The sequence below is a fragment of the Rhizobium sp. WYCCWR 11128 genome, from assembly GCF_013416305.1.
Taxonomy (GTDB): Bacteria; Pseudomonadota; Alphaproteobacteria; order Rhizobiales; family Rhizobiaceae; genus Rhizobium; species Rhizobium indicum.
Genome location: NZ_JACCEZ010000005.1, coordinates 344,097 through 454,599, shown reverse-complemented (window position 1 = coordinate 454,599; position 110,503 = coordinate 344,097). Strand labels below are relative to the sequence as shown.

The window sequence follows — 110,503 nt, the reverse complement described above, 5'->3', positions numbered from 1 at the left end:
AAGGGCCGAAAAGCCGCCATGGAAACATGGCGCCTTTTTCATTGGTGGTTGCAGACCGGGCGAGACGACTCAGCCGGTTGCAGACGGAGGGCTCAGCGGCCGCCCTCGATCTTGCGGTGGCGCTGGTTGATGCCGCCCTTGCCGTAGGGGTAGTCGAAAGGCTGGGGCGCACTCACCTCGTTGAGCCGGGCCATGTCGTCGTCGGAGAGTTTGAGCTTCATGGCGCCCAAGTTGTCGGCGAGCTGTTCCGGCGTGCGGGCGCCGAGGATCACGGACGTGATTGCCGGCTGCGCCGCCGTCCAGGCGAGGGCCACCTGCGCCATGCTGACGCCATGCGCCTTGGCGATCTCCTCGACGACAGCGATGATCGCCCAGGTTCTCTCCAGCGCATTGCGCGGCGCATAGGACTCGCCGCCGCGATTGGGGTTTTCGCCGAGGCGGGTTGCGCCCTTCGGCATCTCGTCGCGCTTGTACTTGCCGGTCAGCCAGCCGCCGCCGAGCGGCGACCACGGCAACAGACCCATGCCGGCATCCTGGCAGGCCGCGACAATCTCGAGCTCGATGTCGCGCACCAGCAGGTTATATTGCGGCTGCAGCGTCACCGGACGGGTATAACCCCGCGCCTTGGCGATCTCCGAGGCCTTGGCGATGTGCCAGCCGACATAGTTGGAGAAGCCGTAATAGCCGATCTTGCCGGAGGAAACCGCATCGTCGAGGAAACGCAGCGTCTCCTCGATCGGCGTCAGCGCGTCCCAGGCATGCATCTGGTAAAGGTCGATCTGCTCGAGGCCGAGGCGGCGGAGCGAATCGTCGAGCGCCTGGCCAAGATGCCGGCGCGACAGGCCGATATCGTTGGGTCCGTTGCCCATCGGGAAGCGCCCCTTGGTGGCGACGATCGCCTGGCGGGCCTCGGTCGGGCGCGCCTTCAGCCAGCGTCCGATGATCTCTTCCGACTTGCCGGCGCTGTAGACATCGGCGGTATCGATGAAATTGCCGCCCCAGGCGAAATAATCGTCGAGCAGCTTGTGCGATGCGGCCTCATCGGCCTCCGCGCCGAAGGTCATGGTGCCGAGGCAATAGGCGGTGACGACGGTCCCGCTGGGACCGAGCTTGCGATAATCCATTTCTTCCTCCTCATGCGGATACCCGCAGCCGACGTGCAAACGTCGGGGTAGAAGCCGGGGCTCCTGCAATCAATGACAATGACAATATTGTGCTTGAGGCGGCCGCTTGCCGCCGGATGACGTATAGCGCCCTGGGCTGGGAGCACAGAGGCGAGGGCAGCATAGCCAATCCCGCCCGCGCGACAAGTGAGAAAAAAATATTCCCGCCTGCCGCCGCAGCCGGCGACGATCACGGATTTTACGAAAACGAGCCGGCGATCCGATCGGCTGCGGCGACACCGGTCTCGTAGGCGCCGTGCGCCGTCGAATAACGCGACTTCGAACAGGCTTCGCCGGCAAAGAAGATCCGCTCGTCATGTGGCGCAGCGAGACGGCCGCGTTGATCGGAGGCGCCGGGTTCGGCGTAGGAGTAGGAGCCGCCGATATGCGGCGCTGCGGCCCAGGCCGACATTGCGGCGACCGATAGCTCCTTGCGGATGTCCGCGCCGAAATGTGCCGCCAGTTCATCTCCAGCGAAGGAGAAGGCAGCCTCTCTGCCTTGCCCCTCCAGATCATGCGCGAGGTCGCCGGCGAAATAGGCCTCGACGACGGGAGCGCCGAACGGCCTGAGCTGATAGGTGCCGGTCGCGCCGCGACGGGTAGAGCCGAGCATATGCGTGTCCGCCGGCAGCGCCTCCTGATTTGCGAGCCTCAGGAACAGCTTGTCGGCGAGCCCTAGAGGTAAACGGGCTGCCGCCTCGATCTTGTCGGGCAAAGGCGGGTCGAAGGCGATCCTTCCGGCGGCAAGCACATTCGTCGAAACGCTCACCAGCACCGCGCGGGCACTGAGCACACCCTGGTTCGTCTCAATGCCGATACGGCCGGCGTGACGATGGTCGACGCGCGTGACCTCGGTGCCGAGCCTTGCCCGAACCGGCTTGCCGTAAAGCGAGACCAGGGTTCCATAGCCCTCGCGCACCCGCCAGTCAGGGCCAGGGCCGGGATCGTATCTGTTGTAGTCGACGACCGACGACCGCTCCAGTTCGGCGCCGGTGATATAGGTGCCGACCGCCCGGATCTGGCCGTTCCAGGGATTGCCGGGCTCGAGCATATCGGCCATGGCTGCGTCATTCCCCTCGTGGTTCTCGAGGCGCTCGAAGTAGGCGCCGATCGCCTGCCTTGCGGCACGCGCCTCCGCGTCATCCCGCTGAAGCCGCCGTCCGCCATCGTTCCAGGGTGCCGGCGTGTGGTCGACCGTCAGTCCGACCTCGCCGGCGATCGCAGTCCAGGCATTGGTCCGCGCGCCATGCAGCCAGCCGCAGCCGAGATCGAGCCCGATATCGGCAGCTTCGGGCAGTCCAATCGTCCAAGCGCGACCGCCGAGACGATCGCCGGCTTCAAGCAGGAGGATGGAAAGATCCGGGCGGATTGCCTGCAGGCGACGGGCGGCGGCAATGCCGGCGGCGCCGGCGCCGATGATAACGACATCCTCGTCAGCACCTTTGCTGTTGTCACCAGGCATGCATTCTCCTTCGGTCGCGCGACGGTTAAGTGGAAAGGGTCGCTCTCATGCCAACCCGCCTTGCTATTGCAGCTGCTCCAGCAGCCGCCGGAGTGCTGTGCGCAAATCATCCATCTGCTGCTGGCTGGTCAAGGCCGCCCAGCTTTCATCGACGCGCCGGCCCGCCGCCATCGCTATCGGCCTGACCCCTTGGCCTTTTTCCGTCAGAAACACCAGCCGGCCGCGCCGGTCATTCGGATCGGGCCGGCGCTCGACATAACCCAGGCGCTCGAGTTCTTCCACGGCCTGCGTCATCGTCTGCTTGCGAACACGGGCGAGCTTGGTCAGCTCGCTGACCTGGATGCCCTCTGGCCGCGCGAAAGTGAAGACATTGGCATGCGGCGGGCGGATATCGCCATAGCCGGCCTCATCGAGTGCCGCTTCGACGGCCTGTGTCCAATGCTGATGGACCAGACGCAACAACAGGCCAAGGGAAGACGGCGACATGAAACCCCGCGCAACAATATAGACAGTTACCTGTCTATATGATAAATGGACAGTCGCCTGCCTATATAGCACGAAAGCTTGGAGCTCCATATGCCGATCATCGATATCCTCACCTCGTTCATCTCCTACGAGGAGCTGGGGGAGGGCGACCCGATCGTCTTCCTTCACGGCAATCCCACCTCATCGCATCTCTGGCGGAACATCATGCCCGGCATCGGGCCCGGCCGCTGCCTGGCGCCCGATCTCATCGGCATGGGACGCTCCGGCAAACCCGATATCGGCTATCGCTATGGCGATCATATCGCCTATCTCGACGGCTGGTTCGATGCCCTTGACCTCGACGACGTCGTGCTCGTCGGCCACGACTGGGGCGGCGCGCTGGCATTCGACTGGGCCTCGCGCCACGCCGAGCGGGTGCGCGGAATCGTCTTCATGGAAACCATCCTGCGGCCGATGAGCTGGGAGGATCTACCGGGCGGCGGAAAGACGCGTTATGAACTGTTGCGGGGTGCCGGAACCGGCGAGGCCAAGGTCCTCGACGAAAATTTCTTCATCGAACAGGCCTTGCGCGCGACCACGCTGAAAGGGCTCAGCGATTTCGACTGGGATGTCTACCGCGCGCCCTATCCGGACCGTAACAGCCGGCGCCCGCTTTTGGAGTGGCCGCGCGCCATGCCGATCAACGGCGAGCCGGCCGATGTGGTCGCCAGGATCGAGGCCTATGACCGCTGGCTTTCCGCCAGTCCTGAGGTTCCTAAGCTGCTGCTGACCTTCGACGGGCCTTCCGAAACGCTGTTGATCGGCAGCGAGATGATTTCGTGGTGTCGCGACAACATCGCAGGCCTGGAGATCAGGGCTTGCGGGCCGGCTCGCCACATTGTCCCCGAGGACCAGCCCGAGGCGATTGCCGCCGAAATCAAAAGCTGGATCGACCGAAAGGGGCTCAGAACAGCGCACCGGAAGGTCTCGTCCCCGGCATGAAGAACTGCATCGGCGGCGATTTGACAGACTGTTGCAATGTTGGGCGGGATCATAGGTGGGATCAATCTGCCAATGTGAAGGTCCCATGCCACGTTTCGATCGACGACGCTTTCTTCTCGCCTGGCTTCGCGCGCCGCTGCGCATCGCCTCGATCACGCCGTCAGGTCCCGGCCTTGCGCGCCTGATGACCAAGGAAATTTCTGCGCTGACCGGGCCGGTCCTCGAGCTCGGCCCGGGCACCGGTGTTTTCACCGCAGCCCTTTTGGAACGCGGCATTGCAGAGCGCGATCTGACGCTGGTCGAATACGAGCGGGATTTCGCCACGCTGCTTCAAAGCCGCTTTCCCGATGCCAGGGTGCTGCGGCTGGACGTCCGGCAGATCTGGAAGACGGCGCTTTCTGGAAGTTTCTTCGGCGGCGTCGTCAGCGGGCTTCCGCTTCTTGCCATGCGGCCCGACGATGTGCGGGCGCTGCTCGAGGGCTGCTTTTCCAATCTCAGGCCATACGGTGCCTTCTATCAGTTCACCTACGGGCCGAAATGCCCGGTGCCTGTCGAAATCCTCGACTCCCTCGGCCTTGTCGCCACGAGGATCGGCTGGACGTTGCGCAATCTCCCGCCGGCCGCCGTCTACCGGATCAGCCGCAGATACCAGCCAATGATATTGATCGAGCAACGCCGCGCATGATGACGGCTATGATCCTTCGCTACGAGGCGGCAATCCGGCGTTCGATGCGCAACAGGCATCGCAGACTTGCTCGAGGGTGATATGGTTTCCACCTATGGACCCCGATAGTGGCCTCCGATAGGCCCCACGACAGGAATGTGAGATGCGCATATTACTGATCGAGGATGAACCTCAAATGGCCGTGGCGCTCCGGGGGGCGCTCACCAGGCACGACATGGTGATGGATCACGTTTCGACCCTAGGCGACGCCGAGCTGGTGATCGGCGACGGCGCCTACGACGCCGTCCTTCTGGATCGGCAACTACCCGACGGCGATGGCCTCGAACTCATTCCGAAGATCCGCAAGAAGGGGCTGACGCTGCCGATCATCGTCATCACCGCCAAGGGAGAGGTTCCAGACAGGATCACCGGGCTTGAGACCGGCGCCGACGATTACCTTGCCAAGCCCTTCGTCTTCGACGAACTTCTGGCGCGGCTGCGCGCCGTGATGCGCCGCTCCGAAACCTTGCGCCCGGCGCTGATCTCGATCGGCCGTCTTTCGTTCGATCCGACCTATTGCGACATCATCGTTTCCGGCTTGCGTCTGGAAATGCCGCGCCGGGAGGCGCTGGTGCTCGAATGCCTCATGCGCCGTGCCGGTCGCATGGTGCCGCGACCGGCCTTGATGGAAGCAGTCTTCGGCTTCGACGACGAGATCCAGTCGAACGCGCTCGATTCCCACATATCGCGGTTGCGGCGTAAGCTGGCAGCATCGCAAGCAGGCGTGGTCATCAACGTTATCCGGGGCGTGGGTTATCTCCTGCGTGAAGCATCATGAGCAAACGTTGCTCCTATTCGCTGCGCAAGCGCCTGTTCTGGCGGCTTCTTGCCGTGCAATCGGTCGTGCTCATCCTGGTGATGATCGTGCTGATTTCGGTTGGCAAGATATCCGAATTCAGGTCGACGGAGGGCACGATTGAGATCCTGCGCCAGGCGGTTTTCCGCCAGCCCACCGGAGAGTTGAGCCTGAGGGAGACCGAGGATCTGCGACAGCTGCGCAAGGACGCGCCCGATCTCTGGTACACCATTCGCGACATGCAGGGACATGTTTTGACCGAGGGCCGGATTCCGGAAGAATATGCCGCAATCGGCAACACGCTTGATCATGTCGGCCAGGCCAAGTTCGGCTCGAATCTCGGCGACCACGACCGTCCGGCTGCCCGGATGAAGTGGATTGCGACGGATTGGGGACAGGTGCAGTTTCTGACGGGCACCGACGGCCCCAACTCCTCCACCTTCATCCTGCTCAAGCTTTCGCTGGTCCTTGTAAAAATTGTTATCCCTATCGTCGCAGTGATGGCGTTGGGTGCGTTGATCGCGACGCCGCTCGTTGTGCGAAGATCGCTGGTCGGGATCGACCAGGCCGCGCTCCAGGCCGATACGATCGATATCGACCAGCGTGGCGGCCGGCTGTCGGAAAACGATATTCCCGAAGAGATCGCGCCCCTGGTGCACGCCGTCAACCGCGCACTCGGCCGTCTCGACGAGGGTTATGAGCGGCAGGAACGGTTTCTGACCGATGCCGCCCATGAGCTGCGCACGCCGATCGCCATTCTGAATACGAGAATTGGATCCCTGCCGCACAGTTCGATCAAGACCGCCCTCTTGGAAGACGCCGCAAGGCTCGCCGTTCTCACCGAGCAGATGCTCGATCTTCAGCGACTGAAACAGGGCAAGGTCCAGTTCTGCAAGGTCGATCTCGGCCAGTTGGCGAGGAAGGTCATCATCGAGATGGCGCCGCTGGCCTTTGCCGCCGGTTATACGGTGCAGTTCGATGTCGACGGCGCCGGCGAGATCGAGGGCGATCCTCTGGCGTTGCAGCGCGCCCTGATGAACATCCTGCAGAACGCGATCAACCACGGCGGCAGGAAAGGTACCATCTCGCTGACATCAGGCTGCAACTGGATCGAAGTCAGGGACGAGGGACCGGGCATCCCCACCGATATGCGGGATCGCATATTCGAGCCGTTCTTCAAGCGCCATCACGACGGGCGCGGTGCCGGCCTCGGCCTCAATCTCGTTCGCGACATCCTGCGTTTGCACGGCGGCGAGGTGACGATAGACAACCGCAGTCCCGGCGCAGTCTGCCGGCTGAGCTTCCCGCCGGAGAGGGCAGCAGGTGGGGATACTCCACAGCGCCCGGCGCGAGTGATGGATTCAATCGCGTCTCCGTGACATATAGATTCGATGAGCGTGCACAGAGATTCGCAACTCGACATGTTTGCCAAGGCATCGCCCGCGATGGCCAAAGCGCGCGGTCCATTGCACCGGCGGCCATCGCAGCCGGTCGTTCACTCCGATGAAGACATGGCGCGGGCGCTCGAAGAGAGCGGCAACTATCGCATCTTGAGAAAACTGGCCGCCCGGCCGATTGCGTCAGTCAGGCAGCCCGGGTTTTCGCGGCTCGGCGTCATTCTCGATACGGAGACCACAGGCCTCAACCACCGTAGCGACGAGATCATCGAAATCGGCGCCGTCGCCTTTACCTTCGACGATGACGGCGCGATCGGCGATATAGTCGGCATTTACGGCGGCCTGCAACAGCCGTCCCGGCCGATCCCGCCGGAGATCACCCGGCTGACTGGTATCACCGATGCGATGGTCGAAGGACAGCTCATCGATATCCAATCGCTGAGAACTCTGATCGAGCCGGCGGATCTGATCATTGCCCACAATGCCGGTTTCGACCGGCCGTTCTGCGAGGCCTTCTCGAAGATTTTCACCGGCAAGGCCTGGGCATGCTCGGTTTCGGAGATCGACTGGAGCGCCCGCGGTTTCGAGGGTACGAAGCTCGGCTACCTCGTCGGCCAGGCCGGGTATTTTCACGAAGGCCATCGCGCCGTCGACGACTGCCACGCACTGCTGGAAATCCTCGACCGAGAGCAGCGCGACGGTGAAAGCCCGTTCACCGAGCTTTACCGCGCCAGCCAGCGCTCGCGCATCCGTATCTTTGCCGAACACAGCCCGTTCGAGATGAAGGATCATCTGAAGGCGAGGGGTTATCGCTGGTCGGACGGCAGCGACGGTCGCTTGAAGTCCTGGTGGATCGAAGTCGGCGAAGAGGATCTCGACGACGAGCTCTCCTATCTGCGCTCGGATATTTACCGATGGGCCGAGGCGGAGCCGCCGATCGTGCGGCTGACGGCCTTCGATCGCTTCAAACTCTGACCGCGAAGCGGTTCGGATCCTGATTGACTACGAGATATGGCGACCCATGCAAGCGCCGCATAGGTGCAGTGATGCATTGGCGCTGCAATAATCAGCAGTCTCATACTATATACAACTCATCGAAGCGAACGAAGCGCCAAGGACTGGCAGCTAAGCTTCGAAAGCCCACGAAAGGGGATCATCATGAACGTAGCACGCTCTTTTAATAACTGGCGCAAGTACCGTCAGACGGTCGCTGAACTGGGTCGTATGTCCGCACGCGAACTGGACGACCTCGGCATCGGCCGCAGCGAAATCCGCAACGTCGCCCGCGCAGCCATCGCCCGCTAACGGCAGCTTAGACCAAGCATCTTCAAAAGACTATGCCAGCGCCTGCTTCCTCCCGAGCGGGCGCTTTGCTTTTGTGCTTCCGGCAGATGGACCATGTGATCGAGCCTCCCGCTTTTCGCATAACGCATAGCTGCCCTGCAAAGAAGTGCCTATCAACTGAGCAAAAAATAAGTATGATTATTTCTATCGAAGCGATGCACCTCCTCCCGCATCCCTTTGATATACAGGCGCCCCATCCTCCTCCCAGGGTCGTCTGTGGAATGACAGCACTCCTCCTCCCAGCTGTCGTTCGGTTTTTTACGAAAGCCTGCCGCACCTCCTCCCGCGGCAGGCTTTTTCGTTTTGGCCGATAGCACCGCTGGATCGCGCCAAGAACGGCCGCTTGCGATCCATTGCTTGGATGATGGCGTCATCATTTCCAGAAATTCTCCTGTCTATTCCCAGATTTTCTTTCGTGCTCTTGCGGGCCTTGCGTCTGCTCAAGCGAGCACCGACAAACCTGTTGACACCAAACTTGTCGTACAACTATGTAACCGGATGGATACCGCCGCAGCGGAAGAGGCCGACAAGATCGGCTTCCGCAACAGCGACGACCCGTAGCGACAATGAAGCGGAAGGAAAATTGACATGCAGATCGACGTGAGGCACGCCTCCCATCCCGAGGCCGTGCGTGATTTCGACACGGAGACGCTGCGGCGTCACTTTCTGGTGGAAACCGTCTTCGCGAGCGGCGAGATCCGGCTCACATATTCGCATTACGACCGGATGGTCATCGGCGGCGCGACGCCGCTCGGCCCCGGGCTGACGCTGACGGCGCCGACGGCGATCGGACAGGAAACCTTCCTTGCCGAGCGTGAACTCGGCGCCCTGAACATCGGCGGTGCCGGCCGCATCATCGTCGACGGCACGAATTACGATCTTGCCAAATATGATTGCCTCTATGTCGGCAAGGGTGCCAAGGACATCAGATTCGAGAGCGCAGATGCGGCCAATCCGGCAAAGTTCTATCTGGTCTCGACGCCAGCGCATCAAACGCACCCGACCGTATTGCTCACCCGCGAAAAGGCCCGTCACCTGACGCCGGGCGAAGCCGCGACGGCCAACAAGCGGTCGATCTACCAGTTCATCCATCCGGACGTTTGCCAGTCGTGCCAACTCACGCTGGGCTTCACCATGATCGAGCCGGGCAGCGTCTGGAACACCATGCCTGCCCATACGCATGACCGCCGCATGGAAGCCTATCTCTATTTCGATCTGGAAGCGGAGCAGCGTGTCTTCCACTTCATGGGCGAGCCGCAGCAGACCCGGCATATGCTTGTCGCCAACGAACAGGCAGTCATCTCGCCGCCTTGGTCGATCCATTCGGGCGCCGGCACCAAGAACTACAGCTTCATCTGGGCGATGGCCGGCGACAATAAGAGCTTCACCGACATGGACCATATCGCCATTGCAGATCTGAGGTGAGCATCGTGGCAAATCCCTTCGACCTTTCCGGCCGGGTTGCCGTCGTCACCGGCGCCAATACAGGGCTCGGCCAGGCCATCGCGGCAGCGTTGGCGCAGGCCGGTGCGTCGATCGTCGCCGTCGGACGCTCCTCGATGGACGAAACTGAAGCGCTGGTGAAGGAAGCGGGAAGCCGCTTCCATGTCGTCAAGGCCGATCTTGCCAGCATCGAACCGGTCAAGGGGATCGTCACAGAGACCATCCAGACCTTCGGCGGCCTCGACATCCTCGTCAACAATGCCGGCATCATCCGCCGCGCTGATGCGCTCGACTTCACCGAGGAAGACTGGGACGCGGTGATCGACGTCAATCTGAAGACCGCCTTCTTCCTGTCGCAGGCGGCCGGCCGCCATATGGTCGAGAAGGGCAGGGGCAAGATCATCAACATCGCCTCGCTGCTATCCTTCCAGGGCGGCATCCGCATCCCGTCCTATACCGCCTCGAAAAGCGGGCTTGCCGGACTGACCAAGCTGCTGGCCTGCGAATGGGCCGGCAAGGGCGTCAACGTCAACGCCATCGCCCCCGGCTACTTCGTGACCAACAACACCACGGCGCTGCGCGAAGATGCCGACCGCAATGCCGCCATCCTTGCCCGCATCCCGGCCGGGCGCTGGGGAACACCGTCCGAACTCGGCGGTGCGGCCGTATTCCTGGCATCGTCGGCGTCCGACTACGTGCATGGAACGGTGCTGCCCGTCGATGGCGGTTGGCTGGCGCGCTGATCGGTCTCACCAACCGATCAGGCCCAGAACATGTCGCGCAAAAGTGTGCAGCGGTTTTGCGACAACGGCATGCCTAAAACAAAGGCTTAAAGCGCAAGGAGCGAATCTGAAAGATCGCGATGCGCTTTAAATCGATTCCGGTTTTCGGGGTTATGCGCTAGGGCTGCTGCCCACCGCATTGGCGTGGATACGGAATGCGAACAGGAAGCGGGGTCGGCGTAGCCGCCTCGACACCAGGATTTCGAAACAGGATGGCAGATAAGGACAACGCGGTCTTCAATACCGTTCAGCAGGCGCCGAACCTGCGCAGCAACCTTGCCGATATGTTGACGGCGCAAATCGAGTCCGGCGACCTGAAGCCCGGCCAACGCCTGCCGACCGAACAGGCGATCATGATGGCAACCGGCGTCAGCCGGACGATCGTCCGCGAAGCGCTCGCCGCGCTGCGCGCGAAGGGGCTGATCACTACGCGGCAAGGCCTTGGGGCTTTCGTCTCGAACGATCCGACGCCCAGATCCTTCTCCATCATTCCCAACGACCTGCAGTCGATCGACGAGGTTTTGCGCGTGCTGGAGCTGCGCATGGGGGTCGAATACGAAGCCGCCGGTCTTGCCGCGCTGCGGCGCACGCAGGAAGATATCGAGCGCATGCAGGATCGTCTCGACGCCCTCGACAAGGCGCTCGAGGAGGGTGGATACGGCGCGCAAGAGGATTATGCCTTCCACAGATCCATTCTAGTCGCGACGCAAAACTCCTATTACGGCCGCCTCTTCGACACGTTCGGCAATATCATGGTGCCGCGGCAATGGGCGCGCTTGGACAAGATGACAACAGCCGAGCGCAAGCGCCATGCGGCGCGTATGCGCAGGGAACACCATGCCATATTCGCGGCGATCCGCGACCGCGACGAATCCGCCGCCCGTCGCGCCATCCGAAGCCACCTGTCGAAAAGCGCCGCACGCTTCGAGGAGCTGCGCGACGCTACCGCATAATGCCGCAGTGCATGGCACCCGCCCACTTCACACCTCAGGCTTCGGCTTCATCAGCCGCCGCCAGGCGGCGTGATCCGTTTGCAGATCGGCTGAGGCGTGGATCGCGGGCAGAAGGGGCTTGCGTTTGCGCCGGCCGAAGCGCCGTTTGAAGCCGAGGATATTTTCGACGAAGCTTCGGGTGTAGAGCCCCGGGCCACTTGAATAGATGCGCCATCCGCCGTCGACGGCGATCTCTCCCGCCTTGACGCGTTCCCATTCGGCCGCTGCCTGATAACGATCATGGAAAGCCGCATCGCTGCTGCTGAAATAGGTGTTGCGCTGGCGCAGCGATGCATGCGGCAGCGCTGATGTGACAGAAATCGGATTGACGACGGCGATCGCCTTCCAGAGTTCGTCCACTTCTGCCTCCAGCGCCAGCGTTTCGCAGTAGCGCAGATGCGCATGCACATACATCAAGCCGATCTCGCGGCCGAAGAAGGAGGAGGATTCGGCGCGGCGAAACAGCGTCTCGGGCCCGCCGGCGTAGGTCGCCGGCTTTTCCATCAGCCGCACGCCGTCGGGAAAGAGCAGATGCTCCTCGATCAGCTTCATATGATCGCGTCTCTGAACCGGCGTGAAGAGGCCGCCGAGCATCGCCTGCGTCATCGAGATCAGCGAGAAATGCAGCCCGGTGCGCCGGTCGCTCGGGTGCAGCAGCAATTCGACGCCGTCATGGCTGGGATCGAAGATGCCATAGCCGGCAACGACGCCATCGCGCACGAGATGGCGGTTGAAATCCCGGCGCATCGCGGTTGCGATCTTCCTCAAGCCCTTGGCCTTGCCGCCATGGCCGAGGCGGCGCAGGATCGCCGAATACCGGACGATCTGCTCATAGAGCAGGGCGACGGTCCAACTGCTGACCATCCAGTCGCGCAGATGCGGATCGGCCGGCTGCAGCGAGTCGTTCCAGTCTCCCTCGCCATAACGGATCAGATGTGTTCCGGGGATGAAAGCTTCACGAACGGTATCAAGCAGCTTCTCGACATGGATCGCGATGGTGTCGAGCTCCGGCGCCCGGGCCATCGTCTTTTCGTCGCGCCAGGAGACTTTCTCGTCGAGGATGGCGAGATCGCCGGTCGCTTCGATGTAATCGCAGAGCGCCTTTAGCGGCCAGACGACGATGTCGCCGTGACTATCGCCCGCCCGGATGTTGGCATAGGGCTCCAGCATGAACCATTGCGGCCAGTCGCCTTTTTCCAGGTATTGTTCGCTGAAGACGGTTTTCAGCACTTCCTTGGCTTCCCGGTCATGCTCGTACGCGAGCAGGAATTCGATCGGCCCCTGGCAGGCGTCGCGTGTGCCCCAGGCCGCACCGGTATATTGCTCGAGGCCGTGCGGTACGCTCAGATGCACGATCGCATCATGCGCAAGCCAGGGCAGCAGGGCCGTCTGCGCGGCAAGATCAGGCGACGTGCTACCGATCGTCAGGCCGCGCACGGTGTTCCGCCAGAATGTTGATGCCGGTGCAAGCATGGCTTCATCGGTGATGCCGGCCTCGTAACGTTGCGCCAGTCGTTCGGCCTCCGCCGCATCGGTCATCGAGCCGACGGCGGCGAAAGAGAGCGCCTGTGTCGGCCGGGATCGGAGCGCGACGAAGGCGCCGTTGCGTGCTACCCCGTCGCTATAGAGCAGTTCGTCGCCACCGATCTCCTCGATGGCATCGGGCGTTGAGCTAACCAGCCAATAGCCGGCATCGGGATAACGCTCGCCCCAGAGCCAGGTGGGGTCCGGCCGGAAAAGAATGCGTTTGCCTGACGTGTCGAATTCGATCTGCCCGCCCGCGTCATATTCGCGCTCGCCAAGCACGACGTGGCCGAACACCAGGAAGCGGCACGGCTTGCCCTCGACGGACACGGTCCACTGCATAGCCGCATCTTCGCCGGAGGCGACCGCCGACACGATGATCGTGCGTTCCGTGCAACGATAGATCCAGCGGCAATCGCTGAGCCCCATTTCGAAAGCCGACGGCACCGCCAGAAGCTGCCAGCCGGCGCCGACATCCGCCATGATGCGCAGCCCGCTGGCGCGGGTCAGATTGTAGGGGTCTCGGGAGACGGAAAAGAGCTTGTGGAAAGACGTATTGCCGATCGTCAACTGGGCGGCGAAAATGCCTTGCATCCAGCAGGTCGCGGCAAGCGTCGCATCATCGAGCAGCATATTCTGGCCGCTGCGGACGATGGCACCGTGACGGCGCGCCACCATCAACTCCTTGTCGCGCAGGACTACATGACGGTTCAGAACGCCGTCCGGCACGAAAAACGAAAGAAGCTTTCCGTCGACGCGCTCTTCCAGGCTCCGCTCCGGATAGAGCTTGCCGATCGCCTTTTTATCCAGCGCCTCGGCCTTCAGCAGGGCCGCATCCTGCAGCAGGCTGCGGACCGGCGTGGCCTCCTCGATATCGGAGACCGCACTGTCTGTGGCCGCGAGCTCGTCAAGCCGTGAAAGGTCGGCATCGCTCGACGCCTCGGGATGATCAGCGGCGAACACGGCAAAGAAGGTCGCGGTCGCGCCGGTCGCCGGCACGGAGAGCGATTTCGACTGAATGGCGGGACATGCCGTCTCCTGCTGCCGCCGTTTGCTCGGCAGGTTGGTGCCGAAGGGGCCGACCAGCAGGTCGCCGAGACGGTCACTCGCCTGCACCAGCTGGATCGCATCGGTGGCATAGGCAGCCGCGCCATCGAGGCAGCCCTGCGCGAGCCAGGGGTTGCGGGCACCCGACTGCTTGAGATTTTGCCGGTTCATCACGACAGGGCCGAATGTCTCGTGGCCAGCGATATGATGATCGACATATTGCGATGCATAGGCTTCGCTGTTCATCAGGAAGCCGCGATCGCCGAGACCGACATCCTGGATCAGCACCAGATCGACCGGCAGCGTTCCATCCCTCAGATGCCGGATGGAGACACGCCAGAACCAGGCCGTTTCGGAGGGATGGAGCTCGAGGCGGACATTGTAGCCGATATTGCCTCTCTTGCCGCTCCAGGAAAGGCTCGTCGCATCGTGCCCGAAGCTGCCATCGGCGCGAGGCCCGACAATCTCGACGACGTCAGGCGCAGCCCCGCCGATGCGCAGATAAAGGCGTCCGATGCCGCCTGACAGCGGCGAGCCCTGGATCTGGTTGATCTGCACCGATCCCTTGTCGTCGGCATATTCGATGGCAAACAGCGTGCCGTTCGGCAGGGCCGATATCGACAGGCCGGAACCGTTGCTGATCGTGAAGAGGCCAAGCTCGTCGCGTCGTGGCATTTGAAAACTGCGGTCAAGGTCCGTGGCCATTGAGATCTCGTCGATTGGCTTCAGAGGGGAATTGGAGGATGACGCAAAATGGTTGAGAGAAATCTTACCACTATCGCCGGTTCTCGATTAGGTCCTTGAAAGACAGGCCAACCGATATCACTTGATGTTTAATTCGAAAGTTGCACCGAGAGGTCATTGCCAAGGCGTCTGATGGTCGCCGGTGACGATGATGCCGTCAGGTTGCTCAACGGCATAAGGCGGGAACGGAGTTTCCTATCATTGAAGTTCAAGGCAAACTGGGAGGGAATAGCGCTGATTCCGTCTGTGCGTGTTTCTTGACGCAACTCGCAGCTCCCACTCAACGAGGTGACTATTGACGCAGTTCTTCGAAACCACTCAAGGGATCATGGCAATGGGAGCGTTCATCGGCGCTGGCGGTTTAGCCGCTGGCTCCCTGCTTCCCATCGTCATTCGACTTGCGAAGTCTGGGATCAACCGGCGACCGAAAGCCGAGGTTAGAAACCTAGCGATGCTGACGGTGCTGGCCTTAGACGATTTTGTCGGAGCCAGCTACGCGGCCGTTCACGACATGCCGGAATTCAATCCTATGGATGAAGGCCAATTCGCGTTTCACGTTCCCGATCCAACCCTTGCACTTCCGCATGACGCAAACTGGGGGCTTTTTAATACCGAGCTTTCGGAAGAAATTTTGTGGTTGTCGAACCGAGTGAAGACCCTTTCTTATGCGTTGGATAGTCTCGACCTTTCCAGGCCCGGATACGATGGCTTCTTCGAACGACGCCAAGAAGGTTATGCTGGTCTGGCGGCTGAAGCGATGGACATTATTGAGCGTATGCTTGAAGAGTTTGACCTCACCCTGCCTGCCAAGCCAGATTATTATCGCCAGCGGGAAGGTCTCGTTTCAGCTGTCCAAAAGGCTGGAGAAAACAACTCACGGCGCCAAAAGGCTCGCACTCTCGCGCACCCGAGCGGGTCAAATGTGTTGCAGCTGTTCCCAAAGGCGAACGACGACGCCGAGTAAAATCAAGCGAAATCGCCGAACCCGATCAAAGGCATCGCCTCCTCACGCATGGCCTCTTCATCATTGGATGGCTCGTTTCTCTGTGGCCTAGTCCGGCTCCGGATCGACGCCTTCTAAAGAGTTCAAGAGGTCGCGGTGAGAGCCTTCAAGATGCCATCCTCCACGGACCACTTCGGCTGGATGATCCGCTGTTGCATAGCTGCATTGCACAAAAAATGTTTTCCAACCGGTCAAAAAAGGAGCATGGTGATCACAGCTGATGCAACACGACGGCTTTCCTCCCAGTTCCGTCGTTTCAGCTGTTCCCCTCTGGAGGTTTATACCTTCACAATTAATGGGCCGCGGTTCTCCGTCGGCCCTCTTTTTTGTCCGCGAAAATCACGCGTTGCCGCCGGGTTTGATTGACGGGCATCCAAGTCCCAGGCGCTGGCCTCGGTCCTAAACCGCAATTCAGTCATTGATAGAGTTTGTGTGAGACCCGGGCGATATGCGAGCTACGTCGAGACACGATTGCAATGGAGGAAAGTTATAGGGCGCTCAACCCGTTTCCGGGGAGCGCCCTTTTTGTTGCTCAAAGCGCGAAAACCAACAAGTCGGCAGGCGATTTGAAGTGGTGCTGCAATACAGGCGAGACGCCGTCGCGTAAAGTCCGATCTCCTGGGCCTGGTAAGTGGCCCCGGTTATTTTACGGAACATTGGGAAAATTCTCCAAAATGATCGGTGCGAGTGGCGGAGCAGGCCTCTTTTAGCCATGTCGCTCAGGTTAAGCACGTCGACCATGTCGACAATCGTTAGCAGCCTGTCGCATCATGTCCGAGTGATATCTGGACTTTTACGGCATCGGGTCGAAATAACTAAATATGTTGATTGAGAGCAGTGGGATCCTATCAAACCCTGTAGATCATAAATCTTGCATCCGGGTCGTTGACCTCGAAACAGCCGGGAATGGCGTGAATGATGTTTGCGAGATCGGATGGCAGGACGTCGTGCTTGGCCATGATGGGGGATGGCGGATTGATGATGAGCGCGGATCATTGCTTGTAAATCCCGGGCGACCGATCTCTCCTGAGACGATGGCAATACATCACATCTTGGACGCGGAGGTCGCGACGGCACCTTTTTGGAAAGAAATCGCCTCCAGCGTCTTACGGCCGGAAGGTGGAGTGATCGCACTGGCTGCACATAGGGCAAGTTTCGAGCAGCGCTACTGCACCCCCAGATTTACGGGCGGAGCGGCCTGGATATGTACGTGGAAATGCGCGCTTCGGCTGTGGCCTCAACTGCCGAGGTTCTCCAACCAGATGCTCCGATATCTGCGTTTGCCCGAGGGACTGGTGCACGCGATTGGCCTTCCCGCCCACCGCGCAATGCCCGATGCGTACGTGACCGCACACCATTTGCGGGACATGTTGAATGACTCCACCTTCGAGCAACTGGTGAAATGGAGCAGCGAGCCGGGCCTCTTGCCACGAGTACCTTCAGGCCACGAGCGTGGCAAAAGCTGGGATCGGCTGGACATTGCGGCATTGCAGGCGTTCGCTCGCGATCGGGATGCCGACGTCCGCTTCAGCGCGGAGACGGAACTTCGCCGCCGTGGCAACGCGCTCGTAAGAGTGGCTGACGAAGCCGAACAGGGAACACTGCTTTAGGAGTTCTTCAGCTCCTGCAGGGGAAGGGACACAGCGGTGAGGATCTGATGGCAGAACGAATGTCTGAACGCGCCAAGGGTGACATCGACGCCATTTTGGAACGGCTCTATCGGGTTTCCCCGGAGCTGGATAGAATTGCCGCCGATTGCGAGAGAGCTTTGCGGCTCAATGCCGAAGCACGAGGCGATTACATTTCGCCACGAACCATGCAGGCGTTTGCCGAAATGCGCAATGCCGTCAGCGCGCTGTACGGCTCGGCTCAGAATGCGATGAAGGAAGCCGATAGGTTCTTCAAGCCGAAATCGTAGGTTAGATTTCGCTACGGATGCGCGATAGGGCCATGGGGCTCGGCTCGGCCGACGATTTCAAGCCATTCGCGAGGTTAACCGTTCATCCACGGGAGCTTCAACAACGAGGAGCAACAACGGTTCCCAAAGGCCGATAGCTCTTTGAGCGTCAACCATTAGCCTCACGCAGGAACAAACTGCACCCCGGCGGCTTTCACATGGGCTCGAACGGAGGAGTTTGAAAATGGACCACAGCAAGCACGTAAGACTGGGCACCGACGAACTAACGCCCGCAGTCCTTGAAGGCGCTACTGTCTACGGCGCAGATGACGACAAGGTTGGCAGCGTGGACCACGTGCACGGTTCAGGCACCAGCGCAAATGTCGTCATCGACGTCGGTGGGTTTCTCGGCATTGGCGCGAAACCTGTTTCCGTGCCGATCAGCGATCTGGACTTCATGCGGGATGAAGATGGCGACGTTCACGCGGTTACATCCTGGACAAAAGATCAGCTGAAACAAATGCCTGAGCATCGAGACTAATTCACGGCGAGGAAGTTAAAAGCCCCGATCTCAACATCAGGCTTTTCAGGCTCGCGGTTGTGACAGACCGAAGCCAATGCCGTTGGACAGCCGGGTGGTGCCACTAGTGGTCAAGTCGGCGGTTTACCGTCAGACGTGAACCGCGCGGAAAACCGTTGGCCATTGGACATCGTGCCATCACAGGAGACGGTCGATTCGCCTTTATAAGGGTTGCAATAGGTACATCTACCGGTCGCGGCGACGACCTCTGGATCGTTTGGCTTCCCCATGACGCCCATGATAACCTTGTCAAGCTTCACGACGTCGGTGTCCGGCGTCGGATTGGGAGCATCGATACCGCTGAAGGTCACGATCCGTCCGTCATTGAGAATGAAGTAGAAGCCAACACGGCCGTCGGGATAGGACAAGCAGCTTGCCCGAACAACTATCAGCGAGCTTCTGCTTTCCCAAGATGAGCTTGTCGCATGAGCCCGTTAGCCCATGGCGGTCGCATCGCCAATAGTCGTTTGCGCATGAGCGAGATTTACCGGCATGGCAGGAACGGCCGCGATTGCCGCAAGAAGCAGTCCAAAACCTCTCAAACACTTTCCTCCCAACCTTAGCAGCGGCCTCTCAGGCTCCGTCCTTAAACTTCAGATCAGATGTACGAACGGATCACCTTGCAGAAGGTCATAAAACGCCCAGGTACAGCTGGCAAATGGCCATCGCGGCTTGCGGCTGTGATCTTTTGGGCTGAATGCGCTATGAGCGGGCCACGTCAGCCGGGTATGGAAAACACATGACCACAATCACAATCGACGATGCACTCAACCACGCTGGGGCAGGACGATATCAGGGACAGCTGATGGCCATCTTCGGCTTGGTCTGGGCAGCTGACGCCATGCAGGTCATCGCAGTGGGCTTCACAGCAGCTTCGATCGCCACGAGCTTCGAACTAACGGTGCCGCAGGCGCTTCAGACGGGCACGGTGTTTTTCCTTGGCATGTTTCTGGGCGCAATGGGGTTTGGTAGGCTTGCCGATAGGATCGGCCGTCGCGGCGTTTTGATCGCGACTGTCTCCTGTGATGCCGTCTTTGGCACGCTGTCAATTTTCGCGCCAGACTTCACGTTCCTCCTGTTCATGCGCTTCCTGACCGGTGCAGCAGTCGGCGGGACGTTGCCGGTGGACTATGCGATGATGGCCGAATTCCTACCGGCGAAGAACCGAGGCAGGTGGCTGGTGCTGCTGGAGGGTTTCTGGGCCGTCGGAACTCTGGTTGTCGCACTTGCAGCCTGGCTGCTCAGTCTCTGGAACGTGGCCGAAGCCTGGCGATTGATCTTTGCCGTAACAGCGGTCCCGGCGATCATCGGTTGCGGTCTGCGGTTTTTCGTGCCGGAATCGCCGCTCTATCTTCTGCGCAAGGGAAGGGGTGGAGAAGCAAAGGCGATCATCGACCGGATGGCCCTGGTGAATGGCCGCAGTGCTCTGGGACAAGAGGTTGACATCGCGCCTGCGACAACGACGCGTAGTATCGGAATATTCTCCCACGCTCTGCGGCGTCGAACCCTTTTGATCCTCGCGGTTTGGTTTCTGGTGTCCATTTCTTACTATGGCGTCTTCACCTGGATACCTCCGAAACTTGCCGGGGACGGCTTTGGCTTCGTTCGAGGCTACGGTTTTCTTGTGCTGATCGCGCTTGCCCAGCTTCCTGGGTATGCGCTCGCTGCCTACGGCGTCGAAAAATGGGGGCGGCGTCCAACGCTTGTGGCATTTTGCATCCTTTCTGCGATGGGATCCATTTTGTTTGTCGTCGGCTCATCCGCACTCTTGGTAGCGTCGTCACTGCTAATCATGAGTTTCGCGCTACTTGGTACGTGGGGTGCACTCTACGCCTATACGCCAGAGCTTTATCCCACTGCATCTAGGGCAACCGGAATGGGTGCCGCCGGTGCTATGGCTCGGCTTGGAGGGCTACTTGCGCCATCGTTGATCGGTCTTTTTGTGACTAAAGATTTCGGCCTGGTCATCGGGATTTTCGCTGCTTTGCTGCTGTTGGCAGGTGCTGCAGCCTATTTCATCGATGCCGAGACGCGCAGTGCTACGCTAGCCTAGAAGCCGCTTGACCGATGCGTTGGCCTCCATCTCGGGATCGCGGAGGGTAGGTTCGACCTTGTCGCAGAATAAATTTTTGCGGCGAAGACTGACAGCTGGTGGCACCATTGCAGTCTCGGCTCCAGGTTTTTCAACAACTTAGTTGATTCTCTTAGAGCGGTTTCGTCAACCCTGGTTTTCACGTTGACGTTGGCCGCCTGGCAAAGGGCACTGAGAGCAGGGCGCAGCCGGTCAGGACGGCAATTGCCATCCAGGCCTCGTTGATTGCCTGGACGCTTGCCGCGGTCTGGACCAGCGGATCGAGCAGCGCCGTGGTATCCGCATCGAAGCTGCCGCTATGCCCCGATATGGTCTGGAGAGGTGCGCCGACGAATGTCGCGGCCTCGAGGTCGCCGGCTTGAAGGCGGGTCCAGAGGACTTGTCCCAGTGGCTCCGAGCGCGTGTAGATGATGGTGTCGATCAGCGCGATGCCGATCGCCCCGCCGAGATTGCGCATCAGGTTGAAGAGTCCACTCGCGTCGGGAATGCGGTCTGGCGGCAGAGTGCCGAGCGCCAGCCGCGTCGGCGGCAGCAGGCAGAACATGATGGCGACGCCGCGCACCACCTGCGGCCAGAACATCGCGTCATAATCCGAACGAGGATCCTGAAAAGCGCTCATCCCGACACCGATCGCAAAGAGCGCGAAACCGGCCGCCGACAGCAATCGCGCGTCCATCCGCTTCTCCAGCGCGACCGCGATCGGCGCCGTGATCAATTGCGCGACGCCGGTGACCAGCATCGTCATGCCGATTTGGAGGGCGTCGTGTCCCCTGATGAAAGCGAGAAAGACCGGCATGAGATAGACCGAGCCGAAGAGGCCGATGCCAAGCACGAAGCTCAGAACCGAACCGACGAGAAAGTTTCGATCGCCGAAATTTCCGAGATCGACGATCGGCCGGTTTCTGCGCAGCGTTCGCCAGATGAAGGCACCTCCCGATGCAAGGCAGACCGCCAGCAGACTTAAGACATAGGCCGAGATCCAGCCGCTCGTCGGCGCATCTTTCAGGCTGAGTTCCAGGCTCGTCAGCGCGGTTGCCATCAGCAAAAGCGACAGACCGTCGAGATGCCTGAGTTCGGACGGATCGGTCGCGTGCTTCGGCAAGGACCGTGCCGCCAGGATTGCCGAGGCAATGCCTGGAAGGATGTTGATCAGGAACAGCCAGTGCCAGGAATAGGTCTCAGTCAGCCATCCGCCGACGATCGGTCCGACGGTCGGGGCCAAAACCGCGAGAACGCCGGCGATCGTCGTCGCAAGCGCCTGGCGCTCGTTCCGAAAGAGAATGAACACGGCCGAAAACACCGAGGGGATCAGGGTTCCGCCGGAAAAACCCTGAAGCACCCGCCAGGCGACCAGCTCACCGAAGCTGCCGCTCATTGCACAGCCGGCGGAGGCTGCGACGAACAGGCAGATGGCGGTAACGAACAGCCATCGCATCGTCAGAAGCCGCGTCAAGAAGCCGGTGAGCGGGATCGCCACCACTTCGGCAATGAGATAGGCCGTCTGTATCCAGCTCATCTGATCCGGATCGATATCCAGCGCCGACTGGATGGTCGGCAGCGATGTCGCCACCACCTGGACGTCGAGGATCGCCATGAACATGCCGACGCACATCGCCATGAAGCCGAGCCAGACGATGGCGGGTGTTTCATCAGGGCGGGCAGATTCAAGTCGTTCCGACATGCGATGATCCCGCGCGCTGCATTCTCCGCCCAGGGTGCGAAGACTACTGCAGAATTCCTTAAATCGGAATCGATTGAGAGTAAAATATGCAGCAATTCAAAGTGATGCAGCGCCGCGTCTGAAAGACGGCGGCGCTGTAGGCATTTCCATCCCCAATTGCAATCGAGCCTGACCGGGTGGGTCAGGCTCGATCCTCTGTTCAACGGATTTGGTCCAGGCGTCCTATTTGTCCGGGGCTTAGCTGCGGAAGAGCGACAGGATATTCTGCGACGACGAATTCGCGATCGATAGCGACTGGATCGCCAGCTGCTGTTGTGTCTGCAAGGCAGACAGCCTGCTCGACTCCTCCTCCATGTCGGCGTCGACCAGTCGTCCGACGCCCGACTCGATGGAATCCGACAGCGCGCCGACGAAGTCTTCCTGCAGTTCGATGCGCGTCGAGATCGAACCCAGCTGCGCACCGGCAGAGGTCATTGCCGACAGCGCGGATTCGATGGTCGACAGCGCCGACTGGATCTGACCGGTGGTGAAGTCGGTAATGTCGAGCGAATAGACGGAATCGCCATTTGCGTCCACCGTTCCGAGGATGCCGGACGCGGTATCGATCGTCCCGCTGCTCATGCCGAACAACACATTGCCCGTGGAGCTGGTATCCAGGGCATAATCCGTCACTTTAACGGAAACGGCGCCGGAGCCATCGCGAACAAAGGACGACACGACGCTTTTCGTGCCGCTTTCGCCCGCGACCCAGTTCTCACCAGAGAATGACGCTGACTGGGCAATGCTCAGCAGCTGATTCTGAAGCTGCGTGATTTCTTCCTGGACCTTGGATTTGTCGACACCGTCTTCAGTCGCTGCCACAAGCTTGGATTTGATCTCGTCGACGACGTCGATCGCATTTTCCATTGCCGTATAGGCAGTATCGACCTTTGCTGCGCCGAGGCCAAGGGCGTCGGACACGGCGGAAAGTGCCTTGTTGTCGGACCGCATCGTGGTTGCGATCGACCAATAGGCGGCGTTGTCGGATGCGGTGTCGACCCGGTAGCCGGTAGAGACACTATTCTGTGTCGTTTCGAGATTGGAGTTGATGCTGCGCAGCGTCTGAAGGGCAGCCATCGCGGAATTGTTCGTATTGATGCTCGTCATAGAAATTCGACCCGTTCATGAAGTTGGATGTGTTGCATCCCGGGTCAATCCGGGCCGTGGCGAGCAGCCTCATGCTTATCGACCCGTGTTCGGGAAGGTCAATTCGCCATCGTTGGGTCAATTATGGTACTTAAAAGTACCTTAATCGTTAACACGAAAGGACGCGGCGATATTTTCTGCAGAAATGTGAGGCGAAGGCTCGGCTGCTCGATTTGCCGGTCATTTTTTCGGTCAAGGTCATGCCCGGTTAATGTCTGCTGAGAGCCGATCCCGAGTGCGCTACAGAAATTTCCAATCGGCAATTGACGTGTCGGCGGGAAACTGACTATCAATATTAAATCAATTTGATTGACTTCAAAAACAAAGAACAAGGGAACGTTGGGATGAGATCGAGCAAGCGCGTATTCCGTGACATTTCCATGCGTGCCGGCTGGGCAGTGCTTGTCGCTTTCGCGGCGGGCAGTGCATCCGCAGAGTCGGTGCTGACGATACATATCGAGGAGCAGTCCAGCTGGGTGCAGAACTTCAATCCGTTCGACCTTGCCGGCCGCCGGCAGAGCACCATGGATTTCATCTACGAACCCTTGGTCATCTTCAATGCGGAGGATGGCGGCAAGCCGGTGTTTCGTCTGGCGACCGACTATAAATTTTCCGAGGATATGAAATCCGTCACCTATACGCTGCGATCAGGCCTGAAATGGTCGGACGGTCAGCCGCTGACGTCGGCCGATGTGAAATACACGATCGATCTCATGCTCAAGAACGCCGCACTCGACACCGTCGGCGTCGGCGAGACCGTTGCCTCCGTCGAGGCGCCGTCGGCAACCCAAGTCAAGATCGATCTCAAGGCGGTGAATTCCGATTTTCCGGAAACGCTCGCCGACCTCGCCGTCGTTCCCGAGCATATCTGGAAGGATGTTTCCGATCCGGTCGCCTTCAAGAACGAGAAGCCTGTGGGGTCCGGCCCGATGACGGAGCTGCGCCGTTTCACGCCGCAGGTCTACGAGCAATGCCGCAACCCGAACTACTGGGATGCCGCCTCGCTGCATGTCGATTGCCTCAGGCTGCCGCAGATCTCGGGCAACGACCAGATGCTTGCGATCCTGCCGGAAGGCAACATGGACTGGATCGGCTCCTTCATTCCCCAGATCGACAAGACCTTCGTGGCGCTCGATCCCGACCATAACGGCTATTGGCAGCCGCCGGCCGAGACCGTCGCTTTCCAGATGAATTTCAAGAGCGGCAATGAAGGCAATCTCGAGGCCTATAAGGACCTGAACTTCCGCCATGCCTTCAGCCTCGCCATGGATCGCACGTCGATGGTCGATATTGCGGGCTTCGGCTATCCCGTCGTCAACGAACATGCGACCGGCCTGCCGCCACGCTTCGAGACCTGGCGCAACAAGGGCGCCGAAGGCGACAAGGACGCCTTCATGGGTTTCGATACCGAGAAAGCCAACAAGATCCTCGACGATGCCGGCTACAAGAAGGGTGCAGACGGCTTCCGCACGACGCCGAGCGGCAAGCCGATCGCCTTCCCGATTATCGTTCCGAACGGCTGGACCGACTGGATCGATGCGGTACAGATCGCCGTCGAAGGATTGCGCGCCGCCGGCATCAACGCGTCGGTCGCGGCCCCGGAATATGAACAGTGGCGCAAGCAGCTCATCGACGGCAGCTTCGAGGTCGTCATGAACTCCCGCGCCGATGGCGCAACGCCGTTCCGCGGCTATTACCAGAACCTGTCGACCGCTTATGGCGGGCGCATCACCGGCGCGCCCTCGCGCTATTCGAACCCGAAGCTGGACGCCCTTTTCGATCAGTATCTGAAGGCAACATCGGAGGACGATCACAAGAAGATCTTCAACGACATCCAGCTGCTGATCGCCGACGACTTCCCCGTCGTGCCGGTGTTCAACGGGCCGACCTGGTATCAGTTCTCCAGCAAGCGCTTCACCGGCTGGGTCACCGACAAGGATCCCGTCATGAACCCCGAGGATCATGACAACAACCGCATGCGCCTGATGCATCTGCTGCGCCTCAAGCCGGTCAGTTGAGCCTCGCGAGGGAGCGGAAATGCGCATTTCGAGCCGGCGCCTCGGCGTCTATGCGGTCGCCCTGGTGTTCGCCATCGTCGTGAACTTCATTCTTCCCCGGCTCATGCCGGGGAGTCCGGTCGACGCTATGGTCGCCCAGCTAGGTCCGCGGGCGACACCTGCCGCCGTCGAGGCGATCAAGGCGCGCTTCGGCGCGGTCGACCAGCCGATGCTCTGGCAATTCGTCGATTACCTCAAGGGGCTTGCGACCTTGGATCTCGGCGTCTCGGTCAAATATTATCCCCAGACCGTCGTCCAGGTTCTTGGCCGGTCGACGCTCTGGACGGTCTTTCTCGTGACGACCGCGATCATCTTTTCGCTCTGCGTCGGTGTCGTGCTTGGCGCGGTCTCGGCCTGGCGTCGCGGCGGGCGCTTCGACACGATCGTCTCGCCGCTCTCCGTGATCATGATTTCGGTGCCGCCTGTCATCGTGGCGCTGACGACGCTTTTCGTCTTCGCGGTCTCGCTGCGCTGGTTTCCCGTGGGCTATGCCTACGATCCGAACCTCGATCCCGCCTTCAATTTCACCTTCATCGGCAGCGTCTTCGCCCATGCGATCCTGCCGGTGCTGACGCTCTCGCCGTTCCTGATCGGCGAATTCCAGACGACGATGCGCTCGTCGATGATCTCGGTGCTCGGCGAAGACTATGTGACCATGGGGCGCGCCAAGGGGCTCAGCCATCTCACTGTCATGTTCGGCTACGGCGCCCGCAATGCCATGCTTCCGGTGCTGACCAACCTGGCGCTGATGCTCGGCGCCGTCTTTGGCGGCTCGATCGTCACCGAGATCGTCTTCAACTATCCCGGCCTGGGACTGACGCTCTATACCGCGAGCATCGCCCGCGATTACCCGGTCATCCAGGGACAGCTGCTGCTGATGACACTCGCGACGCTCGGCGCCAATTTCCTCGTCGACATCATTTACGGGCTCGTCGATCCCAGATTGCGGGAGGCCGTATAATGGGCTTCGGGCTACGGTCTATCCTCCGCCAGAAGAAAGCCCTGGCCGGCCTCGTCATCATTGTTGCCCTGTGGCTGATGGCGTTGTTTGCGCCGATCATTGCGCCCGGCGAGCCCGGAGCGCGTGTCGGACGCTCGCACCAACCGCCGTCGATCGAACATGTCATGGGCACCACGAAGATGGGGCGGGATGTCTATCGCCAGTTCGTCTGGGGCGCCCGCAGCTCTCTCTCCGTCGGCTTTGCCACGGGCATTGCCATCACCATTGTCGGCACGGCCATCGGCCTCGTCGCCGGTTATGCTGGCGGCAAGACCGATGCGGTGCTCGATCTTGCGACGAATGCCGTCCTGGTCATCCCGAACATGCCGTTGCTGATCCTGCTCGCCTCCTTCGCCGGCACGGTCGGGCCGATGGCGATCATGTCGATCATCGCGCTGACCTCCTGGCCTTGGGGCGCCCGCATGACGCGGTCACAGACGATGGCGCTTCGCAATCGTGATTTCGTCACGGCTTCCAAGATGATCGGCGAGCCCGCCTGGCGCATCATCTTCGTGGAGATCCTGCCGAACCTGACGACGCTGATCGGCATCAATCTCGTCGGCAGCATCATCTACGCCATCGTTGCCCAGACGACGCTCGAATATCTCGGCTTCGGGGATCCCTTGAAGGTCTCCTGGGGCACCATGCTTTACAACGCCCAGAATTCCTCGGCGATCATGGTCGGCGCCTGGTGGGATATTGGGGTGCCCGCGGCAGGCATCGCGCTCACCGGCCTTGGCCTTGCGCTTTTGAATTTCACCTTCGACGAGATCGCCAATCCGCAGCTTCGCTCCGGCCCGGCGCTGACACGCTGGTTCCGCCTCACCCGCGCCCGCAACAGAGAATTGGAGCTTGGCCGATGAGCGACAATCTTCTGGAAATCGACAAGCTCAATGTCGACTACCTCGTCGACAAGGGAGAGTTCCGCGCCGTCAAGGATGTCTCCTTCAATATCGGCCGTGGCGAGATCTTCGGGCTGGCCGGTGAATCCGGCTGCGGCAAGAGCACGATCGCCTATGCCATCACGCGTCTTTCCAAGGCGCCTGCCTGGATCAGCGGCGGCAGCATCCGGCTCGCCGGACAGGATCTCCTGAGGCTGCCCGAACGCGAGCTGCAGAAAATCCGCTGGAAGCGCATCGGCATGGTCTTCCAGAGCGCGATGAATTCGCTCAATCCGCTGATGCGCGTCGAGGCGCAGTTCCATGACGTTCTCTACCGCCACACCGGTTGCTCGCGCGAGCAATCCCGGCTTCGCGGCGAGGAGATGTTCCGCCTCGTCGGCATTCCCACGCATCGCATCGGCGACTACCCGCACCAGTTCTCCGGCGGCATGCGTCAGCGCATCGTCATCGCCATCTGCCTGGCGCTGAGACCCGAGCTTATTATCATGGACGAGCCGACGACGGCCCTCGACGTGGTCGTGCAGCGGGAGATCCTCGAGCAGGTCGTCGATCTGCAGCGGACCTATGGTTTCTCGGTGCTCTTCATCACCCATGACCTGCATCTGATGGCGCAGCTCTGCCAGCGCATCGGTGTCATGCTGAAGGGCGAACTCGTCGAAGTGGGCGACGTGCGCCAGGTCGCCCAGGCGCCGCTGCACGATTATACCCGCAAGCTTTGGAATGCCATTCCGCAGCTTCCAGGCAATCCGCATCTATCGGGAGTCTTGGCATGAAGGCGGAGGCAAATCCTGTGGTCGCGGAAGCCGTGATCCGGCTCGAAGATATCAAGCGTAACTTCGGCCCGCTACACGCGCTGAAAGGTGTGTCCTTCTCGCTCTTTCCCGGTCGGGCATTGGCGCTGGTCGGCGAATCCGGCTGCGGCAAGACGACCTGCGCCCGCATCATCGCGCGCTTGGACAAACCGACGGGCGGCAGGCTGTTTTTCCGCGGGCAGGATCTGACCGTCCGCGGCGAGGCAAAAGATGAGCATCAGTATCGCAGGGAGGTGCAGATGGTCTTCCAGGATCCGTTCTCATCGCTCAACCCGGCCTTTACGGTCAGCCATCATCTGGCGCGGCCGCTGCAATTGCACCGGCAGAGCGGCTCCAGGGCGGATCTTGCCGAAGAGATTGCCCGCCTGCTGACAAGCGTCGGGCTGGAACCTGATTTGACCAGGCAGAAATTCCCGCATGAACTCTCGGGCGGCCAGCGGCAGCGGGTGAATATCGCGCGCGCGCTTGCCGTTGCGCCGAGCGTGCTGGTGGCCGATGAGCCGACCTCGATGCTCGATGTCTCCATCCGCAAGGACATTCTCGATCTGCTCGCGACGGTGAAACGGGAAAATGACCTGGCCATGCTCTATATCACCCACGACATTGCGACGGCCGCACATGTGGCCGAGGAGATCGTCGTCATGTTCGCCGGCCAGATGGTCGAATGGGGCGACACCGATACGGTTCTGTCCGATCCGCGCCATCCCTATACAAAATTGCTGCTTTCGGCCGTTCCGGATGGCAGCCGGCCGTTCGTGACCGGCGGAAGCGCGCGTTTCCTCGAACAGGCGGAAAAGGTACGCTCGCTCAGCCGTCCGGAATCGGCTGTCATCGAGCAGGTCGGCTCCAACCATTTCATACGCGCACTCGGCGTTTCCAGCTGAAGGATGGCAAAGTGGACTATCTCGTTAACCTCTCCACCCTGCCGCCAGACACGCAGTCGCCCGAACGAATGGCACGCGAGGGTGTGACGATCCGCCGGGCTCTGCCGCCGGAATTCCGGCTGATCACTGGCTGGATCACAGAACAATTCGGTGAGGGATGGGCGAGCGAGGCGTCCGTCGCGATGACCCGCCAACCGCCGACCTGCTTCATCGCCACGCGCGAGCAGAAGCTCGTCGGTTTTTCCTGCCATGAAGCGACGGCGCGCGGCTTCTTCGGACCGACCGGCGTCGACGAAGGCCTTCGCGGGCTCGGCATCGGCCGGGCATTGCTTTTTGCCAGCCTGAACGACCTGAAAGCGATGGGCTATGCCTATGCGATCATCGGCGACGTCGGCCCCTCGGCCTTTTACGAAAAGGCGGTCGGAGCCGTGCCGATCCCCAATTCCGCTCCCGGCATTTACGCCGGAATGCTCAAGACCTGATTTGTAAAAGCCCGATCTTCAAAAGGAAGAAGTGACCATGCCCACATCGCGACCGAAAACCCTGCGGCTTGAAACCCTTTGGAATCCGCCTGCGGACGGCAAGGAATTTTCCTACGTCCTGCGCCTCAAGAACCTCGGCACCGAGCCGCTTTCGAATTTTTCGCTGTGCGTGAGCGGCCCAGGTCGTGTCGATCCGGCCGGGCGCGTCGAAGGCGCCACTGTCTCGCAGCGGCTCTCGAATTTCACCGAATTCCAGCCGCCGGCCAATTTCGTTCTCGGCGCCGGCGAGACGTGGACGATCTCGGTCTACGCGCTGAGCTGGCAGTTCCGTCACTGGACGGACGGCGCGACGAGCGGCTATCTCGCGCTTTCCGACGGCAGCACGATCCTGCTCACCATAGAGCCGACGCGATCTTCGGTCAGCAATGCGCCGTTGAAGCGTGGCGCCGAGATCTATCCGGTTCCCGTCAATGCGCCCGTTCAGGTGTCGATCATCCCCTGGCCGAACCATGTGGCGGTCACTTCCCGTCGGCCCTTGCCGGCCGGTTTTGCGCCGCAGGCGCAGAGCGCTGAAGGGGAGGCGGCAGCCCGCAGTTTCGCAGCATTGGTCGAGCATCTCTTCGCCGTCGAAGGCATCGTGCGGAGCGAGGCGGAAGGCGCGGTTCCGGTTGCCCTGAAGGATGCCGCCGGCTTCGGGCCAGAGGCCTATCGGCTGAGCTTCGAGGGTGAGACGATCACGATCGAGGCAAGCAGCCAGACCGGCTTCCTCTACGGCCTCGTCACACTCGGCCAGATCTGGCGCGGTGCAAGGCTGCATCCCGAGGTCTTCCAGTTTCCGGCCTCCGGCGAGATCGTCGATGAGCCGTCGATGGGTTGGCGCGGCCTGCATCTCGACGTCGCCCGCCAGTTCTATGGCGCGGCTGAAGTCAAGAAGCTGCTGGCGGTGCTTGCCTGGAATAAGCTCAACCGCTTCCACTGGCACCTTTCCGACGACGAAGCCTGGCGCGTCGAGATCGACGCCTATCCTGATTTGACCGCGGTCGGCGCCTGGCGTGGCCACGGCCTTGCCGTTCCGCCGCTGCTCGGTTCGAGCCCGGCCCGCACCGGCGGTTACTACACCAAGGCTGCCATCCGCGAGATCGTCGCCCATGCCAAGAGCTTCGGCGTGGAGATCGTGCCGGAGATTGATGTCCCCGGCCATTGCTACGCCATGCTGCAGGCAATACCGGAACTGCGCGATCCAGCCGAGGTCGGCAGCTATTATTCGGTTCAGGGCTTTCCCGACAATTGCATCAATCCGGCCCGCGAGAAGACCTATGAGATCATCGAGACGATCCTCTCCGAACTCATCGAGCTCTTTCCGTTCAAGATCATCCATCTCGGCGCCGACGAGGTTCCGCTTGGTGCATGGTCCGGTTCGCCGGAAGCGCTCGAACGCCTGCGTAGCGTGGCGGGCGACGAGGTTGCCGATGCACATGCCAAGCGGCTGAACGTCGTGACCAATACCCATGGCGCCGACGACATCCACGGCTCGGGTGCCGCCATCCTGCAGGCGGAATTCCTGAACCGCGTCCAGCGCTTCCTTGCGAGCAAGGGCTGCATCACCGGCGGCTGGGAAGAGGCGGCCCACGGCGATGTCATCGACAAATCCAAGAGCTATCTCTGCAGCTGGCGCAATGTCGAGGTCTCGGCCGAACTTGCCGAGCGCGGCTACGAAATCGTCGTCTGCCCCGGACAGGTCTATTACCTCGACATGGCGCTCAGGCCCGACTGGGACGAGCCCGGCGCCAGCTGGGCGGGGACTTCGGATGCCGAGAAGCTCTACAATTTCGACCCCATCGGCGGCTGGACGGCGAGCCAGAAACAGAAACTCCTCGGCATCCAGGCCTGCATCTGGTCCGAGCCGATGACGGATCGGGCCGTTTTCGACCGCCTCGTCTTCCCGCGCCTTTCCGCGCTTGCCGAAACGGGTTGGACGAAGCCGTCATCCAAGTCGTGGGAGCGTTTCAGGGCGCTCGCAGGACTGATGCCGCTGCTCTACGGGCTGCAGCAGTCTTAGCGCCCGGATCGGGCTGGATTTTGATTTAAGGATCACCCTTGCCATCACCGGAGGCGGCGATGGCAAGGATACCGACATCGCTTTCAACGGGTGTTGTCAGGTGCCGCTTCATCTGCCGCTGGCAGCTGACATTCGGGTGCGGCGATACGAATAGGACGTGTTCCAATCTCCGCGCCGGTCGCGCGGTCGATGGTGACGGGATCGATCTCCGTTCCGGTCTCGGCGTCGAAGAAGCGGGTGACTGCACCGCCGCCGCGGTGCTTGCGGCCCCAGGCGCCGATCGCAAACAGCACCGGCAGAAAGTCGCGGCCGGCTTCCGTCAGCACATATTCGTCGCGCGGCGGACGCTCGGAATAGCGACGCTTTTCCAGCAATCCTTCCTCGGTCAGCGATGACAGCCGCCCCGTCAGCATTGTCGGGACGATGCCGAGGCTTTTGCGAAATTCATCGAAGCGGGTCAGCCCCGCATGGGCGTCGCGCATGATCAGCATGCTCCACGCATCGCCGACGAGCGCCAGGCTGCGGGCGATCAGGCAGGGTTGTTCGGAAAGATTCTTCATGTCGGTATCTTTTTAGTAGTGACTTGCTATCGATTTGATAGTAACAGAATGCGCATGGATGTTCCACGACAAAAACGAAGGCAGACGTCAATGAGCAAAAGAGAACGCGGCATTGCCCTGGTCACCGGGGCTTCCTCCGGCATCGGGCTGGTGACGGCGAAGGCGCTGCGGCGCGACGGCTACCGGGTGTTCGGCACCAGCCGAAAGCCGATGGCCGACACCGCCGATGGGATCACCATGCTGGTCTGCGACGTCATCGACGATCAGTCCGTGCAGAGCGTCGTCGACGAGGTTCTAAAACGCACGGGACGGATCGATCTTCTGGTCAACAATGCCGGAATCGGCCTGCTCGGCGGCGCCGAGGAATCGACGACGGCGCAGGCCAAAGCCGTATTCGACGTCAACGTCTTCGGCACGATGCGCATGACCAATGCGGTGCTGCCGGTGATGCGGCGGCAGCGCAGCGGTCGGATCATCAACCTGAGCTCGATCCTTGGGCTGATCCCGGCACCCTTCAACGCGCTCTACGCAGCGACCAAGCACGCGGTCGAAGGTTATTCGGAATCCCTCGATCATGAAGTGCGCACACAGGGCATCCGCGTCGTGCTCGTCGAACCGGGTGTCACCCGCACCTCCTTCGAGGAGAACATCACGCGCCCCGACCGGCCGCTTGCCGTCTATGACGCAGTGCGCGCCGACGCGGAGAAGCTGATGCGCGAGATCGTCTCAAAAGGCGATGCGCCCGAGGTGGTCGCCGCAACCGTCATCCGGGCCGCCAATGCGGCCTCGCCGAAAAGACGCTACACGGCCGGGAAAGCAGCAGGCCAGGTGCGCTTCATCCGCCGCTTCCTGCCCGAGTCCTTCGTCGACAAGAGCCTCCGGAAATTCAACAAACTTCCCGCTTGAGCCTGCCTTGCCGCATTGCCGGCTCATCCCAGAAACGAAAGTTCGCCCTCATGAAAGCATTCCTGATCGATCGCTACAAGAAAGGTGGCGCCCTCAGGCTCGGCCAGAGCCCTGAACCGCAGCTGCGCGAGAACGACGTCATGGTCGAGATCCATGCCGCCAGCGTGAACCCGCTGGATACCAAGATCCGGGACGGAGAGTTCAAACTCATCCTGCCCTACCGGCTTCCGCTGGTGCTCGGCAACGATGTCGCCGGCGTCGTGGTCCGGGTGGGCGCCAATGTCCGGCAATTCAAACCCGGTGACGAGGTCTATGCGCGTCCTGATCAGGATCGCATCGGCACGTTCGCCGAGTATATCGCCATCGACGCTGCCGATGTTGCGCTGAAGCCCGCCAATCTCAGCATGGAAGAGGCCGCATCCATTCCGCTTGTGGCGCTGACCGCATGGCAGGCGCTGGTCGAGCGCGCCAAGCTGCAGAAGGGCCAGAGGGCGCTGATCCATGCGGGTTCCGGCGGCGTCGGCACCATCGCGATCCAGCTTGCCAAGCATCTCGGCGCCCATGTGGCGACGACCGCGAGCACGGCAAATATCGATCTGGTGAAAAGCCTCGGCGCTGACGTGGTGGTCGACTACAAGAAGGACGACTTCGAAAAGGTGCTGAAGGGCTATGACGTCGTGCTGAACAGCCTCGGCAAGGATACGCTGGAGAAATCGCTCGCCGTCTTGAAGCCGGGCGGCAAGCTGATCTCGATATCGGGTCCGCCCGATCCCGATTTCGCCAGGGAAAACGGCTTCGGCTGGCTGCTGCAGCAGGTCATGCGCTTCCTGAGCTTCGGCATCCGGCGGAAATCGAAACGCCGGGGGATCGGCTATTCCTTCCTCTTCATGACGGCAAACGGCGCGCAACTCGGCAAGATCACCGCGCTGATCGAGGCGGGCGCCATCCGCCCTATCATCGACCGGGCCTTCCCGTTCGAGAAGACCAACGAGGCGCTGGACTATGTGGAAACAGGCCGCGTCAAGGGGAAAGTCGTCATCGCGGTGAAGTGAGGTCTGGAAGGCCGAAGAGCCCTCGGCCTAGCCAAGCGCCTTTTGCAGGACGCCGAAGCGCGGATTGGCTTCGGAAAAGAGAAGTGCGGTCGAGCGAAGGGGCTTCACTGTCGTTGCCGGTAGGCAGAGGGCGTGACGCCTGTGCCCAACTTAAATGCCCGTGTCATGTGGCTCTGGCTGCTGAAGCCGCAGGCCGAAGCGATCTGCGCTATTGGGTCCATGCCTGATAACATCGATTTGGCGCGCTCGACACGCCGGTGGGCCACCCAGCCATGCGGAGACACACCGTAGCTTGCCCGGAACATCCGCTGAAAATGAAACGCGCTGAGCTGCCCGATCGCCGCCAGATCCTGCAAGCGGATTGTCTCACCGAGATGGGCCTCGATATACTCCAGACTCCGGCGCCGCACATGAGGAGCAAGCCCGCCGCTGATCGCGCAGGGACGCATTCCTCCATAACGCGGATCAACGAAGAAATCGTTGATCGCCTGCGTCATCGCTTCCTCAGCCAGCAGATGGCCGCCCGCCAACATCGCTTTCGTCATCTGCCGAAGCGTGTGCGCCAAGGCGGGTGCATCGGCGAAGGTTACTTCGGGAAGAGCCATGAGCCGAGCATCGCGGTCAAACGTCTCAGCAAACATCCGGCGCATCTGGTCGTCGGGAAGATACAGATGGACGAATTCGGAGAAGTCGGTGATTTCCCATTCGGATGAGTGCTCCTGTGGCATGATGCACAGGACCCCCGGACGGCCGCGCGCGCCGGGGCTGCCATCCAGACGACGCGTTCCGGCGCCGCCCGTGAGATAAAGACTGAACGTATGACCGTTCGGCCGCTCATAGCTCATCCTGTCCTGTGCATTGCTCCAGATTGCAGCTGATCGCCCGAAACCCAAATCGATGGACTGTGACATCCGTGCAGTGGGAGATGCGGACAGAAACCTGAAAACCGAAAGGCGGCTATCTTTCACCAATTCTTCCCCACACCTGGCCACGCCTTGCGAACACTAGCGGCGGACGACCCGCATGGCGAGCAGGGAAGTCCGGGCAAATCGATTTCATAGCAAGAATCTGCAAGAGACCTGCTCCCGGTTCGCCTATTGGTCGGGAAAACGAGGATCACTCCATGGCAAATGCTGCTCTCTTCATTGCGACCGTCCTCATATGGGGGACGACTTGGATCGCCATTGCGATGCAGGTCGGTCCCGTGCCGGTCTTGGTCTCGGTCTTTTACAGATTTGCGGTCGCAGCCGTGATCCTCGTCGCCATCCTGGCGGTCATGCGGCAGCTCAAGCTCCCTGCCTTACGCGATCAACCTTTCATCCTTGCGCAAGCGCTCTGCCTGTTCAGCCTCAATTTCATCTGCTTCTACAACGCCGCCGCCTCTATCCCGTCCGGGTTAATCTCCGTGATCTTCTCGCTCGCAACGATCTACAATGCCGTCAATGCGCGCCTCTTCTTCGGCGACCGCATTACAGGCCGCACGCTTCTCGCAGCCGCGCTCGGGGCAACTGGGCTCCTCCTCCTTTTCGGACAGGACGTTGTCGTCGATTTCGATATGGGCACGTTGAAAGGGATCGGGCTCGCAGCGCTTGGCACGCTGTTCTTCTCGCTGGGCAATATGGCATCGCGTCGAAACAGCGCGGTCGGAATCTCACCGCTGACCGCCAATGCCTGGGGGATGACCTATGGCACGATCATCCTCCTGTTCCTGATTGCCGTGACGCAAACGCCGATCGTAGCACCGCCCAACATCACCTATCTTGCCGCGCTGCTCTATCTCGCGGCAATCGGATCGGTGATCGGCTTCACCACCTACCTCATGCTGGTGTCCCGCATCGGCTCCTCACGCGCTGCCTATGCTACCGTCCTGTTCCCGATCGTCGCCCTGTCGCTGTCGACGGTCTTCGAGGGCTATCACTGGAGCGGTCTAGGCCTAATCGGCCTGGCGCTGACGCTTCTCGGGAACGTGGTCATCTTTGCGCGACCTCTAACCCGTCGCCCGCCGCAAGCAGATGCGAGGTTGCCGGCAGGCGGATGAGGGCTGCGGTGTCTGCTAGCCGAGCGGCTTTTGCAGGACGTCGAAGCGCGGATTGGTTTCGGAGAAGATCGGCAGGGCGGCGGCGCCGAGGATTGCCGTATCCTTGCCGGTCATGCCGATTATCACCCGGGGTACCGCCCGTTTTTGATTGGGATCGATCGGGGTGTGCAGCGGCTCCAGCCGCTCTGCAAGCCGAAGCATCAGCGATGTTGATATGCTGCCGCCAAGCACGATGGTCTGCGGATCGAAGGCAAGTTCCAGAAAATCGACGGTCTGCCGCAGCGGCTGGGCGGCCTGATCCAGCCAGGCGTCGAGACCTTCACCGCCCTTGGCGATTAGCGCGTCGAGCTCGTCAGGCGACAGCTCCTCGGCATTGGCAATGCCCATGTATTCGTAAGCGACGGCCGGCGAGATATAGCGATCCAGACAGCCGCGCTTGCCACAGCTGCAGAGCTTGCCATGCGGTTCGACGATAATATGCCCGATCTCGCCGGCATTGTTGCGGCTGCCCTTGTAGAGGTGGCCGTCGAGGAACATTCCGGCACCGATGCCCCCGCCGCCGGCGAGAAACAGATAGACGAAGCTGCCCAAACCGCGGGCGACACCATGAAGACGCTCGCCGATCGCTGCTGCCGTCGCATCGTTCTCGACCAGCACCGGCACTTTTATCCGCTGTTCCAGCTCGTGCCCAACGGGAAAATCCTGCCAGCCGGGCAGGTTCAGCGGGCTGAGAGAGGTGGTGCCGCCATCGGCATAGCGGCCGGGCAGGGCCATCCCGACGCCGAGCAGCCTGTTCCGGTCGAATGCGAAGGCTTGCTGAAGATCCTCGACGATGGACTGGAGAGCCGGCATGGCCCGTTGCGGATCCGGATGTTCGACGTGGCGCTCGATGCGCGCGCAAACGGCGCCCGAGAGATCCGTCAGGACCCCGCTGGCGCGCTGGCGGCCAAGTTCGAGGCCTATCGAATAGGCGCCGCGCGGATTGATGGTGTAGGGGATGATCGGCTGGCCGCGCGCCAGCTTCTGCGCCTCGGACGGGACGAGAAGGTGCGATCTCTCCAGTTCCTCGACGATATTGGACACGGTCTGGGCGGTCAGCGCCGTCATCCGGGCGATCGCCGCTCGCGACAAGGGACCATTCGTGCGGACAGCCTCGATCACCACACGCCGGTTGTGAGACTTGGCCTGCTCGAGATTCGTGCCGGAGATCGCCTTCATGTCGCCTTCAAAGGAAATGGTGCGTCACCCTTGTCACAAGACGTACACCGATGAAAGCTCCATTCTTCTTCACGCCCTATTTGCCGATGGCGTCGGCTAATAGACTTTGCCTCTATGCAGGAGGCCGATGATCGCTATCCCCGCCAATCCCGTGATGGCGCTGAGGATAGCAGTTCCCGAATAGCCCGTCACATAGGTGCCGGCGGCAAAGACCAGTGCGCCGATCCCGGCGCTGGCAAAGATATTGACGGAGATCAGGGCGCTGCCGAGCCCCGGCCGGTCGGCGATCAGATCCTGCAGATAGGTGATCGGAATGGTGATGATCGCCGACGCTCCAATGCCGGCAAGCAAGGTGAGCGCATAGAGGTGCCACGGCTCGGAGGCAAAGCCGAGAAGGCTGAGGAACACGGCATAGATGATGGTACCGGCGGCAAGCGCCGTCATCTGGCCGGCCTTGCGCGCGATCCGCGACCAGACGATGATGAAGACGACTTCCAGCAATGCGACGATGCCGACCAGAATGCCGACGTCGCTCAGCCTGCCATGCGCAGCACCAGTGGCGATCAATGGCAGCAGGGCGTCATTGAGATGCAGCGTGCTGGTGATGAGCGCCACCCCGCAAATATGCGCCGAGATGCGCGGCGAAACCACCTGGCGAAGCGCCCCGAGATAGCTGAGATGATGAACTGCTGCCATCTCCGTTCCCGCCCGCTTCGGCAGGGCGAAGACGATGATGCCCTGACAGAGCTGACATGAAATGCTGGCAAAGAGGTAGGCCGGCAGCATGCTCGATGCGCCAGACAGCAGCAGGCCGGTGATGCCGGGGATCAGCACCCAGGACAGCGAGATCATGGCGCGCACGCCGGAGTTGGCCGTCACCATGTCGCTTCGGTTCATGCCGTGCATCGCCGCGCGCGCATTGGCAAACAGCAGCGAGTTCAGCGCCCCGTAGATCGGCAGGGGCAGCAACCCGCTGATAACGAAGATGGCTGCAGTCGGAAAGGCGTAGACCATGCCGTAGCCGACGATGCCGAAGAGGCAGGCGCCGATCATCGTCGACCGGTACTCGCCAAGCCGGTCGGCGAGATTGCCGAGCAGGATGCTGATGACGACGTTCACTGCCGCCGAGACGAAACTCAGGAAGGAATAGAGGCCGTCGCTCAAGCCCAATTCGCGGATACCCACGACCGAACGATAGGGTGCAGTCATCGCCCCCGCCATTCCGAAGGTGAAAATAGCGATCATGCTGGCGCGGATCGCCGGATTGCGGAAGACGTCGGGGAAAAGGCGGCTCATGCGGGCATCTGAATGTCAGTAATGTTCCGATTGGGAGAAGGTCCGCGCGAGTTCGGCCTGGCCTGCCGTGAGGCCGCAGTCGACAGGCAGGCAGACACCGGTGATAGAGGCGGCCTGGGGGCCGGCGAGGAAGGCCACGGCATTGGCAACATCCTTCGGATCGACGACGCGCTGCAGCGGATACCAGCGGCGCGCTTCCTCGAAAACATTTGGATTGGCGGCGGCGCGTGCTTCCCAGGCCTGCGTCTTCACCGTGCCGGGTGCGACGGCGTTGGACCGGATGCCGAACTTGCCGTATTCCACGGCGACCAGCCGGGTGAAATGCAAAAGGCCGGCCTTGGCGGCGCTATAGGCCGGGTGTCCGAAGACATGCATGCCGTTGACCGAGGCGATATTGACGACTGACCCCTTCGAAACCGTCAGCATGGGCTCGAATGCGCGGAAACATAAGAATGCCGCTTCGAGATTGAGCGCATTGTCCGCCCGCCAGATCTCGGGCGTCGTGTCGTGCAGGCTGGTCGCGCGGGCGGCACCCGCATTGTTGACCAGGGTTTTAACCACGCCGACGTCGGCGGCGCGTCTTGCCAATTCGGCTATGCTCGTCTCGCCGGTTACATCGCATTCGATGGCGACGAAGCGATTATCCGGCCCGAGCTTCAATGCCACGGCAGCCGCAGCCGCAGCATCGATATCGGCGAGCAACACGACGTCGTGGTCATCGGCAAGCCGTGCGGCGATCGCCGCGCCGATATCGCCTGCAGCGCCGGTAACGATGGCTATCGACTGCGTCATTTTCTGTCGCTCCCGTTCATGAACCTCAATCTCCAAGCAATTGCCGGTCGTCGCCATCGCGGTGAATGACCAGCTGCTGCTTGATGCGCCGAAGCGTGGTCGTCGCCTTCGGCTGAACGGCATAGGCAACCAGGCTCGACAGGATATCGATCGTCGCGATGTAGGCTATGCGCGTCGAGGTCGGGCGATAGATATTGTGGCCCTCGGGAAGGTCGATCGGCACGACGATTTCGGCGGCCTTGGCAACCGGGCTTTCCGTCTGGGTGAGCGCGATCGTCTTCACCTTGGTCTGGCGGGCAAGCTCGAAGGCGCGCACCAGCTCCATATTGCGCCCGGAGAAGGACGAGCCGATCAACACGTCGCCGGGCCTTGCCGCGGCAGCCATCATCAGCTGCATGCTGTGGTCGGAACTTGCCGTGATGCGAAGCCCGAGACGGAAGAGCCGGTTCTGGAGCTCGTCGGCGATCATCGACGAATTGCCGCCCGACCCGAACGCATAGATCATATCGGCCTTGGCGATATGCGAAACGGCGGCTTCGATCGCGGCAAGATCGAGCGACCGATGCAGGAGAAAGAGCGCGTTCTGGGCCTTGGTGATGATATCCTGGGCGACATCGGCCGGATCGGTGCTTTTCGATTCCGGTTTCAGATAGCGAACGCCGATATGGGCGGTGCGGGCAAGCTGCACCTTGAAGTCGGAAAAGCTCTCGCAACCCAGCCGCCGGCAAAAGCGGGTAACGGTCGGCGGCGATACCTCGGCCCGTTCCGCGAGCTCGATGATCGAGGCATTCACGGCAAACTCGAAGTCGTTGACGATGATCTCCGCGATCCGGCTCTCGGAGGGAGAGAGCCGACCCTTGTCTTCCTGCAGCGTCGAAAAGATATCCAAGCCCGTCCCCCGATCGTTCTCTATCTAATCCTTCTTCTTATAGGCCACGCAGTCGATCTCAACCTTGCAATCAACCATCATCGACGATTGCACACAGGCGCGTGCCGGCGGATGTTCGCCGAAATACTCCTGATAGATTTTGTTGAAGGTCCAGAAATCGCGCGGGTCATCGAGCCAGACGCCGACACGCACGACGTCCTCGACGCCATATCCGGCTTCATCGAGGATCGAAAGGACATTGGCGATCGTCTTGTGGGTCTGGGCAATGATGTTGCCGTCGATGATTTCGCCATCTTCCATCGCAACCTGCCCGGAAACATACAGCCATCCGTCGGCTTCGACCGCACGTGCGAAAGGCAGCGCCTTGCCTCCGGCGCCCGTTTGAACAGTGCCATAGCGCTTGATGGGCATGCTGAAGTCCTTGCAAATTATTTTCTTGATAAGTTGACAAGTGACCATAGAAAGCAGAATTTGACCAGTGAAAAACACGTTTTATGAAAAGAATTTCAATCTGGGGCAGATATGCGCGATCCTTTCAAGAATCCTTTCCCGTCCGACAGCGCCCGGCACGCTATCTGGGAAATGCTCGTTCCGCGCGATATCGATGCCTTTCTGGCAGCAGACTGGTCGATGGTCGAACATGACTTCGTGGAAGAGGGCTTCATCGGTATCGATGGCCAAAAGGAAGTCAGCCCTGACAAGTGGCGCCTCGCATTTCCAACGCTGTCTGCCTATCGCCAGGAATGGCTGAGGCAGGCGGAGGATTTCGCCAAACAGAGTTTCGCAGAAGATACCCGCACCGCGATCTTCACCACGACAACGCTGGAAGATATCGAAATCGAAGGCCACACGGCGCTTGTCCGCAAGAAATTCGACGGCGGCATTTCCAAGGCTGACGGTACCCGAGACGTCATGCAATGGCAGACGCTCTATTATTGCAGGCTTCACCAAGGACGCTGGAAAATCTCAGGTTTCACCGGCTACCTGCCGAACCCGATGGGTTGACGCGGGGCCGACAACGCGAAGGCGACTTTCTTGCGCATTTTCACGGCAGCATTGGCGACCGAGACCAACACCTTTTCCCCGATCTGCGTGGATCGTCGCGCATTCGAAGCCTCTCTCTATGCCCCGCCCGGCCAGCATCCCGAAACACCAACGCTTTGCACCGCGCCGATCACCGTCGGAAGGCGCGTCACCCGAGAGAAGGGTTGGGAACTGATTGAAGGAACGGCCACCTGGGCCGACCCCGCAGGCCTCGTCAACCGGGCGACCTACGAGGAATTGCGTGACGAAATCCTCGGCCAACTCAGCGCGGCGATGCCTGTCGACGCCGTTGTCATGGGCCTGCACGGCGCCATGGTGGCTGCCGGATACGAGGATACCGAAGGCGATCTTCTGTCGCGCATCCGCGAGATCGTCGGGCCTGATGTCCTCATCTGCGCCGAACTCGATCCGCACAGCCATCTCACGGCAAAACGCGTCGCTGCGCTTAATTTCTCCGTCTATTTCAAAGAGTTTCCGCATACGGATTTCGTCGACCGTGCCGAGGATCTCTGGCGCATTGCGGTCGAAACGCTCGAAGGCAGGATCAAGCCTGTTATGTCGGTGTTCGACTGCAAGATGATCGACGTCTTCCCGACATCGCGCGAGCCCATGCGTTCCTTCGTCGACAAGATCATGCAGATCGAGAAAGACGATCCGGACGTCTTGTCGATCTCGGTGATCCACGGCTTCATGGTAGGCGACGTTCCCGAAATGGGAACGAAGCTGCTTGTCGTGACGGACAATAGGCCGGAAAAGGGCGCGGCTTTGGCGCGCGAACTCGGCCTCGAGCTGTTTTCGAAGCGTGGCACCTTCATGGTCCCGCAGATCGACGAGAAGGAAGCCGTCGCGCGTGCGATGGCCGCCACCGCATGGCCTGTTGTCATTGCCGATGTCTGGGACAATCCGGGCGGCGGCACGGCAGGGGATGCGACGGTTATCCTCGAAGAGCTGATCGCCCGCGGCGTCACGAATGCCGCGATCGGTACCATCTGGGATCCGGTGGCCGTCCAGATTTGTTTTGCGGCGGGCGAGGGGGCAGAAATTCCGCTGCGCTTCGGCGCCAAGTCGGCGCCCGGCACCGGCAATCCCATCGATGGCACCGTCAAGATCGTCAAGCTGGTGAAGAATGCCGAGATGCAGTTCGGCGAGAGCCTCGCACCTTTCGGCGATGCCGCACATATCGTGCTTGACGGCCTCGACATCATCCTCAATTCCACACGCGCTCAAAGCTTCGATCCGAGCCTTTTTTCGGCGATGGGCATCGACCCCGCCAGGCAGAAGATCCTGGTGATCAAATCCACCAACCACTTCTTCGCGTCCTTCTCGAAGATCGCGGCCGAGATCCTTTACTGCTCTGCCGGAACGCCCTATCCCAATAATCCGGCGACGACGCCATACCGGCGGGCACCGAAGACCATATGGCCGATCATCGCCAATCCACATGGACCAGAACGCGGAGCCGCCTAGATGCATGACAACCGGTTTGCCGTCATCGCCAAGGCAGGCGACAGGATCGCCGATCTCTCGACGCCGCGTCCTGTGATCGACGAAGACCGGCTGGCGGCAAACATAGACCGCGTTCAATCCTATATGGATCAGCACGGACTGAACTTCCGCCCGCATATCAAGACGCACAAGATCTCGGCTCTCGCCGTCGCGCAGGTTGCCGCGGGCGCCAAGGGCATCAATTGCCAGAAGGTGACGGAAGCCGAAGTTTTTGCCGAAGCCGGCTTCGAGGACATCCTCATCACCTTCAACATCCTCGGACCGCAGAAGCTCGAGCGGCTGGCCAAGTTGAACGAGAGAATTTCGGCCCTCAAGGTCGTCGCCGACAGCGAAGTGACGGTCGACGGGCTGGCAGCACATTTCTCCGGCCACAAGCCGCTCACGGTTCTGGTCGAATGCGATACCGGCGGCAGCCGCTGCGGCGTGCAGACGCCGGGTGAGGCGGCCTCGCTCGCCAAGCGCATCGCCGCTGCCGACGGCCTCACCTTCGGCGGCATCGTGACCTATCCGAAGCCACAATCGGCCGCCGCCGTGGAAGCCTTCATCACAGAGGCGCTCAAGCAGCTGAAAACGGAAGGCATAACCTGCCCGATCGTCAGCAACGGCGGAACGCCGAGCCTCTTCGAGGCGCATCTGGTCACCTCAGCCACGGAACACCGCGCCGGCACCTATATTTACAACGATCGCCAGATGGTGCGCATGGGCCATTGCACCGAGGACGATTGCGCCATGCATGTGCTGGCGACCGTCGTGTCGCGGCCAAACGCCGACCGCGCCGTCATCGATGCCGGGTCGAAGGCGCTGACATCGGATCTTCAGGGTTTTAGCGACTACGGGCTGATCGTCGGTTATCCCGAGGCGCGGATCAGCAGCCTCTCGGAAGAACACGGCGTGATCGACCTGTCGAATTGCACCGGCCCCCGGCCACAGATCGGCGAGAAGCTCTTCATCATCCCGAACCACACCTGCGTGGTGTCCAATCTGTTCGATACGATGGTCTTCCATCGGGGCGGCATCGTCACCCGCGTCGAGCAGGTCGCCGCCCGCGGTCTCGTCTGGTAGGGGGCGGTTCCGGCTGGAGCAAAATGATGCCGATTGCCGAAGGCTGCGGTTATCGGTGGATCGCTCGCGATCTCCGTATCAGCAAAATACAGTAGCTGATGTTGCGAGACGTGCGCGCAAGGGATGACCTGGTTGCGCCAAGGGCTGACATTTGGCGAGATTGAGTGAGTGACCGATTTGGGGCCGGAAGGAGACTGGCCGCATCTGGAAAGTTAGCCAGAAATGCAGACTTAGCGCAGTTGCAGCTCGGGTCTCCCCCGGGACAGAACTGGGCACTTCCGCCGAGGCCCTCGCTCGCCGCCCATCACCAGACGTTCAAGAACCGTCCGCTTTCCGTGGATACTCATTTCCGTGTCGTTCACCTCGACGCCGTCGGTCACAAAGAAGGATGACGGCTCGATGGAGATGGAGATCGCCGGGACATTACCTCTTTACCACTTGTTGACTCACCCGCGGTTGAACAATAACTTGCGAACTCGGTCGTTAGGCTTGTCCTCACATGACGGATCAATCTATTCAGCGTCGCCTTGCCGCCATCGTCGTTGCCGATGTGGTGGGATATTCACGCCTGATGGAAGCTAATGAAGCCGCAACGCTGGCGAACCTCAGGGAACTCCGTTCCGGCGTTATCGAGCCGGCTGTGATGCGCTACCACGGTCGCATCTTCAAGGTCATGGGCGACGGCTTCCTAATCGAATTCGGTAGCGCGGTGGACGCGGTCGCAGCAGCGTTGGAAATGCAACGGGCCACCACCGCTGTTGAGGCTTCCGGAGACCGGCGCCTGCTTTTGCGTGTAGGCGTCAATCTGGGAGATGTCATTGACGACGGTTCAGACGTCCTCGGCGACGACGTCAATGTCGCGGCGCGCCTCCAGACGCAGGCCGCACCGGGAGGCATCTGCATTTCAGCCAATGTTCACGGCGAGATCGTCGGCAAGATTAGCGACCGGTTCATTGATGCAGGCGAACGCTACCTGAAGAACCTGACTCGCCCGGTCCACGTGTGGCATTGGCCGGATGCGCTGCAGAGCATATTGCCGCTGCCCGAATGTCCCTCGATCGCTGTATTGCCGTTCACGAATATGAGTGGGGATGAAGCGGACGCGCCTTTCGTCGACGGCTTGACCGAAGACCTGATCACCGACCTTTCCCGTACGGCTGGTCTGTTCGTCATCGCGCGCAATTCCGTGTACGTCTACAAGGGCAAGCCGGTCGACGTCCGGCTGGTCGCCCAGGAACTCGGCGTCCGCTATGTCCTCGAGGGGAGCGCCAGACGCGCAATGGGCCGTGTCCGCATCAATGCCCAATTGGTCGACACGCTTGCCGGCCAGCACTTGTGGGCCGACCGGTTTGACAGGACGGTGGAAGATGTTTTCGAACTACAGGATGAAGTTAACGCCAAGATTGTTGAAGCCCTCGTTGGCCGGCTGACCATCCCGACGCCGCGCAATCGGCCGAAGAACTTTGAGGCGTACGATCTGTGTGTGCGCGCCCGCCTCCTGACGGAAGAGTCGCCGCAAACTGAGCGTGAGGCCTATATGCTGCTCCAACGCGCGGTTGAGCTCGAGCCATCATATGCCGAGGCGCTCGGTCTGCTCGCCTATAACCGTTGGCTTGCCTGGACTCATTTCGGCGAGCCCGAAGATCCTAACCGTCGGATGGCGGCGACGTTCGCGCAGAAGGCGGTCGACCTGGATCCCAACGATGCCGGCTGCCGTTATGTTCTGGGGACCATTTTGGCTTATGAGCGGCGATGGGAGGAATCGGAGGCCGCCTTCGCCAAGGCCCTGGAGCTGGACCCCAACCACGCCGACACCTGGGCCGCCATGTCGGACATGTCCGTGCTGGACGGCAGGGTTGCCGACGGACTGGCGCAGATCGAAAAAGCTCTGCGGCTCAATCCCTACCCAGCCTGCTGGTATCTTTGTCATCTTGGGCAGGCGCAATACGCCGCGCGTGACTATGAGGCGGCAGCCGCTACGCTCCGCAGGAAAGACACGTATCGTACCAACTCACGCAAATTCCTGGCTGCTACGCTTGCGCAGTTGGGCCACCATGAGGAGGCGCGGCGAGAAGCAGAATTGTTCCTGATCGCCCACCCTCATTTCACGATCGGCCATTGGCTCAGCTCCCAGCCGCTGCGCGATGCATCTGTACGAGACCACTTTGTTGACGGCTTCCGAAAGGCCGGCCTGCCGGAGATGTGACAGCGGGTGGGGACAATCCCGACGCGTTCGAGGACTTGATCAACGGGATATGCGCTGTGCGAGAACGGCGGTCTGGATCGCAGTGCCAAGCTTATTCAGACGCTCCACAAAACGCGTCAACCAGCCCGAGTCTCGCATGACTTTTCCGCTGGACCGCCTTGCATCATGGTGGCGATGAGCCCGTAGCCCAGAATGAAGACAGGATGCTTTGCGAAACATTTAAGCAGCTTCGCCGAGACATGAAGGCGACGACGCTTACTTCCGCTATCGGCGGCGCAAAGATGCCGTTACCTTGAAACTAGACGATGTCTGCTTTCCGGCAGGTGCAAGGTATGCTTCAACGGCCGAAATGACAGCGCAAAGCCGCCGAAGGTCGACAACGGAAAAATGTCCGCTTTGGGCCGAAGGTTGTTATGACGCAAATGGGCCCGACTCTGCCATCTGCAGGAGATTGTCCAACGACGTTCGTGGGGTGAAAATCACCCGAACCCTACCGGCGAGCAGCCAAAATTGCTTAGGGCGTCGTTTGGCCCGTATCCGGAGCCGACCCCCGGTAGGAAAAACGCCGCCCTGGCCGCCGGTTCAAGCCGCCGTCGGATTGATCACATTCATATCGATTTCGGTCAGCTCGACGCGCCGCTCGAAAGCAATGCCCGCCTCGTCGAAGAGATGGCAATCTGCGGCATTGATGCCGGTTGCGACAGGCGCGTCCGCACGGATGCCGACGCTGCCCGGCAGCATGGCGCAGAAATTCTCGGACTCTCCATTCAGCGAGGCGTAAGCGACCGTATTTGCTCCGAGGCGCTCGATGACCGTCGGCGTCACCTTAAAGACGATATCGCCGCCGCCGAGCTGGATATGCTCCGGCCGGATGCCAAGCGTCAAAGCCTTGCCGGCCATGCCGTCACGCGGCGTCACCGGCAGCACGGCTGTCTGGCCCTGATAATCCACCTCGACGCCATTGGCGCTGACGCCCTTGCAGGTCACGGGAAGAAAATTCATTTTCGGATTGCCGATGAAGCCGGCGACAAACTGATTTGCGGGCTTGTGATAAAGCTCCAGCGGCGCGCCCGTCTGGGAGATATCGCCGGAATCCAGCACGACGATGCGGTCGGCCATGGTCATCGCCTCGACCTGGTCGTGCGTCACATAGATCATCGTTGCCTTCAACTGCCTGTGCAGCTTGGCAAGCTCGATGCGCATGTCGGCGCGAAGTGCTGCGTCGAGGTTGGAAAGCGGCTCGTCGAACAGGAATATCTTCGGTTCGCGCACGATGGCGCGACCGATCGCGACGCGCTGGCGCTGGCCGCCGGACAGCATGCCGGGTTTCTGCTGCAGCCGCTGTTCGAGGTGAAGGATGCGCGCCGCGTTTTCCACCTTGGCCTTGAGCTTCTCCTCTTCCATCCTTTCGACCCGAAGTGGGAAGGCAATGTTCTCGAAGACCGTCATGTGCGGATAGAGCGCGTAGGACTGGAACACCATGGCGATGCCGCGCTTGACCGGCGGCAGATCATTGACCCTGACACCATCGATGACGATGTCGCCTGCCGTCGTCGCGTCGAGACCGGCAATCATGCGCAGCAGGGTGGATTTGCCGCAGCCTGAGGGCCCGACGAAGACGACGAACTCGCCGTTCTTCACATCGAGCTGCACGCCCTTCAGAACTTCGTAGTCGCCATAGAACTTCTGAACTTTGTTGAGAAGGAGCTGTCCCAAAAATCTGTCTCCGCTGGCGGCCTTCGTCGCACATTCGATCATCGTGACTGCATAATTCCTTACATCGGATTCGACTTAAGGAATTATGCAGCAATTCAAGGTGTTACAGCGCCGCACTGCGAAAAGACATGCGGCGCTGCAGGAGGGGGATCGCGGGCTGTTGCCGTCCGCGATCCCGCGACCCCAAAGAGGCTTACTTGAACGCCTCGACTTCGCCGGCAGCCTTCTTGAGTGCTGCCTCCGGCTCGGCCTTGCCCGTCACCACGGACTGTACCATCTCGATCATCGAGTTCTGGAAGCCCTTGTAGTCGGTGAAGAGCGGCTCGGGACCACCGTAGCTGATGCCGTCGATCAAGGGCTTCCAGTGGGGATCCTTGGCGACGAATTCATCGACCTTTGCCGACGGCCGCAGCGGGGTGAGGCCGGCGCCGCCCTGCAGTTCGTATTCGGATTGCACATCCGGCGAGGTGATGAACTTGGCGAATTCCGTCGCCTTGTCCTCGACCCCCGAACCCTTGAAGATCGCCAGGCTGTCGGTGATCAGTAGCGTGCCGGGGCCTTTGGCGTCGGGGCCGAGCGGCAGCGTCGTGATGCCCCAGTTGATCTTCGTTGCCTTCAGGCGGTCGGCTGCACCCGAGCCTGCCTGGATCATAGCCACTTTGCCGTCGAGGAAGATGGCGCGGACTTCGTTCTGCTCGTAGGCGGTCGGGCCTTCTTCGGAGTAGGGGACGATGTCCTTGTAGGCCTTCAGCGCGGCGAGAATCTGCGGGCTGTCGAGCGTGACTTTGCCGTCGGCATCGATCACCGTGCCGTTGTTGGTGTAAACCCAATGCATGAACTGGTGCATCGTATTGTCGAAGGTCTTGGCGGAGAGACCGAAGCCCGGAATGCCGGTCTTTTCCTTGATGGTCTTTGCCATCTCGATTTCTTCAGCCCAGGTCTTCGGCGGCGTCTCGGGATCGAGGCCAGCCTGCTTGAAGAGATCCTTGTTCCAATAGAGCGCCTTGGTGGAGAAGGCGATCGGAACGCCCCACTGCGTGCCCTCGAAGGTCACGGTGTTGACGATGTTCGGATAGTAGGTCTTCTTCTCGTCGTCCGTCATCGGCACAGGAACGATAAGGTCGTTCTGCGCGAATTCCTTCAGCGTGCGCGAGCCGACATAGGCCATCGCCACCGGCGTGCCGGCGGCAGCGAGCGTCGTTGCCTTGTCCTGGCACTGTGCCCATCCGACGACCTCGGGAGCGACCTTCCAGCCTGTGTTCTTTTCTTCCCATTGCTTGATGTATTTGGTGTGGACCGGGTCGATCGTGTCGCCGCAATAGATCCAGCTGATTTCCTTGTCGGCCGCCTGGGCAGTGACGGCGGTCAGTGCCGTCGAACCGAGCAGGGCGAGCGCCATAAGGCCTGTCTTGATGGTAATGCTCACGTCGTGACTCCCATTCTTGTGTTAGCTGTTCACTCGTTTTTTGGTCTTATTGTTTCACCGCACCGGCGGTCAGCCCGCCGACAAGGTAGCGCTGAAGGAAGAAGATGACGACCATCGCCGGCGCGATACCGACGAAGGAAGCCGCCATCAGTTCGTTCCAGATGACCTCCTGCTTGCCAAAGTAAGCAAAGAGCCCCACCGGCAAGGGCATGTATTCGGTCTTCGAGTTGAACGTCAGCGCGAAGATGAATTGCTGGGCGTAAGCGCCGATGAAGGTGGTGATGGCGACGACGATGATCCCCGGCATCGCAATGGGAAGGATGACCCGGCGCAGCGTGTAGAAATGGCTGGCGCCATCCATGTAGGCCGCTTCGTTGAGTTCCTGCGGAATACGGATCATGTAGGTGCGCAGCAGCCAGATCGCCGAGGGGATCAGGAAGGCGACGCCCGGCACGATCATGGCGAGATAGGTGTTGAGCACGCCGATGCTGCGCATCAGCCGGAAGAGCGGGATCAACAGCACGGCGCCGGAGAACATGTTCACCGTCAGGAAGGCGCCGAGCAGGATGCCCATGCCCCTGAATTCGAACTTCGCAAAGGCATAGGCCGCCGGAATGACGAGGCAGAGCACGATCAGCGTGACGATGATCGAGATGAAGAACGAGTTGAAGATATAGCGCCCGAAGCCCGGCACACTGATCCACATCGTCCGATAGGCTTCGAAGGAGCCGTTCTCCGGCCAGAAACGATAGGGCGAGGAGAAAAGCTGGCTGAGCGGCTTCAGCGAAACCAGGAAACCTTCGACGAAGGGCGACAGCACGAAGAAAAGAAACAGCGCAATGCCGCAATAGATCAGGATGATTTCCCACCAGCGGTAACGGTCGATCATGGCTGCATTGCTCATGCGCGTTTCTCCGGATTGAGGCGGCGGGTGACGCGGAAATAGGCGAAGCAGAAGAGCGACAGGAAGATGCAGATCAAAACGGCGCGCGCTGCACCTTCACCGTATTTCTTCGAGCCGATCGCCGTCTGATAGGTATCGATGATCATCGTCGTCGTCTCGCCGCTCGGTCCGCCCTGCGTCAGGATCCAGATGATGTCGAACGAGTTGAAAGTGGCGATCAGCGAGAGCATCGACATGGTAATGATCGCCGGCACCATGAGCGGCAGCGTGATGCGGCGGAAGCGGTACCAGCGGCCGGCGCCGTCGGTCCAGGCGGCCTCGTAGAGATCCTTCGGAATGGATTGGATCGCCGCCAGGAAGTAGATCGTCACCAGCGGCACGCCGATCCACACGTCGGTGATGATCGTTGCCCAGAAGGCGGTGTTTCCATAGGCGAGGAAGGCGACAGGGCCGTCGACGAGTCCGAAGCGCTGCAGCATGCCCGATATCATCCCGAACTGGCCATTATACATCCAGCCCCACATGAAGATGCCGATCGCCATCGGCACGATCCATGGCGGCATGGTCAAAAGCCGGAACAAGGAGCGGCCGGGGACCGCGGCATTCAGCATGCATGCGCCGAAGGTGCCGATCACCATTTTCAGGGCGACCGAGAAGAACGTCCAGATGAAGGTGCGGATGATCACTTCCGCAAACCGCTCGTTGAAGATCTTCTCGTAATTGGCCCAGCCGACCCAATTGGTGGTCTTCCTGAGGGACGCGTCGGTGAAGGAGAGGATGAAGGTATCGACCAGCGGATAGGCGACGATCGCTAGAACATAGAGCACAGCCGGAAGAAGAAGGATGCAAGCGAAGATGAAGGTGCTTCTTTGAACACTCATCTTGCCGCCCTCCTCAAGCCGCTCTCGCGTGAAGGGCTTCGTCGAAGCGGTCCCAGACGGGTCTGAGATCGACGACCGCTTTCTTCATCCTCGCTTCATCCATCGCCAAGGCGAGGATGCCGGCTTCGAGCGCATTCAGGGTGGAAACAGGAAGTTCGAGCCCGGTGCGCACGCTTTCAAGCAGGTCGCTCGCCATCTGTTCATCGGCGCCGTAATGCTGGGAGAGCTCGGTAGCGGCATATTTGTTTTCGACAATCTTGTTGCCGGTCAGCTGTTCGTGAACGTCGAGATAACCGCGGACGAAATCGCCTTCGGCCATGCCGCGCGAACCCATGATGGCAAAACGGCGGAATTGATCGGGCACGTTGAGGTTGGTGTGGAAGTTCATGCCGACGCCATTGGCATATTCGACGATCGCGACCTGATAGTCGATGATATCGGCATCGCTGTCGAAGACCTTGTCCGATCCCATCCATCCGCTCGGCTTGCGGTGGAAAAGCTCGAGGTCGTTGATGCCCTCGCGCGCCGGGTCGTTGGCCGGAATGAAGCTCTTGCGGCCGCCGAAACTGGCGACGCGCTCCGGCCGTGCGCCGGCGACGCCATTATAGAGATCGAGGTCGTGGCAGCATTTCTCCAGCATGAAGCTGCCGGAATAGCGCTCATAGCGGCGCCAGTCGCGCATGAAGAAGGCGCCGTGATAAGGCTCGATATGTTCGGAGGCCTCGATCGACACGATCTGACCAAGCTTGCCCTCGGCCTGGATGGCGCGGAGATCCTTATAAAGAGGAGAATAGCGCAACACGAGACCGACCATCAGTCGCTCATGGCCGAATTTTGCCATCAGATGGGCAAGTTCGATGCTTTCGGCGATCGTCGTGACGATCGGTTTTTCGCAAAAGACCTTGAGACCGGCTTGAAGCCCGAGCCTGATATGGTCGAGATGCAGGTGATTGGGGGAGCCGATCATCAGCAGATCGAGTTTTTCGGAGGCAAGAAGCTCTTCCGGCGAACCATAGGCCTTGCCGACTGAAATTCCCTTTTCCGTCAATCCCGGAAGTCCGGCGGGTTCCGGATCCACATAGCCGACAATGTCGAAGCTGCCATCGATTGCCTTGAAAACATAGCCGAGATAGCCGAGCCGGAATCCTAGCCCGATGATTCCCACTTTCATGCCGATCAAGTTCCCATTTAGTAATTTATTTTCTTTAAGTTGGGACAAAAATCGGGAGGCGTCAATAGAAAACGGGCATCGAAGCGCGAGCATGAAATTAATTTTCATAGATCGATAGCCGGTGGTCGATTGCTGGCTGCAACCGGCCGGACGCGGATTGCCAAAGGGAAGAGGGCGCGCCGCTTGAAGCAGGGGCGGCGATTTCAGCGCCCGTCGCGGCAGGCAGCGATTGCCATGGCAAGCACACGCGGGACTCGCGAAATGTTGAAAAGACTCGTGAGTTTACGTGTGTAGGATGATGCGAGACCCGAAGGCACGGAGGAGCCATCATGACCCGTATGACAGCCAAGGATTTCCCTCAGGAACTTCTCGAACTCTACGATTATTACGCGCACGGGAAAATTACCAAGCGCGAGTTTCTCGACCGGGCCGGCAAATTCGCCGTCGGCGGGCTTACGGCAGCCGCCATTCTTTCATCGCTGAGCCCTGACTATGCGCTGGCGACCCAGGTCGAGTTCACTGATCCCGATATATCAGCCGAATACATCACCTATCCCTCGCCAAAGGGAAATGGCGATGTCCGCGGCTATCTCGTCCGCCCCAAAAACGCGACCGGCAAAGTCGCGGGCGTGGTGGTCGTTCACGAGAATAGGGGCCTGAACCCCTATATCGAAGATGTGGCGCGGCGCGTGGCAAAGGCGGGTTTCATCGCACTTGCGCCGGATGGCCTCACGTCAGTCGGAGGCTATCCTGGCAACGACGAAAAGGGACGGGAACTGCAGCAGAAGGTCGACCCGGAAAAGCTGATGAACGACTTCTTCGCGGCGGTCGAATTTTTGATGCAAAGCGATCTCACCACCGGCAAGGTCGGCATCACCGGCTTCTGCTATGGCGGCGGCGTCTCCAACGCCGCGGCGGTCGCCTATCCGGAGCTTGCTGCAGCCGTGCCCTTCTACGGCCGGCAACCGCGCGCCGAAGACGTGCCGAAGATCAAGGCGCCACTGCTTCTCCATTATGCCGGACTGGACAAGGGGATCAACGAGGGCTGGCCGGCCTATGAAGCTGCGCTGAAGTCATCAGGAAAAACATTCGAGGCCTACGTCTACCCTGACGTCAACCACGGCTTTCACAATGATTCCACGCCCCGCTACGACGAAGCGGCAGCCAAGCTCGCCTGGCAGCGGACGGTCGACTGGTTTACGAAATACCTCGCCTGAGAAGGCCGGTCTTGAACGAGCTGCGGCGGGGAGCCATTCCCCGCCACCTATCCGTTCCCGCGGCCTGTCAAGGCGACTGATGGCCTGTGATCAGGCTCCAGAAGGGCCCGTCACCGGACAGGTTTTCAGAATCGGCAAGCCCGCGAAGCTGCAGGAAAGCGGCGCCGGACACATTCCGATTTCCCCAGCGCAAGCAGTCGATGAATTTGACTTCACGTTCATGAACGCTCATCGGCGCTTCGAGCGATCCCTTCGCATGCAAACGGGACTTGTTCAAAATGCGCCCGTCGCGCATCGTGACCGTGACGACATGTGGGAGGCGCTCCACGCCTTTTTCCTCCTCAGCCGAATAGGACTGCATTTCGATGCGCGGCATGAATTCCCGGATTTCCGGCCGCCCAATCTCCTGCCGTGTAAAATCCGAAAGGCTAAGGGAGCCTTTGAGGAAAGCTGTCGCCAGGCAATATTGCATTGAGAAGCGGGCCTGCATCTCGTCGGTGGGCTCGGGATAGGCGAGGTTACGGGCAGCGGATATTCCGACTTTCGTCTCGATCCTGGCAATGTCGTGCGCCCAAAGCCCATGTTCCTGCTTCAGATCCAGAAGCGCATCGATCACGCGATGGGTCGAGGCGCAGCAGGGATGGCGCTTGGTCACCACGCCCCGGCTTTCGATGATATGCTCCGCCTCGAATGTCAGGCCCTCCCAGCCCTTGGCATCATCGCCGCCGAAAAGATCGAGGAAGCCTTGCGGCCGTTCGAGGATATCCGGCCGCCCGCTCATGCCTGTAAGCGCCATGCGCGCCGCATCCACGGCATTGCGCGCGGCAATCCCGGCGTGAAGCGGTTTGGCAATCGTGCCGAATTGCCCTTTCGGGCCGCAGGCGAAGCTCGCCGCGAGGCTCATCGCCGCGACTAAGCCGTTTTCGTCGGCGCCGAGAAGCCGTGCCACGCCAGCCGCGGCCCCGATGCTGCCGACCGTCGCCGTTGCGTGCCAGCCTCTGTTGTAGTGAGAGGGATTGACGCCGAAGCCGACCGCCGCTTGCGCCTCCAGCCCGGCCAGGTAGGCCTCGAGAAACCGTCTTCCGCTTGTTGCCTTGCCGCGCGTCAGAACCGCCAGCAGCGCAGGCACCAGTACCGCGGAAGCATGCGCCCTTGCCGGATGGAAATTGTCATCGAAATCGAGCGCATGAGCCGCCGTTGCGTTGATGAGTGCGGCGAAAGAGGGCGAGGCGGAGCCGCCGGTGACGAGCCGCGCTTCGCCGCCTCCGGCGATTTCTCCGTCGAAGGCGCGGGTGAGCGCGGCAACGCTTTCATCGCCGCTGCCTGCAATCATACAGCCGATGGTGTCCACCGCAGCATCTCTTGCCCGGTCCATGGCGAGGTCTGAGAACGTCGTTCGCGACAGGAGCTGTTCCGCGATCTTCCGGAGAATGGTGGCCATTGACGAAAGTCTTTCCGTGAGTTTGGTTCTCAGCGGAAAATGTTCAACTTTCCGCAGGTCCGCAATCTTATGCGGTTTGCGGGTAGGGCTATCGATGTTGGAGATAGAATGGCGCGAGACACGAGTGCGGCGATCAGCCTGAAGCATATCGAGGCCTATGACGCCATCGCCGCGACGGGCTCGACGATTGCCGCTTCCGTCGAGCTTGGGATCTCGCAATCGAACGCCAGCCGTTTGTTGCAGCAACTGGAAGACTATCTCGGCGTCAGGCTTTTCGACCGGGAAAAGAACCGGCTGCAACCGACCCGCGAGGGGCTGCAGCTCGGCCCGGAAATCCGTGCCATTTCCGACCGGCTACGCGCCTTGAAAACCGCGGCGATGGAGCTCGAGAGCGGTCGGTCGCGCGAGATCATGCTGCGGCTCGCCTTTCCCTCCAGTCTTTCCTCGACGCGCATTCCGAAGCTGCTGAAGAACTTTCTCGCGGCGAATGGTCCAATGCGCGTCGAAGTCGCATCCGGCAGCTATCTGGCAATTGAACGGATGGTGGCCGACGGCGAGGCCGATCTCGGCTTCGCGCGTCTGCCGCTGATGAGCCCGGGATTGAAACAGGAGAAGATCCTGTCGTCGCGGGTCATTTGCGCCCTGCACAAGGATCATCCCAAGGCCGGCAGCCGCCAATTGTCGGTCGCCGACCTGAAGGGGCAGGATCTGATCATGCTGAACAGGGAGCGACCGGTTCGTCATGAGCTTGAGGCGTTGTTCTACAAGGCCGGCATCCGCCAACGCCCCTTGCTCGAAGCGCATTCGGTGGCGAGTGCCTGCGCGCTGGCCGCTCAGGGGCTCGGCATTGCGCTGGTCGGCGAGATCATCGCCCGCGAATATGCGACGCTGCCGCTGCAGTTCATTCCGCTCGAACCGGAACTGCCGGTTGCCTACGCGCTGATCAGCGGAGAGAAATTTCCGATGGCCAAGGCCGCCAACCTCTTCCTTCAAAGCATTTCGGACTGGGCATGATGACGGTGCTTGAACCGTCCCGGGAGATCGCAAACGCATGAATATCAAGCAACTGGAAGTCCTGCGCACGCTTCTGGCGACAGGGTCGACGATTGCCACGGCAAAGACGATGGGGCTCAGCCAGTCCGGCGTCAGCCGCCTTCTCCAGCAGCTCGAGGCGGACCTTTCGATGTCGCTTTTCGTGCGCGACAAAGGCCGTCTCATCCCCACCCCCGAGGCCCTACTTCTTGCCCGCGATGCCGAGAACATCTTGCTCGCGGTCGATCGGATGTCGGGTCATGCGGAGGACTTAAGAAGCGGCGCCGCCGGCCCGGAGATCGTCCGCATCGGCCTGCCGAGCAGCATGTGGGAGCACTTCGCGCCGGCAATGCTGGCCGATTACATGAGCGATTTCCCCGGTGTGCGGATCGAAACCTTCTTCGAGACGACGACCGCGATCAACAAGCTCGTCGAGCAGAGAGTGATCGATTTCGGCTTTCTGCGCATGGAGGGCGAGAGCGGACCGGGCATTGAGGTCGAGCGCGTCGCCACCGGCGAAAGTGTCTGCGTCGTTCCGAAGGACCATCCTCTTGCGAAACTGGAGGAAATCACAGTCAGGAATCTGCGCGACGTGCCCCTCATTCTGATTGGCCGCCAACGGCCGAACCGCATGGCGCTCGACCAGACCTTCCGGCGGGCCGGCGTCAAGCAGATCGTCAAGATCGAGACGCATACCAATAGTTCCGCCTGTTCCTACGTCGCGCATGACCTTGGGGTCACGATCATCAGCAGCTTTTATGCGAATCTCTATCGCCACCTGCCGGTGGTTCACCGTCCTTTCGTGCCACGCGCGACCCAGGAATTCGGATTGGCGAGGGCGGTCGGGACGCCACTCTCGATTGCCGCCCACGCTCTGAGCGATGCCTTGAAGCGGCAGATCCAACTTTCGCAAAAAGATATTTAAAATCAAATCTTTAGCGTTACCCCTTACGCCAACGCAGCCGTTTTGGTTGCGGTCGTATTCCGCATAGACTTATGACAGAATCGCATAATATTGCGGATATTTCCTCATTCGATCATAGTCTGCGGCAACGAAACCGATGGCACCGGGCACTGTCCGTCGCCCATCGCGGGGAACAAAAATGCTGAAATTCGTTCTAAACCGCCTGTTGATGGCATTGCCGACGATCGTCCTCGTTTCGGTGACCGTCTTCACGCTGATCCGCTTCATACCCGGCGATCCGGCGGCACTGATGCTGGGTGATATGGCTGAGCCGGCTCAGATCGCGGCAATGCGCTCGGAACTCGGCCTCGACAAATCGCAGCCGGAACAGTTCCTGATCTGGACCGCCAATGTCGTCCAGGGTGATTTCGGCCGCTCGATTGTCAATGACGAGCCGGTTCTGCCGCTAGTCGCATCACGCTTTCTGGTCAGTGCCCAAATCGTCGTCGTCGCCGTGCTTCTGGCGAGCCTCATCGCCGTGCCGGCCGGTGTCATCGCCGCCTGGCGGCAGAACAGTCTGACGGACCTGGCACTGGTCGGCACGGCCACGATCCTGCTGTCGATCCCGACATTCTGGCTCGGCCTCCTGCTTCTGCTTTTCTTCGGCTTGAAACTCAGCTGGCTACCGGTCCTCGGCTATGTCTCGATCGGCAGCAACGTCACCGGCGGCCTGCTTTACCTCGTGCTGCCGATCATGACCCTGGTCATTCACGAGATGGGTGTGTTGATCCGCATGGCGCGCGCCTCGACGCTGGAAGTGCTGCGTCTCGACTATATCACCCACGCCCGGGCCAAGGGGCTTTCCGAGAGCGCCGTCCTCTGGCGGCACGCCTTCAAGAATGCTTTCGGCCCGACCTGGACAGTCATCGGTCTGATCCTCGGCAATCTGCTCGGCGGCATTGCCGTCATCGAGACGGTCTTCACCATTCCGGGGCTCGGGCGACTGATGGTCGACAGTATTTTTGCCCGCGATTACCCCGTGATCCAGGGTTGCCTGCTGTTCGTCTCGCTTTCCTATGTGCTGGTCAATTTGGTCGTCGACCTGCTCTATCCCTTGTTCGATCCGCGGGTAGTCGCCGAATGAAAAACGTCACGTTCAACGGCTTCATCGGCAGCATTCTCATTGCCGCATTGCTCATCTCCGCTGCGATCGGCCTTTTCTGGACCCCTTATGATCCGATGAAGCTCGGCTTCACGGCACGGTTGGCGGCACCAAGCGGCGCCCACTGGCTCGGAACCGACGAATTCGGCCGCGACGTGCTCAGCCGCCTGATCGTCGGCGCCCGGGCGAGCGTCTGGATCGGCACCTTGACGGTCACATTCGCGACGGTCTGCGGCACGCTGATCGGTCTCGTCAGCGGTTATGCCCGCGGTTGGGTCGATGCCGTCATCATGGCTGTCAACAATGCGCTTCTCGCTTTTCCGGGCATTCTTCTGGCGCTGGGATTGCTCGCCGTCTTCGGCGCCAACCAATATGGCATCATCTTCGCGCTGGGCATTGCCTATTCTCCCTCCATGGCCCGCGTTGTCCGGGGTGCCGTCCTATCGCTGCGCGAGCGGGAGTTCATCGAGGCCTCCAAGGTGATGGGCAATGGCGAGCTCTACACCATGTTCCGCCATATCCTCCCCAATTGCATCGCCCCGATCACCGTGCTGGCGACCTCGATGTTCGGCTGGGCGATCCTTTCGGAAAGCGCACTCAGCTTTCTCGGTCTCGGCGTTCCGCCACCGGCGCCGACCTGGGGCAACATGCTGGCTGCCGGCCGGCCATTCATCGAGCAGGCTGTCTGGCTGGGTCTCTTCCCGGGCATGGCGATTGCCCTGACGCTCCTCGGCATAAATCTTCTGGGCGACGCTCTTCGGGACAAGCTTGATCCATGGATGAGGGGGCTGAAATGACCAATAGAACGCTTTTGAATGTCCGCAACCTGTCGCTTCAGGTCACTGGGACCGGTGTGGAGGTCGTCAAGGACGTCAGCTTCGACATCGCGCCGGGCGAGATCTTCGGCATCGTCGGAGAAAGCGGATCGGGCAAGACGCTGGCAACACGCGCCCTGATCTCGCTGCTGCCGGCGCCCATCAAGGTGATCGGTGGCTCCGTTGCCTACAAGGGACGTGACGTGCTTTCCATGAACGGTGCGCAATTGCGCCAATTGCGTGGTGCGGAAATCGGTGTCGTCTTCCAGGAGCCGATGACCTCGCTCAATCCCTCGATGACCGTCGGCCGCCAACTCGAAGAAGGCTTGCAGCTGCATACGAAACTTTCGCAGGAAGAACGGCGCAGCCGGATCCTCGACATGCTGAACCGGGTCGGGATCCGCGACCCTGCCGGGGCGCTCTCTTCCTATCCGCATGAATTCTCGGGTGGCATGCGCCAGCGCATCATGCTGGCATCGGTCATGCTGCTGAAACCGGCGCTCTTGATCGCCGACGAACCGACGACCGCGCTCGATGCCGTGATCCAGCGCGATGTCATGGAATTGATGGTGGAACTGACACAGGCGGAAGGCACCGCCGTGCTGCTGATCAGCCACGATCTGCCGATGGTTGCCCGCTACACGAACCGTATCGTCGTCATGGAAAAGGGCGCGATCGTCGAAGAAGGGCGCACCGCCGATCTGCTCGACGCACCGCAGCGTGCCTATACGAAGAAGCTGCTTTCCTCCCTGCCGTTCCGCGGAGAGACGCGGATGATCGACAAGACCAGGGCGCCGATGGTCTCAGCGCGGGATATCGTCGTCGACTATCCAGGCCGGCGGTCGCTGATGAAGACGGCAAAGCCGAAACGGGCGCTGCATGGCGTCAGCATCGATATCCACGAGGGCGAAGTCGTGGCGCTGGTCGGCGGTTCGGGTTCCGGCAAGACCACGCTCGGCCGCACCATTGCCGGACTGGTCCGCGAGAGCGAAGGCGATATCCGGTTCAAGGGACGCAGCCGCGACGACGACTGGATGGATTATCGGCTGAATTGCCAGATGGTGTTTCAAGATCCTTATTCCTCGCTCGATCCGCGCATGACCATCCTCGCGCTCGTGGAAGAAGCGCTGCGGCTCGTTCCCGATCTCGACGCTGCGGCAAAGCGCAAGCGCGCCCTGGAGACGCTGGAGGAAGTCGGCCTTGGGTCCGACTATGCCGGGCGCTACCCGCATGAGCTTTCGGGCGGTCAGCGGCAGCGCGTGGCGATCGCCCGCGCCATTGCGCGCCGGCCGAAATTCCTGATCGCCGACGAACCGGTATCGGCCCTCGACGTGACGGTCCGGGCGCAGGTGCTCGAACTCCTGTCCGATCTGCAAAAACGCTACGGCTTTTCCTGCCTGTTCATCAGCCATGATCTCGGCGTGGTCGAACAGGTGGCTGATCGCGTCGTCGTCATGCAGGACGGCCGGATCATCGAGGAGGGCGACCGCGATACGGTTTTCGACAGCCCGAAGGAGGCCTATACGCAAAGGCTTCTCTCGGCCATCCCCGCTCTGGACCACAATGCTCAGGGCGGCGTGATCCTCAAATGGCGCCTGGAGAACTGACATGACGATGATTGAATCCGGAAAGCTTGCGGAGCGATTGAACGCGATCTGCGATGCCCAGCCTTTCGTGACCCGCTTCATGGTGCGTGCGCTTGGCAGCGGCGAAACGATCGGCAGGGGCGCGGACGAGGAAACCCCTTCCGCCAGCACCCGAAAGACCTCGATCATGATGGCTGCCTTGAAGGCCGCCCATGAAGGCCGCCTGGACCTGGACGAACGGATCACCTACGAAAAGCGTTTCGCCGAGGAAGTGGCGAGCGGGATGTTCCGCTATCTGACGCCCGGTATCGTCATATCGCTGCGTGATGCCATCACCGGCATGATGGTGCTGAGCGACAATGTCTGCACCAAGATGGTGTTCGAAAGGCTGACGCTCGAAGAGGTCGACAGCTATTGCAAGTCGATCGGCATGACGGGCACCAACCATCGCTTCCTCATCCCTCCCTTGGCGCTGTCGCCCGATCATTCATTGAAGGCCGTCACCACGACGACGGCGCGGGATCAGGTCTATCTGCTGCAGACCATACTGGATGCCCAGGATTCGCGGGAAGCCGCGGACCGGCTCGGCTGCTCACAGGCGCTCAGCGCCTATGCGCTTCAAACCCTGAAGAACCAGATCCTGCGTTATGCCATTCCTTCCCGGCTGCCATTCGGGGTGCTCGTCGCCCACAAGGGCGGCACGGGAAAGCGCGGCCGCATGAATGCCGGTATCGTCTATCGCGACGGTTCCCCCTTCTACATCATCGCCGTCTATACCGACGACGTGCCGCAGGAAATGCAGGACGGCACCCCCGGCTACACGGTCGCGCTTGAAACCATCGGCAGGCTTTCACGCGCCTGCTGGGATGAATTCCAATCCTAAAGATCATAAAAAGAGGGTAGAACAATGCACAAGCTTCTTCTTGCAGGCACCATGTTGATGGCGATGACCGGCGTGGTCGACGCCCGCGACATCGTCGTGGCTCAAAGTTCCGATCTGCGCAGCAACAATCCGGGCGTCAATCGCGACGGCAATACCGATGGAGTCATCCTGCATATCATCGAGGGGCTCGTCGGCTATGCCAACAACGGCGAGGTTAAGCCACTGCTGGCAAAGAGCTTCGAAGTCTCGGCGGATGGGCTGAGCTACAGCTTCAAACTGCGTGATGACGTCAAATTCCACAACGGCAAGAAATTGACCGCCGATGACGTCGTGTGGAACTGGAACCGCTATCTCAAGCCCGAAACGAAATGGACCTGCCTTCCTGACTTCGACGGCAGCGGCACCGTGCATGTTACGGGGGTCAAGGCAGTCGATACTTCGACCGTCACCATCACGCTGGAAAAGCCATCGGCAGTTTTCCTTGGCCTGATGTCTCGCCCCGAATGCGGTTACACCGGGATGATCTCCCCGGAATCGGTCGGCGCGGACGGAAGCTTCGTCAAGCCGATCGGCACCGGTCCCTTCAAATGGGATGAATGGAAGAAGGGCGAGTATATCCATCTCGCCAAGTTCGACGATTATGTCTCGCCCCAGAACGACGGCAAGCCCGACGGCATGGTCGGCTCCAAACGCCCTCTCGTCGACGGCATCAAGTTCATGGTCATTCCCGATGCTTCGACCGTAAAGGCCGGCCTTCAGTCCGGCGTGCTCGATGCCGCGGAGATTTCGCCGGATCTCATTCCCGAATTCAAGACGAGCGACACGATGCAGCTGATCGTGGCTCGCAACAACGGCAAAAACCTCTTTTACATCCAGACGCGCGACAAGGTTCTGAGCAATCCCGGCGTGCGCCGCGCCATGGCGATGGCACTCGATCTCGACCAACTCGTCGAGGCCGCCTCCAATGGCACCGGCGCAGCCAACGGTTCGATGGTTTCGCAAGACTCGCTCTATTTCGACGATGTCCAGAAGGAGCGTCTGCCCTACGACATCGAGGCCGCAAAGAAAGAGCTTGCGACGGCCGGCTATAAGGGCGAGCCGATTACCATCATCGCCAACAAGCGCAGCAACGTGCCAAGCTTCCCGGCCGCGGTGATGGCGCAGGCCATGATGCAGCAGGCAGGTCTCAATGTGCAGATCGAGGTGCTCGACTATGCGACGCAGGTCGATCGCCGCCGGTCCGGCAACTACCAGATCATCTCGCAATCGGTCGCGCCGCGGCTCGATCCGGCGCTGATGTACGGCTTCTATGTCGGCAACAAGGACAAGAATGCGTCATTGATGTGGGATGACCCGAAGGCTGTCGAGTTGATGAAGGCCGCCTATGCGGAGGCCGACCAGACGAAGCGTCAGGCGCTCTTCGACGAGTTTCACACGCTGATGCTCAAAGAAATGCCGGGCATCTTCCTCTATGACATGGTCGATGTCTGGGGCGCGACCAAGAAGCTGAAGGGCCAGCCCGTCTGGCAATCGAATGCCCGTCTTTGGGAAGTTTCGCTCGACAATTGAGCCTGAACTGCCGCGCCCGGATGGTTCGGGCGCCGCCATCCCGTTTCGACAGTCAACAGGAGATCCGGCAGGCAGTCCTGCCGGGTCCGGTGCAACACGTCCCTGTGGCGGCAGGACAGACAGCGAGGAAATGCCATGAATCTTGACGCGATCAGCTCCATTGCCGCGACGGTCGAAAAGATGAAACCGGATTATATCGCCCTCAGCGACAGTATCTGGGATTTCGCGGAGCTGAAATTCGAGGAGCGGCGCTCGTCGCAATTGCTGGCAAGGACACTCGAGGAAAACGGTTTTGCCGTGCGCCGCGGCGTCGCAGACATGGAAACGGCCTTCATCGGCGAATCCGGCAGCGGCAAGCCGGTGATTGCTTTTCTCGGCGAATTCGATGCCCTGGCCGGAATGAGCCAGACCGCCGACGTCGCCGAGCCTCTTCCCGAGGCGGCGGGCGCAACCGGTCACGGCTGCGGGCACAATCTGCTTGGTGTCGGATCGCTAATGGCGGCGGTTGCGCTTGCCCGCCACCTCAAGGAGAACAACCTGCCCGGGACGGTGCGCTATTACGGCTGCCCCGGAGAGGAGGGCGGTTCCGGCAAGACCTTCATGGTTCGCGCCGGCGCATTCGATGACGTCGATGCCGCCCTGACCTGGCATCCGGCTCCGTTCAACGGTGTTCGTTCGACGAACAATCTTGCCGTTCTCGAATATTACTATCGTTTCAGGGGTGTCGCGGCACATGCGGCCAACAGCGCCCATCTCGGCCGTTCGGCGCTCGATGCGGTCGAACTGATGAATGTCGGCGTCAATTTCCTGCGCGAACACATGCCGCAGGATTGTCGCGTTCACTATGCGATCACCGACACCGGCGGCAGGGCCGCCAATGTCGTGCAGGCGAGCGCCGAAGTTCTCTATCTGATCAGGGCGCCTGATATGCCGCAGGCGCTTGCGCTTGCCGGGCGCGTCGAGAAAGTCGCACGAGGTGCTGCGATGATGACCGAAACCGCGGTCGAGATCGTGTTCGACACCGCCTCGACGAACCTTCTTCCCAACATCACGCTTGAAACGGCGATGCACGAGAACATGGTCGCGCTCGGGCCGATAGCCTTCGACGAGACCGACATCGCCTTTGCCAGGAAAATCCAGGATACCTTCACTGAGGAAGCGATCAGGAGCAGCATCCGCCTCTATCAGATCAAGGGCGATGTGTTCTCCAACGCCAAGGTCGATGGATCGACGCCCCTGCATACCGGTCTGCGCGATTTCGAGGGACAATCGCATTTCCGGGCCGGATCGACCGATGTCGGAGATGTCAGCTGGGTGACGCCGACCGCGCAATGCTGGGCGCCAGCCTGGGCGATCGGCACCAATCCCCATACATGGCAAGTCGTCGCGCAAGGAAAAAGCCCGGCCGCGCACAAAGCCATGGCGCATGCGGCCAAGACGCTTGCGACAACGGGGCTCGCATTGATGTCGTCATCCGACCTCCTGGCAGCCGCGACGGCCGAGTGGCGGGAAAAGACCAGCGGCAAATCCTATGTGTGCCCGATACCCGACGATGTGATGGCTGCATCGGTTCACAGCCGGTAACCCTGCCCTGAGAACGCCGCGCCTAAAAAGATGCTGCGGGGCGGGGGGCGTTCCCCGCCGTCCATCCGTCCCTTGGCTGGCGATCGGTCGATGAAATTGCCCTGTCAGCAATGGCACCTGCAGCGCAACGCTTGGTTATTACGAGCCGTCGGCTTTGCGTCGTCCGCGGCTGACCATCATTCCGCCGACGATGAGAACAATTCCGGTCGCGTTTGCCCAAAATGACGCTGGAACGGCGCTGATATAATCAAACGCTACCCCTGTCACCATCTGGCCACCGATGATCAGCAGAGCCGAATTGACCGCACCTATTTGAGCAATGACCCAACTGCCCGCCGCCACGAAGATGACGCCGATCGGACCACCAAGATAGGCATACCAAGGCGCCTCGGCAGCGCCCGCGGGAAGCAGACCTCCGACAAAGAGACCAAGGCAGGTGAGGGCAGCAAAGCCTATGGCATGATTCCAGAAGGATGCGATCAGCGGCGTCGTCGAGATGCTCAGCCGCCCGTTGAGCTGACGACTGAGACCGACGAGCACACCGCCCAGGCACGCGAGGAGAATGAACACCGTCACGCCGCACCTCGCCCAAACAGTATAATGAGTGCAGCCCCCGTGACGACCAAGCCGAGTGCTACGATGTCTCGTCTATCTGGGCGCCGCTTTGGCAGACCGAACAGTCCCCAGCTGTCGGCCGCGACGATGAAGGCGACCTGGCCTGCCAAACCCAAAGCCAAGGTGCCGGAGAGCCCGAGCGGTGAGTTGACCGCGGTCGAGGTCAAAATGACCGTTGCAGCGCCGGATATCCCACCGAGATAGGCCCATAAAGGCGCGTTGGGAGCTTTTTCCACCAACGGCGTGCGCCGGCGGTGGACCACCAGGAGAAGAATGACGGCTGCGATGATACCCGTGCCGTGCGCGGTCCAAGATGAGAACAGGGGATTGCCATAACGGGCCAACTCGCCGTTGAGGTGCACCATGAAAGTCAGGAGCCCGCCCGTGGCAAAGGCTCCGATGAAGTAGATGGGATGCGAATTACGTGCTTCGGTAGTCATTGCAGATCCTGTCAAAGAATCGATTACGCCCGATATTTTTCAAATTGCCACTAAGGCCATTCATCGGCATTTTCGGCAAGATGATTAGCACCGTGTGTCTGTTGCACGGTTGGTGTATTTGACAGGCTTAATTCGAGCGATGTCCCATAATGCAAGAGATGCCATGTCCGCGGACTTCGATAGTCCAGACTCCTCCACGATGCCGAAAGCCGGATTGTCGGAAATCCTCGCTCCTGGCCTTTCCGTGGTTTTCTGCGGATTGAATCCGGCTCTGTCCGCCGTTCGCGACGGGCATAATTTCTCGAACCCGAGCAACCGCTTTTGGCGGGTCTTGCATCTGGCTGGATTTACACCGCGGCTGCTGCGAGCGGATGAAGAGCGCGAGCTGCTGGAAAATGGCTGTGGTCTGACATCCGCGGTTTCACGTCCCACGAAAAGCGCAAGCGAACTCAAGAGGCAGGATTACCTCAGCGCCGCGCCCGTCCTGGAAAACAAGATACGAAAGTTTGCGCCAGCCAATCTGGCCTTTCTTGGAAAGGCTGCATACGCGGCGATCAGTCTTCGAGCCGATGTTGAATGGGGTCGGCAGCCCGAGGAATTTGCCGGCGCAGCCGTCTGGCTCTTGCCAAATCCGAGCGGCCTCAACAGAGCCTTCACCTTGACGACATTGACCGAACACTATCTCGAGCTGAGATTGACGCTGTAGCCATCCTCCGTCGATCTCGAGATTGCGGTGATCGTCATTCGGGAGAAATGTCATGGTACACTTGCTTTCGGTCAATGTGGGCTTGCCGCGCGACATCACCTGGCAAGGCAAGATCGTTAACACAGGCATTTGGAAGACGTCGGTCGACGGCCCGCGTATGGTGCGGCGCCTGAACGTGGACGGTGATGGACAAGGCGACCTGGCTGGCCACGGCGGCGAACGCCGCGCAGTCTTTGTCTATCAAATCGATTCCTATCGGTACTGGCAGGAGCAATTGCGCCGAGACGACTTCGTCTACGGGCAGTTCGGCGAGAATTTCACCGTCGATGGATTGCCGGACGCAGAGGTATGCATTGGAGACCGTTACCGGATCGGCGGCGCTTTGTTCGAAGTGACGCAACCGCGCGTCACCTGCTACCGGCTCGGCATACGCATGGACGAGCCGGAGATGGCCGCGCTGGTGGTCAAACACGGTCGGCCTGGTTTCTATTTCCGTGTGTTGGAGGAAGGGGAAGTGCAGGCCGGCGACGAGATCACGAAAGTGGCCTCGGGGCCCGAGGGCATGAGCGTTTTCGAGATCAACGCGCTGCTTTATATGCCGGGCCACCCCCGCGATCAGTTGGAACGCGCGCTGCGTATCCCGGCGCTGAGTCCAGGCTGGCGTCATTCTTTCGAGGCGCTGCTCAAGCAGGAGCGGAAGGAGGGCGCGCCGACAGGAAATGCCGGGCTGACAGCCGCGTCCGGCCCACCGGCATGGCGCGGGTTCCGCCCGCTGCGTGTGTCGCGCAAAGTGCGCGAAAGCGGCAGCGTGGTTTCCCTCGTACTCGAGCCGGCGGATGGCCAAGCTGTTGCCGCAGCACTCCCCGGGCAGTTCGTGGTGCTGCGGCTCGGGCCAGCTTCTGCGCCTGCGCTGATGCGCAGCTATTCGCTATCAGGCGAGCCCAGCGCCACCCGCTACCGCGTCAGCGTCAAGCGGGAAGCCCATGGCGCTGCCAGCGGTTACATCGACGACGAGCTGCAGGTCGGCGACATCGTGCAGGCAAGTGCCGCACGCGGCAGTTTCACATTGCGGCCGGGAGATACGCCGGTTGTTCTGATAAGTGCCGGGATCGGGGTGACGCCGGTGCTGGCGATGCTTCATGTTTTGGCGGCCGAAGCATCGTCCCGGGAAGTCTGGTGGCTATACGGAACCCGCAACAGCCGCGAACATCCGTTTGCCGAGGAGGCGCGCGGGCTGCTTAAGAGGCTTCCTCACCACCAAAGCCATATTTGTTACAGCACTCCCGACCCCGCGGATCGGCCTGATATAGATTTCGACGCTCGCGGCCATCTGGATGCGCAGGCGCTCAAGTCGCTCAACCTGCCGCGCGATTGCGACGTCTATGTCTGCGGACCGTCGACCTTCATGAGCGATCTGACCGTCGGCCTTGCAGCCTTGGGCATCGGGCCGGATCGCATCCACACCGAGATGTTCGGCGCCGGTCCGTCGATCACACCCGGCATAGCTGCTTCGCCGCGCCGGCCACCACATTTGCCGGCAGGGCTTCCAGGCTCAGGGCCGCTGGTGTTGTTTGCCCGCACCGGTCTTAATGTGCGCTGGGAGGCGACATTCCAGAGCTTGCTCGAACTGGCCGAGGCCTGCGACGTGCCGGTACGGTGGTCGTGCCGAACCGGCGTCTGTCACACTTGCGAGACCGGACTTGTCGAGGGAAACGTCGGTTACCGGCCGGACCCGGTCGATGCTCCGGCGGATGGCAATGTGCTGATCTGCTGCGCGAAGCCTGAGGGCGACATCGTGATTGATTTGTAATTCCTGGACGAACGCGTCGACCGTGATTCTCGATCGATCGATCGCGACGCGCGGCGCGGTAATGGCCCGGTGCCGTCACTGCCTTGCAAGCATGGAGGATGCGATGCTGATCAAGGGCGAACGAACATTCGTGGTGCGGGGTGCGGGAGGCTTCGTCGCGCATGTCAACATGCCGGGCTGGTTGAAGCCGAAGCCGACCGATCACGGCCACGGCCCTCTCGCCATGGTCGTTGAATCGATCCTCGATCCCGGCCACCAGGTCGCCATGCATGAGCACCGGAACGACGAGATCATTTCCTGGGTGCCCGAGGGTGTCATGCGTCACGACGACAGGGCGGCTGGCCGACTGGTGATCGACCGCGATCATCTGATGGTGATGAATGCCGGGGTCAGCTTCTGGCATTCCGAAGAGACGCAGGCATCCGATCCGCCTCTGCGGATGCTGCAGATCCTTATCCGCCCTCATGCGGTCGATCTCGAGCCAAAGATCCAGTACGGACCGATGCCGGCTGCCGCGGCAAACGTCTGGCGACACCTGGTCGGGCCGGAAGGGGAGGGCGCGCCGTTCTATGTCCGCAGTGCGATCGACGTCTTCGACATACGGCTAGACGCGGGCGTACGGGTGGAATTCCCGCAGAAACGAGGCCGAGACCTCTATTTCTATGTCTTCAGCGGTTCCGTAGTCGTCAATAAGGAGACGTTCGCCGAAGGCGAGCAGGGGCTGCATTTATCGGATGACAAGCTCGAAGTAGAGGCGCAGAGTGCAAGCACGTTGGTGGCGTTTCTGCTCGACCCGAACGCACCACTCACCAGGCAGGGGACTGTTGGCGACCACAAGAAGATTCCGCCAGCAATCATCGTTCGCGCGTTTCTGAGGTGGAGGAAATTGCGCGATATGTGGCGTCGTCATCTTTCGCATCGCCGCTCGAAGGCCAAAAGGGCAAAATGAATGGAACAAGGATGCCCTTAACGGGTTTCGAACCTTAGCGTTCAATAGGAGGAGCATTTCATGCCTACGGTTGCCGCCACACCCATTACCCCACCGGACCAGCATGTTGTAACAGCCCGCGAAGCCATCGAACCGCTTTATGAGAAGCTCGAGCTTCAAACGGAATCGCTGGTCCTGTCTGCGGCGCTGGAAGCGGGATGGTCTTCGGACGAGGCAACCAAGGCACTGGCGACGCTCAGACTTCAGGACGCACTTTCCACCCTTGGACGAACGGCCTGACCAATAAAACTCCGAGAATAATCGACGTCTCCTGTCGGAATGCCGACTGTCAGTTACTGACCGGTGTCGCGCGGCGTGCTGACTAGCACGGTGGCTGCCTGATTAGCGGCGTGGAGCGCACCCTCGCATTTTCAGTTTGACCAGGCATCCCATCTTGCAGGGAAGCTCGATCAAACTCTGCGCCATGCGCGAACCAAGTATCCATCGGCGCCCTCGATAGGGTCGCTGCCCGGGATCGAGAGTTCGGCAATGGTCAAAAGTTGCTCCTCAGACGGAGCTGAAGTCAGTATGTCTGCATGCTGTCCGGGCGGATAGCCTCCCCACCACGGAAAAATCCGCACCGGCGGCGAGACGGACGTCGAAACGTAGCATCTCGACTATGGCTCATCAAATGAGGACGCTCTGACCGTCAAAGTCTTCCCGGCGGGGTCTTGCTGGAATATCAGCCCACCTTTGGCTTTCGAATGTCCTGGGACATAGTCCAAGACGGTCTCGACGTTTTCAAGCACCGAACCTTGTTCTCGTATCTCGCCCTGGACGGTTACCTGCGACGCGGTCGCGCTTGAATCGTTTCGGATTTCGAAGAGGACCTGAAAGCCACCGCCGCGTTTTTCGGTTTGCAGCACGACCCCGACCAGATTCGGCGAAGAATCACGGTCCACCAATGCATCCTTGCCAATCCAAGCAATCACGCCAAGGACAATTACGGCCGAGACGACGCCCGTGGCCCATTCAATCCAATGCGGTTCGCCTGCTTCCACATTTTTGTCGTTGAAGATTCTTGTCATGGTACCTCACAGGATCAGGCGAGCTGCTGCCGCGCCAATGGCACCGGGAAAGCTCAGAACGACAACGGCCATAAGGATTTGGGTAGACCCGATGTCATCGGTTCTATGGAACGTCCAGAGGCAATAGGCACTGATCAGACCGGCAATTACGTAGCCCGGCAGGGTGAAGCGAACGAAAGCGTGCCAGCTTGGCATACCCTCGGCGAGATCGTGGCTCCCCTTGAAAGAAAGGGCGTAAACGAACCCATGCATGACCGCCAGCGACGCGGCGATCATGAGCAGGGCATGCCACGGCGTCATCTTGTACGAGAGCAAGATCATTTCCTCGGTGGGCGCGACGTTGAGGTTGAGGAACAGGGCGCCGACCGCCATCAGGAATAGTTCACCGGCATAGCTCGTTTCCCGTTCGTGGACTGGGTCATCACTATCGCCTTCCTTGGCATCGTCACCATCGTCCGATTGTCCGCCGAGCTGGCTCCGACCTAGCATCGCGCCAATGCTCGCAGGTATGGCTTGGATGGCGATCATTCCGATAATCTCGTGCAGGGATTGGTCGTATTTCAGAACCCCCATGGCGAAGAGGATCAGTGCGCTGCCCAGAACCCCAAGGCCGTAGGCAATGCTTGCGTCACGGATCGCTTGTCGCCAGGTCGACGTCCGCTCAAATCCGATCCGGTCCGAGAGAATGACGAGAAGGGGAATATTGACGATCAGCAAGAGAAACAGGCGGCTGCGGTCCATGTAGAAGCCGAGCTCCCACATTTCCATGGTCATGAACATGGGCAGCGCGAAAAGCAATGCTCCCGCAATACCGCGTGCGATCCCTGCAAAAAATTTGCTTCTATCGAAATCCTCACGCGTGATCGCGACACTCAAGTTTGATCTCCCCCTAAATGAAAAACTCCCACCACCCGTAAACCGAGGCGGCGGCATTCAAAGCGCACGCGCTCGCTGCAGAAGTGCGGGTTGGACGCATGAGCACCAGCGCCGCCGAAGTCAAAGCCGTCATGGACATCAAGGTTGACATGACTTTTCTCGAATGCTTCTCAGTTGTGAGATAGTGGCAGTTCCGACCGTACCTGTGAGAGTTTTGGTGTCGACACGGTTCGATATCGTGCCTCGACCAAATTATAGATTCCGAACGCAGCTAAGCCGATAGCCACGACGAGGTAGAGAACAGCTCCGAAAGGAAGCTGCCTCACGAAGGTCAAGGCATCACTTATGCTCCCTGCCTGGCCCGGATCGACGGTAAAGGCCGCATAGCAAAAGAAGATGCCGACGATCACGAAAACGACCCCACGGGAAACCAGCCCATAGACGCAAACCAATAACAGAGGTCGACTTTGACCGAGCGTCAGATATCGCTCAAATCGCCGTGTGATACCTTTCAGCGCGGTAACAGCACCACCAACGACAAAGCCGAGACCAATCGCACCAGCTAGGAATCGACCAAACGGTTGCGACATGGCCCAGGCTGCCAAGCCCTTTTCTCCGCCGTCGCCACCGGATCCAAAACCAAGGGCGTCCTGAAAGGCGTATATCGCCAACCCCATGTACGTCACGGCGCTGCCGAGGAGGGCGGCACGGATCAGGTAGCTTTTCACACTGTGGTCATGGTTGTCTGCGTTTGCGATGGACTGGGCAAGCCGCCATGCTACAAAGCCGAGTAGCCCGAGCCCTATCAAGCCCAACCACACCCGGCCCAACGGCTGTTCCAAGACAGCGTCGAGCGCTGACTTGGTATCGGCCTTTCCGCCGCCGAAGCTCGAAAATACTGCCAGCGCAGCAACGAGCAAAAACACAATACCTCGAGCGCTATATCCGGCCCGCGCAAGCCATTCAAATTTCGACCTGGTCATCTCTGGTTCCCCCGGCGCGGATTTAACGAGCGCCCAGCAAAACAGTTCCGACTTCTCCGCGATGAATGTCTTCAACGAGGCAAGCGCCTCGAACTTTTATCGCGATCTTGGCTGTCGGACGCCACCAGGGGTTCCCAATGAAACGAGATTGCGAGCAGCGTGAAACGCGGCTAAATATATTTCAGTTCCATAAGATAGATTACGCCACTTTCACAATCACAGATTGGCAAAACGAATGCGCACACTCTTGGTTGTTTGAGGAAATCGGCTGGGACCTCCCTGAGATCCGCCTTTCAAATACCGTTTGATGATCGCAGTTCATAGAGCACGTGATGGCGCAACGGATGGCCTTCGGCCAGATTGGGATGATCGAACTCACCGATCCGGTTCATCCCCAGTCGTCTCATCAAACCCCAGGAATTGCTGTTTGCGGGTACCGTGAAGCTGACGATGCGGTCAAGCTTCAGCTCGTCGAATGCAAAGTCGAGAGACCGTTCCGCGGCCTCGCGCGCATAGCCGGCGCCGTGCCGAGACGCTGAAAGCCGCCAACCGATTTCGACTACCGGCGCAAACGGCAAAGCCGGCGAAACGTTGTTGAGGCCGCACATGCCGATCAACGCGCCGCTTGCCTTCGCTTCCAGCGCCCAGAACCCCCAGCCATGATCCTCGAAGTGCCGGTCGATACGGTCGAGCATCGCATTCGACTGTTCGTCAGTCAGAGGATTGAGATATCTGACAACGTCGGGCTCGGCATTGATCGCAGCGAAGGGCTTGCGATCTTGCGGTCGCCAGGGTCTCAAAATCAGCCGTTCGCTTTCGAGCTTCATCGTGCCTCTGCGATAGATCCTACCAGAGCGTCATGTGACGGTTGACGTCCTTGTAGAGCAGGTAGCGGAACCGGCCCGGGCCGCCGGCGTAACATGCCTGCGGGCAGAAGGAGCGCAACCACATGAAGTCGCCGGCCTCGACCTCGACCCAATCCTGGTTCAGCCGATAGACCGCCTTGCCCTCCAACACGTAGAGACCATGCTCCATGACATGGGTTTCCATGAAGGGGATCGTCGCACCCGGCTCCAGCGTCACGATATTCACGTGCATGTCGTAGCGGACATCGGCGGGATCGATGAACCGGGTCGTCCCCCAGCGCCCATCGGTATCGGGCATTGCCGAGATGGGGTGCTGGTCCTCATGCGTGAAGATCGCCGGCGGCGGTTCCAGCCCCTCGACCTCCTGAAAGGCCTTTCGAATCCAGTGGAATTTTGCCGCAGTCGAGCCGCCGTTTTTCAGGCGCCAGACCGAACCCGCCGGAAGATAAGCGAAGGAGCCGGTGCGAAGCGCGTGGCTGACGCCATCGAGTTCCACCGTCACCTCGCCGTCGACGACGAACAGGACCGCTTCGGCCCGCTTGTCGGGCTCCGGCCGGTCGCTTCCACCACCCGGCTGGACCTCCATCACATATTGCGAGAACGTCTCGGAGAAGCCGGAGAGTGGCCGGGAGAGAACCCATGCCCGTGTCCCCGTCCAATGCGGAAGCACGCTGGTGACGATGTCGGTCATGACGCTGCGCGGGATGACCGCGTAGGCCGTGGTGAAGACGGCCTTGCTGGAAAGCAGCTCGGTCTGCGGCGGCAGTCCGCCGAGTTTGGAATAATAGTCGTTGTTGTTCATCGGTCCAGATTTCGCGGCATGTGGCACTGCATCTGATTTATGCGCCGCTCATCCTCCAGGCAACTCTTAATTCGGCTCCTGAAAGTCGATGCGGAGCCGCCCGGCCGCGTTCCCTTCAGAACTCGACTTCCAACTCGACGATCTCGTCGGGCTCGGCCATCGCCCCTTCGGTCCATTCGCCCATCAGCGGCCAGGACAGCACCGTTTCCACATAGGCTTCGAGCTGCGGTTCGAGCTCCACCGCATAGGTGCGGAAGCGGGTGCAGACCGGCGCATACATCGCATCGGCCACGGTCGGCGCGGTCCCGAACAGCCACGGCCCGCCGCTCGCGTCGAGGCATTCGGTCCAGATCGCCCTGACACGCTCGACATCGGGCCGCGCGCCCGAAAATATCTTGAAGCTCGCATGCCGCGCCTTGAGGTTCATCGGCAATGCCGAGCGCAGGTTATGGAAACCCGAATGCATCTCGCCCGAGACCGACCGGCAGCGGGCGCGCGCTGCGCGCTCAGTGGGCCAAAGCCCGGCATCCGGCACGACCTCATGGAGATATTCGGCAATCGCCAGCGTGTCCCACACCGTCACGTCGTTATGGGTCAGCCTCGGCACCAGAACCGACGGTGAAAGCAGAAGCAGTTCCTGGCGCGCCTCGTCATCCAGTTCCACAAGGACTTCGGCGAAGTTCAGCCCCGCCATCCGGCACAGCAGCCAGCCGCGCAGAGACCATGAGGAGTAGTTCTTCGAGGAAATCGTCAGTGCAGCTTGCGACATCGGGCTCGTATCCTTGTCGGACAATGTTGCTTCTTCCTCGATAATCTTCTCGCATGGTAGGACATATTCCACTAGCATTTTTTGCACCGCCGCATCGATGCGGCAGTGCGGGAGATTTCGGCCATGCTCTACCAGGCCTATCAGTTCCAGGATGATCTTATCGCGCCGCTCCGCGATCTGGCGCGGCGCTTGCAGATCTTCTCCGCGACAGCGCTCTGGGGATCCGGCAGCGAAATGGGACGGCACTTCGCCGCCGCGCTGGAGATGATCTCACGCTTCGAGATCACCCACCAACGTCCGGATTTCGCCATAGACTCAGTCATGATCGGCAATCGCGTGGTGCCCGTCACCGTCGAGACCGTGCTCGGCATGCCCTTCGGCACGCTCCTTCGTTTTGCAACGGACACCGATGCAAAGCGGCCGCGGGTGCTGGTCGTCGCACCGCTGTCCGGCCATTTCGCCACACTCCTGCGCGGCACCGTGCAGACCCTGCTGCGCGATCATGACGTCTATATCACCGACTGGGCCAATGCCCGCGACGTGCCGCTGTCGGCCGGACGCTTCGGCATGGACGACTATGTCGATTATATCATGCATTTCCTGGAGGAGATCGGTCCGGGCGCTCATATCCTCGCCGTCTGCCAACCCTGCGTGCAGGCGCTGGCCGCCGTTGCCGTGATGTCGGAAGAGCGGCATCCCGCCACCCCACGCACCATGACGCTGATGGCCGGGCCGATCGATCCGCGCGAGAGCCCGACGAAGGTCAACGAGCTTGCCGTGTCGAAATCGCTCGCCTGGTTTGAGAATTCGCTGATCACAGGCGTTCCCTGGCGTTATCGGGGTGCGGGACGGCGGGTCTATCCCGGCTTCCTCCAGCTCGTCGCTTTCATGTCGATGAACATGCAGCGCCACCAGGACGCCCATCGCAGGCTCTACGACCATTTGGCGAAGGGCGAGACGGCCGAAGCCGGCAAGATCAAGAAGTTCTACGACGAATATTTCGCCGTGCTCGACCTCACCGAAGAATTCTACATCGAAACCATCGAACGCGTCTTCCAGAAGGCGGAACTCGCGACCGGCGACCTCACCCACCATGGCCGCAAGGTCGACCCGGGCCAGATCCGCAACACGGCGCTTTTGACCGTCGAGGGCGGGCGCGACGACATCTGCGCGCTCGGCCAGACCTCGGCCGCGCACGATCTCTGTCGTGCGTTGCGCCCGCATCTGAAGCGCCATCATCTTCAGGCCAATGTCGGGCATTACGGCGTCTTCAGCGGCCGCCGCTGGGAGGGGGAAATCTACCCCGTCGTGCGCAACATGATCCTGGCGATGGAATAGTGCCCGTCAGATCCGGAAGCGATCGGCGTGCCACGTCAATGTGAAAGGGAAATGTGCGATGAACAGGGATAGGCTCTTTATACTTCGCCCGGGCTTCGAAGATCCCGCCTACCCAGGACAACGTTTTTACTGCTGGCATTGCGCGCTCATGGAAGGCGTGCTGGCATCCTTTCCGGACCTCGCGCAAGGACTTGATATCGAGCGAATTGCATGGCCTCGCCCAAGATTGCCGGTCATCGAACTGGTTGGAGAGGAAAATCAGTCACTGCCCCTACTTTTGCTTGCAGACGGAGCAACGTCCGTCCACCAAACCGGCGTGTACCGCGGGCGGGCCTTTATCTCCGAAAAGGACAATATCCTGGCCGCCCTGTCGGAAAGGCATGGATTCCCAAATCCTCACCCTTGAAACTTCTGCTCGTTAGGCCGATCCGGCTATCCGGCCTTCGACTACCGCTCGGCCATCACCAGATGCCCCGGCCCGACCTCCCGGTAAGAGGCGCTCGGCGTTTGATAGTCGACCGGGCGCATCGGGCTCTTGATCTCGTCATTCGCCACCATCCGCTTTTCATGGCGACGGTCCGGATCGGGCACGGGCACTGCCGCGATGAGTTTCTTCGTATAGGGATGCTGCGGATTTTCGAAGACTGCGGATCGCGGGCCGATCTCGACGATCTCGCCGAGATACATCACCGCCACACGGTGGCTGACACGCTCGACCACCGCCATGTCGTGCGAGATGAACAGGAAGGCAAGGTTGAGGCTCTGTTGCAGGTCGAGCATCAGGTTGATGACTTGCGCCTTGATCGAGACGTCGAGCGCCGAGACGCTTTCATCGGCGACGATGACCTTCGGCTGCAAGGCGAGCGCGCGGGCGATGCAGATGCGCTGGCGCTGGCCGCCGGAAAACTCATGCGGGTAACGCGCGGCCGTATCCGCCGACAGACCGACCTTCACCAGCAGATCGGCGACGACGTCTTTTGCCTGCTTTGAATTGCCCATCTTGTGTTCGAGATAGGGTTCGGCGATCGCAGCACCAACCGTCATGCGCGGATTGAGGCTAGCAAAGGGATCCTGGAAGATCATCTGCACGGATTTGCGCATCTCGCGCAGATCCTTCCTGTCGAGGCCGAGCACCTCCCTGCCCTCGACGAGAACGGAACCGGCCTGCGGCTCGATCAGCCGCATGATGGCGCGGCCGGTCGTCGATTTGCCGCAGCCGGATTCGCCGACGAGCGACAGCGTCTCGCCGGCATGAAGATCGAAGGAGACGTTTTCGACGGCATGCACCCGGCTGGTCAGCCGACCGAACAGGCCGGAATGAATGTCGAAGCGCTTGGTGAGGTTCTTCACCTGCAGCACCGGCGTCGCTGCCACCGTGTCGGCGACCTCAGCGGGAATGTCCGATTCACCCGTTGCGGTATTGACCACGGGGAAGCGCAGCGGCCTTTGCCTGCCCTGCATCGAGCCGAGCACCGGCACGGCTGATAGTAGTGCTCTCGTATAGGGATGTTTGCCGCGGTGAAAAATATCGGCGGTGGCGCCGCTTTCCACCTGTTCGCCGCGATACATCACCACCGTCCGGTCGGCGATTTCGGCAACGACACCCATGTCATGGGTGATGAAAAGGACGGAGGTTCCCTCTTCGTCCTGCAGCATCTTGATGAGATCGAGGATCTGACCCTGGATGGTGACGTCGAGCGCCGTCGTCGGCTCGTCGGCGATCAACAGTTTCGGCCGGCTGGCGAGCGCCATGGCGATCATCACCCGCTGGCGCATGCCGCCGGAGAAGCGATGCGGATATTCGCCGAAGCGCGAGGCGGCCGAGGGGATGCGGACCTTTTCCAGCAGCCTTATCGTCTCGGCTTTGGCATCGGCCCTGCTCATATCGGAATGGCAGAGCAGCGCCTCGGAAATCTGGTCGCCGATGGTGAAAAGCGGATTGAGCGATGTCATCGGCTCCTGGAAGATCATCGCCACCTTGTTGCCGCGCACCTGCCGCATGGCATTTTCCGGCAAGGCCAGGAGGTCGCGTCCGCCGAGCATGACCCGGCCCTCGACACGGCTCGTATCCGCCTGCAGCAGCCGCATGATCGAGAGCGAGGTGACGCTCTTGCCCGAGCCGGATTCGCCGACGATCGCCACCGTCTCCGCTGGCGCCACCGTAAAGGAAACATCGCGCACGACCGGTTTCCAGACGCCGTCCACCAGGAAGGAGGTCGTCAGCCTTTCGACGGAAAGAACGTCGGTCGTCGTCTGGATCGGTTGGGTTTGGGCGCTGGCCATGGCGGTTCCTCTCGCGGCAGATATCAATCCGGCCAGCGCAGCACGCCGTCGAAGCGGTGCTTGCTGCGGTTTTCCAGGGGTGTGGCGATGATCTCGTTGGAGGCACGCGCCTTGTCGAGTTCCTGCGCCAGGCGCTCCGCGACGATCGTCTCCTCACCCGGGTGCAGGTTGCATGGGTCGAGGTAGAAATAGCGGTGCTCCACCTCATGATCGCGCACGATGATCGGCGGGATGCCCTTGGCAAGCGCATCGGCCAGATCCCAGGCGGTGATATGCGCCTGCTCGGGATCGACGATCAGGCGCAGCCGATCGAGCGGATTGTTGGTCGGATCGGGCTCGATCAGCGCGGTGAGGCCAGGGCGGCCGTCGAGCGTGCGCTTCCACAGGTTGAGATAGCCGGTCTCGCGTTCCCGGATGCCGGCGTGGTCGCGGCTTTCCCAGGCTTCGAGTGCCGCCATGACGCCGAAGATGCTCTCCTTGCCGACCTTCATGCCGCGGCCGATGCCCATATTCTGCAGGAATGCATGGCGCACCAGCTCCTTCCTGCCGGCAACGATGCCCGAGGTCGGGCCGCCGAGGAATTTGTGGCCGGAGTAGAGCGCGATATCGGCTCCCTGCTCCACGAAGATGCGCAGGTCATATTCCGAAGCCGCATCGACGATGACGGGCACGCCCTTGGCATGGGCGATCTCGACGAATTCTTTGAGGTTCAAGAGGCCGTAATCGACGACATGGTGGGAGACGACATAGACGGCAGCGGCGGTCTTGTCGGTGATGGCGTTTTCCATGTGGAAGCGATGCGTCGAGGTCGCCTGCCCCACAAGCACGACCTTGCCGCCGGCAAGCCGGATCGCCTGGTCGACCGGGGCACCGTAGCTCACCACATGGCCCATCTGCACCAGCACTTCGTTCTTCTCCGACACCACATCCGGCAGCTTCTCGATCGCCAGCAGGTTATTGCCGGTGATCGCGCCGGCGACGGCCAGCGAAATGCCGGCCGAGCAGGAGGCGGTGACGAAGCCCGCCTCGCCACCGGTCAGCCGGGCGATGACGGCGCTTGCCTTGCGCTGCAGGTCGTTGATCTCGGCGAAGTGCGGCAGGATCGATGCCATCGCGCTGATCGCTTCGGGAACGACGATCGAGGCGCCGAGGCTGGTCATCGTGCCCGATACGTTGATGACAGGGCGAAGGCCAAGCGACGGGCGGATATCAGTGGACATGGAGATCTCCAGGAGTCTGGGTCGAAAAACGAAACATGGGGCGATCGATCAAGTGTGTCGAGCTTCCGTCAGCCATTCAAGGCGACGATCGCCTCGATCTCGACGGTGATGTTGCCGGGCAGCGAGCCGAAGCCAACGGCCGAGCGGGCATGTTCGCCGGCCGGCCCGAAGACTTCTATTAGCAGATCCGAGCAACCGTTGATGACGCTCGGATGATCTTCGAACTCAGGCACGGCATTGACCATGCCGAGCAGCTTGACCACCCGCTTGACGCGGGCGAGATCACCGAGCGCATCCTGCATCACGGCAAGCAGGTTGATGCCGGTCAGCCGCGCATGGCCGTAGGCCTCCTCGACACTGACCCCACCGCCGACCTTGCCGGCATGCATGAAGCCGTCGGCCTCACGCGGGCCCTGGCCGGACAGATAGAGCATATTGCCTTCGATCACGTGCGTGACGAAATTGGCAATCGGCGGCGGCGGCGGCGGAAGCGCAATGCCGAGGGCGGCAAGCCGTTCGTAAGGCGAGTTCTCGACCTTGCCGGCGGCGGTGGGAAACTGATTCACGCAAACTCCTGTCATGCAATTTTCGATTTGGCGAATTTCGATTGGGCCGACGCTTGGTCGGCGGATTAAAGATCCTTGCGCAGTCTTGGATCGAGCATGTCCCTGAGGCCATCACCGACCATCTGTAGCGACAGTACGGAGAGGATGATGGCGACACCCGGAAACAGCGTCATCCAGTCGGCCTGGCCGATATACTGCCGGCCGGCGGCGATCATCGTTCCCCAGGTCGGGATTTCGGGGCTGACGCCGAGGCCGAGGAAAGACAGGCCGGCTTCGGCGAGCATGGCGCTGGCGAAAAGGAACGTCGCCTGCACCAGGATCGGCGACAGCAGATTGCGCAGCACATGCCGCGTCATGATATGGAAGGTTGAGATGCCAAGCGCCCTCGCCGCCTCGACATAGGGCAATTCGCGAATGACCAGCGTCGATGCGCGCACGATCCGGGCAAGGCGTGGCGCATAGACGATCGACAGCGCGATGATGACGGTTGTCAGCGACGGGCCGAGGGCGGCAACGAGCGCGATCGCCAGCAGAATATCCGGAAAGGCCATCATCGCATCGATCAATCGGGCGATCGGCGTATCGAGCTTCTGGAAGAAGCCGGCAAGCAAGCCGAGCGTCACGCCGATCACGGCTGACAAAGTCACGACCGCAACACCGACGAGCAACGACAGGCGGCCGGCGAAGATCGTACGTGAGAAAACATCGCGGCCGAACTCATCGGTGCCAAAGAAAAAGGTGCCGCTCGGCGGTTTCAGCCGGTTGACGATGGAAAGCTTCGACGGCGAATAGGGCGCGACAACAGGAGCGAAGACCGCCAGAAGCACGAAGATCGTCAGGATCAGCAGGCCCAAGGCGACCGTCTTGCGTTTAAGCAGGCGCCTGGCGAATTTGCTGCCCTCGCCTTCGGCGGATTTGATCGCGATATCGGCCATCAGTAGCGCACCCTCGGATCGATCAGCAGATAGAGCATGTCGATCGCAAAATTGATCAGCACGTAGAGGGCGGCGATGACGAGCAGCGCCCCCTGGATGACGGGATAGTCGCGGCGCAGAACAGCGGAGACGACGAGATTGCCGACACCCGGCAGGCCGAAGACGGTCTCGGTGACGACGGCGCCTGAAATCAGCACCGCTGCCGTCAGGCCGATCACAGTCAGGATCGGGATCAGCGCATTCTTCAGAGCGTGCTTGAGAATGACCCGGCGCTCGATCAGCCCCTTGGCGCGCGCCGTGCGAATATAATCGTCGCCAAGCACATCGAGCATCGACGCGCGGGTGAAACGCAGGATCAGCGCCGAGGAGACGATGCCGAGCGCAAAGGCAGGCAGCGTCAGATGATACATCCGATCGAGAAAGGTCGAGCCCGGACCGCCATAACCCGAGACCGGGAAGAGGTTGAGCCTGACGGCGAAGAACTGCATCAGGATCAGGCCGAGCCAGAAGCTCGGAATGCTGGCGGCAAACATGGCGAGCGTCGTTGCCGCCTGGTCAATGAAGGAGCCGCGCCGATAGGCGGCATAGATGCCGATCGGCAGGGCGATGATGCTGGCAATGGCGAGCGAAAACAAAGTCAGGAAGAAGGTCGGCTCGGCCCGGTCGAGCAAGGCCGAGGTGACAGGCATGTTGAGGAAGATCGACTGGCCTAGATCACCTCTCAGCATCTGGCCGATATAATAGACATATTGCAGGCCGAGCGACTGATCGAGGCCGAGCCGGGATCTGAGATCGGCAATATCCTGCGGCGTCGCATCCGGCCCGAGCATCACTGCGACGGGATCTCCCGGCGTCACGCGCACGATGACGAAGACGATCGTGACGACGAGAAACATCACGACGATCATGCCGAACAGGCGCTGGAGGATGTAGCGTATCATGAATGCCTGGTAAACCTTTGCAGATGCTGCAAAAAAGAAGACCGATACCGACCAGGAATGGCCGGTATCGGTGGCGATGCCTACTTCTTGATGGAAGCATTCCAGAAATACGGCCACGGAGCCGGATCGACACCTTCAAGCTTGGTCGACTCTGCCGAAACGGCGTTGAAGTCACCGATCTTCATGAAGGGGGCGTCGACATAGATCGCCTTCTGGACATCGGCCCAGAGCGCCACGCGCTTCTTCGGATCGACTTCCGAGGTGAAGGCATCGACGGCGGCCTTGCGGGCCGGCGTATCCCACCAGCCCGGCGAGCTGGTTGAGAGCGAGCCGATCAGGGCAGGCTCCGGCAGGAAGGGGCTATGGGTGATGTAGATATCCCAGAGCTTCGGATCGGTGCGGCGCTGCGTCAGCGTCGCCCAGTCCACAACCTGCATATCGACGGTGAAGCCGGCAAGCTTCAGATATTCGGCGGCGACCTGCGCCATCTTGTAGTGGAACTCATACTGGCGGCTGGTCAGGATACGGATCGGTTCGCCGTTGTAGCCGGCCTTCTTGGCGGCAGCCGCCGCCCCTTCCGGATCGGCGACGTTGTAGGCACCCTCGACGCCAGCATCTGTCGACCAGGCAAAGGTCTTGGGATAGATGGCGCCGTCGAGCGCGTAGAAATCCTTGCTGCCGAAAGCCGCCGCCAGCATGTCTTCCATGCTGAGCGCCTGGCGGATCGCCTTGCGAACCTCGACATTCCCAGCAATACCTTCCTTCGTGTTGAAGACGAACACCGGATAGCCGAAGGGCTTCAGGATGATCGGCTGCGAGGCGGTGGAGGCCTTCAGCTTGTCGTAGGATTCGACCGGGATCGAGTCGACGTAGTCGTACTGGCCGGAAACCGCGGCCTCGACACGGGTGTTCGGATCCGGCACCGGCACGAAGCGGATCTCATCGAGATACTGGTGGCGGGCGCCGCCATAGCCATTGCTGTCGCCTTCACGTGACTTGTAGCCGTCGAAGCGGACGAGCTGGATGTATTGGTCGGCCTTGCGCTCCTTCAGCATATAGGGGCCGGTGCCGATGAAGTCTTTCATCGGCTCGTCCTGTTTTTCGGACGGGATGATGATCGCAGCCGAATTGTTGAAGGCGAGCAGCGAAGTCAGCGGCGCATAGGGCTGCTTAAGCGTGATCGTCACGGTCGCCGGATCGGCGGCGGTGACCTTATCGATGAAGCCGGCCACCTGCTTGCCGCGCGAGGCGATCTTCATCCAACGGCCAAGCGAAGCAACGACATCTTCCGAGGTCATGTCGGTATTGTCGTGGAACTTGATGCCGGTCCTGAGCTTGATCGTATAGGTTTTGCCGTCGGCGCTGATCTCAGGCAGGCTTTCGGCGAGAAGCGGCGTGACGTTCCAGCTCTTGTCGAAGGTGTAGAGCGTTTCGAAAATGTGCTGCGTGACGATGCCGACGAGATCGGCCGTCGACGACATCGGATCGAGCGTCGGCGGCTCGCCGATCGTCGCGACATTGATGACGCCGCCCTTTTCCTGGGCAAGGAGCGTCGAAGGCAGGGCGACGAGCGCGGTGCCGAGAAGGAATGCGACCAGTGTTTTCATGTGAAGGCTCCCGTTTAGTTCCACAATTATGTAATTCATCTTTTTGTAACAGAATAGGAGATGGATCGATCCTGTCAAGCAGGAGCGACGGATTATGCGCTCGGCGGATACCGGGACGCCGAAAAACACACAATCTTTGGCTGCGCCCCGCCTGCAACAAGACCGCGCATTATGCCAAGGTGAGTCAATCGCACTGCGGTGAGGCTTCAACGGAACGGGAGAACAGGATGAGCATCGATTTCAACGACGGCAAATGGCTGAACGAGCCGTCACACTGGCAGGCGACCGAAACCGGCCTCACCCTGACCACCGATGAGAAGACCGATTTCTGGCGGGAGACCCATTACGGCTTCACCCGTGACAGCGGCCACTTCCTCGCCTTTCCCACCACCGACAGCTTCACCGCACAGATCCGCGTCCGGGGCGAATTCCGCACGCTCTACGACCAGGCCGGCCTGATGGTGCGCATCGACGAGAGACGCTGGGTGAAAACAGGCGTCGAGTTCACCGACGGCGAAGCCTACCTCAGCACCGTCGTCACCGACGGCAAGTCCGACTGGTCCGTCGCTCAGCCCTTCAGGGAATTGGAAGATTTCCGCATCCGCGTCACCGTCGCCAACGGCGCGATGCGCATCCAGGCTTCGCGCGATGGCAGCTTCTGGCCGCTGCTGCGGCTCGCCCCCTTCCCGGCTGCCGATCACTACGAGGTCGGACCCACGGCCTGCACGCCGGAGCGCAGCGGACTGACGGTCCGCTTTTCCGAATTCTCGATCGGCCCGGCGATTACCACCGATCTGCATGATTTGAGCTAGAAGAGCGACCTTTGGCGGCTCTACCGAAAGAACAAGATCAAATCGCTGCGAGTGCCGCGCAGCACACTTGACAAAGATAAGCTGCCTGTATTTTACTCAAGCCTGCGGATTAGGCAAAGAGCCTTCCACATTACATGACTTCGATAGTCCCCGGGCAGTTTCGCCCCATGACGCCTCATCGCTCGATGGGATCAGCGTCGTGGGGTTTTTGATGTGGTCACTTCATGAACGACGCGCTGAAAATCGGCATCCTCTTTTCGACCACCGGGCCCTACGGCTCGATGGGACGCGACGCGCGCGACGGCGCCGATTTCGCGATGGCCGAATATACCGGCGTCGAAGGGGTGGCGATTGAGCCCATCTTCTTCGATCCGCATGCCGATCTTGCCGCCTATCTCGATGGCGCGCGCCATCTTCTGCGCGCCGGCTGCCGCCATATCGTCGGTACGATCACCTCTGCGGCGCGCAAGGAAGTCATCCCGCTCGTCGAGAAACATGACGGCCTGCTCTGGTACATGTGCCCCTATGAAGGTTTCGAGGCCAACGAGAACGTCATCTATGTCGGCGGCTGCCCGAACCAGCATCTGCTGCCGCTTTTCGAGCACCTGATCCCGCGTTACGGCGCAAGGCCCTACCTCGTCGGCGCCAACTACGTCTGGGGCTGGGAGATGAACCGGCTCGCCCGCGAACTCATTACCAATGCGGGCGGCGAGGTGCTTGGCGAACGCTATCTTCCGCTCGAGGAGACAGCCGTCGAACGCATCGTCGCCGAGATCGCGCAGCGCCGCCCGAGCTTCATCCTCAACAATCTGATCGGCCCCTCGAGCTACGCCTTCCTGAAGGCGATCAAGGCCCTCGGTGATCGCGATCCGGCCTTCCGCGCGGAAAATTGCCCGGTAGTCAGCTGCGACCTGATGGAATGCGAACTCGACGATATCGCCGCCGGAGCTGCCGCCGGCCAGCTTTGCGCCGCTTCCTATTTCGATAGTATCGCGACCCCGGAAAATGCCGCCTTCAAGGCCCGTGTCACCGAGCGTCACGGCGCCGAGCGGCGTGTCTCCAGCGTCTTTGCCAGCGCCTATACGGCCGTCCGGCTCTGCGTCGACGCGATCGTCGCCGCCGGCGGTGACGAGCCCGACGCCGTCCGGCGCGAGCTCCACAATCGATCCTGGCCGACCCTGTTCGGCGCGCTTTCGATCGACCGCGATACCAATCATGCCGCCCTGCCCTTCCATCTCGGCCGGATCAACGCCGACAACGGCTTCGATGTCGTCGCCTCGCGGCCGCCGCTCGCCGCCGACCCCTATCTGACCGGCCGCAACCGCCTGGCCTTTCCACGGCTAAGGGTGGTGTCATGAGAGAGACACCCAATTTCACCGGCTGGCAGGCGATGGTCCTGCATCGCGAGGACGGCAACACCGAAAAGCTGATCCGCCAGCTTCGCCTGCTCGGCATCCACGCAACGCTACAATGGGCGCCGCTCTCGGCCGCGGCACTACTGCCCGATCTCGTCATCGTCGATGCCGACCAGGGCTGGGACGATCTGCTGCCCTGGCACGGCGAAACGCCTGCCTGCCCCGTCGTTGCCTTGCTTGGTTCGGAAGCGCCCGGCCGCATCGCCTGGGCACTTGGACAGGGTGCCGGTGCGATCATCGCCAAGCCGATCGCCACATCGGCCGTTTATCCGGCGCTTGTCATGGCCGTCTCCATTCATCGGGAGCGCAAGGCGACTGCGGAAAAACTGCAATATCTCGAAGAGCGCGTTCGGCTGCGGCCGCTCGTTCACGCCGCCGTCGAAAAGCTGCAGGCCGCACATGGCATCGACGAGGAGAGCGCTTACGCAATCCTGCGCAATTGCGCCATGCGCCGCCGCCTGCCGATGGAGCAGATATCAGCCTTCATCCTGGCGGGTGCCGAACCTCTGCCGGAGGCCGGCTGATGCATGTGCTGAAACAGATGATCCGCCAGCCGACGGCCCTTTTCGGCCTCATCGTCGTCACGCTCGTCATCGGGCTCGCCATCGCAGCGCCGTGGATCGCGCCGTTCAGTCCTGACGAGCAGATGTTTGACGGCCTGTCGCTCGAAGGCGCGCCGCTGCCGCCGGGCGGTCCCTATCTGCTGGGCACCGACACGCTCGGCCGCGACCTCTTCTCGCGCCTGCTCTTCGGCGCCCGCACCTCGCTGATCATCGGCCTTGTCGCCAATGGCATCGCGGTGACGATCGGCCTCTTCGTCGGCATCGTCGCCGGTTATCTCCGCGGGCTGGCGGGCAACATCCTGATGCGCTTCACCGATCTGATGATGGCATTTCCGGCATTGCTTCTCGCCATCGTGCTCGCCGCATTGCTGAAGCCGAGCCTCTGGATCGTCGCCATGGTGATTGCGCTGGTCAACTGGGTGCAGGTCGCCCGCATCGTCTATACCGAAACTCGCGGCCTGGTGGAGCGGGATTTCATCATGGCCGAACGCTCGCTCGGCGCCGGCCACATGCGCGTGCTCTTCATGCATATCCTGCCGCACCTCATGCCGACGGCAATCGTCTGGGGAACTCTCGGCATCGCCACCACCGTGCTGCTCGAGGCGACACTTTCCTTTCTCGGCGTCGGCGTCCAGCCGCCGCAGCCCTCCTGGGGCAACATCATCTTCGAGAGTCAAAGCTATTTCCAGGCCGCCCCCTGGCTGGTCTTCATTCCCGGCGCGATCATCCTTCTGACGGCGCTTTCCTTCAATCTGGTCGGCGACGCGCTACGCGACATTCTCGACCCGACCCAGCGCGGGAGGGGCTGATGGCATCACTCATGCTCCGCCGGCTGGCGCAGGCGGCGCTCATCCTGCTCGGCGTCGCGGCGATCACCTTCGTGCTGCTCTACGCCCTTCCGGCCGATCCGGCCCGCATGATCGCCGGCCGCAGCGCCACCGCCCAGACGGTCGCCAACATCCGCCATGAGCTCGGCCTCGACCAGCCGCTGCTGGTCCAGTTCGGCACCTATCTCGGCAATCTGCTGCATGGCAATCTCGGCCGCTCCTATGCGCAGAAAACCGATGTCTGGACGCTGATTGCCGCGCGGCTGCCGGCGACGCTGACACTGATGCTTGCCGGCATCTTCGTCGAGGTGGTGCTCGGCCTGACGCTCGGCACCATCGCTGCCGTGCGCCGCGGCGGCTTCGTCGACCGGATGGTGATGATGGCCTCCTTTGTCGGCACCTCCGCACCGCAATTTCTCGTCGCCCTGCTGCTGCTCTACCTGCTGGCGGCAACGCTCGGCTGGTTTCCGATGAGCGGCTACGGCAGCTTCTCGCATCTCGTCCTGCCGGCCGTAACACTCGGCATCTGCGGCGCCGGCTGGTACGCCCGCATGGTGCGCTCGTCGATGATCGACGTGCTGAACCAGGATTATGTCCGCACGGCGCGCGCCAAGGGTCTTTCCTCGAAACGCGTCATCCTGCGGCATGCGCTGCCCAACGCCGTGCTGCCGATCATCGCCATGATCGGCATCGATATCGGCCAGTTCATGGGTGGCGTGGTCGTCGTCGAGGCGGTCTATGGCTGGCCCGGCATCGGCCAGCTCGCATGGCAGGCGATCCAGCAGGTCGACATCCCGATCATCATGGGCGTCACGCTGACCTCGGCGCTCGCCATCATCATCGGCAATCTGCTTGCCGACCTCGTCGCGCCGATCATCGATCCGCGCATCCGCACACGCTGACAGCAACCAAAGAAGGGGAACCAAGATGTTCAAACGCTGGCTGCAACAGACGACCATGGCAACGATGGTGGCGCTCGCCCCATTATCCGTCATGGCGCAGGAAACGCCCAAGCAGGGTGGCGATATCGTCGTCACCTACAAGGACGACATCACCACGCTCGACCCGGCGATCGGCTACGACTGGGTCAACTGGTCGATGATCAAGAGCCTCTATTCCCGCCTGATGGACTATGCGCCCGGCACGCCGAACCCGGTTCCCTCGCTTGCCGAGAGCTTCACCGTTTCACCCGACGGCTTGACCTATACCTTCAAGCTGCACAAGGGCGTGAAGTTCTCCAACGGCCGCGAACTCGTCGCCTCCGACGTGAAATATTCGATCGAACGCGCCGTCGACCCGAAGACGCAGGGGCCCGGCGCCGGCTTCTTCGGCGCCATCAAGGGCTTCGAGGATGAAACCGGCGGCAAGACGACGACGCTCTCCGGCATCGAGACGCCTGACGACAGCACCGTCATCTTCAACCTCTCGCGCCCCGACGCCACCTTCCTGCACGTGCTTGCGATCAACTTCGCCTCGGTCGTGCCGAAGGAAGCAGTCGAGGCGGCCGCCGGCGACTTCGGCAAGAAGCCGGTCGGCTCCGGCACCTTCATCCTGAAGGATTGGACGATCGGCCAGCAGCTCGTTTTCGAGCGCAACAAGGATTATTTCGTCAAGGGCGTTCCCTATATCGACAGCTTCAAGGTCGAAGTCGGCCAGGAACCGCTGGTGGCGCTCTTGCGCCTGCAAAAGGGCGAGGTCGATATTGCCGGCGACGGCATTCCGCCGGCGAAGTTCCTCGAAATCAAGAATTCGGCCGATGGCGCGCAGATGATCGTCGACGGCGAACAGCTGCACACCGGCTACATCACCCTCAACACCAAGGTGAAGCCCTTCGACAACGTCAAGGTTCGCCAGGCGCTGAACATGGCGATCAACAAGGAGCGTATCACCCGCATCCTCAACGGCCGCGCAACGCCTGCCAACCAGCCGCTGCCGCCGCTGATGCCGGGCTACGACAAGGCCTTCACCGGCTATGCCTATGACGTGGCGAAAGCCAAGGCGCTGCTTGCCGAAGCCGGCTATCCCGACGGCTTCGAGACCGTGCTCTACTCGACGAACACCGACCCGCAGCCGCGCATCGCCCAGGCGATCCAGCAGGATCTGGCCGCTGTCGGCGTCAAGGCCGAAGTCCGAGCACTGGCCCAGGCAAACGTCATCTCGGCCGGCGGCACGGAAGGCGAAGCCCCGATGATCTGGTCGGGCGGCATGGCCTGGATCGCCGACTTCCCGGACCCGTCCAACTTCTACGGCCCGATCCTCGGTTGCGCCGGCGCGGTTCCGGGCGGCTGGAACTGGTCATGGTACTGCAACGCCAATCTCGACAAGCGCGCCGTTGCCGCCGACTCGATGTCCGATCCGGCAAAGGCAGCCGAGCGCACCGCCGCCTGGGGCAAGATCTTCACCGACATCATGGCCGATGCGCCGTGGATCCCTGTCATCAACGAACGCCGCGTCGTCGCCAAGTCGATGCGCATGGGCGGTGCTGACAACATCTACATCGATCCGACCCGCGTCATCAATTACGACGCGATCTACGTGAAGCAGTAAGCCCCGAAGAAACAAAGCCTTCCCGGTCCACGCCGGGAAGGTGTCATAAAGTCGAGGGAGACATGAAATGTGCATCGCCTGCACCCACACCATCCACCGCGCCCAGCACAATTTCGGCTGGAACAAGGATTTCACCCCCGCGGTCGTCGCCAAGCCCGGAGAGACGATCCACTTCGAATGCATGGATTCATCGGGTGGCCAGCTCGGACGCGACGCGACCCTGGAAACGCTGAACGCGCTCGATTTCGGCAAGATCAACCCGGTCTCCGGCCCGGTCTATATCGAAGGCGCCAAACCCGGCGATGCGCTGAAGGTGACGCTGCGCAAGTTCATTCCCTCGGGCGTCGGCTGGACGGCCAATATTCCGGGCTTTGGCCTGCTTGCCGACCAGTTCAAGGATCCGGCGCTGCACGTCTGGTCCTATGACGCCAACAGCATGGTGCCTGCCCTTTACGGCCGGGGCGGGCGCGTGCCGCTGAAGCCCTTCGCCGGCACGATCGGCGTCGCACCCGCCGAGCCCGGCACCCATTCCGTCGTTCCCCCACGCCGCGTCGGCGGCAACATGGACATCCGCGACCTAACGGCCGGCGTGACGCTCTACCTGCCCGTCGAGGTCGACGGCGCGCTGTTTTCGATCGGGGATACCCATGCCGCCCAGGGCGATGGCGAAGTCTGCGGCACGGCGATCGAAAGCCAGATGAACGTCGAAGCGACGATCGAGCTCGTCAAGGACGCCAAGCTGCAGACACCGCGCTTCACCACGACCGAACCGGTGACCCGCCATCTCGACGGCGCCGGCTACGAGGTGACGACAGGCATCGGCCCCGATCTGATGACCGGGGCGCGCGAAAGCGTCATGCGCATGATCGATCTTCTCGGCGCCGAACACGGCATGAGCGCCGTCGATGCCTATCTGCTCTGCTCGGTCTGCGGCGATCTCCGGATCAGCGAGATCGTCGACCAGCCGAACTGGGTGGTTTCCTTCTACTTCCCGAGGATCGTGTTCGCGTGAACGAAGCCATGCCCGCCGCAGCACCGGTGCTCAGCCTTCGCAAGCTGAGCGTCGATGCCCGCACGCCCGAAGGCCGCAAGCCGGTGCTCCAGGATGTCAGCTTCGAGCTTGCAAGCGGTGAAACGCTCTGCATCGCCGGCGAATCCGGCTCCGGCAAGTCGGTCACCTCGCTGTCGATCATGGGGCTCCTGCCGAAAGCCTCGCTGCGGGTCGCCTCCGGCAGCGTGCTGCTTGGCGAGCGCGACCTGCTCAGGCTTTCCGATCGGGCGATGCGCAGCGTGCGCGGCGGCGATATCGCCATGGTGTTCCAGGAGCCGATGACCTCGCTCAATCCGGTCATGTCGGTCGGCAACCAGCTGACGGAAGCAATCCGCGCGCACCAGGGCAGCGACAATGCCGAGGCGGTGGCGCTGAAGATGCTCGATGCCGTGCAGATCACCGAGCCGGCCCGGCGGTTGAAGCAATATCCGCATGAGCTTTCCGGCGGCATGCGCCAGCGGGTGATGATCGCCATGGCGCTCTCCTGCCGGCCGAAGGTGCTGATTGCCGACGAGCCGACGACGGCACTCGACGTCACCGTACAGGCGCAGATCCTCAGGCTGATGCGCGAGTTGAAGCGCGAATTCGGCGCCTCGATCATCCTCATCACCCACGACATGGGCGTCGTCGCCGAAATGGCCGACCGTGTCGTCATCATGCAGAATGGCCGGATCGTCGAGCAGGGAACAGCGCTCGCCGTCTTCCAGCGGCCGAAGGAGGCCTATACCCAGCAATTGCTTGCCGCCGTCCCGAGGCTCGGCGCACTTGCCGGCACCGACCGCCCGCCGCGCATCACCCAGCGCGCCGTCGAGACGCTGCATCCGGACCGCACGCCGGTTCTGAACGTGCGCGACCTCACCGTCACCTACGGCAATGCCGCAAGCCGGTTTTTCAAGGGCAAGCCGCCGGTCGCGGCCGTCGATGGCGTTTCCTTCGATATCCTGCCGGGTGAAACGCTCGGCCTCGTCGGCGAAAGCGGCTCCGGAAAATCGACGACGGGCAAGGCCGTGCTCGGCCTCATCCCCTTCAAGGGCAACGTCCTGATCGACGGCCGCAACATCGCCGGCCTCAGCCAGCGTGAGATGCGGCCCGTGCGCCGCTCAGCGCAGATGATCTTCCAGGATCCCTATGCCTCGCTCGACCCGCGCATGGCCGTCGGCAAGGCGATCGGCGAACCGATGATCATCCACGGTATCGGCAACCATAGCGAACGGCAGGACCGCGTCGCCGAACTGTTGCGCCGGGTCGGCCTGACGCCTGATGCGGCGACGCGCTATCCGCACGAATTTTCAGGCGGCCAGCGCCAGCGCATCTGCATCGCCCGGGCACTCACGCTAGAGCCAAAGCTGATCGTCGCCGACGAGAGCGTCGCAGCCCTGGACGTCTCGGTGCGCGCCCGGGTGCTGGACCTGCTTCTCGAACTGCAGGAAACGATGGGGCTCGCCTATCTCTTCATCTCCCATGACATGGCCGTCGTCGAGCGCATGTCCCACAACGTCGCCGTCATGCGCGCCGGCCACATCATCGAAACCGGCACACGGCGGGATATCTTCGAGAACCCGAGGGATGACTACACCCGCGCGCTGATCGCCGCAGTTCCGATCCCCGATCCGGAGGTCTATCGGGTGAAAGGGGTTCATGTATGAGCGCATTGCCGAAGCGAGTGTAGATCGGCGATCTTAAAGTCATTCGGACATTTAGTAAATATAGAGCTGCATTTCAGAAATATATTGCACCTATGGTTGTCACTGCTATTCTCCAAAATGGGAGGAGAACCGCATGGCGAGAGGGCCGCAGCCAGCACGGCCCCGGAGAAAATCCGAGGGCAATATTCAAGAAAACCTCGTCAAGACGCGGATCGGGGGCGATCTCTCGTCGTTCATGAAGGGCAAGACGGATCCCCCCAAGGGGATTGGCAAGGCGAAGCACTTCGATGTCATCATAGAATTCAACCGCGACTTTCCGGGCGGCGGCACGGCGGCGCGGCAACTCTTGTTCGAAGCATTCCTGTTGTACCTCAACAGAATTGGGGCGACTGACGAGAGCAACAACCTGTGGCGTTTCGGCATGTCCCCGCCGCTCGGCATGCCTGCGGTCTCGGAGGACAGCAAACTGGACCTCTCGCAGATGTTTTCGAATGGCAGCAGGATCGCCGCCAAATCCCTCTGGACCGACAGCTACGCCTTCGCGACCCTGACCCGGGAAGCCATTGACCGGCTTTCGAGCTGGACAATGCCCCAAAAGGATGACGACAAGAATAAGGGTGAAACCAAAAGCGGCAGCAAGAATAAGAAGACACCACTCGTCTACAAGATCTGGTGCGATCACGAGATCAAACGCTGCGTCTACGAATCCGTCAGGACAATCAAATGCGATGCGGCGCATGCATCCTTCGCAGCCAGCGGAAAAGGCGTTGTCTGGGCAGTGGCCGATACCGGCATTGACGGGACACATCCGCATTTCAAAACACTGAGAACGCTCGATCTGCCGGACGGCCTCTTTCATCGGGATTTCACGGCCGACAATCCGGACCCGACCGTGGCGTCGGCTGCGGCGCTGATCGATAGTGCCGGCCATGGAACCCATGTTGCCGGCATCATAGCCGGCCGCACATCCGTGCTGGACGAACCGAAAACGGACGCGGTCAAGAAGATCTGCGTGAAATCGGAGGTGCGCAACGAAAATGGGACCAAATCAACCGTCAAGGATACTCATGACGGCGTCATCACCGGCATGGCACCGCACTGCAAGCTGTTGAGCCTGAAAGTGCTGGCCAATGAGAAGCAGGGCAAGCTCAGCAATCTGCTGGCTGCGATCGGCTATGTCCAGCGCTCGAACGACTACGGGCGCAACATCAAGATCCACGGCATCAATCTCAGCCTTGGCTATCCGTTCGATCCGGTCTGGTTCGCGGCAGGGCAAAGCCCGCTCTGCGTCGAGGTCGACAGGCTGGTGCGTTCGGGCGTCTGCGTCGTGGTCGCGGCCGGCAATGCCGGCTACGGTACGGTGACGCAATTCTCAGGCGCGCCGGAGCGCGCCTCCCATAGCGGCACGATCATGGATCCCGGCAACGCAGCGCTCGCCATCACTGTCGGCTCGACGCATCGCGATATGCCGCATACCTACGGCGTCTCCTATTTTTCCTCCAAGGGACCGACCGCGGATGGGCGCATGAAGCCAGATCTCGTCGCACCCGGCGAGCGCATCATCTCATGCGCGCTCTACAACGGTGCGAAGTCAGGCGAAGTGCCGTTCCGGGAGGATACCGGAACGAGCATGGCGACGCCGCATGTCTCCGGCGCGATCGCCGCGTTCCTCTCGGTTCGGCGTGAATTTCTCGGCCAGCCGGAACGCGTCAAAGAGATCTTCATCGGCGCCGCGACCGATCTCAAGCGGCGGCCGGAGTTTCAGGGCGCCGGCCTGCTCGATCTGATGCGAACGCTACAGGCTGTGTAAGGAGGACATATGGACACGCTTGGACCCTCGCCATTCCTATGGCTCGAATTCGACAAGACTGGCGCGATCGATCCCGCGACGGCGACAAGTCTCGCGGCGTTGCTCAACCAGCCCGGAACGACCGATCTGGTGGTCATGTCGCATGGCTGGAAGAATACCAAGGACGATGCCCGCAAGCTCTACGGAACGCTGTGGGCGAACGCCCGCAAGAAGCTTGCGCCCGACAAGGCGAGCCACACCGTCGTCGCCGGCGTCGTCTGGCCCGCCAAGGCCTATCGCACCGATTTCGACGAACAGACACTGGTGACGCCAGGCGGCGGCGGAACGCTGGCGGCAGACGGGACGGCGGCGGACCCTGAGGATCTTGACGATGAAGCCTTCAAAAACGTGCTGAAGGATTTCAAGGATCTCTTCGGGCAGGATGGCGCCGCAACGGCCCAAACGGCGCGGGCTGCAGCGAAGACGCTCGATGAAACGACATCGTTTTTCCTCGTCAAGAACGGCAACGAAGCACTCGGTTCTCCGGGAACGGATTCCGAACTCAAGGCGGATTCAGCGCCGATTGCGCTCGCCACGGACGATGCCACCAGCGCCAAAATGCTGATGGAAGCTCTCATCGCGGCGCCGACATTTAACCTCGAAAGCTCCGTCGGCAAGGCTCAAGGGCTCGGCGACGTCGTCTCGGGCCTGATCTCCGGGCCGAGAGCGGCGGTGGCGCGGTTTTTGAACCAGCTGACCTATTACGAAATGAAGAAACGCGCCGGCATCGTCGGCGAGGCTTTGACGAAAAGCGTGCTATCGAAGCTCGTGCTGCAACAGCCGATCCGCCTGCATCTCGTCGGCCACAGTTTTGGCGCCCGGCTGGTCGCGGCGGCGGCAAACGGGCTCGCACCGATCCCGAAGCTGGAATTCTTCTCGCTCACTTTGCTGCAGGGCGCCTTCTCGCACAATGGCTTCGCTAAAGAGATCAAGCCGGGCCTTGCCGGCGCCTTCCCCGACGTCGTGGGCAAACCGACCGGCCCGATCTGCATCACCCACACCCACAACGATCTCGCCTGCACGCTCGCCTATGCGCTGGCGTCGCGCCTGTCGCGCGATATCGCCAAGAGCATCGGCGATGCCAACGACGAGTTCGGGGCGATGGGGGCGAACGGTCCGCAACACCTGAAGGCGGGACAGGCTGTCGAGGACGATACGGATGCCGTGTTCGCGCCGCAGGCCGGCAAGGTCAACACCTTCCTGGCGGACACGTACATCATCAAGACGGCGGCGTCGGATGCCCATAACAATGTCGACAACGAGGATGTCGGACGGCTGTTGGCAAAGATCGTCAGCTGATCGCCTTTCGTAAAAAAACGCGCGGCGCTGTCAGTCGTGGAATTGTCATTTTCAGGATGACATCAGTCCCGTTCTCTGCGAAAAAGAGCGCGATGAGAGACAGGGGCGTTCGTCGACAGACGGGCTGAGAAGCACCCTTCGAACCTGAACCGGATAATGCCGGCGGAGGGAGTCGCTCGGGGTCGCGGCATCGCCCGCACGAACCGCCCCGTGCCCGCCCCCGCCTGAAAGGGGCCACATGCAGACCAAAACCACACCAGGAGCGATGCTGAAGGCGATGCGCGAGAAGCCGCCGCTCGTTCAGTGCATCACCAATTACGTCGCCATGAATATCGCCGCAAATGTTCTGCTCGCCGCTGGTGCCTCGCCCGCCATGGTGCATGCCGCGGAAGAAGCCGGCGAATTCGCCGCGATCGCCAGTGCTGTGACCGTTAATATCGGCACGCTGTCGACGCAATGGATCGACGGCATGCAGGCGGCTGCGAAGGCGGCGACATCAGCCGGCAAGCCCTGGGTGCTCGATCCGGTCGCCCACTATGCGACGGCTTTCCGCCGCAACGCGGTCGCCGAACTGCTGGCCCTCAAGCCCACGATCATCCGCGGCAACGCTTCCGAAATCATCGCGCTTGCCGGCGGGGAGAGCCGCGGTCAGGGGGTCGACAGCCGCGATCCGGTCGAGCAGGCGGAAGGTTCGGCGCGATGGCTCGCTGAGCGTCAGCGGGCGGTGGTTGCCGTTACCGGCGCCGTGGATTTCGTCACCGACGGCGAGCGGGCCGTGCGCATCGAAGGCGGATCCGCTCTGATGCCTCAAGTCACCGCGCTCGGCTGCTCGCTCACCTGCCTCGTCGGCGCCTTTGCCGCGACGGCACCCGAGGATATCTTCGGCGCGACGGTCGCGGCACTTTCAACCTTCGCCATCGCCGGCGAGGAGGCCGCCCTTGGGGCGGCCGGGCCTGGGTCCTTCTCCTGGCGCTTCCTCGATGCGCTGTCCGCGCTCGACGCCGAAACGCTTGACGCCAGGGCAAGGATATCAGCCGCATGAAGGCTTTCGATCTTTCGCTCTATCTCGTCCTCGACCCCGATCTCTGCGCCGGGATCGGCATGGTCGAAACCGCGCGCCTTGCCGTTGCCGGCGGCGCGACCATTGTACAGTTGCGCGACAAACATGCCGGCACCATCAGGATGATCGAGACCGGCCGCGCCTTGAAACAGGCGCTGGATGGGACCGGCGCCCTCCTCATCGTCAACGACGACGTCGAGGCGGCAGTCGCCATCGGCGCCGACGGCCTGCATATCGGCCAGCAGGACATGGATGCGCGCAAAGCGCGGGCGATGATCGGCCCCGAGATGATCCTCGGCCTATCGGTCGAGAGCGAGCCGCTTGCTAACGCCGTCGATCCTGGCTTTGTCGACTATACCGGCGTCGGACCGGTATTTGCGACGCCGACCAAGACCGATCACAAGCAGCCGATCGGCTTTGACGGCCTTGCAAGGCTGGTAAAGGCCTCACCGGTGCCATCTGTCGCGATCGGCGGGCTCAAGGCGGATCATGTCGCCCAAGTGTTTGCCGCGGGCGCCCGGGGGCTTGCCGTCGTCTCCGCAATCTGCGGCACGCCCGATCCCGAAGCGGCCACACACCGCATCGCTGCAGAAATTCGAAGGGCCCGCGCATGATCCGCAACGTTCTCTCGATCGCCGGCTCCGATCCCTCCGGCGGCGCCGGCATCCAGGCCGATCTCAAGGCCTTTTCCGCCCGCGGCGTCTACGGCATGGCGGTGCTGACCGCTCTGACGGCGCAGAACACGCAAGGTGTCAGCGGCGTGCACCTGGTGCCGCCGCAATTCGTCGCCGACCAGATCAATGCCGTCTTTGCCGATGTGCGCGTCGATGCCGTCAAGATCGGCATGATCGCCAATGCCGGCATCGCCGACGCTGTTGCCGGCGCGCTGACTGACCACCGCGACATTCCGATCGTCATCGACCCTGTCATGATCGCCAAGGGTGGTGCCGCCCTGCTCGCGCCCGAAGCGGTCGACGTGCTGACCCGCCGGCTGCTGCCGCTGGCCACGCTTCTGACCCCGAACCTGCCCGAAGCCGCAGCCCTGCTGCACCAGCCGGTGGCGACAAACCGTGCTGAGATGGCGGAACAGGCCGAGCGCCTGCTCGCGCTTGGCCCGGCCGCGGTGCTGGTCAAGGGCGGCCATCTCGACAGCGACCAGAGCCCTGACGTGCTCGCCACGGCCGCCGGCCTTCACTGGTTCGAAGCCAGGCGTGTGCCGACCAAGAACACCCATGGCACCGGCTGCACGCTCTCCAGCGCGCTGGCGGCCGAGCTCGCCAAGGGCGCCTCGGCGCAAGAGGCGGTCGCTATCGCGAAGGACTACCTCGCCGGCGCGGTCGCGGCAGCCGGACACCTCACCGTCGGCTCCGGCCACGGCCCGGTGCAGCATTTTCATGCGCTTTGGAAAGAGGGCGAATAGGCGCTCGCTCAACCAATATTCCGCCAATCGAAACGGCCCGGCCTTTCCGGGCCGTTTTTGCGTTCGGCACCTACTTTGCGTTGAAACCCTGGGGACAGCGGCGGCTCGCGCCTTTGGCCGTTTGAAAAACCTTGTTGACAAGCCCGGTCAGATGGCCAAGTCTATGACACTAAAAGGGGATATGTTCCGCAATAACGGAATAACTGGAGGAGTGACGGGTGCCAGACCTGCTTGTGAGCCTATATTCCACTGAGCTCGCCGACCTGAAACGCAAAGCCGACGACGTCGGCGTCTCCATCCGTGCGGCCCTCCCCCCGGAACTGCATCTTATCGTCGGCTGGGTTCGCCAACGGTTCAGCGAGAACTGGGCGAGCGAAGTCACAGTCGCCTTCTCCCGCCAGCCGGTTGCCTGCCTGATTGCCGTTGAAGGCGGCAAGCTCCTGGGCTTTGCCTGCTATGACACGACGGCGCGCGGCTTCTTCGGCCCGACCGGCGTCGACCCCGACGCACGCGGCAAGGGCATTGGGCTCGCTCTCTTTTCCGCCTGCCTTCAGACCATGAAGACGCTCGGCCACGCCTATGCCTTCATCGGCGATGCCGGGCCAGTCGATTTCTACGCCAGGACCGCAGGCGCAACCATCATCCCCGCCCCCGATAAGGGCATCTACGAAGGCATGCTGCGAAGCGCGCCGAAATGACCATCTGATCCCGGAGTTACAGAATTGTCCTCGACCCCGCTCGCCCTTTTCGTCGGCCTTCCGAATCCCACTATTTCGGATGATGAATTCGCCCTCTTTCGCGAAACCAATCCGCTCGGCCTGTTCGTCGGCCGGCGCAATCAGCGCGAGCCGGAGCAGACGAGGCGCCTGATCGAGCGCTTCCGCGAAGCCGTCGGCCGCGACGACGCGCCTGTCTTCACCGACCAGGAAGGCGGCCGCGTGCAGCATCTCGATGCCGGCCCCTGGCCGCTCTTCCGCAGCTTCGGCCAGTTTGCCGAACTTGCACGCCGCGATTTCGATCTCGGCAAAAAAGCACTGCGCCTTTCCTCCCAGGCCATGGGTGCGATGATGACGGAACTCGGCCTTTCGAGCGGCTGCTCGCCCGTTCTCGACCTCGTCTTCGAGACGACGAGCGCGGTCATCGGCGCCCGCTCCTTCGGCCCTGATCCCGATTTCATCGCTGCCCTCGGCCGCGAGGTGGTCGATGGCCTTCTCGAGACCGGCAACATGCCCGTCATCAAACATATTCCCGGCCATGGCCGCGCGACGCTCGACTCCCACAAGGAGCGTCCGGTCGTCAATGCCAGCCGCGAGACGCTCACAGCCACCGATTTCAAACCCTTCGTCGCGCTGAAGGATACGCCTTGGGCCATGGTCGCCCATGTCGTCTACTCGGCCTATGACGCCGAGCTGCCGGCGTCGGTCTCGCCGATCATGCACGACGTGATCCGCAAGGACATGGGTTATGACGGCGTACTGATATCAGACTGCATCTTCATGGAATCGCTCTCCGGCACCCTGCCGGAGCGCGTCAAGCAGGTGCTCGACGCAGGCTTCGACATCGCGCTCCACAGCCACGGCGACATCCCGGAAAGCGAAGCCGCCGCCAAGGCTGCCCGCCCGCTGACTGAGGCCGCCCTGCAGCGGATCGCCGCCGGCAAGGCCCGCCTCGGCAATCTCAAGATCGATGTCCGCGCCGCCCATGCTGAAGTCGAAGACATGTTTGCAAGCGCGCTGGTCTCCTGACCGGCACCTCATCTCTCACCGCATAAGAAAAGGGGAATAAACCATGAAAAAATATCTTCTTGCAGCCGCAGCAATAACGCTTTTTTCGGGATCCGCCGTGGCGCAGACGGTCCTCACAGTGAATATCGAACCGGCGACGACTTGGGTTCGCAACTTCAACCCGTTCAACCAGACCTCGTCGCGCCAGTCGACACTCGACTTCATCTACGAGCCGCTGGTCGTCTTCAACCGCTTCGACAGCAACAAGCCGGTCTATCGCCTGGCCGAAAGCTTCAAACTCTCCGACGACCTGAAGAGCATCGATTTCAAGCTGCGCCCGAACCTGAAATGGTCGGACGGCAAGCCGCTGACCGCAGCCGACGTCAAGTTCACCTATGATTACCTGAAGAAGTTTCCGGCGCTCGATTTCGTCAGCATCTGGACCTTCATCACCGACGTGCAGGCCGTTGACGGCCAGACGGTGCGCTTCACGCTCGCCAATCCGAGCTCGCTCGCCGCCGAGCAGATCTCGCAGTTGCCGATCGTTCCGGAACATGTCTGGAAGGATGTCGCCGATCCCGTCACCTTCGCCAACGAGACCCCTGTTGGCAGCGGCCCGCTGACGGAGGTGCCGCGCTTCACCGGCCAGACCTACGACCAGTGCCGCAACCCGAGCTACTGGGACAACGCGCACCTGAAGGTCGATTGCATGCGCTTCCCGCAGCTTGCCGACAACAACCAGATGCTGACCGCAACGGCCGACGGCACGCTCGACTGGGGCGTCTCCTTCATTCCCGATATCGACAATGTCTATGTTTCCAAGGATCCGGCGCATTTCCACTATTGGTATTCGCCGAGCAGCATGGTCGCCTTCCTGTTCAATCTGGAAACCGCAAACGAGAATAACAAGAAGGCCTTCAACGACCTGAAATTCCGCCGTGCCGTCTCGATGGCGCTCGACCGCAAGACGATGATCGACGTCGCCGGCTACGGCTATCCGACGCTGAACGAAGATCCCGGCCTGATGGGCGAACTTTACAAGAGCTGGGCGGACCCGTCCGTAAAGGCCGACTTCGGCAAGTTCGCAACCTATGACGCCGATGCCGCCAAGGCCCTGCTCGACGAGGCAGGCTACAAGGACAAGGATGGCGACGGCTTCCGCGACAATCCGGACGGCAGCAAGATCTCCTTCTCGATCATCGTCCCCAGCGCCTGGACGGACTGGATCGACACCGTCAACCTCGCCGTCGAAGGCATGCAGGCGGTCGGCATCGACGCCAAGATCGAAACGCCGGAGGAAGCCGTCTGGACCGGCAATCTCATCAACGGCTCCTTCGATGCGGCGATCAACAGCCTGCCGGCATCGGCTTCGCCCTATTACCCCTACAAGCGCGCCTTCAGCGCTTCGGACAAGGGCAAGACCCGCTTCACCGCGCAGCGCTGGTTCAACCCGGAGGTCGAAAAACTCGTCACCGAGTTCACCCATACCGCCGATCTTGCCAAGCAGAAGGACGCGATGAACAAGGCGCAGCGCATCGTCGCTGAAAACATGCCTGTCATTCCGGTGTTCAACAATCCGAACTGGTATCAGTACAACACCAAGCGCTTCACCGGCTGGTCGACCAAGGAAAACCCCTTCGTCAATCCGTCGATCTCGCGGACCAACCCGGCACGCCTGCTGAACCTCCTGGCTCTCGAGCCGGTCAAGTAAGCATCGCAATCCTCGGGAGCGGCGTAAAGCGCCGCTCCGTCACGACGGAGTCCCCATGGCTTTCCTGCTTCGCCGCCTCGTCTTCTACATGGCAGCCTTCATCGCGGCAGCGACAATCAATTTCTTCCTGCCTCGTCTGATGCCGGGCGATCCCGTGCAGATCATGTTTTCGAGTGCCGGCACCGAATTGCCGCCGGAAAGCCTGCAGGCGCTGAAGCTCACCTTCGGCTTCGTCGACGGTCCGCTCTGGCAGCAGTATCTCACTTATCTCGGTAGCATCTTCACCGGCGATCTCGGCCGCTCGATCAAATATTTTCCGCTGCCGGTCACCTCGGTGCTCGGCCATGCCCTCGTCTGGACCGTCGGCCTGATGGGCACGGCGACGATCGTGAGCTTTGTGCTCGGCACCTTCCTCGGCATCGTCGCCGCCTGGCGCCGCGGCAGCACGTTCGATGTCATCGTCTCCGTCGGCGCGATCTTCGCCACCTCGGTGCCGGCCGTCGTCACCTCGCTGATCGTGCTCTTCATCTTCGGCTTCACGCTCGGCTGGTTTCCGAACGGTTATGCCGCCGACCCATCGCTCGATCCGGCCTTCAGCCTGCAATACATCGGCAGCCTCGCCTATCACGGCATCCTGCCGATGGTGACGCTCTGCACCGTGCTGATCGGCGGCTTCACCGTCACCATGCGCAACAACATGATCAACCTGCTCGGCGAGGACTATATCGTCATGGCCCGCGCCAAGGGCCTTTCCGACCGGCATGTGATGCTCTGGTACGCAGCGCGCAACGCCCTGTTGCCGACCGTCTCCAGCCTTGCCATCGCCATCGGCACCATCCTCGGCGGTTCGCTGGTGACGGAGGTCGTCTATAACTATCCGGGCCTCGGCAACATTCTCTACCAGGCGATCCTCGCCCGCGATTACCCCGTCATCCAGGGCCAGCTCCTCATCATGACCGCGACCATGCTGATTGCCAATTTTATCGTCGACGTCAGCTATGTGCTGCTCGACCCGCGGCTGAAGGGAGCGTGAGATGAAGACCCTGCTTCGAAACCGCAAGGCGCTGATCGGCCTGGTCATCATCGCCTTCATCGTCCTCGTCGCGATCGCAGCGCCGTTGCTGACGCAGTACGATCCCGCCGCCCGCACCGGGCGGCCGCATCAAGCGCCATCACTCGACCATATCCTCGGCACCACCCGCATCGGCCAGGATGTCTTTGCCCGGCTGATCTACGGCGCCCGTACTTCGCTTGCCGTCGGCTTCGGCGCCGGCCTGCTGATCACACTCGTCGGCACCGCACTCGGCATCATCTCCGGCTATCGCGGCGGCAAGACCGACGAGATCATCAGCTTCTTCACCAACATGGTGCTGGTCGTTCCGAACCTGCCGCTGCTGCTCGTGCTCGCCGCCTTCATCGGCCAGGCAAGCCCCCTCGTCATCGCCCTCATCCTCGGCGCCACCTCCTGGGCCTGGGGCGCGCGCGTCACTCGTGCCGAAACGCTCTCCGTCAAGCAGAAGGATTTCGTCAAATCGGCCGAGATGATGGGGGAGCCGCAATGGCGCATCATGACATTCGAGATCTTTCCCAACGTGATTTCAATCGTCGGCATCAATTTCATCGGCAGCGTCATCTTCGCGATCATCACCGAGGCGACGCTCGAATTCCTCGGCCTCGGCGACCCGAGAGCGATCTCCTGGGGCACCATGCTCTACAATGCGCAGAAAGCCTCGGCCCTTTCGGTCGGCGCCTGGTGGGATATTCTCACCCCCTGCTTCGCGCTCGCCTTCCTCGGCATTGGCATGTCATTGCTGAACTTCGCCGTCGACGAGATCGCCAATCCGCGGCTGCGCACCGGCAATCATCTGAAGCGCTGGTCCCTGCTCGTCCGCTCCGGGGAGGGCCGCCTGTGACGCAGCCGCTGCTCTCGGTGAGGAACCTCACCATCGACTATATCGGCGAGGAGAAGGATTTCCGCGCCGTCGACGATGTCAGCTTCGATGTCGCGCCCGGCGAGGTCTTCGGCCTTGCCGGCGAATCCGGCTGCGGCAAGAGCACCATCGCTTTTGCCATCAGCCGCCTGCACAAGCCGCCGGCGCTAATCCGCAAGGAGAGCCGCATCCTGCTCGACGGTCGCGACGTGCTCGGCCTCGACAAACAGGCACTCAGCGCCTTCCGCTGGCGCGAGGTTGCCATGGTTTTCCAGAGCGCCATGAATTCGCTGAACCCGGTGCTGCGCATCGAGACGCAATTCTACGACATGCTGCGCGCTCACAAGGGCATGAGCCGTGTTGCAGCCCGCGAGCGCACCGCCGAGATGCTGACGCTCGTCGACATCGCGCCGGATCGCATGCGCGACTATCCGCACCAGTTTTCCGGCGGCATGCGCCAGCGCATCGTCATCGCCATCTGCATGGCGCTCGATCCGAAGCTCGTCGTCATGGACGAGCCGACGACGGCGCTCGACGTCGTCGTCCAGCGCGAAATCTTGCAGCGCATCAACGAATTGCGCCGCAGCTTCGGCTTTTCCGTTCTGTTCATCACCCATGATCTCGGGCTGATGGTGCAGTTTTGTGACCGCATCGGCATCATGCTCGCCGGCCAGCTGGTGGAGCAGAACGCCGCCGAGGCGATCTACAGGACGCCAAAGCACGACTACACGAAGAAGCTCTGGGCCTCCTTCCCCTCGCTGCATGGAGGAGTGCTGTTATGACAGACGCCATTCTCGCACTCGACCAGGTGACCAAGACTTTCGGCCATGGCTCCGGGGCGGTGCATGCGGCGCGCGCCATCTCGTTTTCGCTGCATGCCGGCCGGGCGCTGGCGCTTGTCGGCGAATCCGGCAGCGGCAAGACCACCTGCGCCCGCATGGCGATGCGCGAATATCTGCCGACATCGGGCCGGATTCTCTACAAGGGCCGGCCTGTCGAGGCGGCGAAATCCGCCGAGATCGCCCGCTACCGCCGTTCGGTGCAGATGATCTTCCAGGACCCATTCGCTTCCCTCAACCCGGCCCACACCATCGCCCATCATCTCCGGCGGCCACTGAAACTGCACCGCCCGGAGATCAAGGGGGCCGAGATCGACGCCGCGATCCGCGAACTGCTGCAGCGCGTCAGGCTCGATCCCGATCTCGTCGCGCCGAAATATCCGCACGAGCTTTCCGGCGGCCAGCGCCAACGCGTCAACATTGCTCGCGCCTTGGCCGTCAAGCCGGAGGTCATCGTCGCCGACGAGCCGACCTCGATGCTCGACGTCTCGGTGCGCCTCGGCGTGCTGAACCTGCTGAACGAGATGAAGCAGGAGATGAATCTCGGCCTGCTCTACATCACCCATGACATCGCCACCGCCCGTTACGTCGCCGAGGATATCGCTGTGATGTATGCCGGCCAGATCGTCGAATGGGGCAGCGTTGCCAAGGTGATCGACAATCCGCTGCATCCCTATACCCGGCTGCTGCTCTCGGCCGTGCCTGATCCGGAGGTCCGGTTCGAGGACCCGAAGGCGCGGCTGAGGCCCGACGAGGTGGAGGACATCCGCCGCCGTTCGGCAGTGCCGCAGGACGACATCGTCGAATTCGAGCCGGATCATTTCATGCGGATGATCTGAGGCCGGCTTGCTGGCCTCATCTAGCGCCCTATGCTAGGGGACGGTCTCTTTCATATGAGGCGAAACCGTCATGCTGCCCTGGATCCAGCTCGATTCCGCGACCATTCCCGGTGAAAACGGCGAATTGCGGCTGAAGCAGCGCGGCAGCGAATTTTCGATCATGCTTGGCGCCAACGAGCTGATGAATAGCCGTCTCAGCGGCTCGGAAGAAGCGCTGGCGACCCTTTCCTGGGATCGGATCAAGTCGCACCCGAAGCCAAGGATTTTGATCGGCGGGCTCGGCATGGGTTTTACCCTGCGCGCCGCTCTCGCCGTCCTTCCCGAAGATGCCGGCGTCACCGTCGCCGAACTGGTGCCTGCCGTGATCGCCTGGGCCCGCGGGCCGATGGCCGAGGTCTTCAAGGGCTGCCTCGACGATCCGCGCGTCGGCATCCATCAGGGCGATGTCGGCGAAGCGATCCGCGCCGGCAAGGCTGCCTATGACGCCATTCTGCTCGATGTCGACAACGGCCCTGATGGCCTGACCCGCAAATCCAACGACCGGCTCTACGATTTCGCCGGCCTTCGCGCCGCCAGCGACGCGCTGCGCCCCGGCGGCGTGCTCGCCGTCTGGTCGTCCGGTCCGGACCCCGATTTCACGCGACGTCTTAAGGGCAGCGGTTTTTCCGTCGATGCGGTCAACACGCGCGCCAACGGCAAACGCGGCGGAGCCCGCCACGTCATCTGGCTGGCCGTCAAGCCGGTGAAATGACGTTCAAGCCGAAGCGATCCTGCGGGCGGCGTTGATGGCGCGGCGGGCGCCGGAGCGCAGTTGCGCGGTCTCGGCGCCGGCAATGACCAGATCGAAGCCGAACTTCAGCAGTTCGCCGGCCCGCTCGCCGTCGCCGGCGAAGGCGCAGGCGAATTTACCATGGGCGCGGCAGCGCGAAACCGCATGCTGCATGGCGCCGTCGATCTCGGCGGCGTTCGGCGCCACCTGGTCGCCGTTCGAGAGTGCGATCGAAAGGTCGGAAGGACCGATGAAAATGCCATCGATGCCGGCAACGCCGAGGATGCCGTCGATCGCCTCGAGTGCCGCCCGGGTCTCGATCATGGCGATGGCGACGGTGAGCGCGTTGGCGTTCTTCAGATAATCATCGGCCGACAGGCCGGTATGGTTGAGCGCCAGCGACGGTCCCCAGCTGCGCTCGCCAAGAGGCGGGTATTTTGTGGTCTTGACGAAGGCTTGCGCGTCTTCGGCCGAATTGATCATCGGCGCGATGATGCCGGAGGCGCCGGCATCGAGCAGGCGCGAGGCGGAGGCGAAATCACCGACCGGTATGCGCGCCAGCGCCGGCTTGCCGGCAAGGCGCACCTGGGCGACGGCGTTCGCTGCCGAGGGCATGTCCCACATGCCGTGCTGCATATCCAGCACGACGGTGTCGAAGGCCTCCTGCGCCAGATGATTGGCAAGCGTGGCGTCGGGAATGCCGATCCAGGCGGAGATCATGCCGCCCCGGTGGTGCCCGATCCGGTCCGCAAAGCCGTCGATTTCAGCTGCGCTCATGCCATTCTCCTCAATTCGACAGGCCGCCAGCGGCCAGATATTTCACCTCGGGGAACTCTTGAATGTCGAATTCCCTCAAAGCGGTGCACGGATTGCCACCTCATCCCCTCCGACGCAGCCGTGAAATAATAACCGTCACGGCAATCCCCGCCGCAGCCATGATGCTTCCCCAGAGAACCCAGATGCTTTGGTTGATCATGAAACTGGACGCGGGATAGGGAAAATAACCGCTTCCCTGGGCGATCCAAATCAGCCCCAGGAGGATCATGAGCAGTCCAACGACGTATCCGACGGTTCGCGACATGCTTTGGCCCTTCCCTATGAATCGATGCCACAATGTCGATCGGCGTCGGTCATGACAAGGCTTCTCTCCTGAGCGCGAACATATTCCGGATGCAATGACGCGCCGGCCTCGGTCTGGATGTCATGTCCTGCCGACTTCATCCACCAGCCAGGTGCTGAGCCTTTCGCTATCAACATTTGCCGATCGCGGCGGTATCAGCCAGTAACCGCGGTCGGGTGCCTCGAGCGGCGGCCCGGCTTCCACCAGCATATGTGTGGAGAGAAGCGTATCGACCAGCCCCATCCAGCCGATCGCCACGCCTTGCTCGCTGAGAGCGGCCTGGACGACCAGCGAGTAAGTGTTGAAACTGACATCACCGCGGCCGGCATGGAGGTCGCGAGTAACGGAGAATTCGGCAAAATAACTTCGCCAGTCGAACCAGGGCGATGGCGTCGGTGAGTCGAGATGGATCAGGATCGCCTTGGCAAGCTGCTGCGGATCGTCGAACGGGCCGTTGCGATCGAGAAAGCCTCGCGTGCAGACGGGCACGACCTTTTCCTGCAGCAGCAGCGATCCGATAGTGCCGAATTCCGCCTTTGTGCCGAAAACCACCACCACATCTGCGTCGTCACCAAAGCCGGGCTCAAGCCTCTGGGTCGCGACGATCTGTATATCCGTTTCCGGGTGAAGCAGGCGAAAGCCGTGCATGCGCGGGATCAGCCAAAGCGCTGAAAAAGCATAGTCGGTTCTCAGTCTGACGACCGGCCTTTGAGCCTCGGTGCGGAAACTGCGCGCCAGGGCATCGATGTCACCAACCGACTTGGCCGTGACCTGGAAAAGCCGTTCGCCCTCCGCGGTCAACTCGACGCCGCGGTGCTGGCGGCGCAGCAGGGCGACGCCGAACTGCTCTTCCAGCCGCCGGATCTGATAACTGACGGCAGGCTGCGTAAGGCCGAGAACTGCCGCCGCAGCCGAAAAGCTGCCGAGCCTTGCGACCTCCGCGAAGATGCGCATCCATCCCAGCTCAGGCAGGCGGTCTGACATAAAAATTCCTTTTGGCAAATATCAAAAAAAGCTGCCTTTACAAGCATGATGATAGCGGTTTTGATAAGATCTGCAAATAGCAAGGGACGTCCCCTTCCAGGAAGACCGTCCCGGCCTTTGAGACCACAGGAGACAATTTCACATGGCGCGTCCGAATATCCTCATCCTGATGGTCGATCAGTTGAATGGAACGTTCTTTCCGGATGGCCCTGCCGATTTCCTGCGTGCGCCGCATCTGAAATCATTGGCGGAGCGCTCCGTACGTTTCACCAACGCCTATACGGCAAGCCCGCTCTGCGCACCGGCGCGAGCCTCCTTCATGTCCGGACAATTGCCGAGCCGAACCCGCGTCTATGACAATGCGGCGGAATTTGCCTCTGACATTCCGACCTATGCGCATCATCTGCGCGCTGCCGGATACCAGACCGCACTTTCCGGCAAGATGCATTTCGTCGGCCCCGACCAGTTGCATGGCTTCGAGGAACGCCTGACGACGGATATCTACCCGGCCGACTTCGGCTGGACGCCCGATTATGGCAAGCCCGGCGAGCGCATAGACTGGTGGTATCACAATCTGGGCTCGGTCACCGGCGCCGGCGTTGCCGAGATCACCAACCAGATGGAGTATGACGACGAGGTCGCCTACCACGCCGCCCGCAAGCTGTTCGATCTCTCGCGTGGCCATGACGAGCGCCCCTGGTGCCTGACCGTCAGCTTCACCCATCCGCACGACCCCTATGTCGCGCGCCGCAAATTCTGGGACCTCTATGAGGACTGCCCGGCACTTGACCCGACGGTTGCGCCGATTGCCTTCGAGCAGCAGGACCCGCACTCGCAGCGTCTGATGAAAGCCTGCGATCACGACGCTTTCGACATCAGCGATGAGCAGATCAGGCGGGCAAGGCGGGGCTATTTCGCCAATATCTCCTATGTCGACGAGAAGATCGGCGACATTCTCGGCGTCCTGGAACGGAGCCGCATGGCTGAAAACACGATCATCCTCTTTGCCTCCGACCATGGCGACATGCTCGGCGATCGCGGCCTCTGGTTCAAGATGAACTTCTTCGAAGGATCGGCCCGCGTTCCGCTGATGATCGCGGCACCCGGCTGGACGCCCAGACGGATCGACCAGCCTGTCTCCACACTCGACGTGACACCGACGCTCGCCGGTCTTGCCGGGATCGATATCGCCTCATTGAAGCCATGGACCGAGGGCGAGGATCTGGCAGCGCTTGCCGAAGGCACCGGCAGCCGCGGCCCTGTGCCGTTGGAATATGCCGCAGAGGGTTCCGAGGCGCCGCTCGTCTGTATCCGAGACGGACGATACAAACTCTCGCTCTGCGAGAAGGACCCGCCGATGCTGTTTAATCTCGAGGTCGATCCGCAGGAGCTCGACAATCTGGCGGCCGACCCGGCGCATGCCGAGATCTTGGCAAGGCTTGTCGAACAGGCCGGCCGACGCTGGAACCTTTCCGATTTCGACGAAGCCGTGCGCGAAAGCCAGGCGCGCCGCTGGGTGGTCTATGCGGCGCTGCGCAATGGGGCCTATTATCCATGGGATTATCAGCCGCTGCAGAAAGCTTCGGAGCGCTATATGCGCAACCACATGGATCTGAACGTGCTGGAGGAAAACCAGAGGTTCCCGCGCTAGAACAGGATGTCGTCCGAAAACCGCTCACACTTTTCGGCATCATGCTCTAGGAATGAGCAAGAAGCGCTTCTGATTTAAGCCGTTCTGCGCGCGGGCGCCTCGCGCAGAAAATCCTCGATGAACGCCTTCTGCAGAAGGATGCCGTCCCATTCATCAGGGAAGAAGGGCGAGTCGTAGATCAGCGTGAAGGGACCGTCGTAGCCGGCTCTCTCGCACATCTCCAGGCACGTGCGGTAATCCTCGGCATCGAGACCGGCGACGCCGTAGTCGGCCTTGGCATGGCAAATTTCCGCCCGGCCCATGATATCGGCAAGGCCCTCGTATTTCGTCGGCGCCGCCCAGTTGCCAAGGTCGCCGTTGAGACCGACCTTGCCGTCCAACCGGTCCAGCAGCCAGTTCATTTCGACTGGCGATGGTAGCAGGTCGAACCAGTTCTCGACGACGACACGCACGCCGCTACCTTCCGCCTTTCCGGCCAGCCAATTCAGATGGCGGGCGGCGCGGGCAAGGTTTTCCTCCGTCGGCTTCTGCTTGCCGGCAATGACGCGCATCCTCTCAGCCCCAAGGGTTGCGGCGATGTCGATCCACTCCGCCATCCATTTTACGTCGCGTTCAGCCGTCTCCGGATGGCTCGGATCGCCGTCCTCGACCAGCAGCGTCTGGAACAGCACATTCGAGGTCGCCATCGCGTCGCGCAATTCGCTTATATAGGCGGCGTCGAGGCTTTGCAGATGGAAGGAACAGATCTCCAGCCGGTTGACGCCGCGCGCCGAGAGCGCCGCCGGCACATCGATCAGGGCCGCGGCACCCGGGCCATAGGGTTCTTTCGCAGCAGCGCTTTTGTCGGGATCGGGACTATAGGCATGAACGGCGCCGAGCAGCCGATGCAGCGACCATGTCGAAACCGCGAAACGTCCGTTTTGCAAAACCTGCACTTGCTTTCCTCCGGGATCTCCTCATGCCATCAATGGCAACTAAATCCCGGCGGTTCAATTGCCAATTCAGGCAAAATCATCGCGGATGACCGCCTCGGCCGCAAGGGCAATCCCCAGCAGCGCTTCATCCCGATGGGCGGTGGCCGAAAGCAGCAGTCCAACAGGCATGCCAGCGTCGCCCGTACCGCAGGGAATGGAAACGCCGCACCAGTCGAGGAAATTGCCGAGCGCGGTGTTGCGCAACGTCTTGTTGTTCGTCGCGAAGAACAGCTCGTCATCCTGCTCCAACGGCCCGATCGGCGGCGCGACATGGGCGACAGTCGGAAAGGCGAGCAGCCGGTCGCCGACGAGGCGCTCGA

At 61.3% G+C, this 110,503-nt stretch carries 105 protein-coding genes and 1 riboswitch (1 of these 106 running past the window's edge); of the genes, 66 read left to right on the top strand and 39 right to left on the bottom strand.

All coding sequences use genetic code 11. The features are described 5' to 3' along the window. Positions 1-92 precede the first annotated feature (92 nt). The 3 genes from HX898_RS18985 to HX898_RS18975 all read right to left on the bottom strand — a co-directional run bounded on the left by HX898_RS18985 (position 93) and on the right by HX898_RS18975 (position 3,201). On the bottom strand, positions 93-1,124 hold the full coding sequence (locus HX898_RS18985; RefSeq protein ID WP_180195388.1) for an aldo/keto reductase: 1,032 nt from the start codon (positions 1,122-1,124) through the stop codon (positions 93-95). 238 nt (positions 1,125-1,362) lie between these two features. Next, positions 1,363-2,625, bottom strand: a complete 1,263-nt coding sequence (locus HX898_RS18980) for an NAD(P)/FAD-dependent oxidoreductase (RefSeq protein ID WP_180195387.1) — start codon at positions 2,623-2,625, stop codon at positions 1,363-1,365. Between the two features lie 63 nt (positions 2,626-2,688). Continuing rightward, a complete protein-coding gene (locus HX898_RS18975; RefSeq protein WP_180195386.1) occupies positions 2,689-3,201 on the bottom strand; it encodes a MarR family winged helix-turn-helix transcriptional regulator in 513 nt (170 codons plus the stop codon). On the opposite strand from HX898_RS18975, the gene HX898_RS18970 reads away from it, so the two are divergent. The 10 genes from HX898_RS18970 (at position 3,202) to HX898_RS18925 (ending at position 11,531) form a co-directional block, all read left to right on the top strand. Then, positions 3,202-4,092 carry a haloalkane dehalogenase gene (locus tag HX898_RS18970; protein WP_180195385.1) on the top strand — a complete coding sequence of 297 codons (891 nt, stop codon included), beginning with the start codon at positions 3,202-3,204 and terminating at the stop codon, positions 4,090-4,092. Positions 4,093-4,177: 85 nt separating this feature from the next. Further along, complete coding sequence (locus HX898_RS18965) at positions 4,178-4,777, top strand: methyltransferase domain-containing protein (RefSeq protein ID WP_180195384.1); 600 nt, start codon at positions 4,178-4,180, stop codon at positions 4,775-4,777. Positions 4,778-4,919: 142 nt separating this feature from the next. Beyond that, the gene (locus tag HX898_RS18960) at positions 4,920-5,594 is read left to right on the top strand and encodes a response regulator transcription factor (protein ID WP_138389599.1); all 675 of its coding nucleotides are present in this window, start codon (positions 4,920-4,922) and stop codon (positions 5,592-5,594) included. After that, positions 5,591-6,991: a HAMP domain-containing sensor histidine kinase gene (locus tag HX898_RS18955; protein WP_180195383.1), complete on the top strand. Its 1,401-nt coding sequence runs from the start codon at positions 5,591-5,593 to the stop codon at positions 6,989-6,991. Before HX898_RS18960 ends, HX898_RS18955 begins: the two co-directional genes overlap by 4 nt. Before the next feature lie 12 nt (positions 6,992-7,003). Beyond that, a complete protein-coding gene (locus HX898_RS18950; protein WP_180195382.1) occupies positions 7,004-7,984 on the top strand; it encodes a 3'-5' exonuclease in 981 nt (326 codons plus the stop codon). Between the two features lie 183 nt (positions 7,985-8,167). Further along, positions 8,168-8,314 (top strand): DUF1127 domain-containing protein, encoded by a 147-nt coding sequence (locus HX898_RS18945; RefSeq protein WP_003548073.1) that lies wholly within the window; start codon positions 8,168-8,170, stop codon positions 8,312-8,314. Positions 8,315-8,656: 342 nt separating this feature from the next. Next, positions 8,657-8,914: a hypothetical protein gene (locus HX898_RS18940; protein WP_180195381.1), complete on the top strand. Its 258-nt coding sequence runs from the start codon at positions 8,657-8,659 to the stop codon at positions 8,912-8,914. Between the two features lie 27 nt (positions 8,915-8,941). Next, entirely contained in the window at positions 8,942-9,778 is an 837-nt protein-coding gene (gene kduI, locus HX898_RS18935) for a 5-dehydro-4-deoxy-D-glucuronate isomerase (RefSeq protein WP_011655262.1), read from the top strand. Further along, positions 9,775-10,539, top strand: a complete 765-nt coding sequence (gene kduD / locus HX898_RS18930) for a 2-dehydro-3-deoxy-D-gluconate 5-dehydrogenase KduD (protein ID WP_348649470.1) — start codon at positions 9,775-9,777, stop codon at positions 10,537-10,539. Before kduI ends, kduD begins: the two co-directional genes overlap by 4 nt. Before the next feature lie 251 nt (positions 10,540-10,790). Next, a complete protein-coding gene (locus HX898_RS18925; protein WP_180195379.1) occupies positions 10,791-11,531 on the top strand; it encodes a FadR/GntR family transcriptional regulator in 741 nt (246 codons plus the stop codon). A gap of 27 nt (positions 11,532-11,558) precedes the next feature. On the opposite strand, the gene HX898_RS18920 is transcribed toward HX898_RS18925, so the two are convergent. Continuing rightward, on the bottom strand, positions 11,559-14,846 hold the full coding sequence (locus HX898_RS18920; RefSeq protein ID WP_180195378.1) for a cellobiose phosphorylase: 3,288 nt from the start codon (positions 14,844-14,846) through the stop codon (positions 11,559-11,561). 334 nt (positions 14,847-15,180) lie between these two features. On the opposite strand from HX898_RS18920, the gene HX898_RS18915 reads away from it, so the two are divergent. The 4 genes from HX898_RS18915 (at position 15,181) to HX898_RS18900 (ending at position 18,326) form a co-directional block, all read left to right on the top strand. Next, positions 15,181-15,849 (top strand): hypothetical protein, encoded by a 669-nt coding sequence (locus tag HX898_RS18915; RefSeq protein ID WP_180195377.1) that lies wholly within the window; start codon positions 15,181-15,183, stop codon positions 15,847-15,849. 860 nt (positions 15,850-16,709) lie between these two features. Next, complete coding sequence (locus tag HX898_RS18910; RefSeq protein WP_180195376.1) at positions 16,710-17,498, top strand: DNA polymerase III subunit epsilon; 789 nt, start codon at positions 16,710-16,712, stop codon at positions 17,496-17,498. Between the two features lie 47 nt (positions 17,499-17,545). Then, positions 17,546-17,806, top strand: coding sequence for a hypothetical protein (locus tag HX898_RS18905; RefSeq protein WP_164047161.1), 261 nt, complete (start codon positions 17,546-17,548; stop codon positions 17,804-17,806). A gap of 223 nt (positions 17,807-18,029) precedes the next feature. Further along, entirely contained in the window at positions 18,030-18,326 is a 297-nt protein-coding gene (locus HX898_RS18900; RefSeq protein ID WP_180195375.1) for a PRC-barrel domain-containing protein, read from the top strand. A gap of 110 nt (positions 18,327-18,436) precedes the next feature. Here the strand turns inward: HX898_RS18900 and HX898_RS18895 are convergent, their stop codons facing one another. After that, the gene (locus HX898_RS18895; protein ID WP_180195374.1) at positions 18,437-18,733 is read right to left on the bottom strand and encodes a hypothetical protein; all 297 of its coding nucleotides are present in this window, start codon (positions 18,731-18,733) and stop codon (positions 18,437-18,439) included. Between the two features lie 371 nt (positions 18,734-19,104). On the opposite strand from HX898_RS18895, the gene HX898_RS18890 reads away from it, so the two are divergent. Continuing rightward, complete coding sequence (locus HX898_RS18890; RefSeq protein ID WP_180195373.1) at positions 19,105-20,418, top strand: MFS transporter; 1,314 nt, start codon at positions 19,105-19,107, stop codon at positions 20,416-20,418. Positions 20,419-20,596: 178 nt separating this feature from the next. Here HX898_RS18890 and HX898_RS18885 read toward each other — a convergent pair whose 3' ends face one another. Together HX898_RS18885 and HX898_RS18880 are read right to left on the bottom strand one after the other, a co-directional pair. After that, positions 20,597-22,138 (bottom strand): DHA2 family efflux MFS transporter permease subunit, encoded by a 1,542-nt coding sequence (locus HX898_RS18885; RefSeq protein WP_180195372.1) that lies wholly within the window; start codon positions 22,136-22,138, stop codon positions 20,597-20,599. 237 nt (positions 22,139-22,375) lie between these two features. Beyond that, entirely contained in the window at positions 22,376-23,284 is a 909-nt protein-coding gene (locus HX898_RS18880) for a flagellin (RefSeq protein ID WP_029874829.1), read from the bottom strand. Positions 23,285-23,667: 383 nt separating this feature from the next. On the opposite strand from HX898_RS18880, the gene HX898_RS18875 reads away from it, so the two are divergent. From HX898_RS18875 to HX898_RS18845, 7 genes are read left to right on the top strand one after another with little or no spacing between them, the layout of a single operon-like run. Further along, positions 23,668-25,341, top strand: a complete 1,674-nt coding sequence (locus HX898_RS18875) for an ABC transporter substrate-binding protein (RefSeq protein ID WP_180195371.1) — start codon at positions 23,668-23,670, stop codon at positions 25,339-25,341. A 19-nt stretch (positions 25,342-25,360) separates the two neighbouring features. Further along, positions 25,361-26,341 (top strand): ABC transporter permease, encoded by a 981-nt coding sequence (locus HX898_RS18870; RefSeq protein WP_138331444.1) that lies wholly within the window; start codon positions 25,361-25,363, stop codon positions 26,339-26,341. Next, entirely contained in the window at positions 26,341-27,243 is a 903-nt protein-coding gene (locus HX898_RS18865; RefSeq protein ID WP_138331443.1) for an ABC transporter permease, read from the top strand. Before HX898_RS18870 ends, HX898_RS18865 begins: the two co-directional genes overlap by 1 nt. Next, positions 27,240-28,055, top strand: coding sequence for an ABC transporter ATP-binding protein (locus tag HX898_RS18860; protein WP_138331442.1), 816 nt, complete (start codon positions 27,240-27,242; stop codon positions 28,053-28,055). Before HX898_RS18865 ends, HX898_RS18860 begins: the two co-directional genes overlap by 4 nt. Next, on the top strand, positions 28,052-28,978 hold the full coding sequence (locus HX898_RS18855) for an ATP-binding cassette domain-containing protein (RefSeq protein ID WP_171597985.1): 927 nt from the start codon (positions 28,052-28,054) through the stop codon (positions 28,976-28,978). Before HX898_RS18860 ends, HX898_RS18855 begins: the two co-directional genes overlap by 4 nt. Positions 28,979-28,989: 11 nt before the next feature. Continuing rightward, positions 28,990-29,460 carry a GNAT family N-acetyltransferase gene (locus HX898_RS18850; protein WP_180195370.1) on the top strand — a complete coding sequence of 157 codons (471 nt, stop codon included), beginning with the start codon at positions 28,990-28,992 and terminating at the stop codon, positions 29,458-29,460. A gap of 37 nt (positions 29,461-29,497) precedes the next feature. Then, positions 29,498-31,519 carry a beta-N-acetylhexosaminidase gene (locus HX898_RS18845; protein WP_171597987.1) on the top strand — a complete coding sequence of 674 codons (2,022 nt, stop codon included), beginning with the start codon at positions 29,498-29,500 and terminating at the stop codon, positions 31,517-31,519. An 83-nt stretch (positions 31,520-31,602) separates the two neighbouring features. Here the strand turns inward: HX898_RS18845 and HX898_RS18840 are convergent, their stop codons facing one another. Next, positions 31,603-32,079: a helix-turn-helix domain-containing protein gene (locus tag HX898_RS18840; RefSeq protein WP_138331438.1), complete on the bottom strand. Its 477-nt coding sequence runs from the start codon at positions 32,077-32,079 to the stop codon at positions 31,603-31,605. 90 nt (positions 32,080-32,169) lie between these two features. Between HX898_RS18840 and HX898_RS18835 the strand changes: the two genes are divergently transcribed. Together HX898_RS18835 and HX898_RS18830 are read left to right on the top strand one after the other, a co-directional pair. Further along, positions 32,170-32,985, top strand: a complete 816-nt coding sequence (locus HX898_RS18835) for an oxidoreductase (RefSeq protein ID WP_138331437.1) — start codon at positions 32,170-32,172, stop codon at positions 32,983-32,985. 50 nt (positions 32,986-33,035) lie between these two features. Then, positions 33,036-34,037: an NADP-dependent oxidoreductase gene (locus tag HX898_RS18830; RefSeq protein ID WP_180195369.1), complete on the top strand. Its 1,002-nt coding sequence runs from the start codon at positions 33,036-33,038 to the stop codon at positions 34,035-34,037. Positions 34,038-34,141: 104 nt separating this feature from the next. Here HX898_RS18830 and HX898_RS18825 read toward each other — a convergent pair whose 3' ends face one another. Next, positions 34,142-34,882, bottom strand: a complete 741-nt coding sequence (locus HX898_RS18825; protein WP_180195393.1) for an AraC family transcriptional regulator — start codon at positions 34,880-34,882, stop codon at positions 34,142-34,144. A 278-nt stretch (positions 34,883-35,160) separates the two neighbouring features. On the opposite strand from HX898_RS18825, the gene HX898_RS18820 reads away from it, so the two are divergent. Beyond that, a complete protein-coding gene (locus tag HX898_RS18820) occupies positions 35,161-36,075 on the top strand; it encodes a DMT family transporter (RefSeq protein WP_180195368.1) in 915 nt (304 codons plus the stop codon). Between the two features lie 15 nt (positions 36,076-36,090). Here the strand turns inward: HX898_RS18820 and HX898_RS18815 are convergent, their stop codons facing one another. The 5 genes from HX898_RS18815 to HX898_RS18795 form a co-directional block, all read right to left on the bottom strand. After that, the gene (locus HX898_RS18815) at positions 36,091-37,293 is read right to left on the bottom strand and encodes an ROK family transcriptional regulator (RefSeq protein ID WP_180195367.1); all 1,203 of its coding nucleotides are present in this window, start codon (positions 37,291-37,293) and stop codon (positions 36,091-36,093) included. Positions 37,294-37,389: 96 nt separating this feature from the next. Next, complete coding sequence (locus HX898_RS18810) at positions 37,390-38,589, bottom strand: MFS transporter (protein WP_180195366.1); 1,200 nt, start codon at positions 38,587-38,589, stop codon at positions 37,390-37,392. 15 nt (positions 38,590-38,604) lie between these two features. After that, positions 38,605-39,381, bottom strand: coding sequence for an SDR family oxidoreductase (locus HX898_RS18805; RefSeq protein ID WP_180195365.1), 777 nt, complete (start codon positions 39,379-39,381; stop codon positions 38,605-38,607). Between the two features lie 25 nt (positions 39,382-39,406). Next, on the bottom strand, positions 39,407-40,270 hold the full coding sequence (locus tag HX898_RS18800; RefSeq protein WP_138331431.1) for a MurR/RpiR family transcriptional regulator: 864 nt from the start codon (positions 40,268-40,270) through the stop codon (positions 39,407-39,409). A 24-nt stretch (positions 40,271-40,294) separates the two neighbouring features. Beyond that, positions 40,295-40,681, bottom strand: coding sequence for a RidA family protein (locus tag HX898_RS18795; protein WP_180195364.1), 387 nt, complete (start codon positions 40,679-40,681; stop codon positions 40,295-40,297). A 111-nt stretch (positions 40,682-40,792) separates the two neighbouring features. On the opposite strand from HX898_RS18795, the gene HX898_RS18790 reads away from it, so the two are divergent. From HX898_RS18790 to HX898_RS18775, 4 genes are all read left to right on the top strand, one after another. Further along, complete coding sequence (locus HX898_RS18790) at positions 40,793-41,275, top strand: hypothetical protein (protein ID WP_180195363.1); 483 nt, start codon at positions 40,793-40,795, stop codon at positions 41,273-41,275. Between the two features lie 30 nt (positions 41,276-41,305). Continuing rightward, entirely contained in the window at positions 41,306-42,781 is a 1,476-nt protein-coding gene (locus HX898_RS18785; protein ID WP_180195362.1) for a M81 family metallopeptidase, read from the top strand. Next, complete coding sequence (locus HX898_RS18780) at positions 42,782-43,882, top strand: D-TA family PLP-dependent enzyme (RefSeq protein WP_180195361.1); 1,101 nt, start codon at positions 42,782-42,784, stop codon at positions 43,880-43,882. A 499-nt stretch (positions 43,883-44,381) separates the two neighbouring features. Then, a complete protein-coding gene (locus tag HX898_RS18775) occupies positions 44,382-46,088 on the top strand; it encodes an adenylate/guanylate cyclase domain-containing protein (protein ID WP_138331427.1) in 1,707 nt (568 codons plus the stop codon). A 582-nt stretch (positions 46,089-46,670) separates the two neighbouring features. Here the strand turns inward: HX898_RS18775 and ugpC are convergent. From ugpC to HX898_RS18750, 5 genes are all read right to left on the bottom strand, one after another. Beyond that, complete coding sequence (ugpC, locus tag HX898_RS18770; RefSeq protein WP_173863087.1) at positions 46,671-47,804, bottom strand: sn-glycerol-3-phosphate ABC transporter ATP-binding protein UgpC; 1,134 nt, start codon at positions 47,802-47,804, stop codon at positions 46,671-46,673. A gap of 193 nt (positions 47,805-47,997) precedes the next feature. Next, positions 47,998-49,203, bottom strand: coding sequence for an ABC transporter substrate-binding protein (locus HX898_RS18765; protein WP_180195392.1), 1,206 nt, complete (start codon positions 49,201-49,203; stop codon positions 47,998-48,000). Between the two features lie 73 nt (positions 49,204-49,276). Next, the gene (locus HX898_RS18760) at positions 49,277-50,134 is read right to left on the bottom strand and encodes a carbohydrate ABC transporter permease (RefSeq protein ID WP_003553169.1); all 858 of its coding nucleotides are present in this window, start codon (positions 50,132-50,134) and stop codon (positions 49,277-49,279) included. After that, complete coding sequence (locus HX898_RS18755) at positions 50,131-51,015, bottom strand: sugar ABC transporter permease (RefSeq protein WP_011655221.1); 885 nt, start codon at positions 51,013-51,015, stop codon at positions 50,131-50,133. The genes HX898_RS18760 and HX898_RS18755 overlap by 4 nt, the downstream gene beginning before the upstream one ends. A gap of 13 nt (positions 51,016-51,028) precedes the next feature. Then, positions 51,029-52,186: a Gfo/Idh/MocA family oxidoreductase gene (locus HX898_RS18750; protein WP_138331654.1), complete on the bottom strand. Its 1,158-nt coding sequence runs from the start codon at positions 52,184-52,186 to the stop codon at positions 51,029-51,031. A 329-nt stretch (positions 52,187-52,515) separates the two neighbouring features. On the opposite strand from HX898_RS18750, the gene yghX reads away from it, so the two are divergent. Further along, positions 52,516-53,403, top strand: coding sequence for a YghX family hydrolase (yghX, locus tag HX898_RS18745; RefSeq protein ID WP_138331425.1), 888 nt, complete (start codon positions 52,516-52,518; stop codon positions 53,401-53,403). A gap of 67 nt (positions 53,404-53,470) precedes the next feature. Here yghX and HX898_RS18740 read toward each other — a convergent pair whose 3' ends face one another. Beyond that, the gene (locus HX898_RS18740; protein ID WP_180195360.1) at positions 53,471-54,844 is read right to left on the bottom strand and encodes an MmgE/PrpD family protein; all 1,374 of its coding nucleotides are present in this window, start codon (positions 54,842-54,844) and stop codon (positions 53,471-53,473) included. Positions 54,845-54,883: 39 nt separating this feature from the next. Between HX898_RS18740 and HX898_RS18735 the strand changes: the two genes are divergently transcribed. From HX898_RS18735 to HX898_RS18700, 8 genes are all read left to right on the top strand, one after another. Further along, positions 54,884-55,858 (top strand): LysR family transcriptional regulator, encoded by a 975-nt coding sequence (locus HX898_RS18735; RefSeq protein WP_180195359.1) that lies wholly within the window; start codon positions 54,884-54,886, stop codon positions 55,856-55,858. A gap of 37 nt (positions 55,859-55,895) precedes the next feature. Further along, positions 55,896-56,801 (top strand): LysR family transcriptional regulator, encoded by a 906-nt coding sequence (locus tag HX898_RS18730; protein ID WP_180195358.1) that lies wholly within the window; start codon positions 55,896-55,898, stop codon positions 56,799-56,801. 178 nt (positions 56,802-56,979) lie between these two features. Next, on the top strand, positions 56,980-57,924 hold the full coding sequence (locus tag HX898_RS18725; protein ID WP_180195357.1) for an ABC transporter permease: 945 nt from the start codon (positions 56,980-56,982) through the stop codon (positions 57,922-57,924). Beyond that, complete coding sequence (locus HX898_RS18720) at positions 57,921-58,739, top strand: ABC transporter permease (RefSeq protein ID WP_180195356.1); 819 nt, start codon at positions 57,921-57,923, stop codon at positions 58,737-58,739. The genes HX898_RS18725 and HX898_RS18720 overlap by 4 nt, the downstream gene beginning before the upstream one ends. After that, the gene (locus tag HX898_RS18715; RefSeq protein ID WP_180195355.1) at positions 58,736-60,364 is read left to right on the top strand and encodes an ABC transporter ATP-binding protein; all 1,629 of its coding nucleotides are present in this window, start codon (positions 58,736-58,738) and stop codon (positions 60,362-60,364) included. Before HX898_RS18720 ends, HX898_RS18715 begins: the two co-directional genes overlap by 4 nt. 1 nt (position 60,365) lies before the next feature. Next, positions 60,366-61,226, top strand: coding sequence for a serine hydrolase (locus HX898_RS18710; protein WP_138331418.1), 861 nt, complete (start codon positions 60,366-60,368; stop codon positions 61,224-61,226). A 24-nt stretch (positions 61,227-61,250) separates the two neighbouring features. After that, positions 61,251-62,795: an ABC transporter substrate-binding protein gene (locus HX898_RS18705; protein WP_180195354.1), complete on the top strand. Its 1,545-nt coding sequence runs from the start codon at positions 61,251-61,253 to the stop codon at positions 62,793-62,795. 135 nt (positions 62,796-62,930) lie between these two features. Next, on the top strand, positions 62,931-64,379 hold the full coding sequence (locus HX898_RS18700; protein WP_180195353.1) for a M20 family metallopeptidase: 1,449 nt from the start codon (positions 62,931-62,933) through the stop codon (positions 64,377-64,379). Between the two features lie 138 nt (positions 64,380-64,517). Here HX898_RS18700 and HX898_RS18695 read toward each other — a convergent pair whose 3' ends face one another. Together HX898_RS18695 and HX898_RS18690 are read right to left on the bottom strand one after the other, a co-directional pair. Then, positions 64,518-64,955: a DMT family transporter gene (locus HX898_RS18695; protein WP_180195352.1), complete on the bottom strand. Its 438-nt coding sequence runs from the start codon at positions 64,953-64,955 to the stop codon at positions 64,518-64,520. Further along, complete coding sequence (locus HX898_RS18690; RefSeq protein ID WP_180195351.1) at positions 64,952-65,434, bottom strand: DMT family transporter; 483 nt, start codon at positions 65,432-65,434, stop codon at positions 64,952-64,954. The genes HX898_RS18695 and HX898_RS18690 overlap by 4 nt, the downstream gene beginning before the upstream one ends. 163 nt (positions 65,435-65,597) lie before the next feature. Here HX898_RS18690 and mug point away from each other — a divergent pair, with 163 nt between their 5' ends. From mug to HX898_RS18670, 4 genes are all read left to right on the top strand, one after another. Next, on the top strand, positions 65,598-66,140 hold the full coding sequence (gene mug / locus HX898_RS18685) for a G/U mismatch-specific DNA glycosylase (RefSeq protein WP_246697934.1): 543 nt from the start codon (positions 65,598-65,600) through the stop codon (positions 66,138-66,140). 52 nt (positions 66,141-66,192) lie between these two features. Further along, a complete protein-coding gene (locus tag HX898_RS18680; RefSeq protein ID WP_180195350.1) occupies positions 66,193-67,950 on the top strand; it encodes an MOSC and FAD-binding oxidoreductase domain-containing protein in 1,758 nt (585 codons plus the stop codon). Positions 67,951-68,053: 103 nt separating this feature from the next. Next, positions 68,054-68,899 (top strand): pirin family protein, encoded by an 846-nt coding sequence (locus HX898_RS18675; protein ID WP_138389634.1) that lies wholly within the window; start codon positions 68,054-68,056, stop codon positions 68,897-68,899. Between the two features lie 60 nt (positions 68,900-68,959). After that, entirely contained in the window at positions 68,960-69,178 is a 219-nt protein-coding gene (locus HX898_RS18670; RefSeq protein ID WP_003553121.1) for a hypothetical protein, read from the top strand. Between the two features lie 377 nt (positions 69,179-69,555). On the opposite strand, the gene HX898_RS18665 is transcribed toward HX898_RS18670, so the two are convergent. The 6 genes from HX898_RS18665 to HX898_RS18640 all read right to left on the bottom strand — a co-directional run bounded on the left by HX898_RS18665 (position 69,556) and on the right by HX898_RS18640 (position 74,262). After that, complete coding sequence (locus HX898_RS18665) at positions 69,556-69,966, bottom strand: TIGR02588 family protein (protein ID WP_138331406.1); 411 nt, start codon at positions 69,964-69,966, stop codon at positions 69,556-69,558. 6 nt (positions 69,967-69,972) lie between these two features. Next, a complete protein-coding gene (locus HX898_RS18660) occupies positions 69,973-70,899 on the bottom strand; it encodes a TIGR02587 family membrane protein (protein WP_180195349.1) in 927 nt (308 codons plus the stop codon). 113 nt (positions 70,900-71,012) lie between these two features. Next, complete coding sequence (locus HX898_RS18655; RefSeq protein WP_171598011.1) at positions 71,013-71,900, bottom strand: DUF1206 domain-containing protein; 888 nt, start codon at positions 71,898-71,900, stop codon at positions 71,013-71,015. A 218-nt stretch (positions 71,901-72,118) separates the two neighbouring features. After that, positions 72,119-72,652 carry a GNAT family N-acetyltransferase gene (locus HX898_RS18650; protein ID WP_180195348.1) on the bottom strand — a complete coding sequence of 178 codons (534 nt, stop codon included), beginning with the start codon at positions 72,650-72,652 and terminating at the stop codon, positions 72,119-72,121. 19 nt (positions 72,653-72,671) lie between these two features. Beyond that, complete coding sequence (locus tag HX898_RS18645; RefSeq protein ID WP_138331402.1) at positions 72,672-73,493, bottom strand: bifunctional allantoicase/(S)-ureidoglycine aminohydrolase; 822 nt, start codon at positions 73,491-73,493, stop codon at positions 72,672-72,674. A 115-nt stretch (positions 73,494-73,608) separates the two neighbouring features. Continuing rightward, positions 73,609-74,262 carry a glutathione S-transferase gene (locus tag HX898_RS18640; protein ID WP_138331401.1) on the bottom strand — a complete coding sequence of 218 codons (654 nt, stop codon included), beginning with the start codon at positions 74,260-74,262 and terminating at the stop codon, positions 73,609-73,611. A gap of 123 nt (positions 74,263-74,385) precedes the next feature. On the opposite strand from HX898_RS18640, the gene phaZ reads away from it, so the two are divergent. Beyond that, a complete protein-coding gene (gene phaZ / locus HX898_RS18635; RefSeq protein WP_138389877.1) occupies positions 74,386-75,600 on the top strand; it encodes a polyhydroxyalkanoate depolymerase in 1,215 nt (404 codons plus the stop codon). A gap of 58 nt (positions 75,601-75,658) precedes the next feature. Further along, on the top strand, positions 75,659-76,006 hold the full coding sequence (locus HX898_RS18630) for a DUF3088 domain-containing protein (protein WP_062940297.1): 348 nt from the start codon (positions 75,659-75,661) through the stop codon (positions 76,004-76,006). Positions 76,007-76,047: 41 nt separating this feature from the next. Here HX898_RS18630 and HX898_RS18625 read toward each other — a convergent pair whose 3' ends face one another. From HX898_RS18625 to HX898_RS18600, 6 genes are all read right to left on the bottom strand, one after another. Then, on the bottom strand, positions 76,048-77,883 hold the full coding sequence (locus HX898_RS18625) for an ABC transporter ATP-binding protein (protein WP_180195347.1): 1,836 nt from the start codon (positions 77,881-77,883) through the stop codon (positions 76,048-76,050). A 23-nt stretch (positions 77,884-77,906) separates the two neighbouring features. Beyond that, the gene (locus tag HX898_RS18620; protein WP_171598014.1) at positions 77,907-79,103 is read right to left on the bottom strand and encodes an aminotransferase class V-fold PLP-dependent enzyme; all 1,197 of its coding nucleotides are present in this window, start codon (positions 79,101-79,103) and stop codon (positions 77,907-77,909) included. 68 nt (positions 79,104-79,171) lie between these two features. Then, entirely contained in the window at positions 79,172-79,684 is a 513-nt protein-coding gene (locus tag HX898_RS18615; protein ID WP_171598015.1) for a RidA family protein, read from the bottom strand. Positions 79,685-79,734: 50 nt separating this feature from the next. Further along, positions 79,735-80,604 carry an ABC transporter permease gene (locus HX898_RS18610; protein WP_138331397.1) on the bottom strand — a complete coding sequence of 290 codons (870 nt, stop codon included), beginning with the start codon at positions 80,602-80,604 and terminating at the stop codon, positions 79,735-79,737. After that, complete coding sequence (locus HX898_RS18605) at positions 80,604-81,545, bottom strand: ABC transporter permease (RefSeq protein ID WP_180195346.1); 942 nt, start codon at positions 81,543-81,545, stop codon at positions 80,604-80,606. The genes HX898_RS18610 and HX898_RS18605 overlap by 1 nt, the downstream gene beginning before the upstream one ends. An 80-nt stretch (positions 81,546-81,625) precedes the next feature. Further along, a complete protein-coding gene (locus tag HX898_RS18600) occupies positions 81,626-83,152 on the bottom strand; it encodes an ABC transporter substrate-binding protein (RefSeq protein ID WP_138331396.1) in 1,527 nt (508 codons plus the stop codon). A 227-nt stretch (positions 83,153-83,379) separates the two neighbouring features. Here HX898_RS18600 and HX898_RS18595 point away from each other — a divergent pair, with 227 nt between their 5' ends. The 21 genes from HX898_RS18595 (at position 83,380) to HX898_RS18495 (ending at position 105,436) form a co-directional block, all read left to right on the top strand. Beyond that, positions 83,380-83,964 (top strand): DUF1349 domain-containing protein, encoded by a 585-nt coding sequence (locus HX898_RS18595; RefSeq protein ID WP_138331395.1) that lies wholly within the window; start codon positions 83,380-83,382, stop codon positions 83,962-83,964. Between the two features lie 224 nt (positions 83,965-84,188). Beyond that, a complete protein-coding gene (locus tag HX898_RS18590; RefSeq protein ID WP_171598016.1) occupies positions 84,189-85,322 on the top strand; it encodes a transporter substrate-binding protein in 1,134 nt (377 codons plus the stop codon). Further along, positions 85,319-85,903 (top strand): ANTAR domain-containing protein, encoded by a 585-nt coding sequence (locus HX898_RS18585; protein WP_138331393.1) that lies wholly within the window; start codon positions 85,319-85,321, stop codon positions 85,901-85,903. The genes HX898_RS18590 and HX898_RS18585 overlap by 4 nt, the downstream gene beginning before the upstream one ends. Further along, positions 85,903-86,751: an ABC transporter permease gene (locus HX898_RS18580; protein WP_003547924.1), complete on the top strand. Its 849-nt coding sequence runs from the start codon at positions 85,903-85,905 to the stop codon at positions 86,749-86,751. The genes HX898_RS18585 and HX898_RS18580 overlap by 1 nt, the downstream gene beginning before the upstream one ends. Beyond that, complete coding sequence (locus tag HX898_RS18575; RefSeq protein ID WP_138331392.1) at positions 86,751-87,671, top strand: ABC transporter permease; 921 nt, start codon at positions 86,751-86,753, stop codon at positions 87,669-87,671. Before HX898_RS18580 ends, HX898_RS18575 begins: the two co-directional genes overlap by 1 nt. A 25-nt stretch (positions 87,672-87,696) precedes the next feature. Continuing rightward, entirely contained in the window at positions 87,697-89,316 is a 1,620-nt protein-coding gene (locus HX898_RS18570; protein WP_171598017.1) for an ABC transporter substrate-binding protein, read from the top strand. 67 nt (positions 89,317-89,383) lie between these two features. Next, positions 89,384-90,328, top strand: a complete 945-nt coding sequence (locus HX898_RS18565) for an acetamidase/formamidase family protein (RefSeq protein ID WP_171598018.1) — start codon at positions 89,384-89,386, stop codon at positions 90,326-90,328. Continuing rightward, positions 90,325-92,013 (top strand): ABC transporter ATP-binding protein, encoded by a 1,689-nt coding sequence (locus HX898_RS18560; protein ID WP_171598019.1) that lies wholly within the window; start codon positions 90,325-90,327, stop codon positions 92,011-92,013. Before HX898_RS18565 ends, HX898_RS18560 begins: the two co-directional genes overlap by 4 nt. 133 nt (positions 92,014-92,146) lie before the next feature. After that, positions 92,147-93,823: a S8 family peptidase gene (locus HX898_RS18555; RefSeq protein ID WP_138331388.1), complete on the top strand. Its 1,677-nt coding sequence runs from the start codon at positions 92,147-92,149 to the stop codon at positions 93,821-93,823. Positions 93,824-93,832: 9 nt separating this feature from the next. Further along, positions 93,833-95,161: a hypothetical protein gene (locus HX898_RS18550; protein WP_171598020.1), complete on the top strand. Its 1,329-nt coding sequence runs from the start codon at positions 93,833-93,835 to the stop codon at positions 95,159-95,161. A 91-nt stretch (positions 95,162-95,252) separates the two neighbouring features. Continuing rightward, positions 95,253-95,349: riboswitch (TPP riboswitch) on the top strand. Positions 95,350-95,399: 50 nt separating this feature from the next. Then, the gene (gene thiM, locus HX898_RS18545) at positions 95,400-96,203 is read left to right on the top strand and encodes a hydroxyethylthiazole kinase (RefSeq protein WP_138331386.1); all 804 of its coding nucleotides are present in this window, start codon (positions 95,400-95,402) and stop codon (positions 96,201-96,203) included. Next, a complete protein-coding gene (gene thiE, locus HX898_RS18540) occupies positions 96,200-96,835 on the top strand; it encodes a thiamine phosphate synthase (RefSeq protein ID WP_180195345.1) in 636 nt (211 codons plus the stop codon). The genes thiM and thiE overlap by 4 nt, the downstream gene beginning before the upstream one ends. Next, positions 96,832-97,641 carry a bifunctional hydroxymethylpyrimidine kinase/phosphomethylpyrimidine kinase gene (thiD, locus tag HX898_RS18535; protein ID WP_138331384.1) on the top strand — a complete coding sequence of 270 codons (810 nt, stop codon included), beginning with the start codon at positions 96,832-96,834 and terminating at the stop codon, positions 97,639-97,641. The genes thiE and thiD overlap by 4 nt, the downstream gene beginning before the upstream one ends. Before the next feature lie 218 nt (positions 97,642-97,859). Then, positions 97,860-98,339, top strand: coding sequence for a GNAT family N-acetyltransferase (locus HX898_RS18530; RefSeq protein WP_138331383.1), 480 nt, complete (start codon positions 97,860-97,862; stop codon positions 98,337-98,339). A 24-nt stretch (positions 98,340-98,363) separates the two neighbouring features. Further along, positions 98,364-99,386 carry a glycoside hydrolase family 3 N-terminal domain-containing protein gene (locus HX898_RS18525; RefSeq protein WP_138331382.1) on the top strand — a complete coding sequence of 341 codons (1,023 nt, stop codon included), beginning with the start codon at positions 98,364-98,366 and terminating at the stop codon, positions 99,384-99,386. 43 nt (positions 99,387-99,429) lie between these two features. Further along, positions 99,430-101,076: an ABC transporter substrate-binding protein gene (locus HX898_RS18520; RefSeq protein ID WP_138331381.1), complete on the top strand. Its 1,647-nt coding sequence runs from the start codon at positions 99,430-99,432 to the stop codon at positions 101,074-101,076. 55 nt (positions 101,077-101,131) lie between these two features. Beyond that, a complete protein-coding gene (locus HX898_RS18515) occupies positions 101,132-102,109 on the top strand; it encodes an ABC transporter permease (RefSeq protein ID WP_138331380.1) in 978 nt (325 codons plus the stop codon). 1 nt (position 102,110) lies between these two features. Beyond that, positions 102,111-102,989: an ABC transporter permease gene (locus tag HX898_RS18510; RefSeq protein ID WP_018495205.1), complete on the top strand. Its 879-nt coding sequence runs from the start codon at positions 102,111-102,113 to the stop codon at positions 102,987-102,989. Next, complete coding sequence (locus tag HX898_RS18505) at positions 102,986-103,789, top strand: ABC transporter ATP-binding protein (protein ID WP_138331379.1); 804 nt, start codon at positions 102,986-102,988, stop codon at positions 103,787-103,789. Before HX898_RS18510 ends, HX898_RS18505 begins: the two co-directional genes overlap by 4 nt. Next, the gene (locus HX898_RS18500; RefSeq protein ID WP_138331378.1) at positions 103,786-104,685 is read left to right on the top strand and encodes an ATP-binding cassette domain-containing protein; all 900 of its coding nucleotides are present in this window, start codon (positions 103,786-103,788) and stop codon (positions 104,683-104,685) included. Before HX898_RS18505 ends, HX898_RS18500 begins: the two co-directional genes overlap by 4 nt. Before the next feature lie 70 nt (positions 104,686-104,755). Continuing rightward, positions 104,756-105,436, top strand: a complete 681-nt coding sequence (locus HX898_RS18495; protein ID WP_138331377.1) for a hypothetical protein — start codon at positions 104,756-104,758, stop codon at positions 105,434-105,436. 3 nt (positions 105,437-105,439) lie between these two features. Here the strand turns inward: HX898_RS18495 and HX898_RS18490 are convergent, their stop codons facing one another. The 3 genes from HX898_RS18490 to HX898_RS18480 all read right to left on the bottom strand — a co-directional run bounded on the left by HX898_RS18490 (position 105,440) and on the right by HX898_RS18480 (position 107,558). Continuing rightward, positions 105,440-106,231 (bottom strand): aldolase/citrate lyase family protein, encoded by a 792-nt coding sequence (locus tag HX898_RS18490; RefSeq protein WP_180195344.1) that lies wholly within the window; start codon positions 106,229-106,231, stop codon positions 105,440-105,442. Positions 106,232-106,331: 100 nt separating this feature from the next. Further along, positions 106,332-106,535: a hypothetical protein gene (locus tag HX898_RS18485; RefSeq protein ID WP_138331375.1), complete on the bottom strand. Its 204-nt coding sequence runs from the start codon at positions 106,533-106,535 to the stop codon at positions 106,332-106,334. 120 nt (positions 106,536-106,655) lie between these two features. Beyond that, entirely contained in the window at positions 106,656-107,558 is a 903-nt protein-coding gene (locus tag HX898_RS18480) for a LysR family transcriptional regulator (RefSeq protein ID WP_180195343.1), read from the bottom strand. 142 nt (positions 107,559-107,700) lie between these two features. Here HX898_RS18480 and betC point away from each other — a divergent pair, with 142 nt between their 5' ends. Continuing rightward, positions 107,701-109,209 carry a choline-sulfatase gene (betC, locus tag HX898_RS18475; protein WP_138389663.1) on the top strand — a complete coding sequence of 503 codons (1,509 nt, stop codon included), beginning with the start codon at positions 107,701-107,703 and terminating at the stop codon, positions 109,207-109,209. 74 nt (positions 109,210-109,283) lie between these two features. Here betC and HX898_RS18470 read toward each other — a convergent pair whose 3' ends face one another. Then, the gene (locus tag HX898_RS18470; RefSeq protein ID WP_180195342.1) at positions 109,284-110,144 is read right to left on the bottom strand and encodes a TIM barrel protein; all 861 of its coding nucleotides are present in this window, start codon (positions 110,142-110,144) and stop codon (positions 109,284-109,286) included. 66 nt (positions 110,145-110,210) lie between these two features. After that, positions 110,211-110,503: the 3' end of an amidase gene (locus HX898_RS18465; protein WP_180195341.1), read on the bottom strand. It continues 1,078 nt past the right edge of the window; 293 of the gene's 1,371 nt are visible here — the last part of the coding sequence; its start codon lies off the right edge, out of view; the stop codon is at positions 110,211-110,213.

Bases quoted from the DNA above. Each gene is read 5' to 3' on its own strand.
- HX898_RS18680 (WP_180195350.1), top strand. From the start codon at position 66,193: ATGGTACACTTGCTTTCGGTCAATGTGGGCTTGCCGCGCGACATCACC.
- HX898_RS18725 (WP_180195357.1), top strand. From the start codon at position 56,980: ATGCTGAAATTCGTTCTAAACCGCCTGTTGATGGCATTGCCGACGATC.
- HX898_RS18645 (WP_138331402.1), bottom strand. From the start codon at position 73,493: ATGAACAACAACGACTATTATTCCAAACTCGGCGGACTGCCGCCGCAG.
- HX898_RS18710 (WP_138331418.1), top strand. From the start codon at position 60,366: ATGACGATGATTGAATCCGGAAAGCTTGCGGAGCGATTGAACGCGATC.
- HX898_RS18840 (WP_138331438.1), bottom strand. From the start codon at position 32,079: ATGAAGAATCTTTCCGAACAACCCTGCCTGATCGCCCGCAGCCTGGCG.
- HX898_RS18615 (WP_171598015.1), bottom strand. From the start codon at position 79,684: ATGACAGGAGTTTGCGTGAATCAGTTTCCCACCGCCGCCGGCAAGGTC.
- HX898_RS18775 (WP_138331427.1), top strand. From the start codon at position 44,382: ATGACGGATCAATCTATTCAGCGTCGCCTTGCCGCCATCGTCGTTGCC.
- HX898_RS18870 (WP_138331444.1), top strand. From the start codon at position 25,361: ATGCGCATTTCGAGCCGGCGCCTCGGCGTCTATGCGGTCGCCCTGGTG.
- HX898_RS18880 (WP_029874829.1), bottom strand. From the start codon at position 23,284: ATGACGAGCATCAATACGAACAATTCCGCGATGGCTGCCCTTCAGACG.
- HX898_RS18715 (WP_180195355.1), top strand. From the start codon at position 58,736: ATGACCAATAGAACGCTTTTGAATGTCCGCAACCTGTCGCTTCAGGTC.
- HX898_RS18740 (WP_180195360.1), bottom strand. From the start codon at position 54,844: ATGGCCACCATTCTCCGGAAGATCGCGGAACAGCTCCTGTCGCGAACG.
- HX898_RS18510 (WP_018495205.1), top strand. From the start codon at position 102,111: ATGAAGACCCTGCTTCGAAACCGCAAGGCGCTGATCGGCCTGGTCATC.
- HX898_RS18500 (WP_138331378.1), top strand. From the start codon at position 103,786: ATGACAGACGCCATTCTCGCACTCGACCAGGTGACCAAGACTTTCGGC.
- HX898_RS18825 (WP_180195393.1), bottom strand. From the start codon at position 34,882: ATGAGCTATGAGCGGCCGAACGGTCATACGTTCAGTCTTTATCTCACG.
- HX898_RS18650 (WP_180195348.1), bottom strand. From the start codon at position 72,652: ATGAAGCTCGAAAGCGAACGGCTGATTTTGAGACCCTGGCGACCGCAA.
- HX898_RS18805 (WP_180195365.1), bottom strand. From the start codon at position 39,381: ATGACGCAGTCGATAGCCATCGTTACCGGCGCTGCAGGCGATATCGGC.
- HX898_RS18830 (WP_180195369.1), top strand. From the start codon at position 33,036: ATGAAAGCATTCCTGATCGATCGCTACAAGAAAGGTGGCGCCCTCAGG.
- HX898_RS18665 (WP_138331406.1), bottom strand. From the start codon at position 69,966: ATGACAAGAATCTTCAACGACAAAAATGTGGAAGCAGGCGAACCGCAT.
- HX898_RS18585 (WP_138331393.1), top strand. From the start codon at position 85,319: ATGAGAGAGACACCCAATTTCACCGGCTGGCAGGCGATGGTCCTGCAT.
- HX898_RS18945 (WP_003548073.1), top strand. From the start codon at position 8,168: ATGAACGTAGCACGCTCTTTTAATAACTGGCGCAAGTACCGTCAGACG.
- thiM (WP_138331386.1), top strand. From the start codon at position 95,400: ATGCAGACCAAAACCACACCAGGAGCGATGCTGAAGGCGATGCGCGAG.
- HX898_RS18795 (WP_180195364.1), bottom strand. From the start codon at position 40,681: ATGCCCATCAAGCGCTATGGCACTGTTCAAACGGGCGCCGGAGGCAAG.
- HX898_RS18580 (WP_003547924.1), top strand. From the start codon at position 85,903: ATGCATGTGCTGAAACAGATGATCCGCCAGCCGACGGCCCTTTTCGGC.
- HX898_RS18910 (WP_180195376.1), top strand. From the start codon at position 16,710: ATGTTGATTGAGAGCAGTGGGATCCTATCAAACCCTGTAGATCATAAA.
- HX898_RS18720 (WP_180195356.1), top strand. From the start codon at position 57,921: ATGAAAAACGTCACGTTCAACGGCTTCATCGGCAGCATTCTCATTGCC.
- HX898_RS18555 (WP_138331388.1), top strand. From the start codon at position 92,147: ATGGCGAGAGGGCCGCAGCCAGCACGGCCCCGGAGAAAATCCGAGGGC.
- HX898_RS18985 (WP_180195388.1), bottom strand. From the start codon at position 1,124: ATGGATTATCGCAAGCTCGGTCCCAGCGGGACCGTCGTCACCGCCTAT.
- HX898_RS18575 (WP_138331392.1), top strand. From the start codon at position 86,751: ATGGCATCACTCATGCTCCGCCGGCTGGCGCAGGCGGCGCTCATCCTG.
- HX898_RS18890 (WP_180195373.1), top strand. From the start codon at position 19,105: ATGACCACAATCACAATCGACGATGCACTCAACCACGCTGGGGCAGGA.
- HX898_RS18600 (WP_138331396.1), bottom strand. From the start codon at position 83,152: ATGAAAACACTGGTCGCATTCCTTCTCGGCACCGCGCTCGTCGCCCTG.
- HX898_RS18520 (WP_138331381.1), top strand. From the start codon at position 99,430: ATGAAAAAATATCTTCTTGCAGCCGCAGCAATAACGCTTTTTTCGGGA.
- HX898_RS18605 (WP_180195346.1), bottom strand. From the start codon at position 81,545: ATGATACGCTACATCCTCCAGCGCCTGTTCGGCATGATCGTCGTGATG.
- HX898_RS18760 (WP_003553169.1), bottom strand. From the start codon at position 50,134: ATGAGCAATGCAGCCATGATCGACCGTTACCGCTGGTGGGAAATCATC.
- HX898_RS18820 (WP_180195368.1), top strand. From the start codon at position 35,161: ATGGCAAATGCTGCTCTCTTCATTGCGACCGTCCTCATATGGGGGACG.
- HX898_RS18920 (WP_180195378.1), bottom strand. From the start codon at position 14,846: ATGGCCACGGACCTTGACCGCAGTTTTCAAATGCCACGACGCGACGAG.
- HX898_RS18610 (WP_138331397.1), bottom strand. From the start codon at position 80,604: ATGGCCGATATCGCGATCAAATCCGCCGAAGGCGAGGGCAGCAAATTC.
- HX898_RS18780 (WP_180195361.1), top strand. From the start codon at position 42,782: ATGCATGACAACCGGTTTGCCGTCATCGCCAAGGCAGGCGACAGGATC.
- HX898_RS18900 (WP_180195375.1), top strand. From the start codon at position 18,030: ATGGACCACAGCAAGCACGTAAGACTGGGCACCGACGAACTAACGCCC.
- HX898_RS18485 (WP_138331375.1), bottom strand. From the start codon at position 106,535: ATGTCGCGAACCGTCGGATACGTCGTTGGACTGCTCATGATCCTCCTG.
- HX898_RS18735 (WP_180195359.1), top strand. From the start codon at position 54,884: ATGTTCAACTTTCCGCAGGTCCGCAATCTTATGCGGTTTGCGGGTAGG.
- HX898_RS18565 (WP_171598018.1), top strand. From the start codon at position 89,384: ATGTGCATCGCCTGCACCCACACCATCCACCGCGCCCAGCACAATTTC.
- HX898_RS18810 (WP_180195366.1), bottom strand. From the start codon at position 38,589: ATGAGCCGCCTTTTCCCCGACGTCTTCCGCAATCCGGCGATCCGCGCC.
- HX898_RS18950 (WP_180195382.1), top strand. From the start codon at position 7,004: ATGAGCGTGCACAGAGATTCGCAACTCGACATGTTTGCCAAGGCATCG.
- HX898_RS18660 (WP_180195349.1), bottom strand. From the start codon at position 70,899: ATGCCGCCGCCTCGGTTTACGGGTGGTGGGAGTTTTTCATTTAGGGGG.
- kduI (WP_011655262.1), top strand. From the start codon at position 8,942: ATGCAGATCGACGTGAGGCACGCCTCCCATCCCGAGGCCGTGCGTGAT.
- HX898_RS18595 (WP_138331395.1), top strand. From the start codon at position 83,380: ATGAGCATCGATTTCAACGACGGCAAATGGCTGAACGAGCCGTCACAC.
- HX898_RS18495 (WP_138331377.1), top strand. From the start codon at position 104,756: ATGCTGCCCTGGATCCAGCTCGATTCCGCGACCATTCCCGGTGAAAAC.
- HX898_RS18845 (WP_171597987.1), top strand. From the start codon at position 29,498: ATGCCCACATCGCGACCGAAAACCCTGCGGCTTGAAACCCTTTGGAAT.
- HX898_RS18750 (WP_138331654.1), bottom strand. From the start codon at position 52,186: ATGAAAGTGGGAATCATCGGGCTAGGATTCCGGCTCGGCTATCTCGGC.
- HX898_RS18815 (WP_180195367.1), bottom strand. From the start codon at position 37,293: ATGAAGGCGATCTCCGGCACGAATCTCGAGCAGGCCAAGTCTCACAAC.
- HX898_RS18790 (WP_180195363.1), top strand. From the start codon at position 40,793: ATGCGCGATCCTTTCAAGAATCCTTTCCCGTCCGACAGCGCCCGGCAC.
- HX898_RS18925 (WP_180195379.1), top strand. From the start codon at position 10,791: ATGGCAGATAAGGACAACGCGGTCTTCAATACCGTTCAGCAGGCGCCG.
- HX898_RS18570 (WP_171598017.1), top strand. From the start codon at position 87,697: ATGTTCAAACGCTGGCTGCAACAGACGACCATGGCAACGATGGTGGCG.
- HX898_RS18970 (WP_180195385.1), top strand. From the start codon at position 3,202: ATGCCGATCATCGATATCCTCACCTCGTTCATCTCCTACGAGGAGCTG.
- HX898_RS18620 (WP_171598014.1), bottom strand. From the start codon at position 79,103: ATGTCCACTGATATCCGCCCGTCGCTTGGCCTTCGCCCTGTCATCAAC.
- HX898_RS18755 (WP_011655221.1), bottom strand. From the start codon at position 51,015: ATGAGTGTTCAAAGAAGCACCTTCATCTTCGCTTGCATCCTTCTTCTT.
- HX898_RS18670 (WP_003553121.1), top strand. From the start codon at position 68,960: ATGCCTACGGTTGCCGCCACACCCATTACCCCACCGGACCAGCATGTT.
- mug (WP_246697934.1), top strand. From the start codon at position 65,598: ATGTCCGCGGACTTCGATAGTCCAGACTCCTCCACGATGCCGAAAGCC.
- HX898_RS18965 (WP_180195384.1), top strand. From the start codon at position 4,178: ATGCCACGTTTCGATCGACGACGCTTTCTTCTCGCCTGGCTTCGCGCG.
- phaZ (WP_138389877.1), top strand. From the start codon at position 74,386: ATGCTCTACCAGGCCTATCAGTTCCAGGATGATCTTATCGCGCCGCTC.
- HX898_RS18625 (WP_180195347.1), bottom strand. From the start codon at position 77,883: ATGGCCAGCGCCCAAACCCAACCGATCCAGACGACGACCGACGTTCTT.
- HX898_RS18705 (WP_180195354.1), top strand. From the start codon at position 61,251: ATGCACAAGCTTCTTCTTGCAGGCACCATGTTGATGGCGATGACCGGC.
- HX898_RS18960 (WP_138389599.1), top strand. From the start codon at position 4,920: ATGCGCATATTACTGATCGAGGATGAACCTCAAATGGCCGTGGCGCTC.
- HX898_RS18860 (WP_138331442.1), top strand. From the start codon at position 27,240: ATGAGCGACAATCTTCTGGAAATCGACAAGCTCAATGTCGACTACCTC.
- betC (WP_138389663.1), top strand. From the start codon at position 107,701: ATGGCGCGTCCGAATATCCTCATCCTGATGGTCGATCAGTTGAATGGA.
- HX898_RS18765 (WP_180195392.1), bottom strand. From the start codon at position 49,203: ATGGCGCTCGCCCTGCTCGGTTCGACGGCACTGACCGCCGTCACTGCC.
- HX898_RS18975 (WP_180195386.1), bottom strand. From the start codon at position 3,201: ATGGAGCTCCAAGCTTTCGTGCTATATAGGCAGGCGACTGTCCATTTA.
- HX898_RS18630 (WP_062940297.1), top strand. From the start codon at position 75,659: ATGAACAGGGATAGGCTCTTTATACTTCGCCCGGGCTTCGAAGATCCC.
- HX898_RS18835 (WP_138331437.1), top strand. From the start codon at position 32,170: ATGAGCAAAAGAGAACGCGGCATTGCCCTGGTCACCGGGGCTTCCTCC.
- HX898_RS18675 (WP_138389634.1), top strand. From the start codon at position 68,054: ATGCTGATCAAGGGCGAACGAACATTCGTGGTGCGGGGTGCGGGAGGC.
- HX898_RS18700 (WP_180195353.1), top strand. From the start codon at position 62,931: ATGAATCTTGACGCGATCAGCTCCATTGCCGCGACGGTCGAAAAGATG.
- HX898_RS18955 (WP_180195383.1), top strand. From the start codon at position 5,591: ATGAGCAAACGTTGCTCCTATTCGCTGCGCAAGCGCCTGTTCTGGCGG.
- HX898_RS18490 (WP_180195344.1), bottom strand. From the start codon at position 106,231: ATGAGCGCAGCTGAAATCGACGGCTTTGCGGACCGGATCGGGCACCAC.
- HX898_RS18875 (WP_180195371.1), top strand. From the start codon at position 23,668: ATGAGATCGAGCAAGCGCGTATTCCGTGACATTTCCATGCGTGCCGGC.
- HX898_RS18690 (WP_180195351.1), bottom strand. From the start codon at position 65,434: ATGACTACCGAAGCACGTAATTCGCATCCCATCTACTTCATCGGAGCC.
- HX898_RS18855 (WP_171597985.1), top strand. From the start codon at position 28,052: ATGAAGGCGGAGGCAAATCCTGTGGTCGCGGAAGCCGTGATCCGGCTC.
- HX898_RS18730 (WP_180195358.1), top strand. From the start codon at position 55,896: ATGAATATCAAGCAACTGGAAGTCCTGCGCACGCTTCTGGCGACAGGG.
- yghX (WP_138331425.1), top strand. From the start codon at position 52,516: ATGACCCGTATGACAGCCAAGGATTTCCCTCAGGAACTTCTCGAACTC.
- HX898_RS18550 (WP_171598020.1), top strand. From the start codon at position 93,833: ATGGACACGCTTGGACCCTCGCCATTCCTATGGCTCGAATTCGACAAG.
- HX898_RS18590 (WP_171598016.1), top strand. From the start codon at position 84,189: ATGAACGACGCGCTGAAAATCGGCATCCTCTTTTCGACCACCGGGCCC.
- HX898_RS18885 (WP_180195372.1), bottom strand. From the start codon at position 22,138: ATGTCGGAACGACTTGAATCTGCCCGCCCTGATGAAACACCCGCCATC.
- HX898_RS18905 (WP_164047161.1), top strand. From the start codon at position 17,546: ATGGCAGAACGAATGTCTGAACGCGCCAAGGGTGACATCGACGCCATT.
- HX898_RS18515 (WP_138331380.1), top strand. From the start codon at position 101,132: ATGGCTTTCCTGCTTCGCCGCCTCGTCTTCTACATGGCAGCCTTCATC.
- thiD (WP_138331384.1), top strand. From the start codon at position 96,832: ATGATCCGCAACGTTCTCTCGATCGCCGGCTCCGATCCCTCCGGCGGC.
- HX898_RS18865 (WP_138331443.1), top strand. From the start codon at position 26,341: ATGGGCTTCGGGCTACGGTCTATCCTCCGCCAGAAGAAAGCCCTGGCC.
- HX898_RS18480 (WP_180195343.1), bottom strand. From the start codon at position 107,558: ATGTCAGACCGCCTGCCTGAGCTGGGATGGATGCGCATCTTCGCGGAG.
- HX898_RS18640 (WP_138331401.1), bottom strand. From the start codon at position 74,262: ATGTCGCAAGCTGCACTGACGATTTCCTCGAAGAACTACTCCTCATGG.
- HX898_RS18980 (WP_180195387.1), bottom strand. From the start codon at position 2,625: ATGCCTGGTGACAACAGCAAAGGTGCTGACGAGGATGTCGTTATCATC.
- thiE (WP_180195345.1), top strand. From the start codon at position 96,200: ATGAAGGCTTTCGATCTTTCGCTCTATCTCGTCCTCGACCCCGATCTC.